Origin of the sequence: Corynebacterium incognita (assembly GCF_014217255.1) — a bacterium.
GTDB classification, from domain to species: Bacteria; Actinomycetota; Actinomycetes; order Mycobacteriales; family Mycobacteriaceae; genus Corynebacterium; species Corynebacterium incognitum.
The window spans coordinates 977456-1092798 of record NZ_CP059404.1 but is presented as its reverse complement, the minus strand read 5'-3'; the positions used below and the strand labels follow the sequence as shown (position 1 = coordinate 1092798).

General features: G+C 61.2%; 110 protein-coding genes, 3 tRNA genes and 2 pseudogenes (2 of these 115 running past the window's edge). 84 read left to right on the top strand and 31 right to left on the bottom strand.

Annotated elements, in window-relative coordinates:
* A protein-coding gene (locus H0194_RS05035) for a DUF5926 family protein (RefSeq protein ID WP_185176712.1) crosses the window boundary here: on the top strand, positions 1-698 show its 3' portion. The gene continues 214 nt to the left of window position 1, outside the view; the window shows 698 of its 912 coding nt (coding positions 215-912); its start codon lies beyond the left edge, outside the window; its stop codon occupies positions 696-698.
* A gap of 78 nt (positions 699-776) precedes the next feature.
* On the opposite strand, the gene H0194_RS05030 is transcribed toward H0194_RS05035, so the two are convergent.
* Complete coding sequence (locus H0194_RS05030; protein WP_185176711.1) at positions 777-2066, bottom strand: LCP family protein; 1290 nt, start codon at positions 2064-2066, stop codon at positions 777-779.
* Positions 2067-2092: 26 nt separating this feature from the next.
* A complete protein-coding gene (locus H0194_RS05025) occupies positions 2093-3256 on the bottom strand; it encodes an amidase (protein WP_185176710.1) in 1164 nt (387 codons plus the stop codon).
* A 42-nt stretch (positions 3257-3298) separates the two neighbouring features.
* On the opposite strand from H0194_RS05025, the gene pheA reads away from it, so the two are divergent.
* The gene (pheA, locus tag H0194_RS05020; protein ID WP_185176709.1) at positions 3299-4141 is read left to right on the top strand and encodes a prephenate dehydratase; all 843 of its coding nucleotides are present in this window, start codon (positions 3299-3301) and stop codon (positions 4139-4141) included.
* 9 nt (positions 4142-4150) lie between these two features.
* Positions 4151-4816: a histidine phosphatase family protein gene (locus H0194_RS05015; RefSeq protein WP_185176708.1), complete on the top strand. Its 666-nt coding sequence runs from the start codon at positions 4151-4153 to the stop codon at positions 4814-4816.
* 14 nt (positions 4817-4830) lie between these two features.
* Here the strand turns inward: H0194_RS05015 and H0194_RS05010 are convergent, their stop codons facing one another.
* The 3 genes from H0194_RS05010 to H0194_RS05000 all read right to left on the bottom strand — a co-directional run bounded on the left by H0194_RS05010 (position 4831) and on the right by H0194_RS05000 (position 7368).
* Positions 4831-5178, bottom strand: a complete 348-nt coding sequence (locus tag H0194_RS05010) for a metallopeptidase family protein (protein ID WP_185176707.1) — start codon at positions 5176-5178, stop codon at positions 4831-4833.
* Positions 5179-5199: 21 nt separating this feature from the next.
* Positions 5200-6516 (bottom strand): septum formation family protein, encoded by a 1317-nt coding sequence (locus tag H0194_RS05005; protein WP_211996081.1) that lies wholly within the window; start codon positions 6514-6516, stop codon positions 5200-5202.
* A 96-nt stretch (positions 6517-6612) separates the two neighbouring features.
* Positions 6613-7368 (bottom strand): GntR family transcriptional regulator, encoded by a 756-nt coding sequence (locus tag H0194_RS05000; RefSeq protein WP_185176706.1) that lies wholly within the window; start codon positions 7366-7368, stop codon positions 6613-6615.
* A gap of 123 nt (positions 7369-7491) precedes the next feature.
* Between H0194_RS05000 and serS the strand changes: the two genes are divergently transcribed.
* From serS to glpK, 4 genes are read left to right on the top strand one after another with little or no spacing between them, the layout of a single operon-like run.
* Positions 7492-8751 carry a serine--tRNA ligase gene (gene serS / locus H0194_RS04995; RefSeq protein WP_185176705.1) on the top strand — a complete coding sequence of 420 codons (1260 nt, stop codon included), beginning with the start codon at positions 7492-7494 and terminating at the stop codon, positions 8749-8751.
* A 33-nt stretch (positions 8752-8784) separates the two neighbouring features.
* Positions 8785-9654: a lysophospholipid acyltransferase family protein gene (locus H0194_RS04990; protein ID WP_185176704.1), complete on the top strand. Its 870-nt coding sequence runs from the start codon at positions 8785-8787 to the stop codon at positions 9652-9654.
* Positions 9654-10511, top strand: coding sequence for an HAD family hydrolase (locus H0194_RS04985; protein ID WP_185176703.1), 858 nt, complete (start codon positions 9654-9656; stop codon positions 10509-10511). Before H0194_RS04990 ends, H0194_RS04985 begins: the two co-directional genes overlap by 1 nt.
* Positions 10512-10517: 6 nt before the next feature.
* Positions 10518-12014 (top strand): glycerol kinase GlpK, encoded by a 1497-nt coding sequence (glpK, locus tag H0194_RS04980; protein ID WP_185176702.1) that lies wholly within the window; start codon positions 10518-10520, stop codon positions 12012-12014.
* Positions 12015-12016: 2 nt separating this feature from the next.
* Here the strand turns inward: glpK and H0194_RS04975 are convergent, their stop codons facing one another.
* Positions 12017-13849, bottom strand: coding sequence for a BCCT family transporter (locus H0194_RS04975; RefSeq protein WP_185176701.1), 1833 nt, complete (start codon positions 13847-13849; stop codon positions 12017-12019).
* 215 nt (positions 13850-14064) lie between these two features.
* Entirely contained in the window at positions 14065-15996 is a 1932-nt protein-coding gene (locus H0194_RS04970) for an N-acetylmuramoyl-L-alanine amidase (protein ID WP_246389083.1), read from the bottom strand.
* 196 nt (positions 15997-16192) lie between these two features.
* Between H0194_RS04970 and glf the strand changes: the two genes are divergently transcribed.
* Both glf and H0194_RS04960 read left to right on the top strand, forming a co-directional pair.
* Positions 16193-17389 (top strand): UDP-galactopyranose mutase, encoded by a 1197-nt coding sequence (gene glf / locus H0194_RS04965; protein ID WP_185176700.1) that lies wholly within the window; start codon positions 16193-16195, stop codon positions 17387-17389.
* A 298-nt stretch (positions 17390-17687) separates the two neighbouring features.
* A complete protein-coding gene (locus H0194_RS04960; protein WP_185176699.1) occupies positions 17688-18311 on the top strand; it encodes a three-helix bundle dimerization domain-containing protein in 624 nt (207 codons plus the stop codon).
* Between the two features lie 131 nt (positions 18312-18442).
* On the opposite strand, the gene H0194_RS04955 is transcribed toward H0194_RS04960, so the two are convergent.
* A complete protein-coding gene (locus tag H0194_RS04955) occupies positions 18443-18610 on the bottom strand; it encodes a hypothetical protein (protein WP_185176698.1) in 168 nt (55 codons plus the stop codon).
* Positions 18611-18675: 65 nt separating this feature from the next.
* Complete coding sequence (locus H0194_RS04950) at positions 18676-20100, bottom strand: DUF5129 domain-containing protein (RefSeq protein ID WP_185176697.1); 1425 nt, start codon at positions 20098-20100, stop codon at positions 18676-18678.
* Between the two features lie 200 nt (positions 20101-20300).
* On the opposite strand from H0194_RS04950, the gene H0194_RS04945 reads away from it, so the two are divergent.
* From H0194_RS04945 to H0194_RS04905, 9 genes are all read left to right on the top strand, one after another.
* Positions 20301-22253, top strand: coding sequence for a glycosyltransferase (locus H0194_RS04945; protein ID WP_185176696.1), 1953 nt, complete (start codon positions 20301-20303; stop codon positions 22251-22253).
* Complete coding sequence (locus tag H0194_RS04940) at positions 22246-22797, top strand: phosphatase PAP2 family protein (RefSeq protein ID WP_246389081.1); 552 nt, start codon at positions 22246-22248, stop codon at positions 22795-22797. The genes H0194_RS04945 and H0194_RS04940 overlap by 8 nt, the downstream gene beginning before the upstream one ends.
* Before the next feature lie 15 nt (positions 22798-22812).
* On the top strand, positions 22813-23793 hold the full coding sequence (locus tag H0194_RS04935; protein WP_185176695.1) for a decaprenyl-phosphate phosphoribosyltransferase: 981 nt from the start codon (positions 22813-22815) through the stop codon (positions 23791-23793).
* A 62-nt stretch (positions 23794-23855) separates the two neighbouring features.
* Positions 23856-25790 (top strand): arabinofuranosyltransferase AftB family protein, encoded by a 1935-nt coding sequence (locus H0194_RS04930; protein ID WP_185176694.1) that lies wholly within the window; start codon positions 23856-23858, stop codon positions 25788-25790.
* Positions 25791-25971: 181 nt separating this feature from the next.
* A complete protein-coding gene (locus tag H0194_RS04925; protein ID WP_246389079.1) occupies positions 25972-27003 on the top strand; it encodes an alpha/beta hydrolase in 1032 nt (343 codons plus the stop codon).
* A gap of 301 nt (positions 27004-27304) precedes the next feature.
* A complete protein-coding gene (locus H0194_RS04920; RefSeq protein ID WP_185176693.1) occupies positions 27305-29269 on the top strand; it encodes an alpha/beta hydrolase-fold protein in 1965 nt (654 codons plus the stop codon).
* An 82-nt stretch (positions 29270-29351) separates the two neighbouring features.
* Positions 29352-29873, top strand: a complete 522-nt coding sequence (locus H0194_RS04915; protein WP_185176692.1) for a DUF732 domain-containing protein — start codon at positions 29352-29354, stop codon at positions 29871-29873.
* Between the two features lie 66 nt (positions 29874-29939).
* Positions 29940-30908 (top strand): cutinase family protein, encoded by a 969-nt coding sequence (locus H0194_RS04910; protein WP_185176691.1) that lies wholly within the window; start codon positions 29940-29942, stop codon positions 30906-30908.
* A 119-nt stretch (positions 30909-31027) separates the two neighbouring features.
* The gene (locus H0194_RS04905; protein WP_185176690.1) at positions 31028-32878 is read left to right on the top strand and encodes a FadD32-like long-chain-fatty-acid--AMP ligase; all 1851 of its coding nucleotides are present in this window, start codon (positions 31028-31030) and stop codon (positions 32876-32878) included.
* An 84-nt stretch (positions 32879-32962) separates the two neighbouring features.
* Here H0194_RS04905 and H0194_RS04900 read toward each other — a convergent pair whose 3' ends face one another.
* Positions 32963-33757: a hypothetical protein gene (locus H0194_RS04900; protein ID WP_185176689.1), complete on the bottom strand. Its 795-nt coding sequence runs from the start codon at positions 33755-33757 to the stop codon at positions 32963-32965.
* Positions 33758-34021: 264 nt separating this feature from the next.
* Between H0194_RS04900 and pks13 the strand changes: the two genes are divergently transcribed.
* The 4 genes from pks13 (at position 34022) to H0194_RS04880 (ending at position 47416) form a co-directional block, all read left to right on the top strand.
* Positions 34022-38755 (top strand): polyketide synthase Pks13, encoded by a 4734-nt coding sequence (gene pks13 / locus H0194_RS04895; RefSeq protein WP_185176688.1) that lies wholly within the window; start codon positions 34022-34024, stop codon positions 38753-38755.
* Entirely contained in the window at positions 38739-40286 is a 1548-nt protein-coding gene (locus tag H0194_RS04890) for an acyl-CoA carboxylase subunit beta (RefSeq protein WP_185176687.1), read from the top strand. Before pks13 ends, H0194_RS04890 begins: the two co-directional genes overlap by 17 nt.
* 358 nt (positions 40287-40644) lie before the next feature.
* Entirely contained in the window at positions 40645-45510 is a 4866-nt protein-coding gene (locus H0194_RS04885) for a collagen-like triple helix repeat-containing protein (RefSeq protein ID WP_185176686.1), read from the top strand.
* Positions 45511-45892: 382 nt separating this feature from the next.
* Positions 45893-47416 (top strand): HNH endonuclease signature motif containing protein, encoded by a 1524-nt coding sequence (locus H0194_RS04880; protein ID WP_185176685.1) that lies wholly within the window; start codon positions 45893-45895, stop codon positions 47414-47416.
* On the opposite strand, the gene H0194_RS04875 is transcribed toward H0194_RS04880, so the two are convergent.
* Genes H0194_RS04875 through trmB form a run of 4 tightly spaced genes read right to left on the bottom strand, consistent with a single transcriptional unit; the run spans position 47413 to position 50329 of the window.
* Positions 47413-47787 (bottom strand): DUF3054 domain-containing protein, encoded by a 375-nt coding sequence (locus tag H0194_RS04875; RefSeq protein WP_185176684.1) that lies wholly within the window; start codon positions 47785-47787, stop codon positions 47413-47415. The two genes, H0194_RS04880 and H0194_RS04875, sit on opposite strands and share 4 nt — an antisense overlap.
* Before the next feature lie 43 nt (positions 47788-47830).
* A complete protein-coding gene (locus H0194_RS04870) occupies positions 47831-48898 on the bottom strand; it encodes a lysylphosphatidylglycerol synthase transmembrane domain-containing protein (RefSeq protein ID WP_246389077.1) in 1068 nt (355 codons plus the stop codon).
* A 51-nt stretch (positions 48899-48949) separates the two neighbouring features.
* Complete coding sequence (locus H0194_RS04865) at positions 48950-49576, bottom strand: NYN domain-containing protein (RefSeq protein WP_185176683.1); 627 nt, start codon at positions 49574-49576, stop codon at positions 48950-48952.
* A complete protein-coding gene (gene trmB, locus H0194_RS04860) occupies positions 49577-50329 on the bottom strand; it encodes a tRNA (guanosine(46)-N7)-methyltransferase TrmB (RefSeq protein WP_185176682.1) in 753 nt (250 codons plus the stop codon).
* Positions 50330-50666: 337 nt separating this feature from the next.
* Between trmB and H0194_RS04855 the strand changes: the two genes are divergently transcribed.
* Positions 50667-52493: a phosphoenolpyruvate carboxykinase (GTP) gene (locus H0194_RS04855; protein WP_185176681.1), complete on the top strand. Its 1827-nt coding sequence runs from the start codon at positions 50667-50669 to the stop codon at positions 52491-52493.
* Here H0194_RS04855 and H0194_RS04850 read toward each other — a convergent pair.
* Positions 52490-53209, bottom strand: coding sequence for a class I SAM-dependent methyltransferase (locus tag H0194_RS04850; RefSeq protein ID WP_185176680.1), 720 nt, complete (start codon positions 53207-53209; stop codon positions 52490-52492). The genes H0194_RS04855 and H0194_RS04850 overlap by 4 nt on opposite strands.
* 32 nt (positions 53210-53241) lie before the next feature.
* Between H0194_RS04850 and H0194_RS04845 the strand changes: the two genes are divergently transcribed.
* Positions 53242-54297, top strand: a complete 1056-nt coding sequence (locus tag H0194_RS04845) for a glycosyltransferase family 4 protein (RefSeq protein WP_185176679.1) — start codon at positions 53242-53244, stop codon at positions 54295-54297.
* Here H0194_RS04845 and H0194_RS04840 read toward each other — a convergent pair.
* Together H0194_RS04840 and H0194_RS04835 are read right to left on the bottom strand one after the other, a co-directional pair.
* Positions 54179-55624, bottom strand: coding sequence for an MmpA family trehalose lipid delivery protein (locus tag H0194_RS04840; protein ID WP_185176678.1), 1446 nt, complete (start codon positions 55622-55624; stop codon positions 54179-54181). The genes H0194_RS04845 and H0194_RS04840 overlap by 119 nt on opposite strands.
* Positions 55617-56777, bottom strand: a complete 1161-nt coding sequence (locus H0194_RS04835; protein ID WP_185176677.1) for a porin PorA family protein — start codon at positions 56775-56777, stop codon at positions 55617-55619. The genes H0194_RS04840 and H0194_RS04835 overlap by 8 nt, the downstream gene beginning before the upstream one ends.
* Before the next feature lie 24 nt (positions 56778-56801).
* Between H0194_RS04835 and H0194_RS04830 the strand changes: the two genes are divergently transcribed.
* Positions 56802-57917 (top strand): acyltransferase family protein, encoded by a 1116-nt coding sequence (locus H0194_RS04830; protein WP_246389075.1) that lies wholly within the window; start codon positions 56802-56804, stop codon positions 57915-57917.
* Positions 57918-58893: 976 nt separating this feature from the next.
* Here H0194_RS04830 and H0194_RS10975 read toward each other — a convergent pair.
* The 3 genes and pseudogenes from H0194_RS10975 to H0194_RS04815 all read right to left on the bottom strand — a co-directional run.
* Positions 58894-60552 (bottom strand): annotated as a pseudogene (locus tag H0194_RS10975) (alpha-(1->3)-arabinofuranosyltransferase domain-containing protein); the annotation flags it as partial.
* Positions 60553-60591: 39 nt separating this feature from the next.
* Positions 60592-60789, bottom strand: coding sequence for a DUF2613 domain-containing protein (locus tag H0194_RS04820; RefSeq protein WP_185176675.1), 198 nt, complete (start codon positions 60787-60789; stop codon positions 60592-60594).
* Positions 60773-61261: a universal stress protein gene (locus tag H0194_RS04815; protein WP_185176674.1), complete on the bottom strand. Its 489-nt coding sequence runs from the start codon at positions 61259-61261 to the stop codon at positions 60773-60775. The genes H0194_RS04820 and H0194_RS04815 overlap by 17 nt, the downstream gene beginning before the upstream one ends.
* A gap of 40 nt (positions 61262-61301) precedes the next feature.
* Between H0194_RS04815 and H0194_RS04810 the strand changes: the two genes are divergently transcribed.
* Positions 61302-62396, top strand: coding sequence for a glycoside hydrolase family 3 protein (locus tag H0194_RS04810; RefSeq protein ID WP_185176673.1), 1095 nt, complete (start codon positions 61302-61304; stop codon positions 62394-62396).
* A 39-nt stretch (positions 62397-62435) separates the two neighbouring features.
* Positions 62436-64103 carry a VanW family protein gene (locus H0194_RS04805; protein WP_246389074.1) on the top strand — a complete coding sequence of 556 codons (1668 nt, stop codon included), beginning with the start codon at positions 62436-62438 and terminating at the stop codon, positions 64101-64103.
* Here the strand turns inward: H0194_RS04805 and H0194_RS04800 are convergent.
* Positions 64084-65028 (bottom strand): lactate/malate family dehydrogenase, encoded by a 945-nt coding sequence (locus tag H0194_RS04800; protein ID WP_185176672.1) that lies wholly within the window; start codon positions 65026-65028, stop codon positions 64084-64086. The two genes, H0194_RS04805 and H0194_RS04800, sit on opposite strands and share 20 nt — an antisense overlap.
* Before the next feature lie 254 nt (positions 65029-65282).
* Here H0194_RS04800 and H0194_RS04795 point away from each other — a divergent pair, with 254 nt between their 5' ends.
* Positions 65283-66473 (top strand): tyrosine-type recombinase/integrase, encoded by a 1191-nt coding sequence (locus H0194_RS04795; RefSeq protein ID WP_185176671.1) that lies wholly within the window; start codon positions 65283-65285, stop codon positions 66471-66473.
* Here the strand turns inward: H0194_RS04795 and H0194_RS04790 are convergent.
* Positions 66470-66709, bottom strand: coding sequence for a hypothetical protein (locus H0194_RS04790; RefSeq protein WP_185176670.1), 240 nt, complete (start codon positions 66707-66709; stop codon positions 66470-66472). The two genes, H0194_RS04795 and H0194_RS04790, sit on opposite strands and share 4 nt — an antisense overlap.
* Positions 66690-67097 carry a helix-turn-helix domain-containing protein gene (locus H0194_RS04785; protein ID WP_185176669.1) on the bottom strand — a complete coding sequence of 136 codons (408 nt, stop codon included), beginning with the start codon at positions 67095-67097 and terminating at the stop codon, positions 66690-66692. Before H0194_RS04785 ends, H0194_RS04790 begins: the two co-directional genes overlap by 20 nt.
* A gap of 190 nt (positions 67098-67287) precedes the next feature.
* On the opposite strand from H0194_RS04785, the gene H0194_RS04780 reads away from it, so the two are divergent.
* The 21 genes and pseudogenes from H0194_RS04780 to H0194_RS04680 all read left to right on the top strand — a co-directional run bounded on the left by H0194_RS04780 (position 67288) and on the right by H0194_RS04680 (position 78427).
* Positions 67288-67512, top strand: a complete 225-nt coding sequence (locus H0194_RS04780) for a MerR family transcriptional regulator (RefSeq protein WP_185176668.1) — start codon at positions 67288-67290, stop codon at positions 67510-67512.
* Positions 67513-67597: 85 nt separating this feature from the next.
* The gene (locus H0194_RS04775; protein ID WP_185176667.1) at positions 67598-68596 is read left to right on the top strand and encodes a YqaJ viral recombinase family nuclease; all 999 of its coding nucleotides are present in this window, start codon (positions 67598-67600) and stop codon (positions 68594-68596) included.
* Positions 68597-68598: 2 nt separating this feature from the next.
* Positions 68599-69411: a recombination protein RecT gene (recT, locus tag H0194_RS04770; protein WP_185176666.1), complete on the top strand. Its 813-nt coding sequence runs from the start codon at positions 68599-68601 to the stop codon at positions 69409-69411.
* Between the two features lie 99 nt (positions 69412-69510).
* On the top strand, positions 69511-70326 hold the full coding sequence (locus H0194_RS04765) for a hypothetical protein (RefSeq protein ID WP_185176665.1): 816 nt from the start codon (positions 69511-69513) through the stop codon (positions 70324-70326).
* 9 nt (positions 70327-70335) lie between these two features.
* A complete protein-coding gene (locus H0194_RS04760; RefSeq protein WP_185176664.1) occupies positions 70336-70665 on the top strand; it encodes a hypothetical protein in 330 nt (109 codons plus the stop codon).
* A 138-nt stretch (positions 70666-70803) separates the two neighbouring features.
* Positions 70804-71037, top strand: a complete 234-nt coding sequence (locus H0194_RS04755) for a hypothetical protein (protein WP_185176663.1) — start codon at positions 70804-70806, stop codon at positions 71035-71037.
* Between the two features lie 3 nt (positions 71038-71040).
* Positions 71041-71871 carry a hypothetical protein gene (locus H0194_RS04750; protein WP_185176662.1) on the top strand — a complete coding sequence of 277 codons (831 nt, stop codon included), beginning with the start codon at positions 71041-71043 and terminating at the stop codon, positions 71869-71871.
* A gap of 91 nt (positions 71872-71962) precedes the next feature.
* Positions 71963-72424 (top strand): hypothetical protein, encoded by a 462-nt coding sequence (locus H0194_RS04745; protein ID WP_185176661.1) that lies wholly within the window; start codon positions 71963-71965, stop codon positions 72422-72424.
* Between the two features lie 144 nt (positions 72425-72568).
* Positions 72569-72859, top strand: a complete 291-nt coding sequence (locus H0194_RS04740; RefSeq protein WP_185176660.1) for a hypothetical protein — start codon at positions 72569-72571, stop codon at positions 72857-72859.
* Between the two features lie 109 nt (positions 72860-72968).
* Complete coding sequence (locus H0194_RS04735) at positions 72969-73244, top strand: hypothetical protein (RefSeq protein ID WP_185176659.1); 276 nt, start codon at positions 72969-72971, stop codon at positions 73242-73244.
* Between the two features lie 18 nt (positions 73245-73262).
* Entirely contained in the window at positions 73263-73754 is a 492-nt protein-coding gene (gene ssb, locus H0194_RS04730) for a single-stranded DNA-binding protein (RefSeq protein ID WP_185176658.1), read from the top strand.
* Positions 73754-74713, top strand: a pseudogene (locus H0194_RS11160) (DNA cytosine methyltransferase). The gene ssb and the pseudogene H0194_RS11160 overlap by 1 nt, the downstream one beginning before the upstream one ends.
* Positions 74714-75343: 630 nt before the next feature.
* A complete protein-coding gene (locus tag H0194_RS04720) occupies positions 75344-75574 on the top strand; it encodes a hypothetical protein (RefSeq protein ID WP_185176657.1) in 231 nt (76 codons plus the stop codon).
* Positions 75567-75989 carry a hypothetical protein gene (locus H0194_RS04715; protein WP_185176656.1) on the top strand — a complete coding sequence of 141 codons (423 nt, stop codon included), beginning with the start codon at positions 75567-75569 and terminating at the stop codon, positions 75987-75989. The genes H0194_RS04720 and H0194_RS04715 overlap by 8 nt, the downstream gene beginning before the upstream one ends.
* A gap of 57 nt (positions 75990-76046) precedes the next feature.
* Positions 76047-76475 carry a hypothetical protein gene (locus H0194_RS04710; protein ID WP_185176655.1) on the top strand — a complete coding sequence of 143 codons (429 nt, stop codon included), beginning with the start codon at positions 76047-76049 and terminating at the stop codon, positions 76473-76475.
* Positions 76472-76669 carry a hypothetical protein gene (locus H0194_RS04705; protein ID WP_185176654.1) on the top strand — a complete coding sequence of 66 codons (198 nt, stop codon included), beginning with the start codon at positions 76472-76474 and terminating at the stop codon, positions 76667-76669. Before H0194_RS04710 ends, H0194_RS04705 begins: the two co-directional genes overlap by 4 nt.
* A complete protein-coding gene (locus H0194_RS04700; protein WP_185176653.1) occupies positions 76666-76914 on the top strand; it encodes a hypothetical protein in 249 nt (82 codons plus the stop codon). The genes H0194_RS04705 and H0194_RS04700 overlap by 4 nt, the downstream gene beginning before the upstream one ends.
* A complete protein-coding gene (locus H0194_RS04695) occupies positions 76907-77113 on the top strand; it encodes a hypothetical protein (RefSeq protein WP_185176652.1) in 207 nt (68 codons plus the stop codon). The genes H0194_RS04700 and H0194_RS04695 overlap by 8 nt, the downstream gene beginning before the upstream one ends.
* A complete protein-coding gene (locus tag H0194_RS04690) occupies positions 77110-77484 on the top strand; it encodes a hypothetical protein (protein ID WP_185176651.1) in 375 nt (124 codons plus the stop codon). Before H0194_RS04695 ends, H0194_RS04690 begins: the two co-directional genes overlap by 4 nt.
* The gene (locus tag H0194_RS04685) at positions 77478-77666 is read left to right on the top strand and encodes a hypothetical protein (RefSeq protein WP_185176650.1); all 189 of its coding nucleotides are present in this window, start codon (positions 77478-77480) and stop codon (positions 77664-77666) included. The genes H0194_RS04690 and H0194_RS04685 overlap by 7 nt, the downstream gene beginning before the upstream one ends.
* Positions 77666-78427 carry a DNA-methyltransferase gene (locus H0194_RS04680; RefSeq protein WP_185176649.1) on the top strand — a complete coding sequence of 254 codons (762 nt, stop codon included), beginning with the start codon at positions 77666-77668 and terminating at the stop codon, positions 78425-78427. The genes H0194_RS04685 and H0194_RS04680 overlap by 1 nt, the downstream gene beginning before the upstream one ends.
* A gap of 436 nt (positions 78428-78863) precedes the next feature.
* On the opposite strand, the gene H0194_RS04675 is transcribed toward H0194_RS04680, so the two are convergent.
* A complete protein-coding gene (locus H0194_RS04675) occupies positions 78864-79670 on the bottom strand; it encodes a hypothetical protein (protein WP_185176648.1) in 807 nt (268 codons plus the stop codon).
* A 131-nt stretch (positions 79671-79801) separates the two neighbouring features.
* Here H0194_RS04675 and H0194_RS04670 point away from each other — a divergent pair, with 131 nt between their 5' ends.
* From H0194_RS04670 to H0194_RS04625, 10 genes are all read left to right on the top strand, one after another.
* Entirely contained in the window at positions 79802-80089 is a 288-nt protein-coding gene (locus tag H0194_RS04670; protein ID WP_185176647.1) for a hypothetical protein, read from the top strand.
* Complete coding sequence (locus H0194_RS11155; protein WP_425486447.1) at positions 79986-80369, top strand: WhiB family transcriptional regulator; 384 nt, start codon at positions 79986-79988, stop codon at positions 80367-80369. Before H0194_RS04670 ends, H0194_RS11155 begins: the two co-directional genes overlap by 104 nt.
* The gene (locus tag H0194_RS04660; protein WP_185176645.1) at positions 80359-80721 is read left to right on the top strand and encodes a RusA family crossover junction endodeoxyribonuclease; all 363 of its coding nucleotides are present in this window, start codon (positions 80359-80361) and stop codon (positions 80719-80721) included. The genes H0194_RS11155 and H0194_RS04660 overlap by 11 nt, the downstream gene beginning before the upstream one ends.
* Before the next feature lie 651 nt (positions 80722-81372).
* The gene (gene dut / locus H0194_RS11150) at positions 81373-81765 is read left to right on the top strand and encodes a dUTP diphosphatase (protein WP_185176890.1); all 393 of its coding nucleotides are present in this window, start codon (positions 81373-81375) and stop codon (positions 81763-81765) included.
* Positions 81766-82044 carry a DUF3310 domain-containing protein gene (locus H0194_RS04650; protein WP_185176644.1) on the top strand — a complete coding sequence of 93 codons (279 nt, stop codon included), beginning with the start codon at positions 81766-81768 and terminating at the stop codon, positions 82042-82044. It abuts the gene before it with no gap.
* A gap of 403 nt (positions 82045-82447) precedes the next feature.
* Positions 82448-82639 (top strand): hypothetical protein, encoded by a 192-nt coding sequence (locus H0194_RS04645; protein ID WP_185176643.1) that lies wholly within the window; start codon positions 82448-82450, stop codon positions 82637-82639.
* A 144-nt stretch (positions 82640-82783) separates the two neighbouring features.
* Positions 82784-82857 (top strand) — tRNA-Gln (locus H0194_RS04640).
* Positions 82858-83043: 186 nt separating this feature from the next.
* A tRNA-Lys gene (locus H0194_RS04635) sits at positions 83044-83116 on the top strand.
* A gap of 189 nt (positions 83117-83305) precedes the next feature.
* The gene (locus H0194_RS04630) at positions 83306-83503 is read left to right on the top strand and encodes a hypothetical protein (protein WP_185176642.1); all 198 of its coding nucleotides are present in this window, start codon (positions 83306-83308) and stop codon (positions 83501-83503) included.
* A gap of 5 nt (positions 83504-83508) precedes the next feature.
* Complete coding sequence (locus tag H0194_RS04625; protein WP_185176641.1) at positions 83509-84045, top strand: ParB/RepB/Spo0J family partition protein; 537 nt, start codon at positions 83509-83511, stop codon at positions 84043-84045.
* Between the two features lie 15 nt (positions 84046-84060).
* Here the strand turns inward: H0194_RS04625 and H0194_RS04620 are convergent, their stop codons facing one another.
* Entirely contained in the window at positions 84061-84516 is a 456-nt protein-coding gene (locus tag H0194_RS04620) for a hypothetical protein (protein WP_185176640.1), read from the bottom strand.
* 89 nt (positions 84517-84605) lie between these two features.
* Here H0194_RS04620 and H0194_RS04615 point away from each other — a divergent pair, with 89 nt between their 5' ends.
* The 5 genes from H0194_RS04615 to H0194_RS04595 are packed head-to-tail and all read left to right on the top strand — an operon-like array spanning position 84606 to position 90003.
* On the top strand, positions 84606-85013 hold the full coding sequence (locus tag H0194_RS04615) for a hypothetical protein (protein WP_185176639.1): 408 nt from the start codon (positions 84606-84608) through the stop codon (positions 85011-85013).
* Between the two features lie 6 nt (positions 85014-85019).
* Positions 85020-86249 carry a PBSX family phage terminase large subunit gene (locus H0194_RS04610; RefSeq protein WP_185176638.1) on the top strand — a complete coding sequence of 410 codons (1230 nt, stop codon included), beginning with the start codon at positions 85020-85022 and terminating at the stop codon, positions 86247-86249.
* A 56-nt stretch (positions 86250-86305) separates the two neighbouring features.
* Positions 86306-87772: a phage portal protein gene (locus tag H0194_RS04605; protein WP_246389072.1), complete on the top strand. Its 1467-nt coding sequence runs from the start codon at positions 86306-86308 to the stop codon at positions 87770-87772.
* A gap of 3 nt (positions 87773-87775) precedes the next feature.
* Positions 87776-89749 (top strand): phage minor capsid protein, encoded by a 1974-nt coding sequence (locus tag H0194_RS04600; RefSeq protein ID WP_185176636.1) that lies wholly within the window; start codon positions 87776-87778, stop codon positions 89747-89749.
* A gap of 8 nt (positions 89750-89757) precedes the next feature.
* The gene (locus H0194_RS04595; RefSeq protein ID WP_185176635.1) at positions 89758-90003 is read left to right on the top strand and encodes a hypothetical protein; all 246 of its coding nucleotides are present in this window, start codon (positions 89758-89760) and stop codon (positions 90001-90003) included.
* Positions 90004-90011: 8 nt separating this feature from the next.
* On the opposite strand, the gene H0194_RS04590 is transcribed toward H0194_RS04595, so the two are convergent.
* Entirely contained in the window at positions 90012-90548 is a 537-nt protein-coding gene (locus H0194_RS04590; protein WP_185176634.1) for a hypothetical protein, read from the bottom strand.
* Positions 90549-90647: 99 nt separating this feature from the next.
* On the opposite strand from H0194_RS04590, the gene H0194_RS04585 reads away from it, so the two are divergent.
* From H0194_RS04585 to H0194_RS04505, 17 genes are all read left to right on the top strand, one after another.
* The gene (locus H0194_RS04585) at positions 90648-91382 is read left to right on the top strand and encodes a hypothetical protein (RefSeq protein ID WP_185176633.1); all 735 of its coding nucleotides are present in this window, start codon (positions 90648-90650) and stop codon (positions 91380-91382) included.
* An 8-nt stretch (positions 91383-91390) separates the two neighbouring features.
* Positions 91391-92311, top strand: a complete 921-nt coding sequence (locus H0194_RS04580) for a phage capsid protein (protein WP_185176632.1) — start codon at positions 91391-91393, stop codon at positions 92309-92311.
* Between the two features lie 110 nt (positions 92312-92421).
* Positions 92422-92847 (top strand): hypothetical protein, encoded by a 426-nt coding sequence (locus tag H0194_RS04575; protein ID WP_185176631.1) that lies wholly within the window; start codon positions 92422-92424, stop codon positions 92845-92847.
* A gap of 363 nt (positions 92848-93210) precedes the next feature.
* On the top strand, positions 93211-93552 hold the full coding sequence (locus H0194_RS04570; protein ID WP_185176630.1) for an HK97-gp10 family putative phage morphogenesis protein: 342 nt from the start codon (positions 93211-93213) through the stop codon (positions 93550-93552).
* Positions 93549-93980, top strand: coding sequence for a minor capsid protein (locus H0194_RS04565; protein ID WP_185176629.1), 432 nt, complete (start codon positions 93549-93551; stop codon positions 93978-93980). The genes H0194_RS04570 and H0194_RS04565 overlap by 4 nt, the downstream gene beginning before the upstream one ends.
* Positions 93981-93992: 12 nt before the next feature.
* Positions 93993-94559, top strand: a complete 567-nt coding sequence (locus tag H0194_RS04560) for a phage tail tube protein (RefSeq protein ID WP_246389070.1) — start codon at positions 93993-93995, stop codon at positions 94557-94559.
* Positions 94560-94625: 66 nt separating this feature from the next.
* Entirely contained in the window at positions 94626-94904 is a 279-nt protein-coding gene (locus H0194_RS04555; RefSeq protein WP_185176628.1) for a hypothetical protein, read from the top strand.
* Between the two features lie 73 nt (positions 94905-94977).
* Positions 94978-95412, top strand: coding sequence for a DUF7426 family protein (locus H0194_RS04550; protein WP_185176627.1), 435 nt, complete (start codon positions 94978-94980; stop codon positions 95410-95412).
* Positions 95352-95756 (top strand): hypothetical protein, encoded by a 405-nt coding sequence (locus H0194_RS10895; protein ID WP_211996077.1) that lies wholly within the window; start codon positions 95352-95354, stop codon positions 95754-95756. The genes H0194_RS04550 and H0194_RS10895 overlap by 61 nt, the downstream gene beginning before the upstream one ends.
* Before the next feature lie 8 nt (positions 95757-95764).
* Positions 95765-101095, top strand: a complete 5331-nt coding sequence (locus H0194_RS04540) for a phage tail tape measure protein (RefSeq protein ID WP_185176626.1) — start codon at positions 95765-95767, stop codon at positions 101093-101095.
* Positions 101095-102219: a phage tail family protein gene (locus tag H0194_RS04535; RefSeq protein WP_185176625.1), complete on the top strand. Its 1125-nt coding sequence runs from the start codon at positions 101095-101097 to the stop codon at positions 102217-102219. Before H0194_RS04540 ends, H0194_RS04535 begins: the two co-directional genes overlap by 1 nt.
* Positions 102204-103754, top strand: coding sequence for a Gp37-like protein (locus tag H0194_RS04530; RefSeq protein ID WP_185176624.1), 1551 nt, complete (start codon positions 102204-102206; stop codon positions 103752-103754). The genes H0194_RS04535 and H0194_RS04530 overlap by 16 nt, the downstream gene beginning before the upstream one ends.
* Positions 103755-103801: 47 nt before the next feature.
* Positions 103802-105202: a GH25 family lysozyme gene (locus H0194_RS04525; protein WP_185176623.1), complete on the top strand. Its 1401-nt coding sequence runs from the start codon at positions 103802-103804 to the stop codon at positions 105200-105202.
* A complete protein-coding gene (locus H0194_RS04520) occupies positions 105202-105573 on the top strand; it encodes a hypothetical protein (protein ID WP_185176622.1) in 372 nt (123 codons plus the stop codon). The genes H0194_RS04525 and H0194_RS04520 overlap by 1 nt, the downstream gene beginning before the upstream one ends.
* Positions 105574-105581: 8 nt before the next feature.
* On the top strand, positions 105582-106025 hold the full coding sequence (locus H0194_RS04515; RefSeq protein ID WP_185176621.1) for a hypothetical protein: 444 nt from the start codon (positions 105582-105584) through the stop codon (positions 106023-106025).
* Positions 106025-106444, top strand: coding sequence for a hypothetical protein (locus tag H0194_RS04510; protein WP_185176620.1), 420 nt, complete (start codon positions 106025-106027; stop codon positions 106442-106444). Before H0194_RS04515 ends, H0194_RS04510 begins: the two co-directional genes overlap by 1 nt.
* A 72-nt stretch (positions 106445-106516) precedes the next feature.
* Positions 106517-108688, top strand: coding sequence for a hypothetical protein (locus H0194_RS04505; protein WP_185176619.1), 2172 nt, complete (start codon positions 106517-106519; stop codon positions 108686-108688).
* Here the strand turns inward: H0194_RS04505 and H0194_RS04500 are convergent.
* Positions 108681-109484 (bottom strand): SGNH/GDSL hydrolase family protein, encoded by an 804-nt coding sequence (locus tag H0194_RS04500; RefSeq protein WP_185176618.1) that lies wholly within the window; start codon positions 109482-109484, stop codon positions 108681-108683. The genes H0194_RS04505 and H0194_RS04500 overlap by 8 nt on opposite strands.
* Positions 109485-109830: 346 nt before the next feature.
* On the opposite strand from H0194_RS04500, the gene H0194_RS04495 reads away from it, so the two are divergent.
* Positions 109831-110178 (top strand): hypothetical protein, encoded by a 348-nt coding sequence (locus H0194_RS04495; protein ID WP_185176617.1) that lies wholly within the window; start codon positions 109831-109833, stop codon positions 110176-110178.
* A 100-nt stretch (positions 110179-110278) separates the two neighbouring features.
* Here H0194_RS04495 and H0194_RS04490 read toward each other — a convergent pair.
* Positions 110279-110352: transfer RNA gene (locus tag H0194_RS04490), tRNA-Gly, on the bottom strand.
* Positions 110353-110403: 51 nt separating this feature from the next.
* On the opposite strand from H0194_RS04490, the gene dcd reads away from it, so the two are divergent.
* Positions 110404-110967 (top strand): dCTP deaminase, encoded by a 564-nt coding sequence (gene dcd / locus H0194_RS04485; protein ID WP_185176616.1) that lies wholly within the window; start codon positions 110404-110406, stop codon positions 110965-110967.
* A 42-nt stretch (positions 110968-111009) separates the two neighbouring features.
* Positions 111010-112332, top strand: coding sequence for a UDP-glucose dehydrogenase family protein (locus H0194_RS04480; RefSeq protein WP_185176615.1), 1323 nt, complete (start codon positions 111010-111012; stop codon positions 112330-112332).
* Here H0194_RS04480 and H0194_RS04475 read toward each other — a convergent pair.
* The 3 genes from H0194_RS04475 to H0194_RS04465 all read right to left on the bottom strand — a co-directional run.
* On the bottom strand, positions 112306-113406 hold the full coding sequence (locus tag H0194_RS04475) for an HNH endonuclease signature motif containing protein (RefSeq protein ID WP_185176614.1): 1101 nt from the start codon (positions 113404-113406) through the stop codon (positions 112306-112308). The genes H0194_RS04480 and H0194_RS04475 overlap by 27 nt on opposite strands.
* A 71-nt stretch (positions 113407-113477) precedes the next feature.
* On the bottom strand, positions 113478-114689 hold the full coding sequence (locus H0194_RS04470; RefSeq protein ID WP_185176613.1) for a pyridoxal phosphate-dependent aminotransferase: 1212 nt from the start codon (positions 114687-114689) through the stop codon (positions 113478-113480).
* Positions 114679-115343 carry the 3' portion of a cation:proton antiporter gene (locus tag H0194_RS04465; RefSeq protein ID WP_185176612.1) on the bottom strand. 553 nt of this gene lie beyond the right edge of the window, so only the last 665 of its 1218 coding nucleotides appear in the window; the start codon falls outside the window, past its right edge; it ends in the stop codon at positions 114679-114681. The genes H0194_RS04470 and H0194_RS04465 overlap by 11 nt, the downstream gene beginning before the upstream one ends.

The window sequence follows — 115343 nt, the reverse complement described above, 5'->3', positions numbered from 1 at the left end:
ACGTGGGAACGGTTCTCCCGGGCGCCATCGCGGCGATGATCCGCGAGGACGGCACCGCGCTCGTGGGCCTGCAGGTGCAGTCCCACTCCCACAACCCGGGCCGCGACCTCGCCTTCGCTCTCACGTGGGCGAAGGACGCCACGCCGGGCGAGTCTCTTGAGTCCACCGTGGCCGATGGCTCCCAGCCAGCGCTTGCTGAGCTCCTCGACGATTCGGCCGAGCTGGACATCGAGGTACACCAGGACTTTGGCTGGTGGATCCCGGAGGGCGCCCCGGTGGATCCGCAGGCGGCGCAGTCCCTGCAGATGGCCAACGACTCTGTGATTCCTTCCGAGCTGGTTGGCACCGGCATCACCGGCACCGCGTTCTGGGCGGACGCGGGCCACGGCAAGGCGCACATCCGCTGGGTGCGGCCCGTTGATGATGAGGCCGCGTTCCTCAACGGCATCGCCCGCGTGGCCGCGCGCGGCGAGATGAACCTGGGCGAGGACACCAAATTCGCCGGCGTGTTCCGTACCCACGGCGTCATTGCGCCGGTCTTTGACCTTGCGCCTGAGCGCGCCGCCGACTCCTACGAGGACGAGCTGAAGCGCGTCGACGAGGCCCTGACCAAGGAGCTGGACAACGCCGAGCAGCTCACCGCCGACGAGCGCAAGCAGCTGGACAACCTCAAGTCCCGCCAGGTAACGCTCCGCTAATACCGTCAACGACCAAGAAGTTCCCCGCAGGGATACCCCTGGTCCAGAAACTTTTTGTCCTGGTCAGCACGCCGCAGGCTACTTCATCGACTCCCACAGCGCCGCGGTCTGTTCCTCGTCCCATAGGATGACGCTGCCCACCGCGGTGTCGGCGAAGCCGCCCAGCGGCACGGTCTTGGTTTCCACGCCGGAGCGCATCGCCAGCGCCACGCGTGCCAGGTGCCACACGTGGTCGCCCTCGCCCACAATGAACGACGACGCCGTGTTATTCACCAGGGACACAAACTTGATGGGGTTCAGCAGCGTCGACGGCTTGGTCACCTTGTCTAGCAGCGCCGCGAAGAACTCGCGCTGCCGCTGCACGCGGTCCAGGTCGCCCTGCGCCGTCGCGCGGGTACGCACGTAGCCCAAAGCCTCCGGGCCCTTCATGTCCTGGCAGCCGGCCTGCAGGCTGATGCCGGCCAAGGGGTCGTCGATCGGCTCGTCCAAGCACATGTTCACGCCGCCGACCGCGTCCACCACGCTGGCCAGGCCGCCCATGCCGACTTCCGCGTAATGGTCGATGCGCAGGCCCGTTTCTTGCTCCAGGGTCTGCGTGAGCAGCTCCGGGCCGCCATAGGTAAACGCCGCGTTGATCTTGTCCTCGCCGAAGCCGGGGATGGACACGTACGAGTCACGCGGCACCGACACCAGCTGCGCCTTACCTTTCTTTGGGATGTGCAGGAGCATGATGGTGTCCGTGCGGCCCACGCCGACGTCGCCGCCGGTCCCCAGGCGTTCGATGTCCTTGTCGCTGAGTCCCTGCCGTGAGTCGGAGCCGACCAGCAGCCAGTTGGTCCCGGCGGTGTTGTTCACCTTTGTCGGCGGGGTGGCATCCACGCGCGTCAGGCGCCCGTCGGTCCACAGCGTGAGCACAAGGGTGAGCACCACGATGATTGCTAGCGGCCACCCGATACAACCCAGGCAGCCAAAGCGCGATACCAACCCCCGCACGCCCCGCAGTGCCTTGCGCGCCGGGGCCTTGCTTCTCGACGCCCCCGGCGGCTGGTAGCTGCGCGGCACCGAGTACAGGTCCTCCTCCAGGCGTGACGGCGCGGCCTGCTGGCGTGACGGCGCGGCCTGCTGGCGGGGCAGGTCGAAGCGCGTGGGCTCTGGAGGCAGGCGGTAGGAATCAGGCGGTGATTGTCGCCGTGGCGGGCGCTGGGCCGAGCGTTGTGCAGGTTGTTGCCGCTGCCGCGGCTCTCCGGCAAAGGGCGTGTTCCGTGGAGGAGGCGGGGTTCCCCGGCGACGTACGGGGCGGCCGTAGCGATCCCGCAAGGGTTCGCCGTCGGGCCCGGTAACGTAGTCATCTCCTCCGCGCTGAGTCATGCGTTAAAGCCTACAATCTCGTGGGCTCAGTGCCGGTATTGCGACGCTGTGGTTGCGCTGAGAGCTGCTGCGAGGCCGAGCACAGGGGCGTCGGAAAGCGTGATGCCGCCCAGCTGCACGCCCACCGGTTGGCGGCGAGCCACCGGCCAGGGCAGGCTCACCGCCGGCAGGCGCGCGACATTAAACAGCGAGCCCCACGGCGACCACCGGGTCTGTTGCTCAAAGTTCTCGGCGTGTTCCAACGCAGTGAACGTGCCGCGCGGGGGCGGGTCGAAGGCGAGCATCGGCGACAGCAGCGCGTCCACCTGCCAGTCGTGCGCCAGCCGGGCGGGCAGGCCTTGGGCGTGGGTGCGGGCGTCAGCAAGCTGGGCGGGAGATATCGAGCGGCCGATTTCGCGCAGCCAGGCGGAGTAGCCCTCCGCGAAGTCCAGGTCCGCCAGGCGAGTGGAGAACAGCGCCTGGAACGCGGCGAAGGTCTCCGCCGCGGCGGGGTAGGGGTCGATGGGCACGACCTCGTATCCCAGACCCCGCAGCGCCGCCGCGGCCTCGTCCACCGCGCGCAGCATGACCGGCGCCACTGCGACGTCCGCGAACAACGGCGCAGTGAGCACGCCGATGCGTGCTCGGGTGGGTTTGAGCAGCGGGATATCGTGCAAAAACGCCTGGTCCTCCACGGTGCGGGTGATGAAGCCGGGCACGCTGAGGTCGTCGCCGGAGGGCTTGAAACCTACGACGCCGCAGGCCGCCGCGGGCACGCGGATGGATCCGCCGCCGTCGCCCGCGTGCGCCGCGCGCACCAGTCCACGCGCCACCATGACCGCCGCGCCGCCAGACGAGCCGCCCGGTGTGTGTCCGGGCCACAGCGGGTTGTCCGGGTGTGGGTAGCCCACGGGTTCGGTGTCCACGCGCAGCCCGAGTTCCGGCGCGGCGGACTTACCGGGGATGATCGCGCCCTCGGCCTCGAGGGCCTCCAGGAAACAATCCGTGGTGGTGGCCAGGTACGCGCGCTGTGTGTGGCCCAGGGAGGTGGGCATTCCCGCGACGTCGTGGAGGTCCTTGGCGGGGATGACCCAGCCGTCTAGTCGGCCGCTGCCGGCGGGCTCGCGCTGTAGGTCGAGGTAGGTGAAGCCGTGCTCCTCGGGACTAAGGCCCTCGAGGTCCCAGGCTAGTTGTTCCAGGCTGAACTCCATAATGAGCCCAGCGTACAAGGTGGCGCGGGTAGGGTGTCCTACATGGTGACTGTTGCTTATTTGGGTCCGCGGGGTACGTTCACGGAGGTGGCGATGCTGGATATGGTATCGGGCGCTGATCCACTGCCGCTGGGTTCCCCGGACGAGGTGGTGGCCGCGGTGGCGGCAGGCCGCGCGCACTTCGGGGTGGTGGCCCTGGAAAACTCCCTCGACGGCGCGGTCACGGCCACCTTTGACGCGCTGCTGGCGCACCCAGGCACGCAGATTATTGCGGAGACGGACGTGCGCATTGAGTTCGCGCTCCTGCGCCGCGGCGGCGGGCCTATCCGGCGCTTCGCGACGCACCCCGTGGCGTTCCAGCAGGTGCGTGGCTTTGTGGATTCTGAGCTTGCCGACGCCCAGTTTGTCCCCGCCGCCTCCAACGCCGCGGCCGCCCAGATGGTGGCAGACGGCGAGGTGGACGCCGCGTTCGCGCCCCGCCGCGCGGCGGATATTTACGACCTGGAGGTGGTGGCTGACAGCGTCATCGACGACGCCTCGGCCACCACGCGCTTCGTCCTCGTGTCCGCGGGGGAGGGTCCGGCACCGTCGGGCGCGGACCGCACCGCGGTGTCGCTGTGTCTGGTTAATGAGCCGGGCAGCTTGGCGCGCGCGTTGGATATCTGCGCGGGCCACGGCTTGGACTTGTCGCTGATTGAGTCGCGTCCCACCCGCACGGGCTTGGGCACGTATCGCTTCCACCTACATTTCGGGGGCCACGCACAGCTTCCAGAGGTGGCGGCCGCGCTGGAGAAGCTGCGCGGGCTGTGCGCCCCGGCGGGCGATGTCCCGGGCTTTATGTTTTTGGGTTCCTGGCCGGTGGCGGACGGGCCGGTTTCGGGGTAGGAATAAGGCATGACCGGACGAATCATCCTTGTGCGCCACGGACAGACTTTCTCTAATATCAATCGGGCTTTGGATACCCGCCCGCCGGGCGCGGAGCTGACCGAGCGCGGCCGGGAGCAGGCCGTGGAGGTCGGCGCGGAGCTCGCGGATCTGTGCGCGGATAGAAAGCTGAGCCTGAATTGCTCGGTGGCGCTGCGGGCGCAGCAGACGGCTATGCTGGCGGCCCGTGAGATTGAGCGCGTTCAGCAGTTGCCGGAGCACTCCCTGCCGGTCAACGTGGTGGTGGGCGTGCACGAGGTCTTCGCCGGTGACAACGAGATGCTGGCGGACGAAGACAGCCATCGCGGCTACACCACGGCGCTGCGCGGCTGGTTGGAGGGCGATCCGCAGGCCCGGATGCCGAAGGGCGAGTCCTACATGGAGTTGCTGGCGCGCTACCAGCCGGTGCTGGAGGAGCTGGCTGCGGGACTTGACGACGCCGCAGATGCCGTCCTGGTCAGCCACGGCGCGGCGATCCGCACGGTGGCGCGGCACGCGGCGGCGGCGCAGATTGACCCGGACTTCGCGTTCTCGGGTTATCTGAATAACTGCCGCTTCGTGGTGCTGGAGCCGCGCGGGGAGAAGTTTGGCAAGTGGACAGTCACACGCTGGGCTGACACCGAATTGGGCGGCTAAGTCGCGCCCGCGGCTTAGCCCCAACCGAGGTGGTGGAGCTCGTCTTCTTCGAGGCCGAAGTAGTGGCCGAGCTCGTGGAAGACGGTGACCTCGACTTCGTGGGCGAGCTGTTGTTCGCTGGAGCAGTAGTCTTCTAACGCGCGCTTATAAATAAAGACCGCGTCGGGTAGATGCCCCGAGTAGTCGAACTCGCGGGAGGTTAAAGATATACCCTCGTAGAGCCCGAGGATATAGGGGTTGTCCTCGTTGTAGTCTCGGACCAGGATGACTAGGTTGCGCATGCGCGCTACAAACTCGTCCGGAACCTTGTCTAGTGCGTCGTTGACCATGTCGTCGAAACGCTCTTCAGAAACGCGGTACATCGCCTACGGGGTCATTTCGCGTTAGTAGGGCAGGCCGGTGTTCGGGTCGATCTGGCCGCCGCCCGCCTGGCCTCCGGTCTGGCCATAAGGCAGGCCGGTGTTTGGATCGATCTGGCCGCCGCCCGCCTGGCCTCCGGTCTGGTCGGTGGCTTGGCCGTAGGGAAGTCCGGTGTTGGGGTCGATGTGGCCCGCACCAGTGTCCACCTGCTGCTGCGGCTCCGCCGGGGTCTGGTTGGACCCGCCGGTATCCACGTTGCCCTGTGAACCTGCCACCGGCAGCTCCGGGTTAGCGGACGGCGCGACGGAGACGCGATCCTTGCGCTTCGGGTTGCGCTCTGGCGGTTTCTTCGGGGTCTTGCCGTCCACAGTCAGGGCGGTGCGGCCGTCCTTAGCGGAACCGGTGATGTCCGAGAAGCCACCCTTCTTGTTGGCATGGATAAGCGAGCAGTTCACCGAGCGGGAGCCCGCCTCCCAGGAGGATTCCTCTACGGTTCCCCAGAACGGCTGCAGCGTGGTGTCGTACAGCTTGTCCTCGCTACCCAGGTAACCGATGGCGGCGGCAGTGCACTTTTTGGACAGGTAGGCATCCTGCTTGTCCTCGCTGGGGGTGCCTTTGCGGAAGCGCTTGGTCAGGTCGATGACCGCGGTGGTTTCCAGGTGGTGCTTGCGGGAGCAGTCCACGGTGCGCAGGATTTGCGAGTCGTCGATAGCGCGGCAATCGCCCACCTTTGCCAGTGGGGACTGGTCATTGTCCGCGACCTTGCCCGTGGTCTGCTGCGGCACGCCCTTCTCGTCGTTGGCCTGCAGGCCGCATAGCATGGTGCGATCGCCCTTCCGCCAAGATTCCGCGGGCGGCAGGATGGGCGCGATGGTGTATTTGCCGGCCGAATCGAACTTGCCGTCCAAGTAGGTCAGCGTGGCGGCCTGGCACAGTTCTTCACGCAGCTGGGCCTGGCGCATCAGGTCGGGCATGTCGGCTTCGGGGCCAAACTCACTGGTGGGGTAGGTGGCGAGGTTTTCGCGCGCAGAGATCTCGAAGCGGTGCTCCTTCTCACAGGTGGTTTGCTCGAAATTGGAGACCGTGCCCTTGGAATCGATGTTCCAGTTGAGGCAGTCGCCCACATCTGCGGTGGTAAACGGGGTGGCTTGTGCCGCGAGGGTGGCGTCTACGTCTTTGGAGTCTTTACCTGGGGTGTGAGACGCGCTCGCGGCGGAGGAGTCGCCGAATGAGGAGGCAGCGACATAGTCGTACGCGCCCACGCCGGACGCGGCCACGAGAGCCGCCACCAGCATGGTGCGGACAGGGGCGCTGCCGCGCCAGGGCTTGCGAGTACTCATAAGGTCAACCAGTTTACGCCCTTCACCTTGAACAATGCCAGCTCGAGCGCCGAAAAGCCCAACTGGCGTGCGCCGTTGTTAGCGCTTGGGGAAGCGTTAGCGGCGGTCGGAGACGCGATCGACGCGGGTGGTCAGGTGGTAGCGGTCGGTGCGATACACAGAGGAGCACCACTCGACGGCGCGGTCGTTGGACCGGGAATACCGGATGATGTGGAGCAGCGGGGTGCCCACGGGGACGTCGAGAAGCTCCGCGTTGAGCTCGTCGGCCGCGACGGCGGTAACCGTCTGGTCCGCATCCGTGATGGGGACCTGGAAATCGGAGTCCAGGATGGCGTAGACCGACTTGTAGACGTCGTTCTCCAGCAGGTTGGGGACGTACTTGGAGTTGTACCAGCCGTCGTCGATGGAATAGGGCTCGCCGTCGCCCAGGCGCAGGCGGCGCAGGTGGGTGTGCGTGGCGCCGGCGTCGTCGCCGAAGAAGGCGGTGACGTCCGCGGGGGCGTGCGCGCGCTCGGAGAGCAAGATCTTCGACGAGGCTTTCACATCCTGGGCGCCCATCTCATCAGAGAAGGAGGCCAGGTGCAGGCGTGAGACCAGGGGGTTGGGTGCGACGAAGGTGCCCTTGCCGCGGACACGGCGCAGGCGGCCTTCTGCTACCAGGTCGCCGATGGCGCGGCGGACCGTGATGCGTGAGACCCCGTAGGTTTCCTCGAGGATGCGTTCGCCGGGCAGCAGATCGCCCGGCTTGAGAGTGTGGAGGCACAGCTCGGCGAGGATGTCGCGGAGCTGCGCGTGCTTGGGAACCGGGCCGTCAACGATAGCGCGAGCCGGCAAAACTGGACTTTTCGGCATAAGACAATGTTAACGTTCTGGTTATTACCACCGCAATTAGCCCGGTCACACTGTGAGGAATTCGACGGTGGGGGCGCGTTAATACCAGGCAATAAAATCGCGTGCAGGCTAGACTTAACCACCATGTTAGATCTCAAGTTCGTACGCGAAAATCCAGACGTTGTCCGCGCCTCTCAGGTAAACCGTGGGGAGGACCCGCAGCTGGTGGATTCGCTGCTCGCGGCCGACGAGAAGCGCCGCGAGGCCATCAAGGTGGCTGACGAGCTTCGTAGTGAGCAGAAGGCCTTCGGTAAGAAGATTGGCCAGGCCGCCCCGGAGGAGCGTCCTGCGCTGCTGGAGGGCTCCTATGAGCTCAAGGCCAAGGTCAAGGAAGCCGAAGAGGCGCAGAAGGCTGCCGAGGGGCAGGTGGAGGAGATTCAGTACAAGATCTCCAACGTCGTCGAGGGCGCGCCCGCCGGCGGCGAGGACGATTTCGTAGTCATGGAGCACGTGGGCGAGCCCACCACCTTTGACTTCGAGCCGAAGGATCACCTGGAGCTGGGTGAGTCCCTGGATCTTATTGATATGAAGCGCGGCACCAAGGTCGGTGGCGCCCGCTTCTACTACCTCACCGGCGACGGTGCGTTCCTGCAGCTGGGCATGATGATGCTGGCCGCGCAGAAGGCCCGCGAGAACGGCTTCCAGCTCATGGTCCCGCCGGTCCTGGTGCGCCCGGAGATCATGTCGGGCACCGGCTTTTTGGGCGACCACTCCGAGGAAATTTACTACCTCGAGCGAGATGATCTGTACCTCGTGGGCACCTCCGAGGTGGCACTAGCTGGTTATCACATGGACGAGATTATTGATCTCAACAACGGCCCGGTCCGCTACGCCGGCTGGTCCTCCTGCTTCCGCCGCGAGGCCGGCTCCTACGGCAAGGACACCCGCGGCATTATCCGTGTCCACCAGTTCGACAAGCTGGAGATGTTCGTCTACTGCAAGCCCGAGGAGGCCGAGGCGCAGCACCAGGCGTTGCTGAAGATGGAGCGCGAGATGCTGTCTGCCGTGGGCGTTCCCTACCGCATCATCGACATCGCGGGCGGTGACCTCGGCGCGTCAGCCGCGCGCAAGTACGACACCGAGGCGTGGATCCCCACGCAAAACACCTACCGTGAGCTCACCTCGACGTCGAACTGTACTACCTTCCAGGCCCGCCGCCTGCAGACCCGTTACCGCGACGAGAACGGCAAGCCCCAGGTAGCCGCCACCCTGAACGGCACCCTGGCCACCACCCGCTGGCTCGTGGCTATCTTGGAAAACAACCAGCAGTCCGACGGCTCCGTGGTGGTGCCGGAGGCACTGCGCCCATTCGTGGGCAAGGATGTTATCGAGCCCAAGAAGTAGGCTGCGCAGGCAGTGATGGCAGGAGAGCAAGGCATGGCTGACGCGAGCCTGAATCTGAAGAAGCGCGGGCACATCTTCCGGGTGCCCGCCACCTTGGGGCGTTTTAGCCCCCACGCCGAGTCCCGCGAGACGGTGTACAACCGCATCATCGTGACCCTGGCCAAGCAGGTCTTGCGCGCGCAGGGCATCACCGCCACCGTGGTGGGCGTGGAAAACATCCCCGCCACCGGCGGCGCGATCCTGGTGATGAACCACACCGGCTACTACGACTTCATCTTCGGAATGGTGCCGGCGCACCTGCGCGGCAAGCGCCTGGTCCGGTTCATGGCGAAGAAGGAAATCTTCGACGTGCCCGTCATCGGCAAGCTCATGGGCGTCATGAAGCACGTGCCCGTAGACCGCGAGCGCGGCGCCACCTCCATCGCGCCGACCATCGAGGCTTTGCGCGCGGGCAAGCTTGTGGGCATCTTCCCCGAGGCCACTATTTCCCGCAGCTTTGAGCTCAAGGACTTCAAGACCGGCGCGGTGCGCATCGCCGACGCCGCGGACGCCCCGCTCATCCCCATGGCCTGCTGGGGCTCCCAGCGCATCTGGACCAAGGGCGGCAAGAAGAACCTCGGGCGCACCAAGCTGCCGGTGCGCATCCACGTCGGTGAGCCGGTAGACCCCAGCGGCGATCCGGAGGAGGCTACCTTGAAGCTCAAGGCCGCGGTCCAGGCGTTGCTTGACGACGCCCGTGCGGGCTACGAGGCCGAGCACGGCCCCTTCGATCCCGGTGCCGACTGGATGCCGGTATCTATGGGCGGCGGCGCGCCGACCTTGGAGGAGGCCAACCGCATGGACGAAGAAGACCGCGCGGCCAAACGCGCGCGTCGTGAAGCGAAAGCAAGGGGGAAACGTTAATGGCGGGAGCGCTGCCGGACACTGCACTGCCGGATACCGCGCCGCGGTTCATCATCAGCGATATTGACGGCACTTTCCTGGATGCGAACCACCGCGTCTCCCAGCGCACCCGCGACGTCGTGGCCCGCGCCACCGCCGCCGGGACCCACTTCGCGCTGGCCACCGGCCGGCCGTTCCGGTGGGTACTGCCGGTCATCGAACAGCTCAACGTGCGCCCGGTGTGCGTGACCTCTAACGGCGCGGTGCTCTACGACACCGCCGCGGACACCGTGTTGGCTGCGCACACGCTGGACCCGCAGGTGCAGTCGGAGATCTACTACACGGCCCAGGAGGTGCTGCTGCGCCACGGCGGCGCGCAGCTGGCCTGCGAGCTGCCAGGCACCAGCGCTTTTGACGCCACGGAGGAACAGTTCATCGCGGAAGAGGCCTATTCGGAGACCCCGGGCCTGGATGGTTTTGGCATCATGCCTACCGACGACGTGCTAGCCCGCCCCGCGGTCAAGCTGCTGTTGCGCAACCTGAGCATGACCGCGCCGGAGATGTACGAGCTCATCGCCCCGCACATTGACCCGCAGTCCGCGCACGTGACCTACTCGATGAACGACGGCCTGCTGGAATTCGCCGCCCCGGGGGTGACCAAGGCGCTCGGCGTGGCGCAGCTGGCCGGGCAGTACGGGGTCAGCCAAGACGCCACCATTGCCTTCGGCGACATGCCGAACGACATTGAGATGCTGCGCTGGGTGGGCACCGGCGTGGCCATGGGCAATGCCGCAGACAACGTGAAAGACGCCGCGGATTATGTGACCTCCCCGAACCACCAGGGCGGTGTGGCTGATGTGCTGGAACGGTGGTTTTAGAACTCCATGAATTTTGTTGCCGCCCTCGATCAGGGAACCACGTCCACGCGCTGCGTCATCGTCAATTCCACCGGCGAGGTGGTGGCCTCCGCGCAGTACGAGCACGAGCAGATCATGCCTCGAAAAGGCTGGGTGGAGCACGACCCGCTGGAGATTTGGACCAACGCGCGACGGGCGATTTTCGCGGCGATGGCTGAGGGCGACATCAGCCCCGGGGCCGTCACCTCGCTCGGCATCACCAACCAGCGCGAGACTGCCGTGGTGTGGGACAAGGCCACGGGCCGGCCCATCTATAACGCTATTGTCTGGCAGGACACCCGCACCTCGGGGATGTTCGAGCCCGCAAACAAGTGGCAGCGCACCACCGGACTGCTGGCTAATTCCTACCCGGCGGGCCCGAAGATCGCCTGGATCCTGGACCACGTGGACGGCGCCCGCGAGCGCGCGGAGGCAGGCGAGCTGCTGGCCGGCACCATCGACACCTGGTTGTTGTGGAACCTCACCGGCGGCGCCCGGGTCCCCGCCGACGGCGAACACCGCGCCCTGCACGTCACCGACGTCACCAACGCCTCGCGCACCCTGCTCATGGACCTGCGCTCCTTGCAGTGGGACGAGGAACTGTGCCAGGAGATAGGCGTGCCGCTGGGCATCCTGCCGGAGATCCGGCCCTCCATCGGGGACTTCGGGCGCATCTATTCCCGGGGCTTCCTGCCCACCCTGCCGATCAGCGGCGTGTTGGGGGACCAGCAGGCGGCGCTGTTCGGCCAGGCGTGCTTTAAGGAGGGCGACGCCAAGAACACCTACGGTACGGGGCTGTTTTTGCTGCTCAATACCGGCCTGGAGCCGAAGTTCTCCGAGCACGGACTGCTCACCACCGTGGCCTATCAGCAGGACGGCCAGCCCCCGGTCTATGCGCTCGAGGGCTCCGTGGCGGTGGGCGGTTCGCTCATCCAGTGGCTGCGGGATCAGCTTGGAATTATCCCGGATGCGGCATCGAGCGAGACCATCGCGGCCAAGGACAACGGCGGGGTGTATATCGTCCCGGCTTTTTCGGGGCTGTTTGCTCCGCGCTGGCGTGCCGACGCCCGCGGCGTCATCGTGGGACTGACCCGTTTCGCAGATCGTCACCACATCGCCCGCGCGGCGCTGGAGGCCACGTGCTTCCAGACCCGCGAGGTGGTCGAGGCCATGGTCGCGGACGCGGACATTGATGTCACGCACCTGCGCGTGGACGGAGGCATGACGGACAACAACCTGCTCATGCAGATGCAAGCGGATCTGCTGGGCACCACGGTGGTGCGGCCGGAGGAGATTGAGACCACCGCGCTGGGCGCCGCGTTCGCCGCGGGCGTGGGCGCGGGGGTGTGGGCGGACACCGCCGAGGTCGCCACGCTGGTGCACAGCGACCAGCGTTGGGAGCCGGACATGGCCGCCGCGGAGCGTGACGCTCTTTATGCCGAGTGGAACAAGGCCGTTACGCGCACCCTCGACTGGGAGGGGTAGCGCTAGTCCCGGCGGTCCTCGCCGCCGACATCCAGGTCGCCCTCGATGCGGACGTCGGACTTCAAGATCATGCGCCCTTCCTCGTCGTACTCGGGCTCGTCGTAGTCGATGGGGTCGCCCTCGGCGTTGTAGCCCGGCGCCGGCTTTGCCTCGGCGGCCTCCAGCTTCTCCGGGGTGTCCGTCTTCTCCCATTCGCGGGTGCGCAGGCGCCGCTCCGCGGCGTAGTCGTCGCTCATGCCCTTAGTGATCGAGTACATGAGCAGGAACATCATGAAGAAGAACGGCAGCGCCACGATGATGACCACCTGCTGGATGGCTTCGATGCCGGATTCGTTGATGAACAGCAGCGCGCCGGTGACCACGCCCACCGAGATAGCCCAGGAAGCGCGGTAGATAGCCGGGGTCTTCGCCTCTTCGCCCGAGGCGAAGGTGTCCATGACGATCGCCGCAGAGTCGATCGAGGTGATGAAGTAAATGACGATAACGAAGATGGCTAGAGCGCCGGACAGCATGTACAGCGGGTACTCGCTGAGCAGCGCGAACAGTGCCACTGGGGTATCGCCGTCTTCCACCACCGGTTTGGTAAGTTTGCCCGGTTCGTTGCGTTCCACCTCGATGGCGGCGCGGCCAAAGATGGAAAACCACAACACCACGAAGGTGGTGGGCAGCAGCAGGACGCCGCCGATGAACTGGCGGACGGTGCGACCGCGGGAAATGCGGGCGATGAACATGCCCACGAACGGCGACCAGCAGATGGTCCACGCCCAGTAGAACGCCGTCCAGGTCTCGTGCCAGCCCGGGTTCTCGTTGAAGGAATCCGTCCAGAACATCATCTCCGGCAGCGAGGACGCGTACTGCCCGAAGGCCTCCGTGCTGTGCTTGAGGATGGTCAGCGTCGGCCCCATGGTGAGCACGAAGATGGCCAGGATGACCGTGGCGTAGATGTTGATATTGGACAAGATCTTGATGCCCTTGTCCAGGCCCGAGACAGCGGAGGTCGTGGCTACTGCGGTGATCAGCGCGATGATGCACACTTCCACCCAGCCGACCAGGGGGACGCCCCACAGGATGTTGAGCCCGGCGTTGATCTGGAGCACGCCCAGGCCCACGGAGACCGCAAGGCCGAAGATGGTGCCGATGATCGACAGGGCGTCGATAAGCTTGCCCGGCCACTTGTACACGTAGCCGCCCAGCACCGGGGAGAATGCCGAGGACATCCGCGCCGGCATCTTGCGTTTGAACGTGAAGTAGCCCATGGCCAGGCCGGGAACGATGAACGGTACCCACATGTGGGCCGCGAAGTGGTAGTAGGTGAAGTTGAAGGCCTGGGTGATGGCCTCGTTGCTCATCGGCTCCAGGTCTCCGCGCGGTGGGTTGAAGGCGTGGTGCAGCGGCTCGGCGGCGCCCCAAAACAACAGGGTGGCGCCCAACCCGGCGGCGAACAGCATCGCGAACCACACCGGGGTGGAGTAGATGGGTTCCTCGTCATCGTCGCCGAGGCGGAGGTTGCCGAACTTTGAGATGAAGATGACGATGAGGAAGACCAGCATCGCGGAGTAACCGCCGATGTACAACCAGGACAGGTTGTCCATGAGTAAGCCGGACACCGCGGCGTAGGCATCGCGGGCCCCTTCACCGAAGATGAGGGTCAGTGTCACGAAGGCGACGACGAAGCCCGCTGAAGTAAAGAAGATAAAGGGATCGGTTTGTAGGCCGAAGATTGAGCGTTTTTTGTCCTGCACCCGCCGGTGCGAATCGGAGGCGGCGATGGATTCCGCCGACTCAGGAGACTGGGTTGTAGGTGGGTTGGTCGGGCTCGGAGTCGAGTGCGACATGGGGTGAGATAAACCTTCCGTTGGTTCGGGGTTACGCGACCCACGTTAATGGAAGTAACATCGCTTCACAGTTAATTACGGTGATCACTAAAGAAAATCCCGACCTATAGGTCGAGCGTACGGGCCTGCCAATGCACGACGAAGGGCACGGCAGGCCTCGGTGAGGGAGTAGCCGCGCCCTGTGTGTGCTTCTCGACGTCACAAGGTCGTCGCGCCTAGTCGGTGTAGACGTTGACCTTCTGGGTGTTCGGGTCGAAGTCGATGTAGCCGCCCTGGAAGTCCACGCGGATCTTCTTCTTCGCGGCGCCCTTGACACCCTGGGCTGCCTGCGCCGCGCCCTGCGCGGTCTGTGCTGCCGCGGTGGCGTTGTCCACGGTGTACATGTCCGAGGTGGGCAGGCCGAGGTCGCCGGCGTTGAGGCCGGACTCCGCCCAGGCCTTGGCGATCGGGCCGACCAGGGCATGCAGGCCGGTGGAGGAGGAATCCACCACCAGGCCGTTGCTGAACAGCTGGTAGGCCAGGTCCTCGTTGATGACGGTGGGGCCGCCCTGTGCCTGACCCAAGACCGGGCCGACGGTGTTCTTGATGGCGCTCCAGTCGCGCTGCAGGTCCGGGTCGCCGGAGATCTGCAGAAGGGAATCGGCGATGCCCACCGCGTCCTTGACGGTGATGCCGCCTGCGACCTCGCGGTCGCCCGCGCCGGCGAAGTACTGATTGGCCGCGCCGGTGGCCACGAGCAGGCCGACGACCGCGCCCGCCAGGCCCAGCACCGCGCCGATGTCCTCAGCGGACAGCTGGGAAGAGCCCGCCAGGGAGCTCATCTTGGCCAGACCCGCGCCTACGTTGCCCGCGTCAGGGGCCGGCTGGGTACCTGGGGTGGTACCGGGGTTGGTGCCAGGTGCGGGCTGAGTGCCTGTGTCGGTGCCCGGCTTCGGAGCCGCCACCTGGCCGCCGGACTTGATCTTGTCGTAGTACTGCTTCGTCTTGGAGCGGATGGTTGGCCACTGCGCGATGGCGTACTGGCCCGGGCACGAGGTGTAGCCCACGTCGTTGTGTCCGAAGAAGCGGTTGAGCGTGGCCACCTGGCCCGCACCATACTTGGCGGAGGAGAAGCCTCCGGAGGTCAGCGTGGTCGTGCCGGAGGGATCGAAGCCCGAACGTGCGGCCTTCCAGCCGGCGATCTTGGCCACGGAGTCCAGCATGGTCGAGGAAGGCTGGGCGCCCTCGTAGTTGCCGATCATGGAGATGCCCCACGTGTTGGTGTTGAAGCCACCTGCGTGTGCACCTTCCACGGCCTTGTCCAGCCCGCCGTAGCGGCCCTCGTAAATGGTGCCGTACTTATCCACCAGCACGTTGTAGCCGATGTCGCACCAACCCAGGGTCTGTCCGTGGTACTGGTAGATGCCGCGCACCTGGGCAGCGGCCTGTGCCTGGGTGTAGTTGTTAGAGCCCGCGGTGTGGTGCAGGGTCATCGCCTTGACGGAGTTGTTGTAGGTCGGGTCCAGGCAGCGTTGGTTTTCGTTGGCACCCCAGCCTGCGCGGGTGACGACGTTCGGCATGCCCTGTGCCGCGGACTCCGCCATGAGATTGATGCCGGAATCGGTACCGCCGTCGATGAAGACGGCCTCCATACCGGAGGCTTCAGCGCTGTCCGAGACGATGTCCACACCGGTGATGGAGACCTGGACGGCCTGGGTGGGCTCGACGTAGATGAGCTCGGTGCCGTGCTTGCCGCCCGCGCCGGGGATGTCCATGGGCTCGGCGGAGAACCACTGGCCCCAGGAGCCGTCCGGCTGCTGCGCGCGGACGTAGGCGGCGATGTCCTTCTCGCCCTGCCAGGTCAGTGCGAACTGGGAGAACTGCTCGTCGCGCTCGAACTGCTTGACGGCGCGGTGGGCCTCGCCCTCGCCCTGGGTGGCGATGGCGGGATCGTCGATGACGACGGTCTTGCCGTCGCTCAGGTTCGAGGTGGCGGAGGTGGCGGAGATGCTTCCGCCGCCGGTGTCCTGAGTCTTGAGAATGTCCTGACCGCCGACGGCAGCCGCGACGATGACAGCTAGTGCGGTGATAAAAGCTAAGGCCGCGGCTCGGGTAGTGAGCGCGGCGGGCGCCGCGGGGGTCGCGGCGATTCGACGCTTCTGGTGCACGGGATGTCTCCTCTAAAAGTTTCGCGTGGGGCTAGTTTTAACCAGCGTTAACTAAATGGGCAGCAGTTAACAATCGTCAACAATAGTCAACTAATGTGAAAATTGATACTCGTGTGACGGTGTTTCTTTAAATAATTTCCTTGCGACGGTTTGTCCCACCCCGCGCACCACGGGATCGTCGATTAGCCTGCAGACTATGACTACCTATGACCTCATTGTCGTCGGCTCCGGATTCTTTGGCCTGACCGTTGCAGAGCGCGCTGCCTCCCAGCTGGGCAAGAAAGTGCTCATCGTTGAAAAGCGTGACCACCTAGGCGGCAACGCCTACTCCGAAGCGGAGCCGGAGACCGGCATCGAGGTCCATAAGTACGGCGCCCACCTGTTCCACACCTCCAACAAGCGCGTGTGGGACTACGTCACCCAGTTCACCGACTTCACCGACTACCAGCACCGCGTCTTCGCGATGCACGACGGCACCGCCTACCAGTTCCCCATGGGCCTGGGGCTCATCAATCAGTTCTTCGGCCGCTACTACTCCCCAGACGAGGCGCGCGAGCTCATCAAGGAGCAAGCCGGCGAAATCGCGCCGGAGGACGCGCAGAACCTGGAAGAAAAGGCCATCTCGCTCATCGGTCGCCCGCTCTACGAGGCGTTCATCCGTGACTACACCGCGAAGCAGTGGCAGACCGATCCGAAGAACCTGCCGGCCTCCAACATCACCCGCCTGCCGGTGCGCTACACCTTTAATAACCGCTACTTCAGCGATACCTACGAGGGCCTGCCGGTCGAGGGCTACGCAGCGTGGCTGAACAATATGGCCGACCACGAGAACATCGAGGTCCGACTCAACACCGACTGGTTCGAGGTCCGCGAGGACCTGCGCTCCGAGAGCCCCGAGGCGCCCGTGGTCTACACCGGCCCGCTGGATCGCTACTTCGACTACGCCGACGGCGAGCTGGGCTGGCGCACCTTGGACTTCGATATGGAGGTCCTCAATACCGGCGATTTCCAGGGCACCCCGGTGATGAACTACAACGACGCGGACGTGGACTACACCCGCATCCACGAGTTCCGCCACTTCCACCCGGAGCGCGCTGACCGCTATCCCAAGGACAAGACGGTTATCATGAAGGAGTACTCGCGCTTCGCCGACAAGGACGACGAGCCGTACTACCCGATCAACACCCCTGAGGATCGCTCCAAGCTGGAGGCTTACCGACGCCGCGCGGCCGAGGAGGCCCGCACCAACAAGGTCCTGTTCGGCGGCCGCTTGGGCACCTACCAGTACCTGGACATGCATATGGCGATCGCCTCCGCCCTGACCATGTGGGATAACAAGCTCGCCCCGTACTTCACTGACGGCACCGCCCTCGAGCAGGAGCGCGGCCACTAATTTTTGGGGTTCCGCCCGGCCCCGTTGTGCAAAAACTCCGAATGGTGTAGTTAACCAGTCGTTCATCTTTCGCTTGGGTTGCGGCCTTTCGCTGGGGCTGGTGTTGTCTGTCCTGGATATTTCTGGCCGCGGCGTGTTGTGTTCCGCTCTGTCCTGACGTGCGGTTATTTCAAAAATATTTCGTGGGTCGACGCCTACTATTTGCAATCGCCCAGCAGTGGTGTAGGGTTAACGATAGGTTAACAACGGGCCACGTTGGTCTGTTGTGTTATTTGGCTTTAATGAAGGAGCGACAACAATGACTAACCAAGATCGTTTTGCAACCATTCGTGAAGATCTGCACGCTCGCTTTGGCCACGCCCACAGCGCGCGCGAGATTAACGCCCGCCTCGACTGGGCCATTGAGAAGCACTCGGCGAATGCATCGCTGGACGAGTTTCTCCCCGTCCTCGTGGAGCGCGAGGTTAACGGCTTCTTCGGTGAGCACCGCCCGCACGTGCGCTTTGCTGCCGGTAGCGACCACGCCTTGGCGCATGCCGCTGCTGTGCTCACCGAGCGTCTGGGGGGTGACGCTCTCTTTGTAGATACCGCGACCGTCCACCCGGAAAACGAGGGTGACACCCGTATTGAGCACGTACTCGCCGAGCGTGGCCTGGGCGAGGCCCCGTCGGAGGCGGTAGCCGAGTCCCGCATGGTGGCCATGCCGGATTACATCATTTTCCTGGGTGTCGATGTGCCTCGTGACGAGGCCGGTAAGGAAATTAAGATCTGGGATCTGCCGAAGGGCACCGATCTGGAATCCTCCCGCGAGCTTGCCGACGACCTCGAGGCCCGCGTGTTCTACATGCTGAGCAAGTTGGGCATCACCCCGCTCGAGCTGCCACAGTCCGAGGCTGCGCGCCAGATGGTCGCTGCTCAGTAATAGGTTGAGGTCGAAGTAGCGATTCGCAATAGTAGCGGCGCTATTGACAGATACATCACTGGTGGGTCGCTCTGCACGTCATCGTGCGGGGCGGCCCACTAAGCTTTGAGCACGACCTATTCAGTTAACCCCTACCTGGGTTTTGCTGACAACGCCGCTACGGCGATGACGCCTTCGACGAGCGCGACGGCATCTTCACCAAGCTGGCCGAGGGCGGCGAGGTCGTCGTCCCACTGTCCCAGCAGTCCTGGGGCGCCGCCTACGGCCAGGTCGCTGACACATTCGGCGTGACCTGGCACATTAACATCGGAGGCTAACGTGCCTTTCGCACGTTAGCGCCTCAGTGGAGCTCCCGGGGCTTTGGCTACCAGCTGGAGGAGCCGCCTCCGCCGGAGAAACCGGAGGAGTAGCTGGTGTTTGTGGAAGACGAGGCCGCGGCTTGGGCCTCGTCGTTCCAGGTAGACAGGACCACAAACGGGGTGTACGAGTGGTAGCCCACGCCCGGGCGCCAGCCGGACTCGTGCAGCTTCGGCGCCTCGTTGTCCGTGCCTTCGAAACCCTTTTCCTTTGCGATGTAGCCGTTTGTCACCGCGCTATCACGCAACAGGCGCGCGTAATCGTCCATGAAGTTGTCCGCCTCCAGGCGCAGGGCCAGTTCTTCGCAGCGGTGCAACAACTCGGTGACTTCGGCGTCATACTTCGCCGTCTCCAGCCGCGCCGCGCGGAGGTCCTCGCGCAGGTTCTCCACCTCGCGGCGTCGAGTAGCGGTGTCACCGTGCTCCATGTCCCACAGCTTGTCGATGTTGTTTTCCGCCTGCTCCAGGTGCGTGGTGGCCTCGTACATGGAAGAGATGTCCTTGCCGTACTTGCGCAGCGTCTTGTCGTCCGCGCCGAGTAGGTCCGGGATGCGCGACTGCGTGTCGTGCAATGACAAGAACGTGTCGCGGACTTCCGTCCACTGGCGCCGCAGCTCGTCGTTGGCAATCGGCGAGGTCAGCGAGTGGGCGCGCACGTCGATCTCCTGGAGCTTTTGTCCGATGCGGCCGTAGTTCTTGGACACGTAGTCGAACTGCTCGCGACGCTTCTTGGCGGAGCTTTTGCGCACCGCAACGAAGGCAGCGGCCATCGCTCCCAGGCCACCAACCGCGGCGGTCCCGCCAATTATTCCGGCCCACATCCCACCGTTGCCTTCCTCCGGCTCCTCCAGCGCGGCGCTTACCTGCTGCAAGAGGCCGGGTCCGAAGCGGTCGTTCTTGAACGAATCCTTGCCTGCGTCCAAGGCGTGGTCGAGGTGGCTGCCCTTGTCCAATCTCAGCGCCGCGCACACGTCGTCGCCGCAGTACAGGCCGTTGCGGCGCGGGTCCAGTCCTACCGCGGAGATGAGTACGCCGTTGGCCCAGCGATCGTCGTTATCGGCGATCATGTCCGGCTCCGTGGCGCGGATGTGCTGCTCCATCGTGTCATTGAACTTGTCGTCGTTGGTGCTGAGCAGCACGTAGTGCACCCGGGTGACCTCCGGCGGCAGGTCGAGCTTCGCGGTCTCTTGTTCCAGGAACTCCCGGTCCACGTCGAGTGCGCCGTTGTCGGAGAACACGCTCACCTGGACCGAGCCTGCGGCAGGGGAGGAGGGGGCGGCGTCGTCCCCGGCAGTGGTGCCGAGGTTTTTGCCCACGCCCGGCGTCTCGGAGAGAGCCAGGGCGGACGGCGCGAGCACCGTCGCGAGTGCGAACAAGACAATAAGGAACGCGGCGGAGCGGAGGGGAGCGGCGGCTGGGCGGAGGCTGTTCATAACTCTCATGTTTCCCTAAACGCCCCGACCTGTCCATGGGATATGGCCACAGTGGTTCGCAATCCGTTATCGCCGTCACAGTCGTTGACGCATAGGTGCAGGAAAACGGCCGCAGCACCGCGTGTGAGGGGAAGGCGCGGGCGCGTAACCACTACTGTGGTTAAGCGATGAATGTAAGCAGAAAGGCTGGCATCTCCCACATGTCCTTGCACGATGAACAGGTTGATTACCCCGAAAAGCTCGCGCGCATCCTCATGCCCGCGCCCGGCGAGCCTTTCGATGTCCGTATGCTCTACGTGCTCGAATCCGAGCACAACCACAACCGCGTGAAATGGGATGGGCGCTTCGGCGTCACCATCCCCGCCGGTTCCGAGGTGAGCTTTGAAACCTACTTTAACTCCTTCCCGGCCTCCTACTGGCGGCGTTGGTCCCAGTTAGATTCCGTGGTGCTGCAGCTGACCATTGAGGGTCAGGCCGCAGTATCCATTTATCGTTCCAAGACCGACGGCACCCGCGTGGCCGTAGAATCCCACCTGGTCACCAGCGGTACGCACGCGTTTGAGCTGTCCCTGAAGAACTTCGAGGACGGCGGCCTGCTGTGGTTCGACCTCACCGCTGACGAGGACACCACGCTTTCCGACGCCGCCTGGTGCGCCCCGCACGCCCCGCGTGCCCAGGTCATGCCTGACGGCACCGAGATCGCGCCGTCGGATAAGCGCGTTGCGGTGGGTATCCCCACCTTTAACCGCCCTGCCGACGCCGTGGCCGCGCTGCAGGCGCTGGGTTCTGACGAGGTCGTGGACTCCATCATCGACTACGTGCTCATGCCGGACCAGGGCACCCAGCACCCAGCAGACGAGCCTGGTTATGCCGAGGCCACCGCGCACTTCGGCGAGCGCTTTCGCGAGTTCCGCCAGGGCAACCTGGGTGGCTCCGGTGGCTACTCCCGCATCATGTTCGAAGCCCTAGAAAACACCGATTCCCCGTTCATCTTGTACATGGACGATGACATCGCCATCGAGCCGGATTCCATCCTGCGCGCCGTGCAGGCCGCCCGTTTTGCTGCCTCGCCCATCGTTGTCGGCGGTCAGATGCTTAACCTGCAGGAGCGCTCCCAGCTGCGCACCACCGGCGAGCGCGTCAACCGCTCTGATTTCATGTGGGGTCCGGCCCCGCACGCGGTCTACGATCACGACTTTGTCAAGTACCCGCTGCGCGCCATCGGCGACGACCAGTCCCGCAAAGACCCGAACAAGTACGACTCCCGTAACCTGCACCGCCGCATCGATGTGGAGTACAACGGCTGGTGGATGTGCCTGTTCCCCCGCGTCGTGGCGGAGACCAACGGCCAGCCGCTGCCGCTGTTTATCAAGTGGGATGACACAGAGTACTCCCTGCGCGCCGCCAAGAACGGCTTCCCCACGGTGACGTGGCCGGGCGCCGCCATTTGGCACATGGCGTGGGCCGACAAGGATGACGCGATTGACTGGCAGGCGTATTTCCCCCTGCGCAACCGCCTCATCGTGGCCGCGATGTACCACGACGGTGACGCCAAGGGCATCACCCGCTCTATCTTCAAGTCCACGCTCAAGCACACCATGTGCATGGAATACTCCACCATGGCCATCCAGATCGAGGCCATGCGCGACTTCCTGGCCGGCCCGGAGCACCTCTTCGACATCCTGGAGACCTCGCTGCCGCGCATCGCGGAGATTCGCAAGGGCTACTCAGATGCCGTCATTATCGACTCCGCGGATGAGCTGCCTGCGCCCACCGGCGCGCCGGGTGTCCCCACTAAGAACGTCGGTGGTCGCCTGAGCAAGCTGAAGAAGCTGCCGTGGCTGGCCAAGACCGTCCAGCACATGGTGACCAAGGAAGACCCCGCGCACCACGAGGCCCCGCAGCTCAACCTCACCGCGGACGAGGCCCGCTGGTTCACGCTGTCCCGTGTGGATTCGGCTACCGTGACCACCGCCGGCGGCACCGGCGTGGCCTTCCGCAAGCGCGACCGTGAGCTGGCTAAGGACCTGGTCAAGGAGACGCGCGCCCTGCTGCGTGAGATTGAGGAGAACTTCGAGGACCTCAAGGCGCTCTACCGCGGCGCGATGCCGCAGCTGACCTCCCGTGACGAGTGGAGGAAGATCTTTGAATAACGCAACCACCTCCGCACGCGAGGCATTCGGAGTGCTGGAGGACAAGGAATCTCGTGTCCTGGAGGCCATCCAGTCCGTGGCTTATGACGCCCCCGGCGTTCTGTCCGCCGCCCGCGGCTTGTCCCACTTCGGCGAGCACGCGCTCGGTTGGATGGGCACCTCCGCGGCCCTGGCGCTGGCTTACCGCAACAACCCCACACGGCGCCGCCAGTGGGTGGGCGCGGGCGTTTCCGCGTTCACCGCGCACGCGGCGTCGGTAGTCACCAAGCGCATCGTGCGCCGCAAGCGACCCGATTACCCTTACGTAAAGGTGGGCGTGGGCACGCCGTCGCGGCTGTCCTTCCCGTCGTCGCATGCGACGTCGACAACGGCATTTCTGGCCGCCGCGGCATATATCACTAAGAACCCGGCACCGCTGTTGGGTGTTCCCGTGATGATGTGCTCACGCATGGTGCTGGGAGTGCACTATCCCACGGACACGATTGTGGGCGCCGGCGTCGGCGCGGCGACAGCGCACTTGGTCATGCACGCAATGGAAAAGTAGGAAGGTCCCCCAACCATGTCTGATTACAACCAGAGCGTGTGGCACTCCGAACCCCACACCGAGGGCATCGACAACACCCGCAAGCGCAAGCCGCCGAAGAACCTTGCCGACGGCATGATTAAGGCCCTGCGGCCGAAGCAGTGGGTGAAGAATGTCCTGGTGCTCGCTGCCCCGGCGGCCGCGGGCGCGGAGGCGCTGTTCCACCAGCGGGTGCTTCTCGACGTCGCTTTGGCGTTTGTCACCTTCTGCATGGCGGCGTCGGCGGTGTACCTCATCAACGACGCCCGCGACGTGGAAGCGGACCGCCAGCACCCAACGAAGCGCTTCCGCCCGATCGCGGCGGGTGTGCTGCCGGAATCCTTGGCCTATGTCATGGCGGTGGTTCTCATCGCGGGCTCCATCGGCCTGTCCTTCTTTGCTACCTCGGGGACGTCGTTGGCTATCGTCATGGCCGTGTACATCACGCTGCAGCTGGGCTATTGCTTCGGCTGGAAGCACATGCCGGTGATCGATATCGCCCTGGTGTCCTCAGGTTTCATGCTGCGCACCATGGCCGGCGGCGTGGCCGCGGGCATCGTGTTGTCACAGTGGTTCCTATTGGTGGCGGCCTTTGGCTCGCTGTTCATGGCGTCTGGTAAGCGCTACTCGGAGATTCTCCTGGCGGAGCGCACCGGCGCGAAGATCCGCAAGTCCTTGGAGGGCTACACGCCCACCTACCTGCGCTTCGTGTGGACGCTCGCGGCCACCGCGGTGGTCATGAGCTACGCCCTGTGGGGCTTTGAGCTCTCCCGCACCGTCGAAGGCGCGGCCAGCGTCTGGTACCAGGTGTCCATGGTGCCGTTCACCATCGCCATCCTGCGCTACGCTGCGGACGTGGACCGCGGCGACGGCGGCGCCCCCGACGAGATCGCCCTGCAGGACCGCACCCTGCAGCTGCTGGCACTAGCGTGGATGGCGTGCATCGCGATGGCGGTCTACATTATTCCTATGCTCTAACGCCGCTCGGGCGAGGCTTCCTGCTTCGCTCTGTAGCGTGCTGTCCTATAAACTTCTCACTTATGCACAGCGCCGATCGCACCAAAAGGGCCGCCCTCCTCGGGGCGGTGGTGATCGGCGTACTTACGTTCTGGGGCGCGTGGACGCGCCGTTGGATGTCCGATGATGGCCTCATCGTGCTGCGTACCGTCCGCAATCTCATGGCGGGCAACGGCCCGGTATTCAACGCTGGGGAGCGCGTGGAGACCAACACGTCTACGTTGTGGCAGTACCTCATCTTCTGCGTGGCGCAGCTAACCGGCGGCGCAGACCCCGCCGCGGTGGAGGCCGGCACCATGGGTGGCAAGCTGGAACACATCGCGATGTGGCTGGCCATTATCTTCTCCGTGGCCGCGACAGTCATCGCCGCGCTGGCCACCGCGCGGTTGTATCGGTCGTTTAGCCCGATTGTTACGGTGCCCTTCGGCCTACTCATCTACCTCGCGCTGCCGCCGGCGCGAGACTTCTTCACCTCCGGCCTCGAGTGGGGCTTGGCCATCTTCTACCTGGCGGTGCTCTGGGCCCTGCTTATCCACTGGGCCATTCGTCCGGCCGCCGCCAGCGCCGCCACGGCAGGTGTGGACGATACCGCGGCCAACACCAGCGAGGAAGCAACCGAGGCGCGCGAAGGTAAGCAAGAACCAGAAGCGGCGGAGCCCGGCCCCGCCCCCATCCGCACCGCGCCGCGGGCCGTGGACTCCGCGGCCCTATGGTTGGCCTTCTGGTGCGGCGTGTCCTGGCTCGTGCGCCCTGAGTTCGCGCTCTATGGCGGGGTAGTAGGCCTCGTGCTGCTGGTCGCCCACCGCACCCCCTGGGGCGTGGCGAAGATTCTCGGCGTCGCCCTGCCGCTGCCCCTGGCGTACCAGATCTTCCGCATGGGCTACTACGGCCTGCTCACCCCGCACACGGCGGTGGCTAAGTCCGCGTCCGGCGCGGCGTGGTCTGAGGGTTTCAATTACCTGGGCGACCTGGTGAGCCCGTACGCCCTGTGGCTCCCGCTCATCGTGGCGCTCATCGTCGGCGGTCAGCGCGTGTTTACCCCGGCGGCCACCAGCATGCAGGAAGCCGCGGCGCGCAGCCGCACCACCGCGGTGTCCGCGATGCTGCTGTGCGGGTTCCTGCACCTCATTTACGTCATCCGTGTGGGCGGTGACTTCATGCACGGCCGCATGCTGTTGCTGCCGCTGTTCGCGCTGCTGTTGCCGGTGGCGGTCATTCCGGTACGCCACGCCATCGACGCCGTGGCGATCACCGTGATCGTGGTGTGGGCGGGCGTGGTCGCCTACCGCGGCAATGACCGCGACTGGGAGCTGTTCGCCTCCGGCGAGCCCATCAACATCGTGGACGAGCGGGAGTTCTGGACCTATTCCTCCAAACGAGAGCAAGGCGACGCCCCGCTGACGGCCGAGGATTTCCGCGTCAACCGCAACCTCAACGGTTTCCCGGAAGCGATGGACAAGCTTGCGGCCGGCGATGCCTGGGCCTTCCGCTACACCAGCTCCGAGACCGGGGAGATGCTCTGGAGCACCAAGCCCCGCGCCGCGGACCGCGCTGACGCCACCGAATACCCGGGCACGGTGTACTTCATTAACCTAGGTATGTCCTCAATGAACGCCCCGCTGAACGTGCGCGTGCTGGACCCCATCGGCTTGGCGACGCCCATTGCCGCGCGCCAGCCCCGCTTGGAGGACGCTCGCATCGGCCACGACAAGGCGTTGCCTTACGTGTGGCAGGTTGCTGACACTGCTACGGACATCGAAGAGCTGCCTGGCTGGTTGGACAAGGACGAGGTTGAGGTTGCCCGCGAGGCGCTGGACACCCCGGACTTCCAGCAGCTGTTCGCTAGCTACCGCGAACCACTGACCGCGGAGCGTTTCGTGGAAAACCTCGGCTTCGCCCTGTCGACGGGGCGCACGCTCGAACTGGATAAAAATCCTCGCATCTATGTGAGCCCATAGGGGAACCATCAATACCCGTGTGACCTTGATTTACGGTGCCGTGCGGGACTTTTCGGTCCCCATGCGATAGGATTTCTTCGTTGAATGTTGCCTATTCGTTATCAAACTTTAGGCTTCCACCGATATATCTATCCGAAGCTGTTCCCACGCTGAAGAGAAAACATAGAGGACGAGGAAGAAAATGACAGTAAAGACAGGAATGCTGGGTGGCCTGACCCGCCGCATGGTGACGGTCCTGACCGTGCTGGCCGTGGCACTGTCCATGATGATGGCGATGGGCTCTGGTGAAGCTTCCGCCGCGAACCGTGATTACTTGCGCCGCGACGCCAATGGCCGCTGCACCTGGGACAAGACACGCTACTGGGTACAGCGCTGCGATGTGTGGTCCAAGTCCATGGGCCGCACCATCCCAGTGCAGATCCAGCCTGCAAAGCGCGGCGGCAACGCCGGCTTCTACCTCCTGGATGGCCTCCGCGCCACTGACCGCACCAACGCGTGGGTGAACGACGTGAACGCTGCCCGCCTGTACAAGAACTCCAACATCACCCTGGTGATGCCGGTTGGCGGCGCTGGTTCCTTCTACGCTGACTGGGAAGGCCCGGCCACCTACGACTACAACAACCCGGTGACCTACAAGTGGGAGACCTTCCTGACCAAGGAGCTTCCGGGCTACCTGCAGCGTCAGTTCGGTGTGTCCCCGACCAACAACTCGATTGCTGGTCTGTCCATGGGCGGAACCGCCGCGATCACGCTGGCCGGCAAGCACCCGCGTCAGTTCCGTCAGGCTCTGTCCTACTCCGGCTACCTGAACACCTCCATTCCGGGTGCGCACACCCTGATGCGCTTGGCTCTGCTGGACTCCGGCGGATTCAACCTCAACGCAATGTACGGCTCCATTGTGAGCCCGCGTCGCTTTGATAATGACCCGTACAACGTCATCGGCGGTCTGCGCAACACCGACGTCTACGTCTCTGCTGCGTCCGGCATGCCTGGTCCGCAGGACGCCAAATACTCGGCCGAGATGAAAGCATCCGGTTCCGCACTCGAGTTCATTTCCATGGCCTCCACCCGCATGTGGGAAGCTAAGGCCCGCTCCATGGGGGTGAACCCCACCGTTCACTACCCAGCCACCGGCCTGCACAACTGGACCCAGTTCGGCTCCGAACTCGCCCGCACTAAGTCCCGCGTGCTCAATGAGATGAACGCTTGGTAGTTATTTTCTTCACCATTTAGAATCCCGAGAACTGTTCGGGATTCTTTTTGTTTTTCAATCTGTGGGGAGGTTGGGGAAATTGTGAAAAGGGGTGTGTTGCCCGCGGTAAAGTCTCAAGTTCAACTTAAACTGAAGACCACGAAAGTGCCCCTACTTTTCACGAGAAGTGGACTGTGCGGAGGCGTTCCGGAGGCGGGGAACCTTCGGAGCGGCGTCCGGGTCCGCTGCTTCTTTGTCAATCCCGCTCTCTAAAGCCTGAGGTCTACTTGGGCTTTGCTGACTTCCGAGGACAATACGAAACATGCGCAAAAAAGTGACCCTGACCCGACAGAGCTCCCCGCGTTCCCCACGTGCCCCGCGCACGGCGCTCGCACTACCCGCAGCGCTGGCAGTGGGCCTGGCATTGGCGCCCGTCGCCACGCCGGTAGCCAGCGCGCAGAGCAGCGCCCTGTCAGGTTTGAGCTCCAATTCCGGACTATCGGATTCCTTTGCCCCCTCCGATCCGCCGAAGCGCACCCCGATTGATACCCAGCGCCCTGTGGTGGACGGCCTGCCCAAGGGCGTATCCGTGGACCGCGTGGAGTACCTGAGCCCGCGCCACCTGATGGTCTACATCAAGTCCGCCGCGATGCCGGGCAAGCTGCAGAAGGTCCAGGTCCTCCTGGCGCGTGACTGGTACTCCCAGCCGGAGAAGAAGTTCCCGGAGGTGTGGGCACTTGACGGCCTGCGCGCACGTGACGACGAGTCCGGTTGGACCATTGAGACCAACATCATCGAGCAGTACGCCGATAAAAACGTCAACGTAGTCATGCCCGTCGGCGGCGAGTCCTCGTTCTACTCCGACTGGCAGAAGCCGGACAATGGCAAGCACTACAAGTGGGAGACCTTCCTCACCAAGGAGCTGGTCCCCATCATGCAGAACGCCTACCGTTCCAATGGCAAGCGCGCCGTCGTGGGTATCTCCATGGGCGGTACCGCCGCGATGAACCTGGCCGAGCGTAACCCACACCTGTTTGAGTTCGTCGGCTCGTTCTCCGGCTACCTGGACACCACCTCCCAGGGCATGCCGGAGGCTATCGCCGCCGCGCAGCTCGACGCCGGTGGCTACACCGCCACCAACATGTGGGGCCGCTACGGCTCCCAGGATTGGATCGACCACGATCCGAAGCTGGGCGCCGGTGCGCTCAAGGACATGGACGTCTACGTCTCCGCCGGCTCCGGCAAGGATGACTACGGTCAGAAGGATTCCGTGGCCAAGGGCCCGGCCAACATGGCCGGCGTGGGCCTCGAGGTGCTCTCACGCATGTCCACCGACACCTTCATTGGCCACGCCAAGAAGGCCGGAATTGACCCGATTGTGAAGTTCCGCCCGTCCGGCGTGCACTCCTGGGAGTACTGGCAGTTCGAGATGACCCAGGCCTGGCCGTACATGGCCAAGGCGCTGGGCCTGTCCAAGGAAGACACCGGCGCGGACTGCCAGGCCGTCGGCGCCATCGGTGCCGTGACCAAGTCCGGTGTTATCGGTTCCTGCCTGAACAACGCCTACGAGGTCGGCGACGGCAAGCGCCAAGACTTCCGCTCCGGCACCGCTTATTGGTCGCAGGAGACCGGCGCGAAGGCCCTGTACGGCGCCATCAACGCGCGCTACAACGAGATCGGCGGACCGACCTCATGGTTGGGCTTCCCTAAGACTGGCGAGGGCAAGACGCCGGACGGCAAGGGCCGCTTCGTTCACTTCGAGCACGGCTCCATCTACTGGACCGCGAAAACCGGCGCCTGGGCTATCCCGGCCGACATGCGCGACGTCTGGGGCAAGAACGGCTGGGAGACTGGCGACCTGAAGTACCCGGCCGGTCCGGTGCAGAAGGTGGGCAAGGGCCTGGTCCAGGAATTCCAGAACGGCTTCCTAGTCCGCGCCGAGGACAAGAAGGTGCACATCGTCCACGGCGCCATCGCGGCCAAGTACAAGGAGATGGGCAACGCCACCTCCCCGCTGGGCTTCCCGAGGGGCGGCGAGAAGAAGATCAAGGGCGGCGCCTTCCAGGAGTTCACCCGCGGCTACATCTACTGGTCCCCGAAGACCGGCGCGCACGTGGTGTACAAGGGCGGCATCTTCGACGCCTGGGGCAAGACCGGCTGGGAGCGCGGGGACTTCGGCTTCCCGACGTCCGACATGACCACCATTCCTTCCGGCGGCATGGTGGCCAAGTTCCAGGGCGGCACCATCTCCGAGGTTAATGGCAAGATCGTGGCCAAGAAGAACTAGTCGCCTACGCTAGGCTGCTACTAGGCTGAGACTCGGAGACTCGGAGACTCGGGGACGCGGAGACACGGAAAGGGTTCGTCGCATGCAGAAACACAACAAGGCACGGAGCTGGGCGGTCGCGGCAGTGGCCGGATTGAGCGCTGCGCTGTTGACTGCGTGCGGCGGCTCCACCGTGGACAACGCCGACATCACCGGCGAAGAGACCGTCGCCCCACTCGAGCGCGACGGCGGTTCCTCGGCAGCCCCGGAGGGGGAGGAGACGGCGAGCGAGGGGGCGTCGGAAAGCGCGGGTGAGCCCGCCTCCGAGGGTGAGGATAAGGGCGCGCGTGAGGTGGACGACGTTCCTCCCGCGCAAGGCGAATTTACCGAGAAAGACACGGCGTTCCTGGACGCACTGCGCAATGAGGGCATCAAGGTAGAGGGCGTGGAAAATCAGGTCATCGGCGCCGGCGCGGCCACGTGCAAGGACGGTGACAGCGACTTCTCCGAGGCTATGCTCAAGGCGGTGGCGGGGCAGTTGGTGGAGCAGGAGCGCACGGACAAGGACTTTAAGGCCGTGCATAAATTGCTGTCCGACGCCGCGGACGACGCCTACTGTTCCTAGATTCCGGGCGCCAGCTCTGGGCGCGCTTCCATAGAATCCGCAGACTCGTGGGGTAGAAATAGATCCATGAGAAAAGTTTTTACCGTTGTGGCAGTTGTGATTCTGGTTGTGGTGCTCGGCTTGGGCGCCAGCCAGTACTTCAACTCGCGCACGGCCAACGACTCCGCGCCGCTCAACCCCTTCTCCAAGGACGACTCCTCACGCGGGGGTGCCGGAAAGGGCGACAAGGGGAAGGGGGAGCAGAGAGCCCCGTCCCAGCCGTCGTGGTGCCCGCGCGCGGAAGTCATCGCGGCGCCCGGCACGTGGGAATCCAAGAAGGGCGACGACCCCATCAACCCCACCGCCAACAAATACTCCTTCATGCTCAAGGTGACGAAGCCCCTGCAGCGGGAGTACACGCGCGAAGACGTGAAGGTGTGGACGCTGCCGTACACTGCGGAATTTAAGAACATCAATTCCCAGGGTGAGATGAGCTACGACGAGTCTCGCGACGAGGGTACCGCCACCCTCAAGGCCGAGCTCAAGGACATGCACGAGCAGTGCCCGGAAACCAAGTTCGTGCTCACCGGCTTCTCGCAGGGGGCGGTCATCGTCGGCGACGTCGCTGACCGCATCGGTGCGGGGAACGGGCCGGTGCCTGCCGACGCCGTCGCCGGCGTCGCCCTCGTCGCTGACGGCCGCCGCGAAAACGGCGTCGGCATCAACCCAGGAACTGACCTGGACGGAATTGGCGCGGAGATTGCCCTCGCACCCGTCGAGAAGCTCGTGCAGCCCATCGTCCCCGGCGCCTCCATGCGGGGCCCGCGCAAGAACGACTTCGGCGAGCTCGCGGACCGCACTTACCAAATCTGCGCGCCCAATGACTCCATCTGCGATGCCCCGCAGGACATCGCCAACGCCCTGCCGCGGGCCATGGATCTGGTGGAGGCCAATGGGGTGCACGCGCGGTATGCCAAAAACAAGAATGTCATCGACGGCACCACCACGGACAAGTGGCTGGTGGGCTGGGCAAAGAAGAAGATCGCAGAAATGTAGTTTTGTTTCGTGGGGCAAATCTTTGACTCTACTGGCGTAGCGTGTAAAGTAACCTGTCAGCCGATAGATAGTTTGGGGCCCAAAACTACGTGGGCCGAATGTCATACCGTGGAGGACACATGGATTTGCACGCACTCATGGGGCGTTTCTTTAACGACAAGGGTGAGATCATCTTGGATCCCAAGCTCACCCTCCCCGGACTCGCCGAAATGATGTACCTGGCCGAGGCCCAAGAAGGCACCACAGACCGCGTGTGCCTCCGCTACTGGGACTACAGCAACTCCCGCGAAGGCGAAGCAAAAGACCTCACCCGCAAGGAGGTGCATATCCGCACCAAGGCCGTGGCCGCCCGCCTCCAGCAGGTTGGCGCGCCGGGCGACCGCGTGGCCATCCTCGCCAGCAACTCCCCGGAGTACATCCAGGCCTTCATGGGCGCGATGTACGCCGGCATGGTGCCCATCCCGCTCTACGACCCCAACGAGCCCGGCCACTCCGGCCACCTCGCCGCCGTGTTCGCCGTGGCCGAGCCGAAGCTGGTGCTGACAAACACGGCGTCGGCAGGCGCAGTGCGCAAGCTGTTTGCTTCCAAACCCGCCGCCGAGCGCCCGCGCGTGCTCACCGTGGACGCCCTCCCAGACTCCCTCGCCGAGTCCTGGGTCAACCCGATGGAACTGCCCGGCGTAGACGTCGCCGCCCTCGGCGCACCGCTGGACCTGCCCGCCTTCCTGCAGTTCACCTCCGGCTCCACCCGCAACCCCGCCGGCGTGGCACTGACCCACCGCGCGATCCTCATCAACGTGCTGCAGATCTTTGTGGCGCTGCAGCTGGCCATGCCGCTGCGCATCGTGTCCTGGCTGCCGCTGCATCACGACATGGGCATCATCCTCGCGGCGTTCGCCAGCATCATGGGCTTGGAACTCGAGCTCATGAGCCCACGCGACTTCATCCAGCAGCCAGCCCGCTGGCTCAATCAGATCGACGCCCGCCCCTTCCTCAGCGCGCAGGACGACACCGTGCCGAACGTCTACGCCGCGGTCCCGAACTTCGCCCTTGAGCTGGCCGTGCGCTACGGCAAAGCGCAGGCAGGCGACCTGGACCTGTCCGCCATTAAGGGTCTCGTCATCGGCTCCGAGCCGGTGCGCGAGCAAGCGGTCAACGAGTTCTACGAGGCCTTCAAGGAGTACGGCCTGGAGCGCAACGCGCTGCGTCCGTCCTACGGCCTGGCCGAGGCCTCCCTGCTGGTGCTCACCTCCCAGACCCCGAACCGCCCGGTCTTCGCGCACTTCGACCGCGAGGCCCTGGCAGCAGGCGAGGCCAAGATCGCCGAAGGTGACGCGCCATACGTGTCCTTCGCCTCCAACGGCCAGTCCGTGCGCCCGATGGAGCTGACCATCGTGGACCCGGCCACCGGCAACGAGCTTCCCGACGGCCGCGTCGGTGAACTGTGGGTCTCCGGCGGCAACGTGGCCTCCGGCTACCTGGGCCGCGAAGATGAGAACGAGTCCACCTTCCAGAACAAGCTGGGCGAGCGCCTGACGGAGGGCTCCCGCGTGCTGCACGCCGACGCCGACGCGCGCTGGCTGGCCACCGGCGACCTGGCCGTCATCGTGGATGGCGAAACATACATCACCGGTCGCCTCAAGGACCTCATCGTCATTGCGGGCCGTAACCACTACCCGCAGGACATCGAGGCCACCGCCCAGGAGACCAGCGCGCACGTGCGCCCGGACTCCGTGGCGGCGTTCAGCGTGGGCGACGAGTCCACCGAGGAACTGGTGCTGCTCATCGAGCGCGCGGACAACGCGGACCCGGCCGGTGATGCCGAGGCCGTGGAAGCAGTCCGCGCGGCGGTGACGGCGCACCACGGCGTGACCCCGGGCGACATCAAGATCCTGGCCCCGATGGAAATCTCACGCTCTTCCTCCGGCAAAATCGCGCGCCGCGTGGCGAAGAAGAACTACGAGGCCTAGGAGTTCGCTGGCAGCTTGCCCCGACTTTGACACGTTTGCCTGTTTTTGGCGACGATTTCGTGTCAAACGCGTCAAAGTCGGGGCTTAGCGTATGCGCCAATCGCGGCAGTGGACGTGCCAATCCCAGACCGGCGGCGCGAGATATTCAGTTCGTCCGCACGTCCCTCCGACTTCCGCCAGGATTCTGGGCAGGTGATGTTTCACGCATGACCCGGTGTAACTTAGAGCCAGCCATCCCCTCACTACCGCGCCGTTGCTTTTCCACAGATCCTTGGCGTAGGTGCCGCGCCGATTGTGGTAGTCAAAGCCATTTATCTCGATGGCTACGCGGTGCTCGGGAATCACAATGTCCCACAAATAGCCACCGATTCGATAATTGGTGCGCAGCGCATAACCTTCCGTGCGTAGCGCCCTCGCCACCGCGACTTCTGCGGGGCTGTCCGTGCCTATCGCGAACGAGCTGAGGAGCCTCCGCGTTCGCGCTGGGTAGCGGCCGATCAGAGCGAAGTCGCGCTCGAAAAGCGCCTCACCGTCGCGCCCGGCGTAGGTGCGTTCGAGTAGCTCTACGGCGCGGTCGTCGTCAGGCACGGCTTCTACAGCGAGGGGAGGGGGCAGGAAGCGAAAATGCCCCGCGTCGAGTGAGTAAATGCGGCGGGTTCGTCGCGTAGTGAAGTTGCTCCCAGGGGCCAATGCACGGCGACACGCGAGCTGAACCGGAAACTGCAGGGTGCTGAAACAGGCGACCGCGATTGCCGATTCCCCGTCGAGCACCGCGTCTGGCCAGTGCTCAAGGAGAATTTCAGCGAGCTCGGTCGGAGTTGGCTCCGCGGCAGAATAAAGCCCCGGTACGACCTTAAAGGCTTCGCCCCGCTTCACCATTCCCCGAATTACGTCCCTGGTTTTGCCATGGATGATGAGTCGGTGAACCACAATTACCCCCGTGATTGTTGTTCCTAGCTCCGCAGTGTAGCTGAGCCCCAGAAACCTCGCACTTGGGCCCAGAAAAGCTGATTGTTCGGCTGAACGTGCAAAAGTCGGGGCGTCTGACCCGCCCCGCGGGTCCCGCTGTCGCACAAACGCCAGATCGTTTGCGATAATGATGGGATCAATAGGACAAAACCGTTAGAGGAAAGAAAGTTAGGCATGACCGTAGACGAACTCCGCATTTGGTTGCGCAACTGGGTGGCCCAGACCACCGGCGTGGCCGCGGACGAGATCCTGGACACCAAGCCCCTAGAAACCTATGGCCTCTCCTCGCGGGACGCTGTGGTACTTTCCGGCGAATTAGAAAACCTTCTCGGGCTGCAACTCGACGCCACCGTGGCGTACGAGTACCCCACCATCGCGCAGCTCGCCGACCGCCTGGTCAACGGCGTGCAGCAGACGGGCACCCGCAAGGCCGCACCCCGCCGCGCGGCCAGCACACCGACTGAGAGCCATGACATCGCGGTCATCGGCATGGCGGGCCGTTTCCCTGGCGCCAATAACGTCGACGAATACTGGACGATGCTGTCCGAGTCCCGCGCCGGGACCGGCCCGCTACCCATGGGACGGTGGAGCGAGTACAACGCCGACCCGGTGATGAAGGCCAAGATGGCCGAGCACAACCTTAACGGCGGCTACCTCGAGGACATCGCGTCCTTCGATCCCGAGTTCTTTGGCCTGTCTCCGCTCGAGGCGGCCAATATGGACCCGCAGCAGCGCATCCTCCTCGAGCTCGCGTGGGAGGCGTTGGAGGACGCGCATCTGCCGGCGAATGAGCTGCGCGGGACGTCGACAGGCGTGTACATGGGCTCCACCAACAACGATTACGGCATGCTCATCGCCACGGACTCGGAGGAGATGCACCCATACGCGCTGACGGGTACGTCCTCGTCGATTGTGGCCAACCGCATTTCTTATGCCCTCGACTTCCGCGGCCCGTCCATCAACGTGGATACCGCGTGTTCGTCGTCGCTGGTGGCCATCCACCAGGCCGTGCGCGATCTGCGTGAGGGCGCTGCCGACGTCGCCCTCGCCGGCGGCGTGAACATCCAGGCCACCCCGGTGGTCACCACCTCCTTCGCGGAGCTGGGCGTTATTTCCCCGACCGGTGTCATTCACGCCTTCTCCGACGATGCTGACGGCTTCGTGCGTGCCGACGCCGCGGGTGTGCTCGTCCTCAAGCGTCTCGCGGACGTGGACGCCAACGACCAGGTTCTCGCCGTCATCAAGGGCTCCGCCGTTAACCAGGACGGCCACTCCAACGGTCTGACCGCTCCCAACCCGGACGCGCAGGTGGACGTGTTGGAGCGCGCCTACGCGGATGCGGGCGTGGACCCGGCCACCGTGGACTACGTTGAGGCCCACGGCACCGGCACAATCCTGGGCGATCCCATCGAGGCCACGGCGCTCGGCCAGGTGCTTGGCGCTGGCCGCGAGATGCCGACGCTGCTCGGCTCGGTGAAGTCGAACATCGGCCACTCGGAGTCCGCGGCGGGCGTCGCGGGCGTCATCAAGGTCATCGAGTCCATGCGCCACGGCGTCATCCCGGCGTCCATTAACTTCTCCGCCCCGAACCGCTACATCGACTTTGACGCCGAGAAACTCGAGGTCGTGGAGGATCCGCGCGAGTGGCCGGAGTATTCCGGCCGCAAGATCGCGGGCGTGTCCGGCTTCGGTTTCGGTGGCACCAACGCGCACGTGGTGTTGAGCGACTTCCGTGCCGAAGATGTGCTTTCCGACGCCCCCGCGAAGCAACCGCAGGTCGATACCTCCGTGGTGTCCCTGACGGTCTCTGGCCTGCTGCCGTCGCGCCGCCGGACGGCCGCCGCGGACGTGGCAGATTTCCTGGAGTCCGCGGGTGACGGCGTCGACATGCTGGGGCTCGCGCGCTCGCTGGCGCGCCGCAACCATGCGCGTACCCGCGCCGTCGTGCAGGCCGCGGACCGCGAGGAAGCCATCGCGCGCCTGCGCAAGGTGGCCGAAGGGACAGTGTCCGTGGGCATCTCCGCGGCAGATTCCCCGTCCGTGCAGGGCCCGGTGTTCGTGTACTCCGGTTTCGGTTCGCAACACCGCAAGATGGCCAAGGACATGATCGCCATGTCCCCGGCGTTCAAGGAGCGCTTGGAGGAACTGGACAAGATCGTGGACTTCGAGTCCGGCTGGTCGATCCTGGACATCGTGAACGACGATGAGCAGACATACAACACCGAGACTGCGCAGGTGGCGATTACCGCCATCCAGATCGCGATCACGGATCTGCTCGCATCCTTCGGTGCGCGCCCCGCGGCCGTGATGGGTATGTCCATGGGCGAGATCGCCGCGGCCTACGCCGCCGGTGGGATCACCGCGGAGGACGCCATGACGATTGCCTGCCACCGCGCCCGGCTCATGGGCGAGGGCGAGGCACAGCTCACCGAGGAGACCGCCGGCGCTATGGCCGTCGTCGAGCTGCCTGCCGAGGAGATCGCCAAGCTCACCGAGGACACCGGCATCGAGCCCGCCGTGTACGCCGGGCCGGGCATGACCACCGTCGGCGGCCCGCGCCAGGCCGTGCTGGACCTGGTGGAAAAGCTGGAAGGCGAGGGTAAGTTTGCCCGCGCCCTCAACGTGAAGGGCGCGGGGCACACCTCGGCGGTGGAGCCGCTCATCGGCGAGCTCGCCGCGGAGATCGCGGCGGTCGAGCCGCGCCCGCTGGAGATCCCGCTGTTTAGCTCCGTCGACCGTGGTGTCGTGCATCAGCCGGGTGCTGTGGTCCACGACCCGCAATACTGGCTCACCATGACGCGCCAGCCGGTGTACTCCCAGGACGCTACCGAGCAGGCTTTGGCTGCTGGCCACTCCATGCTCGTGGAAGTGTCCCCGAACCCGGTGGCGCTCATGGGGATGATGAACACCGCGTTCACCGTGGGCAAGTCCGACGCGCAGCTGCTGTACGTACTCAAGCGCAAGGTGGACGCGGGCGAGTCCATCCGCGACCTGTTGGCCAAGATGTACGTGGCCGGCGCCCCGATTGATTACACCGCCGTATTCGGCACCGGCGAGCGTACCTCTGCGCCGCTGACCACTTTCAAACGCAATCGCTTCTGGACCAACGCGCGTCCGTCCTCGGGCACGCGCGGCCTGCCGGGTGCGCGGGTGAACCTGCCGGACGGCAAGATTGCGTTCTCCACCAACGCCGACCAGGCGCCGAGCGCACTCGCCATCATGGAGACGGCAGCGGAGGCTGTGAACCCGGAGGCCTCGCTCGTGGCCGCCGAGGACTACGTGGCGCTGCCCGCGCAGGGCGACGTCACCACCGTCATCACCCGCTCCCTGGGTGGCCTGCAGGTGGCCGTCTACGCGGAGAAGCCGGGCGCGGCTGAGCTCCAGCTCATCGCGGAGGGCTTCGCCTCCACGCTGAACCTGGGCGCGGCGGAATCCACACCGGGCGTCGCCACGCTGCAGGAATCCGGGCCCGCCTTGGGCGAGGTCCCTGAGGAGGACGGCGTGGAGTCCGTGCGTTGGGATCCCAACAAGGAGTCGGTGGAGGAGCGCCTCGCGCTCATTGTGTCCGAGTCCATGGGCTACGACGTCTCCGACCTGCCGCGCGAGCTACCGCTCATCGACCTTGGCTTGGACTCACTGATGGGCATGCGCATTAAGAACCGCGTGGAAAACGACTTCCAGATTCCTCCGTTGCAGGTGCAGGCGCTTCGCGACGCCTCCTTGGCCGACGTCATCGTCATGGTCGAGGCCGCGGTGAAGGGCGACGGCGCTGACAACGCAGAGCCTGCCGACGACACCCCGGCCGCCGCGCCGACCACCACCGGCGAGGGCGTGGGCGTGGCGCCACGCGATGCGTCGGAACGCATGGTCTTCGGCACCTGGGCCACCATCATGGGCTCCGCCATGCGCGGCGTCACCACCGCGCTGCCTGCTATGACGCAGAACCAGGCAGACGAGCTGGCCGCGCGCCTGAGCGAGCGCGTGGACCTGGAGATCACTGCGGAGCAGGTGCAAGACTGCGCCGCCCTGGAGGACATGGCGAACCTCGTGCGCCCCGGCCTGGAGACCGAGGTGGAAGGCAACGTCCGCGTCCTTCGCGAGGCCGAGGGCCCCGCGGTCTTCATGTTCCATCCGGCCGGTGGTTCCTCGGCGGTGTACCAGCCGCTGGCTCGCCGCCTGCCAGATGACGTCGCCGTGTACGGCATCGAGCGCATGGAAGGCTCCATCGAGGAGCGCGCCGCGGAATACGCCAAGGACGTGGCCACGTACGCGCGCGGCCGCAAGGTGGTCCTGGGCGGCTGGTCCTTCGGCGGTGCCCTGGCCTTCGAGGTGGCGCACCAGCTGCTGGGTACGGATACGGAGGTGGCCTTCATCGCGCTGCTGGACACCACCCAGCCCTCGGACCCCGCGCCAGACACCCTGGAGGAGATCACGGCCCGCTGGGAGCGCTACTCCGCGTTCGCCAAGAAGACCTATGATCTGGACTTCCCGGTGCCTTACGAGCTGCTGGAGACCGCGGGCGAAGAGGCCATCATGAAGATGCTGGAGACCTACCTGGCCACCACGGACGCCTCCGAGCATGGCCTGTCCGCCGGTGTGCTGGAACACCAGCGCGCCAGCTTCGTGGACAACGCCATTCTGGGCAAGCTGGACTTCGCTCGCTGGGCCGACGTCCAGGTGCCGGTCCTGTTGTTCCGCTCCGAGCGGATGCACGACGGCGCCATCGAGCTGGAGCCGCGCTACGCGCACGTTGATCCGGACGGTGGCTGGTCCGCTATCGTGGAAGACCTAGAAATCGTGCAGTTGCAGGGCGATCACCTGGCAGTACCCGACGAGCCGGCCATCGGCATCGTGGGCAAGCACATGAACGATTGGATCGAGGAGAAGATTCGTGGCAACCACGGCTGAGAAGCTCGCCGACCTTCGCGCGCGCTTGGACAAGGCGCAGGACCCGGGCAGTGAACGCTCCCGTGCCAAGCGCGACGAGGCCGGGCGTTCTACGCCGCGCCAGCGCATCAATGCGCTTCTCGACGAAGGCTCCTTCGTCGAGGTCGGCGCCCTGGGCAAGACCCCGGGTGACCCGGACGCGATTTACTCGGACGGTGTGGTCACCGGCTACGGCCGCATCAACGGCCGCCCGGTGTGCATCTACGCGCACGACAAAACCGTGTACGGCGGTTCGGTGGGCGTGACCTTCGGCCAGAAGGTCTGCGAAATCATGGACATGGCCATCAAGATTGGCTGCCCAGTCATCGGCCTGCAGGACTCCGGCGGCGCCCGCATCCAAGACGCCGTGACGTCGCTGGCGATGTACTCGGAGATTTCCCGCCGCCAGATGCCGCTGTCTGGCCGCTCCCCGCAGATCTCCGTGATGATGGGCAAGTCCGCCGGTGGCGCCGTGTACGCTCCAGTGACCACGGACTTCGTCATCGCTGTGGACGGCGAGGCGGAAATGTACGTGACGGGGCCCGCCGTGATCCGTGAGGTTACTGGCGAGGACGTCACCTCCGCGGAGCTGGGTTCGGCGCGCCAACAGGAGCTCAATGGCAACGTCTCCGCCGTGGTGGAGGACGAGGAAGAAGCCTTCGAGATGGTCCGCGACCTCATCGATCACTTGCCGTTGACCTGCTTCGATCCCTCGCCGACCTTCGACGCCCCGGCGGATGAGGAACTGCTTGACGACGCCGCGTTGGACTCCTTCATGCCGGACGACACCAACGCCGGCTACGACATGCAGGACCTTCTGGCCCAGCTGGGCGACGACGATGAGCTCATCGAAATCCAGGAGAACTTCGCGCCCAACTTGATTACGGCCTTCGGGCGCATCGACGGCCGCACGGTGGGCTTCGTAGCCAACAACCCGATGCACGCGGCGGGCTGCATCGATGCGGATGCGGCGGATAAGGGCGCGCGTTTTATCCGCATTTGCGACGCTTACAACGTGCCGCTGATTTTTGTTGTCGATACTCCGGGCTACTTGCCGGGCGTGGAGCAGGAGCGGGTGGGCCTGATTCACCGCGGCGCCAAGTTGGCGTACGCGGTCGTGGAAGCAACTGTTCCTAAGGTTTCTCTCATCGTGCGCAAGGCGTACGGCGGTGCCTACGCGGTGATGGGATCTAAGAACCTTACCGGCGACATCAACCTGGCGTGGCCCACTGCACAGATCGCGGTGATGGGGTCGGCGGCGGCTGTGGTGATGCTGGCGGGCAAGCAGCTGGACGCTGCGGAGACCCCGGAGCAGCGCGCGATGACTAAGAAGATGTTCATGGATTTCTACGATGAGACCATGACTTCGCCATACGTCGCGGCGGAGCGCGGCTTCCTCGATGGGATGATTCGCCCTGCGGAGTCGCGCCTGGCTCTACGACAGGCGCTGCGTCAGTTGGAGACAAAAGAGACGTTTGACCTGCCCAAGAAGCACAACATCATGCCGATGTAGCCTGCCATAGTAGGGCGCGTGCTCGGCGCAGAGACCCGGTTCACCACGGGGGTGGACCGGGGTTTCTTGTATTCCTAGGTTCCCAGCTGGCTTTCAATAAGTTACCCCCATCCGGGGTAACTTAACCTTGGGTTAACCTGTTGCCGTAATAGCAATTAAATAAACGTGATGCAACGAGGGTTTTGTTGACGCCTCTACTGTTCTAAGAAATTACTGATAGCGAAGTTAATACGGTGCGCATCGAGTTTATTTCCTGAGCAAGTTCTTTCTCGATTCTTATTTTTCCTTTAACAAATGTCCGCTTCTCAGTAGGGTTTAACGCGTGTAGGAACACGAATATGTCTACCCAAGGAAAGTGATGAACATTAAGAATAAACGCCATGCGGGGCGCTATCAGGCTTTAAGCTTGCTGGCTGCTCTTGCTTTGGTGATGAACCTGGTTACCCCGGGCGCGAATGCGATTATTGATTCGCCGGGTTTGCCGGAGAAGTACGGAACGCCGGACGGACCTGACCCCACTATCTCTGTGGACATGTCCGTGGACAAGACTGAGGTCCAGCCCGGCGACCAGATTAATTACACCGTGGACGCCACTCTTGAACCGCCGTACCCGGTCACTACCGGCCAGGGCGGCGAGTCCAACGTGGTGATGTACGAGCTGACCATCAAGCCGGACGCTAACGCTCCGCTGGACCGCGAGCCCCAGGCGAGCGACTTCACTTGGAGTGACGGCCAGCAGCGCGACATCACCTCGGCGACGCAGCTGGATGATGGTTCTTGGCAGGTCAAGTTTGAGGAAAAGGACCCCCGCGTCGGCATTAGTGGTCCTGTTTCCGTAGAGGCAACCTTGCCCGCCACGGTATCCGACTCCGCCGAGAGTGGCTCCACCATTGAGGCCAGCGCTTCCGGGCGTGTGGCGGTGGACCCAATCATCGATTGGTTTGCCAATGGCGATGCTAATGGTACGTTTGGCGAGCGTGATCAATACGGTGGTTGCTGGGGTGAGATGACGTGGTCTACGACCCTCGACTCGGCTGATTACGGTGTCTGGCTTGCAGAGATCAAGCTCGGCGCCTCGGAGAATCTGCAATTCTCCGACGAATCGCCACGTATTACTTTGACTTCCCCAAGTGGAGTCGATCAGTACCCGAACATCAATCCTGGCGAGTTCCGTCCGGATGACCGGAGCGGGGCACTGTATGGTCAGGACCCAAAGCCGGACATTGATTATCGCCAATCTGTGAACTGGGCCTATAACCCAGACAATTATTCGGGCTTGGACTCTTGGATAGAGCCTGGAACCACTTTGACGGTTACGCAAGATTTCTATTTGTCGGATTGCAGGAAAGATCAGTACGGGCGCCCAGTGCAAGACGTCTATTTTGAGGCAGCTGTTACTTCCGGTACCCCATGGCACTACGCGGAAGACACCGATACTGCAACGTCGACGGTGAATGGTCCTGCGTTTGAGGTTGCTAAGACTGCGCAGCAGGAGACCGTTCAGGCTGACGCCGATGGCAAGTTTGTCGCAGGATACGACGTTACGGTCACCAATACTTCGGATGCTGACGGCACCTCTGGCCGTGTGCTTGATACCCCGAAGCAGCTGGACGGATTCCGCATTGCGGGCGTGACCGTAAATGGGCAGCCTGTGGAAGCCGTGGATGGCGCGTACTTGATTTCTGAGGGTGTCGCTCTCGCGGCCGGTGCTTCCGAGACCTTTGACGTTCAGGTTTCCTACGAACCGATTGGTGAGCCCACTGACGAGCAATGGACGGCAATCGGCGAGTGTGAAGACACCACTGGTGGTCAGCCGTCTACTAAGGGCATTGCAAATGTGGTGAGCCTGGAAGGCGAGCCTGAGGACAAACTCGATGACAATGATGCATGTGTAAAGGGTGTTCCGCCGACGCCGTCGACGACCCCTGAGGAGACCACTCCGGTTGAGACGACTCCTGAGGAGACCACTCCGGTTGAGACGACTCCTGAGGAGACCACTCCGGTTGAGACGACTCCTGAGGAGACCACTCCGGTTGAGACGACTCCTGAGGAGACCACTCCGGTTGAGACGACTCCTGAGGAGACCACTCCGGTTGAGACGACTCCTGAGGAGACCACTCCGGTTGAGACCACTCCGGTCGAGACGACTCCTGAGGAGACCACTCCGGTTGAGACGACTCCTGAGGAGACCACTCCGGTTGAGACGACTCCTGAGGAGACCACTCCGGTTGAGACGACTCCTGAGGAAACGGCCCCAGTGGTGCCGGACCCGAAGCCGGCAATCGACGTCGAGAAGCTGATTAATGGTGCGGATGCGGATACTGCTGAGGAAGCGGTGAGCGTGGCGCCGGGCTCTGACATGGAGATTGAGTTCATTGTTACTAATACTGGTAACACGGACTTGGAGAATGTGAAGCTGTCCGATGACAAGATCGCTGGCGCTGAGATTAAGGCGCCTGAGGGTTTTGACGGCAAGTTGGCTAAGGGTGAGCAGGTGCGTTTTACTGCCACTATTAAGGCGCCGGAGCAGGGTGGTGAGACCCACGTTAATACTGCGAGGGTGACGGGTGATTCTGTGCCGCCGGAGGGCAGTGATGTGCCGCCGACGACGGTGGAGGATGATGATCCGGCGCATGCTGAGACTCCTGATGAGCCGGCCATGACGATTCGTAAGAAGATCAATGGCTTTGACACCACTGAGGACAATCCGGTGACGGTGCAGCCTGGTGAGCAGATGACGATGGCGTTTATTGTTACCAATACGGGTAACCGCACCATCGACAATGTTCGGGTGGAAGATGACAAGGTTTCCGCTGAAGATATCGTGGTGCCGGAGTTCGTCTTTGATGCTGACGGTAACCAGGTTGGCCCGTTTGAGGGTTCGTTGGAGCCGGGGCAGTACGCGGTGTTTACTGCGGAGTTTGCGGCGCCGGAGGCTGGTGCGGGTGAGCACCACAACGTTGCTATCGCTAAGGGTGAGGTGCCGCCGGGTGATGGTGATACCCCGCCGGGTGAGTTGGAGACCCCGCCGGATGATGGTTGGGCGAAGACTCCTTCGTTGAAGTTGACGAAGTTCATCAATGGCGATGATGCGAATGAGGCGCCAGGTGTTGAGCTGAAGCCGGGCGAGAAGATGGCCATCAAGTACGTCGTGGAAAACGATGGCCCGGTGGCGCTGAACGACGTCCGTGTTGTTGATGAGGTGACTGCGGGTCAGGATAAGGATCGTATCCAGAAGGATATTGAGGCCGAGTTGGCCAAGATTGATCCGTTTACTTTGCAGCCGGGTGAGAAGAAGGAAATCGAGATTACTGTCGACGCCCCGGCGGCGGCTGATGATCAGCACACTAACTCCGCACACGCGGAGGGCACTCCGCCGGAGCAGACGCCGCCAGATCCTGAGGAGGGTGAGCCGGAGTACCCGAACGATGGTGATACCCCGCCGGTGGAGTCGCCGGAGGATCCGGGTAATGGTCACACCCCGCCAGGTGACACCCCTCCGGGTGACACCCCGCCGGGGGAGGAACAGAAGCCGGCAATCGACGTCGAGAAGCTGATTAATGGCGACGACGCCGATACCGAAGACGCTGCGGTATCTGTGGTGCCGGGTGCAGACATGGAGTTCCGCTTTATTGTTGAAAACACCGGCAACACCGTTCTGAAGAATGTGACGCTAACCGATGACAAGATCGCCGGTGCTGACATCAAGGCGCCGGAGGGCTTCGACGGCACCCTTGAGCCGGGCGAGAAGGTTGTGTTCACCGCAACACTGCCGGCGCCGGAGGGTGAGAACGAACTGCACAAGAACACGGCGAAGGTCGTGGGTGAGGTTCCGCCCGCCGACGGCGATACCCCGCCGGGTGATGGCGATACGCCGCCGACGACCGTCGAGGACGACGATCCGGCGTATGGTAAGACCCCGGGTGAGCCGAAGCTGGAGCTGCGGAAGAAGATCAACGGCCTGGACACCACCGAGGATTCACCGGCAGTGGTGCGTCCGGGAGACGACATGATTGTCTCCTTCATCGTGACCAACACGGGCACGAAGGCAGTGGACAACGTCAAGGTCAACGATGACGTCATCCCGGCAGACCAGATCAAGGCCCCGGCGGACCGCTACAAGGTCTCGGGAGAGAAGGCTGGTGCTTTCGACGGCACACTGGAGCCAGGTGAGTACGCGGTGTTCACCGCCACCATCCCGGCACCGGAGGCCAAGGAAGGCATCGACCACCACAACCAGGCAATTGCTGAAGGTGAGGTGCCGCCTGTCGACGGCGAGACCCCGCCAGGTGGCAGGATCACCACGCCGCCGGATGATGGTTACGCAGAGACCCCGACGCTGGGAATCAAGAAGTACATCAACGGCCACGACGCCGATGAAGCACCGGGCGTGAAGGTGAAGCCGGGTGCGGATATGCAGGTGGACTACAAGGTGGTCAACACCGGTTCCGTGACGCTCAAGAACATCAACGTGAAGGACACCATCACCGCGGGTGACAACCTGGGTGAGGTGCCAGCGGATTCCATCAAGCCTGCGGTGAACAAGCTGACTGCTGACGGCAAGGAGGTGCCATTCGATGGCACGCTGAAGCCGGGTGAGGCAGTGGTGTTCACGGCCGTCGTCAAGGCGCCGAAGGCCCAGGGCATGCAGCACACGAACGTGGCTGTGGCCTACGGTGAGCCACCGGTGGAGACGCCGGAGGACCCGAAGCCGGGCGAGCCTGAGGTGCCGTCCCCGGGTGAGGGCGGCGAGGTGCCGCCAGTCGAGTCCCCTGAGGATCCGGCGAATGCGGTTCCGGACGAGGAGCCGGATGACTTCGGTGGCGAAACGCCGCCTCCGGGTAGCTCGATTCCGCCGTGGCTGCCGTTCATCCCGTTGATTCCGCTGATTCCGCTGTTTGGTGGGTCGTCGGATGGCAGCTCGCATCCGGGTAAGCCTGGTGTTCCGGGTAAGCCTGTGGAGCCGGGTGAGCCTGTGGAGCCGGGTGAGCCTGTGGAGCCGGGTGAGCCTGTGGAGCCGGGTGAGCCTGTGGAGCCGGGTGAGCCTGTGGAGCCGGGTGAGCCTGGCGAGCCTTCGGCGCCGAGTGCCCCGGGCGCTTCAGCCGAGGGGCCGGGCATGCTGGCAAACACGGGTGCCAGCGTGATTGGTCTGGCCTTGGCTGGATTGCTCGTGCTGCTGCTTGGATTGGCGCTGATGCGTCGCAAGCGTGAAGGCGAGGCCTAAACCGCGAGGTTAGGTGACGTATGAAGGCGAAGCGTCTGGGGGAAACCTGGGCGCTTCGCCTTTTACGATTTGACTGAGATGGATGCGCGGGCGATGATAGACGCTGTACATCGCCTGTTTGTTATTTGTTTGTGACAAATATGGCCCGCCGAAATGGGAGGACAACCCGATGATTCTGAGTAGCGCATTTGATTTGATTGGCGAGATTGTCAACTTCTTTTACGTGCTGTCCCTGGGTGGCTTCGACCACCTGATCTAGTGGACTTAGGCTCCCGAAGGGGCCTGCTTCACGAGGGCCATCGTGCAATGTGTGTTGCGCGATGGCCCTTTTGTTTTCTCTTGTGGCGATTGGTTCGAACGTTCGGTTAAATGATGATTAACTATGTTTGAGAGGGTTGTGTTCGAATGGGTGTTTGTTATGATGATTGGTGTCGACGGGAATAGACGAAAGGGGGCCGAAGTGAATGTACAGAACCATATCGCTGTGATTGCCGAATCTATGGCTGCGCTTCGTGGCGCCCTAGACGAGCCCGCTATTTCGTTTGACTCCCTGGAAGCGGCGATGGTTGCACTCGAAGAGGTGTGGCGTTCCAAAATATATATGGACGCACGCTTTGCCTATCTTGCGGAGGGGGCAGAGGCTGCCGGGAGGGCGGGAACTCACCACGTGGGTGACTATCTCACGCGTACGCTAGGTATCAGTGCGGCAGAAGCACGAACCCGGATCGCGGCGGGGAAAGACCTCTTTGCCCCCATCGAGCCACGGAAGGGGGAAGAAAAGGATTTTCTGCATCTCGTCGACTCCGAGCGGGGCGCCGCCATGGACATAGCACGGCAGCGCGAGGAGCGGCGAGCGAACGAAGGCAAGAAGCATCAGGAAAGTGCTCGGGAGCTTGTCATTGAAGTGGCGGCGGACAAGCTTGCAGCGATTGACTCCGAGCTGAAGCGATTGAATTCGACGGCGGCGACGAGCCGCGAGGAGTTGTATGCGGAGGCCCTGAACCAGGCGCGGGCGCGGGACGTGGATGACCTGCGGCGGTGGGTTCGTGAGCGGGTACGCGCGGCGAATCGGACATCGCGGACTGTGGCGGGGAAGAGAGATCGCCTTGCTGCACACCGCAAGCGTGAGGTGTGGTTGTCTAGGCCGGACTCTGACGGCGGCGTTCGCTTTGGGGGCTACCTTCCAGCGGGAATGGCGGCACACTTGGCAGCGGCGTTGGCAGCGGGGCGCAATGCGGGGTCAAACGTTGAGGGGAAGCCGAAAGATGACAAGCGAACTTTGCGTCAGCGGCGTGCGGACCAGCTCAACGCCATTTGCATGGGCTATGTGCATGATCCGGCTAAGGCCCGTGCGGGGCGTGCCAGCCTGGTGATCACAGGTACCGTGAACGACTTTCATGGGGTGGGCGTGGATACGCAGTTCATGACCAACACGGGGCACGAGCTCAACGCATTGGAAGTTGTACAAGCGACGAGCCAGGGGGCCGACTACTGGCTACTGTGCGAGGAGGGCTCGCAGCGCCCGCTGAATTTAGGTAGGGCGCAGCGCGGAGCGAGCTTCGAGCAGCGGCTGGTGTTGGCGGCGATGGAATTGGTGTGTTCGTGTCCTGGGTGCGACATGCCGGCGTCGGAGTGCGATGCGCACCACTTGAGAGCGTTTATTCAGGGTGGGCGAACAGATATCGAGAATCTGACTCTGCTGTGCCGCAGGCACCACACGGACAACAATGATGCGCGAGACGGCAAAAATGGGCTCGGGTACTATGCGCGGGATGCGGAATCCGGGAAAGTAGGGTGGTGTCCACCTCATGGTCCCCCGAGATTTAACACGACGGTGGCGAGGAGCCGCGCCCCTGGGGTGCGGCTGGCAACGCGGCACGGGGCGCACAGTGCAGTCCCGACCTAGTGGGTTGAGACGTGCCTGCGTCGGGAAGCGATGCTGGAGATAGCGCGCCAACCGAAGAGGAAGAGTGCGGACATGACGGCGGCAACGATGACAAACGACACAGCGGGGAACCGTCCATTGGCGGCTGCCCACGCGAGCATGCCCACAATCACGGTGCTGAGCCACACGACGCCGCCCTGTGCCCAGATGCCGAGGCGGCCTGGTTTGTCGGCGAGCGCGAGGATGCCCCAGCCGGCGAGGGCGCCCACGGCCCAAGGCCACAAGGCGTCGAGGAGGCCAAGGAGAGTGAAGGGAGGGTGGGACCAGCGGGCGATGACCGCGAAGACAGCAAGGGCGATGATGTCGAATGCCAAAGCGCGGGGTGCAGGCATGGCTACCTCAATTCTGCTGACAACGGAACGTACATCACCTAGCCTAGCTGGTCGGCGCGGGTTCTTTGACTTGGCTCAGGTTGGCGTAGTTGATTCCGCGGCGGGCGTAGTGGAACAGGTAGACGATCCACCCGATGATCGTCATGAGAACGAAGGAGATGAGCCGATAAATGAGGGCGGCGCCGGTCGCATCGACCACCGTCATCCCCGAAGCGACGAGGGTGGCGATCATCGCGGCCTCCACCGTACCCAGGCCGCCCGGGGTGACCTGCGCGGAGCCGGCCAGCTTCGTGGACACGTAGGCGAGGCCGACACCCATGACGGTGGTGTGGTTGGGGGCGGCGTCGATAAGCGGTGGAGTGCCCGTGACCGCCCAGACGCACGCCCACATGGCGGCGAGGTCGAGGAGACGGTTGAACAGAGAATAGAAGGCAACCAGGGAGAACTGGGGCCACGGCAGAGAGACGTCCTTCAGCATGCGGATCTGGGTGACCAGCGGGTCCAGCTTGTATTGGGGGACGCGGGGAATGGACCGCACCCAGCGCTCGAGCGTGCGGGGGTGGTTGGAGGCCCAGAACACGGCCGTCGTCAGCGCCAGGGCCACCACGAGCGAGGCGAGCAGCGACCACGGGGAGACGTTGGCGCCCTGCAGGAAGAAGGCCAGCAAACCGATGGCCACCAGCCACATCGTGGACAGTGCCGAGGAAATCACGAGGAAGTAGCCGCACAGCATGACCGACGCGCCCCAGGCGCGCTGCACATGGAACGTGAGCACAGCCGAGAATGCGCCGCCCACCGGGAGGGTGGTGGACCAGGCATTGGAGGCCAGGGTGATCGCGTTGGTTTCCGTGGGTTTGACGCGCACGCCACCGGCTTGCATGAGCAGGCGCATCACCTCGGCCATCGCGGTCAGCGACGCGACGGCTGCAATCACGACCAGCGCCACGGGGAGTGGGGCCGCGGTACGCAGGGTGCGGATGCCGTCGGTGAGGATGTGGGCGTGGTCGCGGAAGAACCATGCCAGCGCGGCCAAAACGACGAGGCCGATGCCCCACCGTACCCACTCCTTGTTCACGCCACGCACCGCCTTCTCTGCATATTTAAGGGACAAAACTTTGTGATTAGCCTACAAGTGCGACCGGCGGGACCAGGCAGGGCGCGCCTAGCGGTCGTCGAGCAGCGCCATGAGGGGGCGGAACGGTTGGAGCCAGGCGCCTTCGTCGGGAAGGTTGTCCAGGCTGACCCGCGGCAGGGGCTCCCGGAACACGCCCTCGATGTCCTCGAGATCAATGAACTCGATGTCGGGGTCGTTGACGGCCCAGCCGGCGTGCTCGCTGAAGCCCAACACTGTGACGGCGGTCCCGGACTCGCGGGTGCGCGCGATGATGCCGCCGAAGTTCTGGCCATCCGCCGAAGCGATGATGAGGTGGGACAGCTGCGCCGCCCGATCCTCGATATGGGCGACCATGTCCGGGTCGACGTCGGAGTCTTCCGTGGCTTTAGGCTTGGCGAAGACCGCGAAGCCCAGGTTTCGGATGGCCTCCACCCAGGTGCGGATGGAGTCGGCGCCGCCGGGGCTGACGTTGGTGAACACCGCGGCCTCGGCGGTCGCGCCGGAATCGTGGGCGAGGCCGGCGACCCAGCGGCCGAGGGCGTCGAAACGCGGGCGCTGAGCGGGGGTGGGGCGGCCGCGCAGGATGGCGCCCAGACCCATGTCGATGTTGGGCGCGTCCCAGATCAGGAGGACGTGGCCGGGAGCCTCTTCACTCTCGCTCGCAAAGGTCGCCATTTACTGCTTCTCCCACAGGTATTCCTTGATGACGTGGTCCTTATCCAGACCCTTGCCCTCAAACTTAGTGATGATTTGCCGGTCCGTCAGCTGCGGGCACTCGGGCCACGGCCAGCCCTTGTATTGCAGTTGCTTTTCGACGTCCACGAGCTCGTCGATCCACTCTGCGTATCCGGCGTGGTCCGTGGCCACATGCAGGACGCCACCCTTTTTGAGGCGGGAAGCGATGAGGTTCAGCGGTCCCGACTGGATGATGCGGCGCTTGTGGTGCCGCGCCTTGGGCCAGGGGTCGGCGAAGAAAATGCGGACGCCGTCCAGCGACGCCGGGGGGATCATGCGGGCGAGGACCTCGATGCCGTCGCCGCGCACCATGCGGATGTTGGAGATATCTTCGCGCACCACCTGGCCCAGCAGCTTGGCCAGGCCCGGCTTGTACAGTTCGACGGCGATGACGTTGGTGTCCGGTTCCTTCGGTGCCATGGCGGCGGTAGAGGTGCCCGTGCCGGACCCGATCTCCACGATGGTCTTGGCGCCGGTGCGGCCGAACCAGCTTTCGACGTCGATGTGCTCGTCGGTGAGGATGGTGCCGAGCCGGGGCCAGTGCTCGTCGAAAAGCGCTTGCTGGTTGTCAGTCAGGGTGCCGCGGCGGAAGGTCACGCTGCCCAGGCGGGGGTAGTCCAGGCCGTCGTCGAACTCGGTTTGGGGAGGACGACCGTGGGGGAGTTCGCCGGAGCCGGGGCGTGGAGAAGTCATGGTGAGAGCCTTTTGCGATCGGATGGCACGGTTTGCCTACCTATTGTCCCCCGGATGTGTGAGCCAGGCAAAAACGGACACTGGTTATTACCAGTCGCGGTTGTGGGCGGGTGGGGCGATGCGGGAATCGCCCCCAGACTAGGGTAAATTGAAAGGTGTGTCGTGAGTTGCGTGCGGGGCTCAACCTTGGTTAACCCAGGGTTAACGCCCTTGGTATAACCAGTGTGTTGGGTTTTACGCGGGACTCTGGGTATCTATGTACGTATCTACAGTTACCCTTGAGTGTGAATGAACGGTATGCACCCCGTCCGGGTGAGAAAACAAACAGGAGCAAGGAATGACTGCCTCTATTAAGAGCCTCGTCGGCGAGGCGCCGACCAACAATGAGAAGCTGATCGCTTGGGTCAACGAAAGCGTGGAGCTTTTTCAGCCGGACCAGGTGGTGTTCGTAGACGGCACCCGCGAAGAAGCAGACCGCCTGGCGGGCAAGCTGGTGGAGAAGGGCACCCTCATCAAGCTCAATGAGGAAAAGCGCCCCAACTCTTACCTGGCGCGTTCTAACCCTTCCGACGTCGCGCGCGTGGAGTCCCGCACCTTCATCTGCTCCGAGAACGAAAGCGACGCCGGCCCCACCAACAACTGGGCACCTCCGGCCGCCATGAAGGAAGAGATGACCGAGGTGTTCCGCGGGTCCATGCGCGGCCGCACCATGTACGTTGTGCCATTTTGCATGGGCCCGCTCGGTGACCCGAACCCGAAGCTGGGCGTGCAGCTGACCGACTCCGCCTACGTCGTGCTGTCCATGGGCATCATGACCCGCATGGGTACCGCCGTGCTGGACAAGCTTGGCGACGACGGCGACTTCGTCCACGCCCTGCACTCCGTGGGCGCCCCGCTGGAGGAGGGCCAGGAGGACGTCGCGTGGCCGTGCAACGAGACCAAGTACATCACCCAGTTCCCGGACACGAAGGAAATCTGGTCCTTCGGCTCCGGCTACGGCGGCAACGCCATCCTGGCCAAGAAGTGCTACGCGCTGCGCATCGCTTCCGTCATGGCGAAGGAGGAGGGCTGGATGGCTGAGCACATGCTCATCCTCAAGCTCACCAGCCCCGAGGGCAAGACCTACCACGTCACCGGCGCCTTCCCGTCCGCGTGCGGCAAGACCAACCTGGCCATGATCACCCCGACCATCCCGGGCTGGAAGTCCGAGGTCGTGGGCGACGACATCGCGTGGCTGCACCTACGTGAGGACGGCCTGTACGCCGTCAACCCGGAGAACGGCTTCTTCGGCGTCGCGCCAGGCACCAACTACGCCTCCAACCCGATCGCCATGAAGACCATGGAACCGGGCAACACTATCTTCACCAACGTGGCGCTCACCGACGACGGCGACGTGTGGTGGGAAGGCATGGACGGCGCCGCCCCGGAGCACCTCATCGACTGGCAGGGCAATGACTGGACCCCAGAGTCCGGCATCAAGGCGGCGCACCCCAACTCCCGCTACTGCGTGCCGATCGCGCAGTGCCCCACCGCCGCTCCCGAGTTCGACGACTGGAAGGGCGTGAAGATCGACGCCATCCTGTTCGGCGGCCGCCGCCCGGACACCGTCCCGCTGGTCACCCAGGCCTTCGACTGGAAACACGGCACTATGATCGGCTCCCTGTTGGCGTCCGGCCAGACCGCCGCCTCCGCCGAGGCCAAGGTGGGCTCCCTGCGCCACGACCCGATGGCCATGCTGCCGTTCATGGGCTACAACGCTGGTGACTACCTGCAGCACTGGATCGACATGGGCGAAAAGGGCGGCGACCGCATGCCGGCCATCTTCCTCGTCAACTGGTTCCGCAAGGGCGAAGACGGCCAGATGCTGTGGCCGGGCTTCGGCGAGAACTCCCGCGTCCTGAAGTGGATCATCGACCGCATCGAGGGCAACGTCGAGGCCGTGGACACCGTGGTGGGCTCCACCGCGAAGGCCTCCGACTTCGACCTCGAGGGCCTGGACATCGACCTCAAGGACCTCGAGGCCGCCCTGGCTGTTAACCCGGCCGACTGGAAGTCCGACCTGGAGGACAACATGGAGTACCTCCAGTTCCTGGGTGAGCGCGTGCCGCAGGAAGTCTGGACCCAGTTCGAGGCACTGAAGAAGCGCGTCGAGGACGCCTCCTAAGCGCGCAGCACCACCACCAGGTTGGAGGTCAGGAACTCCCGCAACACCGGGACCCTGACCACCCACCATGCCCACCCTGGGTGGTACCGGGGGAAGGCGCGGACCAGTTCGGCGTCCGCGCTCCGGGCCCAACGCAGCCCCGCCGCGCACGACACCGCGAACAGGGACTGTCCCCACACGTTTTTCGGCGGGTGGCCGTGCCGGCGCTCGTAGCGTCGCCGCGCGAACTCCCCACCCACGTAGTGCTCCCATAAGCCAGTCTCGTGGCCCCCGAACGGCCCGAGCCACACCGTGTAGCTGAGCACCACGAGGCCGCCCGGCCGGGTGACCCGGAGCATGTCGTCGGCCATGTCCCACGGGCGCGACACGTGCTCGGCCACGTTTGAGGAGTACACGACGTCAAAGGTGTCGTCCCGAAACGGCAGCGCCGCACCGTCGCCGCGCACCTGCACCCGCGGCTCGACGGGGTCGAGGCCCACGTAGGAGGCGCCGCGGCGTCGGAAAGCCTGGGTGAAATAGCCCGGCCCGCCGCCCACATCCAACACCCGCGCCCCGCGCAGGTCGACGCCGTGGTCGGCGCCTAGGGCCGCGATGAGCTCCGCGGTGTCCTCGGCCAGGCTGGTGTAAAACGTGTTCGGGTTGGCCTGTTCCTGAGGAAAACTACGCAGGAGCGTGAGGGAGCGGCGCAGGGTGGCGCGGCGTCGGGTAGCAGACATGGATCCTCGTGCGGGTAGAGTTACGGTCAACCATGAAGATTATCCTGTTGTGCTGGCGCGACTCCACCCACCCGCAAGGCGGTGGTTCCGAACGCTACCTGGAGCGCGTGGGCGAGTACCTGGCGGCGCACGGCCACGAGGTCATCTACCGCACGTCCGGCGCACCCGCCCGGGATCGGCGCGGCGGGGTGGCCTACTCGCGCGGCGGTGCCAAGTTTTCCGTGTACCCCTTGGCGGCCCTGTGGCTGCAGCGCCACCGGGACGCTGACCTGGTCATAGACACCCACAACGGTATCCCGTTTTTCGCCCGCCTATTCTCCCCGGCACCCACCGTGGCGCTGACCCACCATTGCCACCGCGAGCAATGGCCTGTCGCCGGCCGGGTGTTGGGGCGCTTCGGCTGGTTCCTGGAGTCGCGGGTGGTGCCGTGGATATACCGCGACCGGCCATGGGTGACGGTGTCCGAGGCCTCCCGCGCGGACCTGGAAGAACTCGGCGTGCACGGCGCCCGCATCATCGAAAACGGGGTGGACCCGGTGCCGGACGGGATCGCCGCCGCCCCGCGGGAGGCGGGCACGCATCTGGTTACCCTGTCGCGGCTCGTGCCCCACAAGCAGATCGAGCACGCCGTGGACATCGTGGCGCAGCTCGACGACGCCGTGCTGGACGTCATCGGCGACGGCTGGTGGGCGCCCCAGCTCCGCGCCTACATTGCCGAACGGGGCCTGCAGCACAAGGTCTTGTTGCACGGCCACGTCACCGAGGAACGCAAGCACGCGTTGCTGGCGCGCGCCGACGTCCACGTCATGCCCTCCCGCAAGGAGGGCTGGGGCCTGGCGGTCATCGAGGCCGCCCAGCACGGCGTGCCCACGGTCGGCTACGCCTACGGCCTGCGCGACTCCGTGCGCGACGGCGAGACAGGGCTGCTGGTGGGCACGCCCGCGGAGCTGCTGGAGGCTACCCGGCGCCTTATTTCCGAGCCCGGTGACTTTGGTGTGAACGCCCGCCGCTTCGCCGCGGAGTTTTCGTGGGAGAAGACAGGACAGCGCTGGCTAGAGCTAGCCCGAGAGGTAGCAGCAACCACATAAGGTGCAGCAGCCACGGCACTGGGCGCGCCGGGGCGCCGGTGTCGTGGATCTGTCCCTGCTCGTCCACCACCGCGCCGACGCCGAGCTCCTTCAGCGCGACCAGGTCTCGGCGTTGCCAGGCCTCGTGCGCTGCCACCCAGCGTGACGACGGCGCGTCTACCAGCACCCCGTCCACCCGCAACGCCCCAGACTCAACTTTGCTGGCTGCTTTGGAATAGGGGTCGAGGATGACGCGGCCGTCGGCCAACGTGGTGAGGGTGTCGCGGGCGGCGAAGTAGGTGTCGCGGCCGTCGAGGCGGGCGACCAGTCGCTCGTCGAGGTGCAGATCGACCGGCGCGATGGGGGCCAGCGTGGCGGGGGACTGCAGCAAGGCGCAGGCCAGGCCCGCCCAGGCCAGGCGGGGGCGCAGTCGGCCGGCCAGCACCACATAGGCGGGGATGGCCAGCATAACTAGCTTCTGTCCGTCGCGCAGCAGGCCACCGCCGGGCAGCGACGTAGTCAGAGCGCCGGGCCACAGCCACACAGCGATGGCCCCGCCCAGCCCCAGCGTCGCGAGAACGAGGGTGCCGCGGTGTTCTTTCAGCCGTGGCAGCGCGGTGAGCAAGATGCAGAACAATACGATGCCGAACACGCCCAGCCCGGCCTGCCGGGAGGCAGGCACGGCATCCGCGTTCCAGATGCCGCCGAGCCCCAGGAGCGCGCCCACAGTACCAGTCAAGGCCTCAGCCCGCGGGGCGAAGGCGGCGGCTGACTCCGGCGACGCCGCGGTGGACTGCCACTGCATGAGGCTGGGGACGAGCCACGGCAGCATCGACAGCGTGGCGACGCCCGCGTTGGCCCGCCGCCCCGGCGCCACCAGACCGAAGAGTAGCGCGAAGAGGCCGCCGGTGGGGGTGAGAGAGGAGAAGAAGATGGCCAGCCAGCGGGTGAGCGGCCGACGCGCGACCACGATGGGGACGCATAACCAGGCCGCCACCACCAAGGACCAGTGGCCCTGCAGGAGCCGCTCGATGACGAAGGGGTTGGCCACCGCCAAGGTCATGGACAAGTAGGACCCGGCGCGGGCCCCGCCCCACGCCGCCGCGGCAGCCGCGCCAACCACGAGCGCACGCACTGCCCACGACGCCGGCAAGACCATCCCGATGAGCGCCAGCACCCCGTCTTGGGGCACGTTGCGCGGCGCCAGATCGCCCGCGCCGAAGGCGGGCGGTACTACGCCGGGGTGGTCGAGCACCAGCATGTCGCGGGCGGCCAGCGTCCCCGGCAGGAGGAAGGGCCAGCACACCGCCACGACGAGGACAGCGCCCCAAGCAATCTTCCTACGCACGCCGCCTACTGTAGAGCACCGCGGCCCACAACAGGAGGGCCACACCGGCTACCTTGCCCACCCAGCCGATGATGTTGGACACCCGCAGCGTGAGGATGGTCGGCCGGGCGACGTCCATCGCCGCGGCCTGCGTCTTGCCATCCCAGTTGAACGTACCCGTGTACAGGGAACGACGCGGGCTGGCGGGCTCGTCGGCAAGCTGCTGAGCCTCCTCGCGGTTGCGCGCGTAGTAGACGCCGCCCGTTTCTTCCTTGTTGACGATGACGCCCGTATTCGGTTCCACGTAGACGGTGCGTTCCATCGAGTAGTACGGGTCCATGAAAACGGTGTCGTTGCGCTTGAGCTTGCGAGCCTTCAGCTCGTCATCGGTGTAGAAGCGGAAGGCATCGCCCTCCAGGGACATGCCGGGAAGCTCATCGGCGTCAGTGGGGATCTCCTCCTCCGCCAACCCGTAGGTGGACAGGGATGCAGAGGCCTCGGCGAGCTTCTGCAGCGGCTCGCCGCGCAGACGCTGGTAGTAGACGTAGATAGGCTGGCCGTCGATCATCTTCTTTTCCTTGAAGTCGATGGGACGCGACTCGCTAAGGAACGGGTCGTAGTACTCGTAGGAACGCTGCTCCGTGGTGGGAGGGAAGAAGAAGTCGATGCCGTCTCGCTCCAGGTCATCCGAGGAAAGAGACCGCTGCAGGCCTGGGATAGCGATGTTCATCCACATCTCGTCGTTGACCGCCGGGAAAGTGGACTCGCGATTGAGATCCACGTGCTGGGTCACCTCACACACCGGGGAGTCGCTGAACGTAAACTTCTGGATAGTATCCGAGCTGACCACGGAGTCCTCGGCGGTCGGCGAGGTGGTCGCCGCGCTGGTTTGCTTGACCCACCCGGACTCGATGTAGCACCACAGCGGATTGTCATTGGACTGGCACTCCGGGTTGTCCTGGTGCTGCTTTGGAACTTTGCCCTGCAACAGCATGGAACTGCGGAAGAGATAGCCCTGGGTAGGTTCCGTGGTCAGTTCCATGTCCACGTCGTCGGCAAGCGGGCGCTGCCGACCGCTCATGATCGGCGGGACCAAAGAGCCTACGAGCAAGCACAGCACCGCCGTGAGAGCAACCAAATGCAACTTATCGTGCACGTTGATGGGGTTCTTCATGGCTTCCTTATACAGTGGGAGATCGTGATAACCATACCGCACCGCCTCCCCGCGTTAGATGGGCTGCGCGCGGTGGCCGCGCTCGGCATCATCGTCACCCACGTGTCCTTCCAAACCGGAACGGGGTGGGGGATCGCAGAACGCTTCGACTACTTCGTCGCCGTGTTCTTCGCGTTGAGCGCTTTCGTGCTGTGGCGCCGCCGTGACCACCTCGAGCCGCGCTCCTATTATCTCAAGCGCGCCCTGCGGATTCTGCCCGCCTACCTGGTGTGCGTAGTGACGGTCATCATGCTGCTTCCCGACGCCCATTTCATCACCGGGCAGCAGGTCCTCGCCAACCTGACGCTCACCCAAGTCTATTTCCCCGATGGCCTCGCACCGGGGCTCACACACTTATGGTCGCTGTGCATTGAGGTCGCGTTCTATCTGGTGTTGCCGTTTCTGCGCGGCGGACCCCGCGTCATCGCGGGTGCGGCGGTGCTCAGCTTGGGCTGGGCGTTCCTTCCGCCGGTGGCCGACTACGACGGCGGCATCAACTCCCAGATTTGGCCCCCGGCCTACACCCTGTGGTTCGCGGTGGGCATGCTCGCCGCCGAGTTTGAAGGCCGGGTGCCGCGGTGGCTGGCCCGCGCGTTCCGGGTGCGGTGGGCGTGGTGGCTGGTGGCGCTTGCCATGACCTGGCTGGGCAGCCGCGGCACCCGCGGGCTCGCACACCCCGACCCTGCCGAGTTCGCCCTGCGCGTCACCATAGGTGGGGTGTTCGCCGCCGCGGTCGTGGTGCCCTACGCGCTCGCCCCGCCCGGGCCCGACCACTGGCTCAACTCGGAGCCCATGCAGGCGTTGGGCCGCTGGTCGTATTCCATCTTCTTGTGGCACGTCGCGGTGTTATCCGTGGTTTTCCCGGTGCTTGGGGTGGACCTGTTTTCGGGGCTGACCATCGACTTCCTCACCGTGCTGGCGGCCACGGTAGCCCTGACTATTCCCGTGGCGGCGCTGAGTTACGAGATGGTGGAAGAACCAGCGCTGCGATGGCGACCACGCATAACCCGGTGGTTAACCAGGAATCGCCCGCATAACCAGCCGACGGCCACGGAGCATGCGACAAAAACACCCCAGCCAGGCCGACCGTCACCGCGCTGAGCACCGGCGCGGGGATGGTGGTTCCGGGCAACACCGGTCGATCCGCCGCTGCGACGGGAGCCTCCTCCGGCCAGCGCCGCCTGGAGCCCCATACGCACAACCCCACGGCCAGCGCCGACACAGCGCCACCCAGCCACAGGCGGTAGCCCGCGCCCTGGAAACCGGTGGGGCCCGGCTCCGTGACCGCCTGGGCCGCGGCGTCGATGCTCCCCCCGGGCAGCCCCGGGTTCGTCGCGCGGCCCGTCACCAGGATCTCGCCGGGCTCGACCTCGCGGTCAGTAGGCGTGTAGCGTGCCGACGGCGCGAAACCCGGCTCGGTCAGCGTCACCCACGTGGCATCCGAACGCACGCGGTGGGTGCCGGGTTCTAGGGTGACGCGATCGCCGGGCTGGTGCGCCACGCCGTCGACAAGCACGACCGGGCCCGAGGACGCTAACTCCACCTCCATGCGGCGCGGGGCAGTGAACTCGCGGATGACAGTGCCGGTGTCCAGGGTGAGGCGCTGGAACAGGAACTGCTTGACCTGCGGCGAGGAATCCGGGACCGCGACCACCCGTTCTATCGGGGAGCCCTCCACCTCGACCTCCGCCACACCCGCCCGGGAATGCAGCTCCAGGCGCAGGGCCGAAGCGTCGCCGCCGGGCACCTTCACCGTTTCCGTGGTCCCCGCCTTCGCCTCGATATCCGTGGCCGCCTGGGCGTTGCGCACCGTGATGGTGACATCCTCGGTGGTGCGCAGGCGCACGGTCGGGGAGCGGAACTCGCCGCGCAGCTCCAGCCACGGGGCGGCGTCGCCCCGGCTCGGCCACCACGCGGTGCGCGGATGCCCGTCGACGGCCGCGGTGGGGGAGCGCGCCGGGTCCGCCCCGCCAAAGCTCGTGGCGTCCGACTCCGACGACGACACCGCCACCTTGCCCCCAGACTCGCGCACGCGCGCGTGAGGCCCGACGCTGGGATAGTCCGGGACGCGGTTGCGCACTGTGCCCTCGTCCTCGCTCGCCAGCGGCGCCGACGACGCATCGTGGACGGTGCCGTAGTTGCGGTCGGCCAGCGCCGGGGTGTCCGTGACGATGTCCGCGTTCTCTGCGACCAGGCGGCGCGGCTGCGGCCCGGACAGCATATCCAACACGGCCAAGGACTCGCCGCCGCCGGCCACCGTCACCGGCTCATTAGGCGCCACCGCCGACGGCAGGTTGTGGAACCGCACCACGGCCACGTCGCCGAACTCGTGGACCTCGCCGCCGAAGGCGTGCGGATCCACATACGGCTGATCCTCAAGGTCGTTGCGCACGATGATGGCGCCGATCCCGAGGCGGGTGAGCACGTCCTCCGCGGCATCCGGCCGCTCGTGCAGCACCGCCATGACCCCGTCCAAGCCACGGATGGCCTCCGGTGGGACCAAGGGGATGGCGTCGCGGACGGCCCACGGGACGTCGAGAAGCGGTTGCGCGGGCTCGTCCCGGGTCCAGCCCCAGTCCTGGCGGGCGAAGGTGGCCTCCGGGAACAGGAGAGTGCGGGTGTTATCGGCGTGCTCGTTGACGAAGGCCGTGGCCTGGTGCCAGTCGTCGGGGATCTCGGTATAGGTGCCCTGGGGGAGCAGTCGCGCCGACCACGCCGGGGACATCGCCAGCACCGCCACCAGCCCGCCCACCAGCCAGCGCCGGGAGAAGGTCAGCTGTGCGAAACCCACGAGCAACGGGATGCGTACCAACGGATCAAACTTGTGCACGTTGCGCAGGGGTGCGCCGGGCCCGTCCAGGAAGTCCGTGAGCAGCGGGGACATGACGAGCAGCCCCGCCACGAGCATGGCCACCCACACGCTGCGATTGCGCAGGCCCAACAGGCCCAAAGCGGCGACGGCCGTGGTGATCAAGACAAACGTCGGATCCGTGGCCAAGAGGGTGCCCGCCACGCGCTCGGTTTCCACGAACGGCGTCCAGCTGGTGGTGCCACGCAAGACCTCGATCGGATTGAGCCAGCGCGTGGTCACATACGAGGACTCGATGAAATCGGTAAACGGCGGAGAGTATTTGCCCAGAACAAACAGCGGAATGAGCCACCACGCGGAGATGACCACGCAACCGACAGACCACGGGACCGCCGCGCGACGATGCCGGGCCAGCAAATAAATGAACGCCGGGACGCACGCCGCGACCGTGGCCGTGGCATTGACCGCGCCCATCGCGGCCACCGCCAACAGGGAGGCAGGCCAGTTCGCCCGCCCGACTAAGGGGACGATCACCCACGGCGCCAGCATCACCGGCCACGTCTCCGAGGAAATGGCGGTCAGCGTAGTAAGCGTGCGCGGCGACAACATGTATAACAACGCTGGCAGCACGTTCCAATACGGGTTGCCCACCTGCAGGCGGCGCAACAACTCATAGAACCCCGAGAACCCGACGCCCATGACCACCGTCCACCACAGGCGCTGCGCCACCCAGTCCGGGAGGAAATCGGTGGCGAGGAAGAAAGCGCCCTGCGGGAAAATATAGCCGTACGCCTGGTTCTGGAGCTGGCCCAGGGTAAAGACGTCCGTATAAGGCTGCGTGGCGCGCGCGAGGAACCCCGCCGGATCCACGGCGAGATCTAGCTTTGTGTCAGCGGCAACCTTCCCCCACGGCTGCACGAAGGACACGATGAGGGCAATCGCCCAGCCCCAAACGTGCACGACGGTTTAGGTGCGGGAGCCGTACTCCGGCCCGCCCAGGACGGCGTTGTTCGCCGGCACCGCGTTACCGGACGGCACTGTGTTGCTGGTGGTGAACTGCGCGACCCCCACCACGGCCACCACGCCCAGCGCGACGCCCACGACGGCGCTGCCCACGGCCGGGCCGATGGAGCGCTTCGCTAAAGGATCAGATGTCAGTGCCATGATCAGCAACTGTATCAGCGTCGTCCTCCGGCGGGACGATAAACACAGGCAAACCGGCGTTCCGGACGATGTGGTCGGCGGTCGAAGTGCTCCACAGGGACCGTAAGCCCGAAATCGCGCGGGTGCCCGCCACGATGACGTCCACGTCGAGCTCCTTGGCGGCGTCGACGATAGCCTGGCCTATCGACGTCGTGCATTCCACCAGGTGGGCATGTCCCGTGAGCCCCTGCGCCTCCGCGATGGCGACGCCCTCTCGGCACACTCGGAGCGCCTCCTCGTAGGCGGGGTCTTCCTCCGCGTGTATGACGGGCTGGTGCATGCCGGTGGGGCTGACGGCGCGGGCCGCCTGCCGGGCCACAGGTTCCCACGCGGTCAGGACCTCGATGGTGGCCGGTTTGAGCATCCGGGCCGCGTACGCGATGGCGCGGCCGGCCTGCTCGGAACCGTCGTAAGCAATCAACATAGTGCTCATGCCCCTCTAGTGTATATGCACGTCTGGTAAATATGGTCGCATGCAGATTTTCCGCGTGATCGCCTTCGCTGCCGTCCTCGCGGTGGCGGGGTGCTCCGCGCCACCGGAACCGGCACCAGCCCCGGCGCCGACCAGCACACCCGCGCCGGACCCACTCGAGGGTATGACCCAGCGGGAGAAAGTGGCCTCACTCATGATGGTCGGCGTCGAAAGCTACGATGATGCAAAGGCCAAGCTGGACATGGGCGTCGGCGGTATCTTCATCGTCAGCTGGGCCGACCCCGGACTGCTCACCGAACCCGGCCGCGACATCCATGCGCTGAGAAAAGAGGTACGCCGCCCCTTCGACGTCGCCATCGACTTTGAGGGAGGACGCGTCCAACGCTTCGCCCACATCCTGGGTGAGCAGCCCGCCCCTGGTGCGATGGCCGCGTCCGGGGGCCACGTGGCCGCCTACCGCACAGGCCAAGAGATCGGGCGTAACCTGCGGGCCCACGGCATCACCGTCGACTTCGCCCCAGTCCTCGACGTCGACGGCGGCGGCCTCGACGTGGTCGGCGACCGGTCCTTCTCCCACGACCCCCACGACGCCGGCGTCTACGGCGTGGCCTTCGCCCGCGGCCTAGAGTCAGTCGGGGTCGACGCCGTCTTCAAACACTTTCCCGGCCACGGCCGAGCCTCCGGCGATACTCATTTCGGCGACGCCGTCACTCCGCCCGTGTCTGAGATGGAACGCCACGACCTCATCCCCTTCGCGTTCGCCACCCAACGCGACGTCGGCGCCGCGGTCATGGTCGGGCACATGGTCGTCCCCGGACTAGGAGATAAGCCGTCCAGCCTCAACCCCGCCGCCTACCACCTGCTTCGCGACGGCTCGTACCCCGGCGCCGCGCCCTTTACCCGCATGGTCTACACCGACGACTTGTCCGGCATGCAGGCCATCTCCGGACGGATGTCCACGGAACAGGCCGTGGTGGAAGCTCTCCGCTCGGGCGCGGACCAGGCCTTGTGGTCCACCGCATACGACGTCCCTGCCGCCATCGACGCAGTCATGAACGCCCTGGACACTGGCTATATACACCCCAGTCGCATCGACGCCGCCGCCACGAGAGTTCATTACAATCTCATCTACTAGTTCGGTAAATAGACTCTGTGGCGGTTAACCTAGACACCTGTGAGCAAAAAGAAAGTAGGACTATGGCTCGGCATCCTCGTAGGATTGGTGCTCATCTGCGCCGGCGCCTACTCGTATGACGTGCTAAAGAACCAAGAGAACATCCCCCGCGGCACCGCCGTCGGCGGCGTGGACATCTCCGGGATGGAGCGCGACGCTGCCGTAAGCAAGCTGGCGGGGGAGCTCGGCGAGATCGAACACAAAGACATCACCCTGACCGCTGGGGAGCAGTCCACATCTATCGCTGCCGATAAATCCGGCCTGAGCCTCGACTTCCAGGCCGCTGTGGACAGCATCGCCGACGAGTCCTACAACCCCCTCACCCGACTCTGGAGCTTCGTCCGCCCCATTCGCGAAGTCCCAGTCTCCCCGGCCATCGACGACGCGAAGCTAGACAAAGCCGTCGCCAAGGCCGCGACCCAGCTCCAGGTCAAACCCATCGACGGCAAAGTAGAGCTCACAGGCGGCAAAGTCACCACCACTGACCCCGTCATGGGGCAAAACGTCGACACCGCCAAGCTCAAAGAAGCAGTGGTAGAAGCCTGGCTTGATCCCAAGGGCGTCAGCGTGAAACCGGAAGAGGTCACGCCGGCGATCGACCAAGACGACGTCGACAAGCTCGCCAAAGGCGACGCCAAGAAGGCCATGTCCGGGCCTGTGGAACTCACCGGCAAGGACGACGTCACGGCCACAGTCTCCCCGGAGAAGTTCGTGTCCGTAGAACGCAAGGACGACGCACTCCAGCTTATCGTCGACACTGCCAAGGCCCAGGAACTCTTCGCCGAGACTCTCGCCGAGACCGAAACCCCAATGCAAAACGCCCAGGTCAAGATGGTCGGAGGCAAAAAGGAAATCGTCCCGCACAAGGACGGCACGCAGGTCGACTGGGACAAGACCATGAAGGACTTCGAAGACCGCGTCATCGGCAACAAAGACCGCGAATGGGAAGCGGACTACACCGAGGAAGAGGCCACCTTCACCACCGCAGACGCCAAGAAGGCCAACTTCAACGACGTCATCGGCGAGTTCACCACCTCCGGTTACTCCGACGCCTCCGGTAAGAACATCCAGCTCGTCGCCGCCGCCGTCAACGGCGCCATGATTGCCCCCGGCGACGTCTTCTCCCTCAACGGGTACACCGGCCCCCGCGGCACCGAACAGGGATACGTGGAGTCCGGCATCATCCTTGACGGCCACGCGGACACCGCCGTCGGCGGTGGCATCTCCCAGTTCGCCACCACCTTGTACAACGCGGCCTACTTTGCCGGCATGGGCGACACCGCCCACACCCCGCACAGCTACTACATCTCCCGCTACCCGGCCGGGCGCGAGGCCACCGTCTACGAAGGCGCCATCGACCTGCAGTTTGAAAACACGTCCAAATACCCGGTCATGATCGAAACCGATTTTGGTGGCGGCGACATCACAGTCCGGATTAAGGGCGTCAAGCAGGTCGAGGTGGAGTCCATCAACAACGGCCGCTGGGCGCCGACGGAACCCAACAAGATCGAGCTTTCCGACGACAAGTGCGCCCCCTCCTCCGGTGCGCCCGGGTTCACCACCTCGGACACCCGCATTATCCGCGACCTAGACGGCAAGGAAATCAGCCGCGAGACCGTGACCACCGTCTACGACCCGCAGCCGATCGTCACCTGCAGCCCGCGTTAGCCATCGCCGCCTGGACTGCCTCGATGGACTTCTCTAGCGCCTTGGTTTCCCACTCGTTGAGCTCCAGCTCGTAGCGCTTCTCGGCGCCGTCCTTACCCACCAGGCACGGCACAGAAATCGCGACATCGCCGTCGTGGCCGTGCTCGCCGCGCAAGGTGGTAGCCACGGGGTAGATGACGCGCTCGTCGAAAAGCACGGCGCGAGCCAAGGACAGAGCACAGGCGGAGACGCCGGCGTCGGTCCAGCCCTTGGCGTTGATGAGCTCGTACGCGGACTTGATGACGGCGTCGGCCACCTCTTCCGGAACGAACTGATCTCCCACCGGGGACCAGCCCACGCGTAGCCCAGACAAGACTGGGACCGCGGACAGGCCGTGCTCGCCGATCATGAGGCCCTCCACCGACTGCGGGGAGACATTCAGCTCAGTGCCGACGTAGCGGCGCAGTCGGGCGGTGTCCAGCATGGTGCCGGTGCCAAAGACCTTGTTCTCGGGGTAGTCGAACTCGTTCTGGGCGATCCAGACGATGGTGTCCGCGGGGTTCGTGACGAAAATGACCGCTGGTTCGGTGTCGGCGTGCTTGACGATCTCACCCATGACCGAGCGGGTGACGTTGCCAGTAATCTTTACGAGCCCGGCGCGGTCGGGGAGTTCGTCGTCATCGGACTTTTGGATGGAGTCACCGGCCGTGACAATGACGATGTCCGCGCCGGACAGGCCCTCCCAGCCGGCAGAAGTGATGGTGGTGTTAACCGCGCCGGGAATACCGGTGGCGTGGTACTGGTCCAGGGCCTCGCCGAATGCGACATCCTTATTGATGTCGATGCAGACAATCTCCCCGAAGATGTTCATAGATGCGGCATCAGCGAGCACGTGCGACCCCACGTGCCCCATGCCGACGATTGCTAGTTTTAAGGGCTTAGGCATGGAAACTCCTTAGTACGACTGGGCCTAGCACCACCCCATCGTACGCCGGGTAATTGGAGCCGGCGACGGGAATCGAACCCGCACTCTCAGCTTGGGAAGCTGATGGTAATGTCATGTAATGTAACATTTGCAGCACATACTACCAGTTCAATGGTTAACCTGAAATGTTGCACAGTATAACCATCCACCTTGCAGATGTACCTAGGTGGATCGACTTTTGGATCGACCTACAACCCCAACCAGGAGGCACTGCCATGCCCATTGTCCGCTCAATCGGAAACATCACCCACGACCCCAAAAAAGACCTCTACGGCCGCACCCTCGACCTAGGCCACCGCCCCAACGGCAAACGCTGGCGAATCCGCGTCACCGCAAAAACCAAACGCGCCCTCGACGCCAAAGTCAAAGCCAAAGTCGCCGAACTCGAAAACGGCACCTACACGCCAGGCCACACCCCAACACTCAACCAATGGTGGGCACACTGGTGTGACGAAATCGCCTACCACCGAGTAGGCCCCAACACCCTCTATAACTATCGGAGCTACGGGCGCAAGCACATCCCCCACATCGGCGACAACCGACTGGACCAAATCACGCCACAGCACATCCGGTACCTACGCAGCAAAATGCGCGAGGGGGGAGCATCCGAACGCACCGTCCAGGCCGTGGAGAACACCCTCTCCAAAGCGCTCAAAGACGCCATGCGCGAGGACATCATCGCCGCTAACCCATGCGACAAACTCGACCGCCCCAAGGCCAATAGCGCCCCGCTAGAGGCCTACACCAGGGCCGAAGTTGATGCGCTTATCCTCACCGCCAAAGGTGACGGGGCAATGATGTATTCCCGGTGGCTTACAGCCCTCAACATGGGATTGCGTCAATCCGAGTGCCTGGGCTTGGAGTGGGAGCGTGTAGACCTCGAAAATCGCGTTGTAGATGTGTCCTGGCAGCTTCGTCGCATCCCCTGGGCACATGGAAAGGGCTGTGGGTGTCAGGACATTGTGACCCCGCAACGGTGCCCACAGCGTCACCCAGACGTGTCGCCTGGCACGGAGATACGCCCGTGCTTTGGTGGCAAATGGTTTACCCGCCCTAAGACGGCCACATCGAAGCGGCTGGTGCCATTGTCTGCGTCTGTCGCGGCGGCGTTGGCACTGTGGCAGAAAGAGTGTGGCCGTGATGCCGGTCTGGTGTGGCAGAATTCTGGGAAACCTATTGATAACGCGGACGATAACCGGGCGTGGCGTGAATTGTGTAAGCGTGCCGGTGTGAGAGTGATGAGGTTGCATAGCGCTAGGCACACGATGGTGTCCCGCCTACTCGATGAGGGTGTGGATGCTGAGGTGATTAGGCAGATTGCGGGGCACTCGACGGTGCTGTCTACACGCCGGTATATGCACTTGTCGCAGGATGCGGCCAGGGAGGCGTTGGAGCGCCTGGGTTAGGCGGCTTGTTCGTTTGCGAGGTGGGGGATGGTGAGCTTGCTGGTTATGGTGAGTTCACCGTCTCGCAGGTGGGCTACGGCGATAGTCCATGTTTGTTCGATGTTTGTTCGAACGGTGTTGCCGTAGGCGTGCCAGGCTGTTTGTGCTTGTTGGGCTTGGTTGGGGGTGAGGTGTGGGCCGGGGAGGGTTTGGCATAGTTGGGGGATGACTAGCAGGTCAAAGTTGTTTTCCTGCATCTTTGTCATTGTGTTCAATGGTGTTTCCTGCCTTGAGTTCATCGACGAGTGTGCGGATGAGTTTAGCTTGTTGTGGAGACAATGCGGTGATGTCTACGGTCTGAACTTTAGCACTATTCGAACGCGTGTGCGACAAGTCGGGCCATTCAGTCGCCGGAACTTTCGCAGCCTCCAAAACCTCCACCGGGTCCACGTCAAGAATTGCAGCCAGCTTCACTGCCATGTCTGGATCTAGCTTAAATTCCTTACCCTCATACCAGGAACCCTTTTCAAGCTGGATAACCCAATGCCGGGTCCGCCCAACCTGCGAGGCAAGTTCAGCCTGGCTTAATCCCAGCCGCTTCCGGTTCGTGAGTACCAATTCGCCCAAAGTCATCGCATTCACCATAGCGGCAAATGTTACCCGCGCCCCGCCTGATCTATGAAGTGCCACCAGTGTAATTAGCCCCCGAAACATGACTCGCTAGGCAACAAATGTTGCATCTCTATGCTGTGTCATGTAACATTCTAGATGTTGCACCAAGTAGCACCAACGCCACTAGGTGCGCACCCCCAACCACTCAACGAAAGCAGGAACCATGCCCGAAAAACGCTACATGAGCGTCACCACCATGGCCGACTACTACGACCTATCCAAAGGCTTCATCCGCGGCCATATCAATGCCGGGAACCTCCCAGCCGTCAACATCTCCACCAACCCTGGAAAACCCCTCTACCGGATCGCAGTCACTGACGCAGACGAATTCATGAACCACCTAGCCGACCAAGCAGATCGGGCCGAACGAAAACTGCTCAGCGCATAAAAAGACGGCCACACAAACACAGGGACTGCCATCCCTATAAACGTGCCGGGGCCGTCAAGATGTCCCCCAACCAAGAGGAACACATATGCAGGATAACACCTTTGGCAAATTGCCAGCAACGAACAGCCGCGCCGAATGGCTGCAACAGCGCCAAGAGGGCATCGGCTCATCCGATGCATCCGCCATCGCCGGAATGTCCGCATTCGAATCCGCGTACAGCCTGTGGCACGTCAAGACCGGGCGTGCACCGCTTGACCCACCAGTATCCGAATCACTGGAACGCCTACGTGAATGGGGCAACCGCCTAGAACCCGTCATTCTTGAGGCCACCGCCGACTACCTAGGCATGCCAATCACCAAGCCGGAAGTTGGATACTACAACCTCGAACATCCGTGGCTGCGCGCCAACCTCGATGGCATCACCGCCGACGAGCGTATCTGCGAATTCAAGACCGCACACGGCCAACAGGCCCGCAAATGGGACGGCCAAATCGCAGATCATGCCGAAATCCAGGTGCACCACGCAGGCCTAGTCACCGGCATAACCCACGCCGTTGTTGCCGCCCTCATCGGAGGCAATGACTTCCGTGTCTACGAAATTGAGCTCAACCCACGTATTCAGGAAATGCTGTTCGACATGGAAGAAAAGTTCTGGCACTGCGTAGAAACTGACACCCCGCCGGATGTTGACGGCCACGCCCGTACCCTCGAAGCACTCACCCGCGAATGGGCCAACCGGCCAGGCAGTAGGGAAGTACCACCCGAACAAGTCCAAGACCTCCACGCCGAATGGTTGGAGGCCATCGAACGGGAAAAGCAAGCCAAACAAGACGTAAACCGTCTCAAAGCACAGTTCACATCCCTCATGGATGGCCACGAAACCCTAAGCAGTGACCGGCGAATTTGGGCCAAGGTACGACGCGGACGGGTCAACACCACCCGCCTAGAACATGAACACCCCAACATCGCCAAGGAAGTCACCCGCCTAGAACCCACCATCGACACCAAAGCCCTCAAAGCCCAGCACCCAGACATCTACAAGCAGATGCAATCCGTATCCATCCAACCAGTAAAGGAACACTAATCATGGGAAAAAACCTTGAAGCTCGTATGGCCGCAAACACCGCCCCCGCGCAACAGCGCCCAGCAACCATCGCAGACCAAATTCAGCAAATGGAATCCCAATTCTCCCTTGCAATGCCCAAGGGGATGGAGGCTCAGCAACTCGTACGCGATGCACTCACCTGCCTACGCCAAACCCCGAAGCTCGCAGAATGCAGCCCCGCATCCGTACTCGGTGGACTCATGACCTGTGCACAGTTGGGGTTGCGACCTGGTGTTCTTGGCCAGGCCTACCTTTTGCCTTTCTTTGACCGCAAGCAAGGCGGGATGCAGGCACAACTAGTCATCGGATACCGGGGCTTAGTGGAACTCGCGCACCGATCCGGGCAAATCCAGTCGCTTATCGCTCGTACGGTGTACGAAAACGACTACTTCGATGTTGACTACGGCTTGGATGACAAACTCGTTCACAAGCCGTGCATGAACGGGCCGAAGGGAAACCCCGTCGCCTACTACGCCGTCGCAAAGTTCACTACCGGCGGCCACAGCTTCATCGTCATGAGCAAGAACGAAATGATGCAGTACCGCGACGACCACGCAAAGGCGAAGAACCGTGAGGGCAAGGTGTTTGGCCCGTGGGCTGACAATTTCGACGCAATGGCCCACAAAACCTGCGTACGCCAATTGGCGAAGTGGATGCCGTCGGATACTGAATTCGACCGTGCTATTGCAGCGGACGAATCCATCCGCCTGGACATGGCCGAATCCGCTATTGACCACCCCAACCACGTTGATGGGGAAGTAGTGGACGATACCGCCGAGGTAGAAGCCGCCTAGCGGCCAATAATCGGGGCGGGGCATCCGAACACCACACCCCACAACCAACAAACCATCCTCGGTGCCTGCCAGCACCCCTAACCCCCAACCCAGAAACACGTGAACACAACTTGCAAACGCGCCCGCTGCACCAACAAAGCCCGCCGACGCGGATACTGCGCAAAACACGCCAAACTCACCCAGCCCGCACCCACCACCCGTGAAGAATGCCAACAAGTCATCAACCACCTACTGGCACAAGGCTGGACAGAACAAGGCCTATCCAAAGCAGCCGGCCTGCAACCAGACACCATCCGCCTATTTACCAGCGGAACCAACAAAACCCTCCGCAGAAACACACTGACCCGGCTGCAAAACCTCAACAAACACCCCAAATTCGTCCCAAGCTGGCCCATCACACGACGCCTACAAGCACTCGTGTCGATCGGAATCCCAGTAAAAGAAATCGCCACCAACATAGAAGTAGGTGACTCCCAAATACGGGAATGGCTACGCGGTGAATTTCCACGAATCAGCCGGTTGCACGCCCAAAACATCCGGGACTACTACCAGGCCAACCAAATGCGGCCAGTCACAGAACCCGCACCCAAATACCGTTCCAAAGGATGGGCACCGCCACTGGCATGGGATGACATCGACAACCCAGACTGCACACCAACCGAATACCACCAGGAACCCAAACGCCTACCCAGGGAACGTAAAAACACCGCTTTGCTCCAACAGCGTGCCCGCACTATCGCGCAAACGTACGGCCTTAAAGCCGGTGCCGAACTACTCAAACTCCCTACCGGGCGGCTACGTGCAATCAAATGCGGAGATGTGAAATGGCTCAGCGAAAACGAAGCCAGCCGCATCACCCACCACTACAAGCGCCTGCCAGCGCACAACCCCAACCAAACCGGACAAGCAGCCTAGGAGCACACCATGCAAACCATGATCGACATCAACGGCACCGACATCCGAGACGTCGCCTACTACAACGAAATCGCCGTACACCGAGGCTGGCACGTCGCCGCACACCACGCCCTCACACGCCTAGCCAACACCGGCAAGCCATTCACCGCCGACGATCTGCGCGAACTGCTAGGCCATGACGTACAACCACATCATCCGAACGTGATCGGCTCATTCTTCCGCGTCGCCCGCAAAGACGGACTGATTCGCCCTACCGGGAAGTTTGTGGAAGCGCGTACCCCATCCCGTCACGGCGCAGCTATCCGCCAATGGGTAGGAACCATGCAGCAAGCTGCATAAACGGTTTGTAATTACGCCATTGTCAGCTGGACAACACGCCCAGTGGCAGAAAGTCAAAAGATAAAGCGGCCCCGGGTGGGAATCCAACACCACGCCGGGGCCTAATCAACACCCATCACAACCCACAAAGGATGAGCGATGACTAGCGCCAACAATAATCACCCCAACCCCGTTGTTGGAGTCCGTGAAACCGTCCAGCAAGCCCTCAACATGCTCATCGAAATGCACCGCGACGACGCAGCCGGGGAATACAACCTAGACCCCGGCGCGGCTTTCATCTGCGAATACGTCATCACCCATGCGCACGATGCGGAATTCCGTCAAATGTGGGCTGAGTTTACAACCACCATCAACAGTGAAGAGGGGGAATAATCAATGAGTTGGTTCAAAGTAGATGACTCATTCTATGACCATCCAAAGTTCCTTGACGTTCCCAACGCGGCTATTGGTTTGTGGGCGAAATCTGGGGCCTGGTGTGGAAAGCATTTGACCGATGGGGTTATTCCCGCGTCACAGGTGAAGCTGTTTAAGGGCACCCCGGCGCAGATAAAATCACTCGTTTTGGCGGGCATTTGGATCGAAGATCGCAACGAAAACGGTGCGAAAGTGTACCGCTTTCATGATTGGAATGAGTACCAACCCAGTAGGGAACAGAAACTAAAAGAGCGCGAAGATGCAGCCGAAAGGCAACGCAAATCACGCGAACGAAAAGCCCAAGAGCAGCAGAAACGCGAAAATGTCACGCGTGACTCACATGTGACAGGTTCCTGTGACTCACACGAAAGTCACAACCACCTGTCACAGCGCCCCGACCCGACCCGACCCGACCCGACCTATTACATGGGTACTACTAGCCAGCCAACTAACGGTGATCTATGGCCTGTGGATAACTCGCAGGCGCAGCAATTCCAACTCTCCAACGAACATGGCGCGGCTATCGCCCGCGCCCGCCAAGCCGGGATAAGCGACACCGCCATCCAAACCGGCATCAACGAATTCAAGCGCCGCCCACAGCCCAAAGGCCCCGGCCTGCTACGGCTACTCATCGACGATGCACACCAGGCCATACACACCAACGAACTCGCAGACAAACGCCGCGAAGCCATCAACGCCTGCTCGCTGTGCGACACCAACGGCCTCGCTGTCCAGGATGGCGTAGCCCACCGCTGCAACCACCAACCAGCCGACAACCAAGAAACCGCATAACACCAAAATGTCACACCACACAACACCCACATAGCCCCAAAAACGCCCAAAAACAGGGCACCAAGCCACCAAAACCCCCAAGGAAACCCAAATGGCACGCAACTACGGAAAAATCGCCTACCACCACTGGACCGACCCCAACTTCACCCAACTCACCCACACCGCCCAATGGCTCTACCTCCTAGCCCACACCCACCCCTCCATCACCTGGGCCGGCGTCATCGAATACCGCCCCCACAAACTCCAAGCACTCAACACCAACCTCACCGCCCAAGACATCCAACAAGCCGCCCAAGAACTCCACAACCACGGCTGGCTACTCATCGACCCCGACACCGAAGAAGCCCTCATCACCACCTACTACACCGACCTCGTATACCTCCGACAAGTCAACCTCGGAGTCAGCATCGCCCGCGACCTCCGACTACTCGCATCCCAAAAACTCCACAACCACATCCGAAACCAACTCACCACAATCCACAACCAACACCCACACCTCGCAGGCCTACAAAACCCAGAACTACTTGCATACATGTACCCCCACCAGCCATAACACCACCAGCAAGACACAACACCACCAGCAAGACACAACACCACACAACAAATGTTGCGCTATGGTGTTAAGTCATGTAACATTGAAACAGTCAGCGGGGCTGCCACCCCGAACACCCCAACCAAGCAGGAAAAGGAGCACAACATGAGCTACGCAACCTACCTCGAAAACCGCTACCAAGACCGCATCGACAACATCGACAACCCCATCCAAGACTGGGAAGTGCGTGCAGCCATCATCCTCCCGGCTGACGCTGACACCACCAACCTGTTCGTCGAAGATGTAGTCAACGACTGGGACGTACTCGAAGATGGGAGCATCCGCTACGACCTCATGATGACCTACGAAGAAACCACCATGGAATCCGCGATTGACACGTTCCGCCACCTAGATCCGCGCCTGGCAAACCTTGAACTTGATGTGGATGTGGCCTAAATGAGTTTCAAAGAATTCGTGGTGTACTGCCTCGTCGGTTTGTTCCTCGCGGTGTGTTTCTACTCGGCGGATTTTCCCGCTTATACCGAAATCACCGTGGGGGATGTGTATGGGTACTAACGCTTTCCTGGTGGAGCGTGCCGCCACCGCCCTGGATGTGACGGCGGTGGTGGAGGAAATCTTCGGCACCTATGCAGCCACCGCATATTTGGATGTCAACAACTGTTTGTTCAGTGTGTGGGTGTCGATGGGTTGCGGATGCAGTGGCATGTTTGCCCGGATCACCACCAATGGTGAACCCGTGGCGATTCTCCATCATCTTGACCCGGCCAGTGTCCCGGATATTGCCCGCACCATCATCACTAATCATCACCCAATCGACTAGGAGAAAGACCCCGTTTTTATGGCTATTGAAATCATCACCATTACCGGCGGATTGACCCGCGACCCCGAACTGCGATTCACCCCACAGGGTGCAGGTGTCGCCGAATTCAGTATCGCCCAGTCCGATAACCGGTACAACGAGCAAACTAAGCAGTGGGAGAAAACCCGCGCCCTCTACCTTGATGTAACCATCTGGAATGAGACCAGTGACCGGAAGCAGAACCCTACCCCGTGGGCTGAGCTTTCAGCCGAATTGCAGCAGGGCGATCAGGTGGCCGTGACGGGTAAATTGTTCACGCATTCGTGGGATACCAGGGACGGCGACAAGCGCACCAAAATCAAGTTCCTGGCCACCAAGTTCTATCGTATGCCACGCACCAACACGCCGGCCCAGGGCATGCAACAAGCGCAAAACAATGTGCAGCAAACCATGAATCAGCCCGCCGCGAACAACTGGGAGCAACCAACCACCCCAGGCGGATTCGGGAGCAGTGGAGAGCCACCGTTCTAATGAAAATCGGCTCATTATTCAGCGGCTACGGCGGGCTCGACAGCGCGGTGCAACTCGTATTCCCGGGCGCCCAGCCCGCCTGGTTCGTCGAATACGACACCGCACCATCAAAGATTCTCGCGCACCACTACCCAGACACCCCCAACTACGGCGACGTAACCCGAGTGGACTGGTCCGCGCTAAGGGGTGATGCCGATAGCCGCGTTGATGTGATCACCGCTGGCTATCCGTAGCCGTGTCAGCCGTTCAGCATCGCCGGGCTAAGGAAAGGAATCACCGATGACCGTCACCTCTGGCCGCATGTCCTCGACGCCATTCGCGTACTTCGACCCCGATTCGAGGTCTTTGAGAACGTCCCAGGCCACGTTAGCCTTGGGCTTGACACCGTTCTCCGTGACCTTGCCGAAATCGGGTGGGATGCACGATGGTCAACTCTACGAGCATCCGACATTGGGGCACCGCACCACCGGGAACGCCTATTCATTCTTGCCTACCCCGCAGGCCAGCGACCACAAACGCCTCGACAGCCCAACCGACAGGCGCAGGCAATCACCTGGGATAACGACCTGCACGACTTTCTGGCCGGGCTTAGTCACGCCGCCGACATCGACCATGAGCTAACCCTGCAATTCGGGGACTACGGCCCAGCGATCCTCAGCTGGGCGCTCACTACCGGGCGCACACCGCCACCGCTCATCGCGGACCATGCGCAGCCCAGCGTGCATCCACGCTTCCCGGAACACCGCGCCGCGACCAACCCGGAATTTGTGGAATGGATGATGGGTCTGCCTGCCGGGTGGGTGACCTCCCCGGAGATTGGATTGACCCGCGCCCAGCAACTGAAAGCCATTGGCAACGGCGTGTGCCCTCAACAAGGCGCAGCCGCCTTGAAACAACTACTAGGAGAAAGAAATGAGCAAACTACCCGAACCCGAACCGCGACCGCATTACAAGTATGAGCACTTCCTACACCGCCTTATCGAGGTAGCGGAACGGGTGCCCGCCGATGAAGCATGGCTCGCATGGCCAGACCAAAAGCGCTTGTCGAAGCGTACCCGGAATGTTTACGCCAACCGCTTAAGGCGTGGTGAGTGGGGGCCAGGATTCGAGGGAGTGGTGCGTAACGGCTACCTTTACGCCCGCTACGTGGGGCAACATGATAAAGTTGCATAACATAACACCTTGAGGTAACATTTGTTGTGTACCGAACGTGGGGCTGCCACCCCACACCAACCCCCAACCACCGAAAGGAACCCACCATGTTCACCAACAACCCCAACGCCAAGCACCACACCCACAACCTCACTAACCCCATCACCGTCGCCGAACTCCAAGCCCACCTCAACACTGAAACGGGCACCAATGACTAAGCGCTCTACCGTCGCTGTTGTGGCCCTGGCGTTGTCCCTCACCGGGTGCGAAAACAAGGGCTTAGAGCAGGGCGGGATAAACAAGTATATATCTGGCGGGTTGTCCTGCGACTGGGAGGCGCTGCGATGACCCGGTGGAGAGTCCGGCGCGAGAGCTTTAAGCCCCCGTACAAGGGCCGTGCGTGGTTTGTGTACGACGCGTTAGGGAACCCGCGGAGTGTGCGCAAGACCCATGCTGAGGCCATCGCCTACGCGGATAAGCAGGCCCGCACCGTCACTGTTACCCTGCCGCGTTCCACTTACCGGCCGACTGAGCGGCACCGACTGTATCACGGCGGCATCATCCAAGCCACCAGGGCGTTCCCCTCTGTGGACGTCGCCCCAAACGAATTAAGGCCCCTCGCATTGGCGCTACTCGCCGAGCACTACAAGGAGAACACCAATGACTGAAACTGTTGAAGTGCCTCGCGCTCTGATTGAGGCTGGGGATATTGAGGCAATCAAGAAACTACTACCCGGGCCGACGGGGCTGTTGGGGCGGTGGGCCACTCACCCTGTGCTCGGGCGGGTTATGTGCGTCCACGACTCGCTCCAAAGCAACGGCTTGGTGCCGGTTGCTTTAGTGAGCGGCGGGGAGACTTTCACCGAGGATTTGGACTACCACGAGCTGACATTTGACCCGGTGGAGCTAGTCACCGAGCAAGACTTCGAGGACGCACCAGAAGGCACATTCGTAACCACAGCAGGCCGTGCTCCACGAGAAAAACTTTACGGCGGGTGGCGCTCTGACCTCGTCGAACTCGACAGCAAAGGTATGACCGCCCGTGGTCCGTGGCAGGTCGTGCGATGGGGAAGGGGAGAATAACCATGACCAAGACCCTCGCATTGGCGCTACTCGCCGAGCACTACAAGGAGAACACCAATGACTGAAACTGTTGAAGTGCCTCGCGCTCTGATTGAGGCTGGGGATATTGAGGCAATCAAGAAACTACTACCCGGGCCGACGGGGCTGTTGGGGCGGTGGGCCACTCACCCTGTGCTCGGGCGGGTTATGTGCGTCCACGACTCGCTCCAAAGCAACGGCTTGGTGCCGGTTGCTTTAGTGAGCGGCGGGGAGAATTTCACCGCGGATTTGGACTACCACGAGCTGACATTTGACCCGGTGGAGCTGGGCACCGAGCAGGACTTCCGGGAAGCCCCGGAGGGGACTGTGGTTGCCGCCCCCTCAGTAAACGCCTACCAAAAAGTTTTCGCCGATGATTGGGAAAGCCTGAATGACACGCTCACCGCTAAAGAAATGGCAAGCAGTCGCCCGTGGCAGGTACTTAGGTGGGGGGGGAAGCGGCGATGAATAAACCGCACCTTCCCTCCCCGGACCGCCACGCCGAGTACGGCACGTCCCAGGACGCGCCACACGGGCTGGTAGAAACCGACGGCCACCGCGTCTACCTCAACACCAACACCTACCTCACCCCCGCGGAGGCCCGCGCCTACGCCCACGCACTACTCGCCGCCGCCAACCACGCAGAAAAGGAACAAGAATGAACCAGTTTGAAAAGGCTCAGCACACGATGAATGAAACCAACATCGTGTTCAAGAAAGATGACGTCACCATCAACGGCCAATCCGTCATCTGCCTGGAAAACGCCGGAATCCAACCATGCGGAGACCACGTCGCAGTCACCCTCACAATCATCGGCAACCTGCAAATTGAAGGCCTGCCGAAAGGCGCAAACATCATCGACCCGCAAGACATCTGGGACACGCTGAAGGAGCAACAAAATGCCTAAGACCCTCGCTGCCCTCACACCCGCAGAGCGTGAAGAGTGGATCGGTAAGCCGGTTTTCACCCACTTTGATTTCCCATCAATCTTGCACGACGTCGACGGGGCCAACGCAGAACTCTTGATTTTCATGGATGGCGAATGGCGCACCGGAATCTGGATGCGAATCCACGCCGTCGAACTCCCAGGAATGAGCGAAGCATGAGAACCCTCGCAGACATGCCCCTCGCCCAGCGCTCCGAATGCGTCGGCATGTGGTGCAACATCGGCCCACATGAGCCCGGCATTGACGCGGGAAACCGCCTCTTCGTCCTGCGCTCAAGCAGCAACTACCAGGGTGCGCAACACGTCAAGCTGCTCGACCCCATCAGCGGAGTGAGCGAATACATCAGCTTCAAAAACGTGACTCTACGCCCCGACCTGCCCCGCGCATGGACGCCGAACGGTGCACCAGTGCCGGGGGAGTGGGAAGACGGAACAAGCAACTTCTTTGTCAACGAATCCCAACTATCCCCCAACGCCGGTAGCACCGGGTGGACCCACCGCCGCTGGGTAGGGGAATGGGAACCATGCTGACATTCACCATCGCCGGGATGCAGTACGAATACGCGGTAGAAGCCCGCTGCCAAGAAGATGGTCAGTGGCACCGAGTCACAGAGTGGACCCCTGACCCTAATCCCTACAAACCAGGCCACGGCCCGAGGAACAATGAACGCATCGTCCGCCGCCTGGTTGGCCCCGTGGAGGAAGTCAACTAATGGAGCTATTCAACGATCATTTTCAAAACTTCAAGCGCTACAGTATCCCCAAAGCGCAGCTAATCCTCGCCGATATCCCCTACAACCTCGGCGCCAACGCCTACGGCTCAAACCCCAAATGGTACATCGACGGGGACAACAAAAAAGGTGAATCGGAACTAGCCGGTAAACAGTTCTTCGACACGGATAAAGACTTCCGCGTCCCCGAATTTATGCACTTCGCCTCGCGCATGCTGCGTAAAGAACCAAAAGAAAAAGGCCAAGCCCCCGCAATGGTCGTATTCTGCGCGTTCGACCAACAATGGGCACTGATCGAAGAGGCCAAACGCCACGGCTTCAACGGCTACATCAACCTAGTGTTTCGCAAACGCACCAGCCCGCAAGTACTCAAAGCAAACATGAAGATTGTTGGCAACGCCGAATACGCATTGGTGTTCTACCGCCAAAAACTCCCCAAATTCCGCAACCACGGCCGCATGGTCATGAACATCTGGGACTGGCCGGCCGACCGCACAACCCCCAAAGTTCACCCAACCCAAAAGCCCGTCCCATTGCTTGAACAATTCGTTGACCTATTCACCGACCCCGGCGACGTAGTGATCGACCCATGCGCGGGAAGCGGTTCGTCACTCATTGCGGCCGAGAACCTGAACCGACGCGGGTACGGATTCGAAATCAAGAAAGAGTATTGCCAGTCGTTCCATGACCAGGTGCAGTTTGCGGTAACGCAGCCACTGCCACTGTTCGAAGCTGCGCAGTAAATGGTTTTCTCTCATGGAATGCGATGGTCACGCTAGACTCGGTAGAGGTGTTGTCAAACAATGCCATCATTCAAATCAAGTAGCCACTGTAAAGGGGATGAAATGAATTTCTTAGTAGAAAAGAGCACATCGGGAGCCTATTACATCTGGACGGATGGGTCTGGTACGCCTTTTGAGAGCTATGAGATTGCACGGGGATTGACCCGGCGTGAACTTGTTGCCTGCTTGCATTACCTTAATGGAGGTAGTGACCCTGAATCCGTGAAGATTGCTACTGAACTGGTGTTTCTCGCGGAAGAGCCTAAGTAGCAAGGTGCGGTGTTGGTAGGCCTGCATTAGTATGATGGTGGCACCATGATCCCCCGTCGTGTGGTGCAGAATCCCCGAGGTTGCCCCGTGAGTGTTGAGCCAAGCTCCACCACGGGGCAATACCTATCTACGCTGCATCGTCATTAAGACGCTCTTCGACGGCGCACGCCTGAGAGTTGATGACCACGAGGAAGATAATTGTAGCGGTAGTAAACTCCAATAGCCATCGCTCAGCGCTGATACCATCCATTGCCCGGTAAATTAAGCCAGAAAAGTAGCCCAAAAACTCGGCGATTGCAGCATTCTTCTCGCTCGCTTTTAGTAGTTTCAATTCGGCAACGGGTACGCCGGTGAACTTCTCGGTGAGTTCTTCGACTACCTCGGGTTGTTTCTCGGCTATTTCCTGTGCTTGCTCGCGGAGCTTGGGGGAGTGCAGCGCTGCTTCGACAGCCCATTTTGGTTTGGTGGAGCCGTAGATGTCCATGATGGATGCCATCGTCTTGGACAGTTCGTTGTAGCCGCGCATGGAACCCTTAATGGCTTCGATTGTGGCGAAGTTGTAGGGGGTTTTGACGTCGATGGCGCTTATAGCGGCAAGGGGTCGCAGGCTGCGGTTGAGTGATTCTTGAATTTTGAGTTGTGGGCGTGCTATGCGTGCGGCTAGTTGGTTGGCCTGTGTGATTGCTTCCATGAAACCGGGGTTGATTGCTGTCGCCCGGGTTATGGCATTGAGCTGGGTTGTCAGCCCCGTTATCGTTTCTCGCATCTGGGAGCCGGGGCCTGCTAATGCCTCGTTCAAAGCTTGTGTTTGCTTAAAGCCTATTTGGGCGATGCCTAGTTGTTTGGGTGTTGGCCAGTTGGGGCGGATGCCGGCTTGTTTGGCTAGTTGGGTCATGTTCAGGCCGTGGGCGTTGTAAGGGTCGTATTTTGTCATGTGACTAATTTTGCCAGTTTGGCCTGGGGTTTTCCAATTTGAATTACAAGTTGCGCAACACAACATCATCATGTAACATTTGTTAGGTAAGGTTCGCTGCCACGAACACCCCAACCGAAAGGAGCAACACCATGACTGTCACCTCAACCAACTGGAAAACAGACGCCGCCGACCGCCTCCAACCATTCATCGACCACTTCAACATCACCAATAAGATCGAATACTTCGACAGCTTCCAAGGAGCCGTCGTAGTCGAAACCCGCGACGACATCCGCTTCTCAGCCGTCGCCAACAACGATGACAAAACCATCACCATTGACCTCAAATTCGTCAAGGCTGACATTCCCATCATTTCCATCCGGGCACTCCCCGGAATCGCTACCACCGCCGCACGCAAGGCAATCAACTACGTTGCATAACCCAACAAAAGGGTGGTGGCGTAACGCGCAATGCGCCACCATGAACCCAGAACAATTCGACCTCGACGGCACCAAAGATAAACAGCTCACCGCCGAAAAACTCTGCGCCGGGTGCCCAGTACTTCAAGACTGTGCCATCGACGCCCTAGCCAACGGTGACGTAGGTGTCGTGCGCGCCGGAGTGTGGATACCCAGTTACATATCCGGCGGGCACTTCCAGTCCGCGCACTATAGTCTATTGCGGTACGCCGCTGGAATGGAGGCAACAAATGTCGCATGAAATGCAACTATCGTTCACCACCCCACCGTTGACAGCTAATCAGCGCCTGCGCAGGATGCAAGAGGCAAAGATCGTGAAACAAGTGCGACATGAAGCATGTGTCCGCGCTAAATTCATGCGCCTACCCCACGTGAAGCATATCCGGGTGGAATTACATTACCGGCCGCGTGACAAGCGCAGACGCGACGCAGACAACATTGTGCCCACGCTCAAAGCCTTGTGTGATGGCCTGGTGGACGCTGGCATCGTTGATGATGACACACCGGAATTCATGGACAAACGTATGCCCATCATTCACCCGTCAATCCCAGGGGAACCCGGCAAAATGTGGTGTGTAATTACACTTGTGTAACACAACACTGTTATGTAACCTCATGTTACATGCGGCCGCCATGCCACCAACAACCCACATTCATCAACCCACAACCATTCCACCCAGACACCATCGAAGCGCAAGAAATGTGCACCCATTGCCCCCTGCGTAAACAATGCGCACTCGACGCCTTAAACGCGGGGGACACCATCGACCAAGCGCACCGCGCACCAGCATCCGGGGTCATCCAAGCCGGCGTCATCTGCGACGGAGACCAACGAACAGCCAACGAACTCGCAGCCATCGCCGGGGTCAAAGCCCCCAACCTTTTGGTGTCACCCAGATACAAACCACCGGAAGTGTGCAAAGGGTGCGGGCGCAGCATGGTGGCACGCATCAAGGGGATACCGCTAGACGAATCCATCATCACGCACGCGGCCCATGGCTATTGCCGAATCTGCGATGCGAAACGACGCCGGGCAAAAACCTGGAAGTCGAACCAACCGAAACATTCAACCCTATTTAATTGGAAAGAGAAACATGACCACACTCATCATCGCCGGGGTAGGCTCAACCATCCTGATCGTCCTACTCGCGCTACTACTGGTGGCATTGGTGGCCAGGAATCACAACAAATCGTACTGTTCTAACCAATCGGGCCATTTGCCTGTGGTGTGTGAATCATCCCGTATGCCTGCGCGTGCACATGAAGATGATGCAGGTTTGGACTTGCGTGCCGATTGTGAGGTGTTTTTGCGTCCCGGCCAGCGGTTTTTGATGCCCACGGGTGTACGGATGCGTATCCCTCATGGGCATGTTGGTTTGGTGTGCCCGCGCAGTGGGTTGGCCATGAAGCACGGTATCTCCATCGTTAACGCCCCTGGTGTTGTGGATGCGGGCTACACGGGCGAAGTCAAGGTGAATTTGGTGAATCTTGGTGAGCGTGCCGTGATGTTGAGGGCGGGGGAACGTATCGCACAGTTAGTTATTGTGCCGGTGGATATGCGCCCGGTGCGGACGGTGGAACGCCTGTTGAGCACTGAGCGTGGCGACAAAGGCCATGGCTCCACGGGGGTGAAGTAAATGGGCACTGCACATGATGATGATTGGGTGTTGGAAGTATCCGTGAAACCAGACCCGGTTAATAACCCCTCCCACTACACGGGATTCTCAAACGGTGCTGAAGTCATCGACATCACCGAGAATCTGAACTTCTGTAGGGGCAATGCGGTTAAGTACATCGCCCGCGCCGGGCAAAAAGACCCAGCTAAGGAACTCGAAGATTTACGTAAGGCGCGCTGGTACATCGAGCGGGAAATCAACCGCCTCACAACGACGGGGGAGTTAAATGCGGCGGATTAAAGGCCGACGTGACATCGACCCTGGCGGCGAACCCATCACTGCCTACAAGACACCATGGAGGATAACTAATGACACCTTTTGAGCGCTGCAAGCGCAACCACCCATCCCAGATCGCGGCGGATAAGCGGGCACTTGAGAATATTGAGAAAAACCTACATGAGACCGCGCCGGAACCTGAATACCCCAAGCAGCGCAAGTGGGTAATGACCTGGAGGTACTAACCTCAGCATGTCATGTCCAACGCCGCACAAACGCGGCTACAGGAACAAAACCATCGCCAACCGGGCACTATCCAACGAGATAAGGCACGGGCGGGGAAAGAAACTCCCCATCCGTATCTACAGGTGCACTTGCGGTAAGTGGCACACAACATCAATGTCTTACCGGGTATGGAGGAAAACTAATGGGCAAAATGCCTGAGTATGAGGTGTTTGAAATCTACGACGGGCGCTTTCTCGTGGCCCCGGTGGATTCGTACCCTATGCATGCGAATGATCCGCGTGTGCGTGGCAACTTCGGTGACGTGGATACGGCTTGGGTGCATGCTGAAAAGCTCAACAAGTGGTATCAAAACATCTTCAACCAAGTTGCCTAACCCAACACTGTAAGGTAACATTTGTTACATTGTGGAACGCGAAACCCCAACCCGTGAACCACAACCCAGGCCCGTCACCTGGAAGCAAAGACGGAACCCTAAACCTGCTTTCCTAATCCATGGCACACGGCAAAGCAGGGTTCATCCCCTCTAGTGTAATGGCAGCACGCGACGTTTTGGCCGTCGTAGCATTGGTTCGAATCCAGTGTGGGGAGCCAGGGATGTTAAGCCCACGCATCAATGGGTCAAGCAAGCCACCATGGTCACTGAAAGCTCGGTACGCTGCATCCCCCAAGCCACCCACCAGATGTGGGTAACAAACGACCACCTTTGAGTGGTCTACCTGGGAGTTGGCAATCATATACCCTATGACCGCCTGATTCTTACACCCTCCCAGGTCTTATGCCTCTTTAGCTCAATTGGTAGAGCAACCGGCTTTTAACCGGTGGGTCACTGGTTCAATTCCAGTAAGGGGCACAGGGCGATGACCAGGGCCACCAATGTTGGAAGTGAGGATCGCTACCTCCCCTGCGAGCCATTCCGGATGCAGTTCATACACTCTCCGGCGTTCAGCGCGTGGAAACCATGGGCATGGCCGTGGGGGAAACGTGCACCATAACCTTTGTTTCCGGGTTAATGTCCACCCCTGCGTTTACTATCCACGGTATGAAGAAATCACGTGAACAGATGGCAGCAGAATACGAAGCCCGATGGGCCGCTATCGACGCAGAATGGGACGGCCTGCCAGACGATGAAACCACAGCCTGCGGAATGCCACTAGGGGTTGTGCACCCGGAACTCTACGACGAAAACAACCAGCTACGAGACGGGGCGCTCAACAACTTCAACGCTGACGCACACTAGGGGACATGCCCCAAATCCCCATCTCCCAGCTCAAGTTCTACCCCGGCAACGCCCGCCGGGGAGACATCGACCTCATCGCCGAATCCCTGGAACGCCTGGGCCAATACAAACCCATCGTCGTATGCAAAGGTGACAAAGCCCCCGAATATGCCGGCGTTATCCTCGCGGGCAACCACACCACCATGGCGGCGCAACGCCTAGGCTGGGACACCATCGATGCCCACATCATCGACGTGGACGCGGACACTGCCAAACGCATCGCCATCGTAGACAACAAAGCTAACGATGAAGCCACCTACGAGGTGGAAGAATTGGTGAACCTGCTAACCGACCTGCCAGACCTCGCAGGCACAGGTTTTGACCGGGACGAACTCGACGAACTGTTGGAAGCACTCGACACCATCGACGAACCAGTACCGGATAAACCCGCCGACCCCAAACCTGAGGGATTCAACCTGTTGGTTGAGTGTGACGATGCGACCCAACAAGCCCGGATTAAATCACGACTATTGGCTGAGGGAATCACCGTGAGTGAGGTTTAACGATGAGAGGTTAGATTACTCGGACTTAAGGGACTCTTTTTGTTCTACTTTATAGACGTAGATAGCCTGGATAGCTGGGGGAAACACAGCAAATATCGTTAGTAGCTTTGCACTGCCGTTGGAAAACATGACTGTAAAGAAAAATCCCACGATGTAGATTCCAAGGCTCATAAAAAAGATGATGAATAACCAGTCAATTCTATCCATGTCAAACTTTATTGCAAGGAAAGTTAGAAAGATTGCTAGCAAGACCGCACCGCCAACTAGAAGCACCATTAGACAGCCAGGCAAGTTTAGATCTTCAACAAAGACGTTTCCTCCCTGTTCCCGGAAGGAAACGTGTGCGATGATGAACCCAAAAAAGCAGCTCATTAGGGTGCTTATAAAAAGCCAGGCCGAAGAAAGGGTTCTCTTAAGGAGGGTGCTTTCAGATTGCGTCAGCGGTTCGTAGATTGTGAAGATTTTAGGCACACAGTCAGATTAGACGTATAAATTCAACAACGCAGCTCCCTGGGTATCTTTTTGGGTTGTTCCCCACACAGTACCCAGGAGGTCACCCAATGGGAGTAAACGCCGACCGGCGCGAAGATAACCGGATGCGCCGCGCCGAAAAAGTACGCTCAATGCGCCTAGCTGGCTTATCATGGCGGCAAATCTCGGAGAAAGTACACGTCTCAGTCGAAACAGTGAAGAAAGACTGGGACCGGATTCAAGTTGAATTCCCGGAACAAACCGCCCGCCAACTCGTTGCTGAACAAGACGCGCAACTGGTGGAGATGCTTAAACCATTCTTCCTCAAGGCTATTACGGGCAATGACCGGGCGGCGAACACCGCGCTACGCATCATGGATCACCGTGCGCGGCTGTTTAGCCTGTTTGACCTGCCACAGGATAACGGCCAGCAAGACGCGCAAGATGCGTTGGCTGAGCTGATTAAATCCATCCAGGATGCGGCGACCAAGGAATAGCCCACTATGGGGATGTCGCAGAAACAGATTGATGCCATCGCAAATGCCACGATGCGTGGCAACGTGTGGGATGGTGCGGTGCGCTCGGGTAAAACCTTTGGTTGGTTGATGCTCATGCTGTCGAAGATCAGTGCCTATGGTGGTGCTGGTGGCATTGTGGTGGTGGGTAAAAACCGGGATTCGATTTACCGGAACGTGTTTGAACCCATCGAACTGGTGCCAGAATTCGCGCCGTTTCGCCCGTTCGTGAAATACCGGCAAGGTGCCGCGACCGCTAACATCTTTGGTAAGAAAGTGCACGTCATTGGTGCGAATGATGCTGGTTCTGAATCCCGTATCCGAGGCATGACACTAGGGTTAGCGTTCTGTGATGAATTGACTGTGCTTCACCAACAATTCTTCAAACAGTTGTTGGCGCGTCTATCCATCGAGGGTGCACAGTTTTTTGCGACTACTAACCCGGATTCGCCGTCACACTGGTTGAAGAAAGAATATCTGGATCGCCGGGATGAAATCGGTTGGCAGTACGTCCACTTCACTATGGACGATAACCCCTCACTGTCGGAGGAATACAAGACGGCGCTGCGCCGCGAGTACACCGGCCTATGGTACAAAAGGTTCATTCTCGGATTGTGGGTATCCGCTGAGGGCGCGGTCTATGACATGTTCGATGAAGATGAGCATGTCGTAGCCCCGGCGGATATTCCCACTATGCAACGCGTCATCGCACTGGGCATCGACTATGGCACCACACACCCCACGGTGGGCACCCTGTTGGGCATCGGTGCGGATAATCGTCTTTATGCCCTGGACGAGTTCTTACCCGGCCGCTTGACGGACGCGAACCTATCCAACGCTTTGTGGGAGAAACGCCGCGCCTGGGAACAACAAGGCTGGGTGCCTGAATGGACATTTGTTGACCCCGCCGCCGCGTCCTTTAGCCTGCAACTTTACGAGGATAACCACCCCAACCTAGCCAAAGCGAACAACGACGTTCTAGACGGAATCCGTACCGTAGCCAGTCTGCTAGACAACGGCCATCTACTCATATCCTCCCGGTGTACCAAGCTCATAGAGGAAATACCCGGCTACAGGTGGGATGACACGGCCAGCAACAAGGGAATCGACAAACCAATCAAAGAAATTGACGACGCGGTGGATTCCCTGCGCTACTCCGTTTTTTCCACCCGGCATGAGTGGGCACCATACATCAAGAATTTAGGAGTATCGCAATGAACCTCCCGGCACCTGGCAGCACGTGGCCCCCAACCCAATGGGAGCCGGTCACGCGCATGATTAACGATGCCGCCGTGTGGTGGGAGGGTGACGCGAAACATCTGGACTCGCGCTACACCGGGGTGACTAATCGCCCATCCCAATACATGGGTGGGGTAGTAGGTGCGGCCTCCCGATTCTTTTGGGGTTCGCCAGTGCCGCAAGGACAAACGAATCGTAAGGTTCACTTACCGATCGCGGCAGATATTGCGGCGACGGCGGCGACGTTGTTGTTCGAGACCCCGCCAACGTTCTCGTGTGAAGATGAGCACCAGGCCGGCCGTCTCGATGCCTTGTTCAATAACGACATGTTCCCCGCTGACCTGCTAGTCATGGGAGAATCTCTATCCGCGTTGGGCGGTGCGTTCGGGCGCGTCATGTGGGATACGGAAATTGCTGATGAGCCATGGATTGAGTTTGTTGATGCTGATTCCGCGTTCCCGGAATTTAGCTACGGCCGCCTAGTAGCCGTTACATTCCATGAAGAACTCGCAGCCCTGGATGATAAACACACGTGGCGACTGTTGTCGCGCTACACCGCCGGTCGAATCGAATACGGCCTATACGAGGGCACCGTAGATAACGTGGGTAAACCTAAGCCTCTCACCGACCACCCGGCCACCCAAGCCTTAGCAAACATCGTCGATAGTAACAGTGGGGTGGAATCCCACACCTCCGGCATCGCAGCCGTCTACATCCCCAACGTCCGCCCCGTAGTCGAATTCCGCAAATATGGCCAACTACGCCACATCGGCCGCCCAGACCTCTCACCAGACCTGTACGGCCTATTCGACCTACTCGACGAAACCTGGTCAGACATCCGCCGTGAAATGAAGCTCGGTAAAGCCCGCGCCACCGTCCCCGAGTCTTGGTTGAAAACCAACGGCCTGGGCCAGGGTAAAACGTTTGATGTGGATCGTGAATTCTACGACGGTATGAACATCCCACCGACTGATGGTTCAGCGCAGGCTCATCTGTTTCAACCGTCGCTGCGTTTTGATAAGTACCTGCAACTTGCGGATGCGACCGTCCTGGAAATCCTACGCCGCGCCAACTACTCACCGGCAACGTTCGGTATCACCAACCAGGGTGCGCAAAAGACCGCAAGGGAAATCGACTCCGAGTACAAAGCCAGCCTGCAAACTTGGAAAGCGAAAAGCCGCTACGTGCGCGCCGGATTATCCCAACTGGCTGTTGCCGCGCTGGAAGTTGATGCGTGGCTCAACGGCCACCCCGCCCCCGCGGATAAGGTCACGATCACAATGGAACCCCCGGTGCAAGAAACGATGCTGGACAAGGCACAAACCATCCAGGCGTTGGATGCTGCACGGGCCATCTCCACTGAACGTAAGGTGGCGTCACTGTACCCGGATATGTCGCAAGCAGACCAAGACACCGAGGTGCAGCGCATCAAAGCAGAACAGGCTGGTGTACTTGACCCCCTCGGTAATCTTGACCCAGACGAACCATTCGAAATGGACTAACCCTTGGTATTCGACGCGGCGAAAGTTAGCGGGCTAGAAACCACAATTGTGGACATCTACGCCCGCGCTGAGCTGTACCTCATTCAAATTATCCGTGACGCGCTCATAGCCGCAGGGGAATCACCAACCTGGGCTGAGGCCCAACTATTAGCTATTAGACAGCAACAAGGGCGCATCCAAGGCCTGGCAGCAACATTGCAGAAGCAAGCCCCTGCGCTATACCAGGATGTGGTGGCAAGGGCGTTTCTACGCGGCCAGATTGAAGCAGAAAAAGAAATACTGACCCTCCCCACAATCGAATCAGCCAACAGCCTAATCAACGACACTGCCGTGTATGCCATAGCTGGTGAACAAGTGGGCATCATGTCCGAGGTGCATAAGAGCATCCTGCGCCGCACGGATGACATTTGGCGGGCAATCACAGCAGAAGCAACCGGAATGGCACTCACTGGAACAATGACCACGTTTGATGCCGCACAGCGCGCATTCACCCGGATGGCTAGGGACGGCATGGGGTTTTATCGTGACGCAGCAGGCCGCAAATGGGGACTGGACACCTACGCGGAAATGGCCATCCGTCATGCCACGAACCAGGCCATGCGAGTAGGACACACTGAAACCTACCTCCAACACGGTATCGACCTGGTGGTGATCAGTTCCCATAAGAACCCGGCCCCACAATGCGCGCCCTACGAGCGCAAAGTGATTAGCCTGACGGGAAAATTCCCCGCCGGAACCCACCGCATCGGCGACAACATCGTAGACGTCAAAGCCACCATGCGTGACGCGGAAGCCAGCGGCCTACACCACCCCAATTGCCGACACCATCATTCTGCGTACATTCCCGGCTACACCAACCTGCAACCCGTCACCCCACCCGATGATGACCACGCAGGCTACAAGGCGACGCAGAAACAGCGCTACTACGAACGCCAAATCCGCGCCTCCAAACGCATGGAAGCCGCCGCAATCAACGACAAGGACATCAAGGCAGCACGCCAACGTACCCGCACCTATCAGGCGAAGCTGCGGGACCACATCGCAGAACACGACCTGCCACGCCGCCGTCACCGCGAACAAATGCGCACTCCTAAGCATCCAACACCACGAGGTGGAGGTACATCACTTACCCAACGATTAGACCCCGTGACCATCCCAACACCGGCCACGCCAGTCGCACCAACCCCGGTGGAACCACGCCGTCGTGGCAGACGCGCCGGGCAAGGCGGTCTATCCGTCGCCGACATTATGAAGCAGAATGATGCCCCAGTAGCGAATGTGGTTGCATCGAAAGCATCTGTCAGTGAATGTGCCAACATTCCAGATCTTCCAGCGCCACGGCTCAAAGAAACCACCACGAAAACATTGGCTTCATTGCCAAAAACAGCCGACAAATCATGGAACGCCATTACCAAGCAAGCCAACGGCGAAGCCCGGTACAACTGCATTCGCGTAGCTAGCGCCGTGGAAATGCGCCGCCGTGGCTACGATGTCACGGCAGGAAATTCCACGTTCCGCCCTGACTCACGCGCCAATCAAGACCTGGTGGCATCAACTCACAAGGCTCGCCGCGACCTAGAACGAAACCCTGCTCGTCCTACGACAGCCGATATTGCCATTGGTGCATGGAAAACCAAAGACGGCCAACGTCGAATCTTGGTGGGAGCACCCGAGGCTAAAAAGGGAATTCGATACGGGAAAAACGGAGCGACCGTCAAAATGTTTGAGGATGAAATGCCGGATGGTGCCAGCGGATTCGCAGTATGTAAATGGAAGAAAGATAACGCTGGGCACATTTGGAACTGGGAAAAACAAGATGGCAAAATTCGATTCTTTGAAGCACAGACGCGTCGAGGCTTCATTGACAATGATGACTATCTGCCATTTGCATCGGCGGGTACGCTGAGGATGGTTCGAGTTGACGATCTAGTGCCCACAGATGACGTTCTGAAAGTCATCGATATTGACAATACGTAGAGGTAGTGATGATTACTTTCGGTGAAGCGCAGCGCCTTGTTGAATCGCTTGATGACGTGCAGATTGAGCACGAGGCAGTGGGTTATGGGGACGAAATAATAGTGACGGAGAAAATATCGGATGACGGTTGGCTTGACCCCATGAAGTATTTAATCAATGTGGATACCCAGGCGGTTCGACACCTGGGTTCGTCTCCATTTGATTGGCCACAGTGGTACGCCGATGACAAGGAAGAACGGGTCACCTTAACGTAAGCGGCAGCCTACGGATAGCATGTGCCCGCTAGTTCACCATTGATCGCCGCCCGCGCTGACTCTAGCTTGCCCAACCGACCCACATATTCCGTCGGAACCTCAAACGACGCCGTTAAATAGTCACTACCCAACCCGATAGGCACTTCCTCTTCCTCGGTGGACGGGAACACCTGAATATAGGTGTTAAACGACCCGGCCGCGTTGCTCTCCATGATGACGTGGCCATTCTCAAATTCCAGCTTGTAGGAGTAGGAATTATCCGCATTTGAACTAGGAGCTACCCAGAATGTGGCCTCGCGGCCCTCAATGTTGAAGTTCTTGACCGTCATGGCCCCACTGGATGTTTGGATGATGCGTTCTTCACATGTCCAGGCATTATCGGGTGGTAGTTGCTCGGAAACATCAATGCCTAGTTCGGTGGTTGTGTTGAACTCGACTGTTTCCGGGGTGGCGGGGGATGCTTGGTTTGTCGCGGTGTCCGTGGTGCCACAGCCGGATACCATGACTGTTGCTGCGCATATGCTGGCAAAAACCTGTTTTCTCATAAGTAAGAATCTAGTCCGCCAACACTTACCGCGCTGGACAACGCACCACAATGCTCAACCTACAGGGGTAAAACCAACCCCCAACACTAGGAGCAACAGGTGCAAGACACCAGCCAGGAACAAAGCCAGGAGCAAACCCAGGCAGGCCAGGAGCCAACCCCAACCCCCAACGACATCGCGCCAACCCAGCCAGAACCAACCAACCAGGCTGAGCCAGTACAGGCAGAATCCGTAGACCAACTCCCGGACTGGGCACAACAGGAAATCCGCAAAGCCCGCGAAGAAGCCGCAAAATACCGCACTAAGGCTAAGAGCGCAGCCGAAGAAGTGCAGAATAAGGCGCAAGCTGAGCGCGACCAACTCATTCAACAGATCGGCAAGCAACTGGGATTGGTGGAGGATGACACCTCAGACCCCGAAAAGCTACTCACCGCCGCGCAGGAACAAGCCAAGGCAGCGGCCGAAGAGCGCGACAAGATGGCTCAACAGCTCGCGTCGTATCGCCGTGACGCAGCCGTGCGGGGCGTGATCGGAAACGTTGACGGCAAGGTTGATGCAGACCTGCTTACCGCCGTCCTTAATTCGGACAACGCCTACGCCGCGCTAGATGTAAATGCAGATGATTTTGATGCCCAGGTGGCGCAAATCGTCACCCAGAAACTCGAAGCCCACCCGAACCTAATCCAGGCGATTCACAAGGCATCCGGCGTGGACACATCCAACACCAACCGAGGAAACCAAGCAATCACCATGGCCGATTTGCAGAAGATGACCTCAAAGGAAATCTACGAAGCGCAAAAAGCCGGGAAGCTTAACCACCTCTACACCAATTAGGAGACCCTATGTCTGTCGAATCCTTTAAGCCGATCCTTTGGGCCGCAGCCCTTGACGCACCGTTTCAGGATGCGCTCGTCTACTCTCAGACTGGTGTGGCAAACGCCCGTTTCCAGCCGGTACTGGAAAACTCCGGCAAGTCTGTCAAGATTAACCGCCTTGGCGCAGTCCAGACCCGAAAGTACGTCCAGGGTGAGGCAATCACCTACGACACCCTGTCTACCGAATCCACCGAGATGGTCATGGACCAGCAAGAGTACTACGCCTTCCTCGTTGAGGATATTGACCGTGCTCAGGCTGCTGGTGACTTCCAGAACGAGTCCACCCGCCAGCATGCTTACGCCATGGCGGCAAAGGTAGAGGCCCACACCGCCAGTGTCCTTAAGGATGGTGCGAAGACCAAGCTGGGCACCAAGGCTGTGTTTGATGGTGCGGATTTCTTCCGCCCTGCTGAGGGGCAGATGACCGCGTGGGATGTGCTGCGTGAGTTCTCTAAGCAGCTGAATAAGAACTCTGCCCCGTCCCTTGACCGTTGGGTTGTTGTCGGCCCGAATATGGCTGCTGCGCTGCTTGCAGACCGTCGTTTCACTGAGGCTGACAAGGCTGGTACTGACGTTATTCTGCGTAACGGTCAGATTGGTTCTATCCCGACTCTGGGCTTTACCGTGTACACCTCTAATCAGGTTCCGTTGACCGCTGGACGTGAGACGACTATTGGCGGCGCGCCGAATGCTCTGGATTTTGCGTCCCAGCTTCAGACTGCTGAGGCGTTCCGTCACCCGGATCACTTTGCTGATGCTTTCCGTGGCCTGCAAGCGTGGGGTTCCACACTGGCTTACCCAGAGTCTGTGGTGACTCTGGAAGCTGATGTGAAGCCGGGCACGCTTGGTTCTGCACCTGCTGGTGCTGATACCCCTTTAGGCCAGTAGCGCCGGGTGAGGACACCGTGCCGGGTGACGATACGTTCCCTGGTGTCTAGTTGAGAGCGGGGTGTGGGATATAGTCCCCGCCCCGCTTTCATCGTTTCTAGGAGAAAAAGATGCTTATTTTTGCGCAGCCTGCGGATGTTGAAGCGTGGGCTGGTGTCCCGTTGGACGATGAAGCCCAGACGGTTCTGTTGATTCGGCGTGCTAGTGCGTGGGTGCAGCACGCGGTGCGGGCGGCGCGGTTTGCGATCACCCCGGCGGGTTTACCTGCCGATGATGGGGTGATGGATGCTTTGCGTGAAGCGACGTGCGAGCAAGTAGTGACGTGGCAAGAAAACGGTATTAACCCGTGGGAGATCGCCACTACTAGGCCTGTGGTTGAGTCATCGTCGATTGGTGATGCGAATGTTAACTATGACACGTCTAGTGGTGCGTCGGCGGCTCAAGCGAAAGATGAGGCGGCGAACAGGTTGTGTGACGCGGCGTGGCTAATTTTGGATAACGCTGGGTTGATTGGGGGTTACCCGTGGGCGCAGTAGAGGATATGCAGGATACTTGGTTCAAACATGAATGTGTTTTGCGGCGGGGCGTGGGTGCGTCACCTTACGGGCATTCGGAGGGCACGCCCGTGCCGTTTAAAGGATTCGTAAGGCAGAAAGTCAACCGCATCATGGGCACCGAGGGTGAACAAACCACCACGGACACCATTGTGTATTGCCCGCTTGGGTTGGAAGTCGAACGCGGCGACCAAGTAGAACTACCCGCCCCGTTTGAAACAGGGCCGTGGGAAGTCACCGAGCGCACCGCCCACGACGGGGCCGGGAATCAAACACCAGACCACCAGCGCCTTATGTTGACGATCCCCGCTGATTCCAGTGCGGGGCCGGGGGTGACTAGCCCGTATGGCTGATTTAGATTGGCGGGGCCAGCGAGTCATTCGCAACATTGAGAAAGCAGCGGAAATGGCCGCACGCGCCGGGGCTGAACTCGTACTCGATGAAGCAAGGCAGCGTGCCCCCGTGGAAACCGGAACATTGCGCGGCGACTCCAAAGTGACTGTTGACGGCACACAGGCCGCCGTCGCATTCGGCCTAGGCCCCTCCAAAGCCTACGCACGCCGCCAACACGAGGAAGTCGGCTGGCAGCACCAAGACGGCCAAGCCAAATACCTAGAGACCGCACTGTTGGATAAACAAGGCGATGTGAAGCGCCTTATCGCAGATGAAATGAGGAAAGCACTATGACCGCCCCCGCCTACGGGAACCTCACCACCGACCTAGCGGAACACCTAGCAAACCTCGGATTCGGCCAATGGAACCCCAACGGCATTTACAAATCATTCGCACCCCCGGCCATCTACCTAGGCATCATCCCCGATGAAGCCGGCCCATCAATCGCGCTTAACATCTACCACCACTCCACCACGAACGGGAGGGACACAGGCACCCCTGAAATCCGGGTACAGATCCGCATCAAAGGAAGCCGCGACCCCCGCCTAGCCCAATGGGTAGGCAACGACATCTACACAGCTTTGCACGAGCAAACAGACTATGAGCTGGACAACGGCACCCGCGTTCTACTTTCGCAGCGTGTCCTCACACACGAGGAACGCGACCCCAACCTGGTCTGGCACCGGGTTGATTCATACGCATTCACAGTCAACCCTAGCTAGGAGACTCACATCATGGTAGCTAAGGCACCATCTTCCTTTGACCTTAATTCCACCCTGGCCCGCGACTGGGCCTTGCAGGTAAACCAGGGCACCATCGAGGCCCCCAAGTGGACTTTCGTACGCGGCCTGTCCCAGTTCGCACCACAGTCCACCCCCACCATGCAAGACGACACCGACATCGACAATGAGGGCTACAAGTCCCAGATTGCCACCGCACTTGAGATGAGCTTCAAGGGTGAGGGCAAGCGCAAGGGCGAAAAGTCCGCCGGTACGTTCACCCAAGACCCAGGCCAGGCATTCCTGCGCGAAAAGGGCCGCAAGATGGGTCTGGAAAACGTGGTGCAGGCACGCTGCTGGCGCACCGATGGCGTGCAAGAAGGCTACGAATCCTATTTCTCCGTTGAGTGGGAGGATCAGGCCGGTGGCAACGAGGATCTGGATACGTTCCAGTTCACGATGATGTCCCGTGGTAAGCCGCTGCGCATTAAGCCAGTTGAGACCGCTGACGGGGCTTCCGTCCCGGATGACGATGTAGACCTTGACGGCACCACTATGGATGGCACTGACCCTTTAGCGTAACCGCACCGGGGGCTGGAACAGTTCCAGGTGCGGACACATACCCAGGAGCCTAGAAAGGAATAGAGCATGGCTGCGAAGGTTTGGAAAGATGGAAAAGAGGGCGGCACTCCGATTACGGCTGCTGAGCTGAATCGCATGGAGAATGCGATTGAAGCGAAAGCTCAGCAAGGCCCAGAAGGCCCAGAAGGCCCAGAAGGCCCAGCGGGTCCGAAAGGCGATACTGGCCCTAGAGGTGCTACCGGCCCAGCTGGTAAAGATGCTGAACCTTACGATGACACTGAACTGCGGAAACTGATCACTGAATTGGCTGCACGAGTGGATACTTTGGAAGCAGGAAGCGCTTAACCCTCGGACAACGAGTAACCGGGTACATCATGCGATGTGACCCGGTTATTTCTACGTCTAGGAGACACAAACAATGCGTGACCTACGCGATTTCTACGACCCCCACCTGTACTTGCCAATCAACGGCAAGACCTACACCGTTAAGGCCCCAACCGCTGAGCTAGGTTTGCGGATCAAGCGTCATACCGTTGACCCGGATTCTGACCCATCGCAGGAAATTAGGTTCATCGCCGAGCTGTTGGGCGCAACTTACGATGAAGATACGGACACTATGGCCGGTGGCCTGTGGGATGAGCTTAACGCCGATGGTGTGCCGTACACGGAGATTCTGCACGTCGGCAACACCGCGATGGCTCACTATGGTGTGTCCCCTGAGTTCGGTGAAATGTGGTGGGAGACCCGCTTGGGAAAAGAACATCTACCGCTGCTACCGGAAGCGATGGAGCAGTGGGAGCTGGAGAAACAACAAGCAGCGAAGAAAACATCCCGGAAGAAAACCACCTCTTAGATTCCGCATATGGGCCATACGACCCAAGGCCGGGGGCATACGGGGATGATGACCCCGGCGGCGGGCCGTACAACCCAGAAACCGGAATCCGTGACTGGTACGCCACACCAGCGGATAAGCCAATGACCCCGGTGGGCGTGCAATCCGTCACCTGGGCACAACTACTCGACAATTGGGCCGCGATTGAATGCGACCTCCACCAACTATTCGGCATCGACGTGGAATCCGGGATACTCACCCAGCGCACATGGCGATGGCTCAACACTCGAATCTTTGACCTGATTAACCAACCCACGCGGCTACGCACAGCACTAAACCTGACATCTGAACAAACCGCAAGGTAGGAACACATATGGCACTCGAAGTAGGTACACTCAACGCCCGCGTCACAGTAGATACGGCGGGTGTCGCATCCTCCCTGGGCAAGGTCAAGCGCGACCTGACAGATGTCAAGAAATCCGCCGACCAGGTAAGCCGCACTAAGCTTAACGTCACCCCTGTGGGCACAGGCGCGGTGGGCAAGGCCTCCCGTGAAGCCCGTAGCCTGGGTACGGCGTTGGAGGGGGCGGGGCGCGCCGGGCGTGGCGTGCAGTTTAACCCACAGGTAGCCAATGAGCTTGATAAGGCGACCAAGACGGGCATTAGTCTGCGTGACGTGCTCGGCTCCATGTCGAGTGTGGCGGGCATGGTTGGTTTGGGGGCCGCTGTTGGTGGAGTTAGTGCAGCGTTTAACGACATGCTGCAAACCGGCATGGTGTACCGCAAAGAGTTGAACACGATGTCGGCGGTATCCGGTGCGACCGCTGAGCAAATGAACCAGATCAGCCAAGCGGCAAAGCAACTGGGTAATGATAATGACCTGGCCGCAACATCCGCCGGTGACGCGGCTGCCGCGATGACGGAACTGGCCAAAGGTGGCTTCACAGTAGACCAAGCCATCGGCGCAGCCAAAGGCACGTTGCAGCTTGCAGCCGCCGCGCAAGTAGACGCCGCAACCGCCGCAACCATCCAATCCCAAGCATTGCAGGCATTTAGCCTTGATGCGTCGAATGCTGCACGGGTGTCGGACATCCTCGCAGGTGCGGCTAACGCATCATCTGCGGAGATGACCGGCATCGCACAAGGTATGCAGCAAGCTGGTACTGTCGCTAACCAATTCGGCTTGAGCGTTGATGACACGGCGACCTCCCTGGCAATGATGGCTAACGCCGGTATCCAAGGCTCCGATGCCGGTACGCTACTTAAAACCGCCCTTTTGTCGTTGACTGATCAAGGAAAACCAGCACAAGCAGCAATCGACGAACTTGGCCTGTCCATTTATGACGCCAACGGCAAATTCGTAGGCATGCAATCGCTCATGGAACAGTTGCAAGATGCATCTGAATCCATGACCGCCGAGCAATACCAAGCAGCTACCGCCACCCTGTTCGGCTCCGACGCTATGCGACTGGCGGGTATCGCAGCGCAACAAGGCGGGGAAGGCTTCGACAAACTACGCGGCGCAGTGACCCGGCAAGGCCAAGCCGCCGAAGTCGCCGCAGCCCAAACACAAGGCCTACCCGGTGCGATTGGTCGTGTCGAAAACGCGTGGGAGACCGCGTCGACCACGATTTTTGAAAAATCCGAGGGTGTCATCGTTAAAGCCCTAGACGGTGTAACTGCCGGTATCGAAGCGGTTGGTGGCGCGATCAGTGGTGAGGGATTCACCGGCGGTGCAGCCGTGGTGGAAAACCTGGCCGGCCAAGTCAAGCTGTTGGCTAGTGGGGCTAAAGATGCAGGCGACGCTACCACTGGGGCGTTGGTGCCCGGCGCTACGGATATGGCTAGTGCTATGGGGCAGGCTGGTAAGGCTGTTGGTGCTGTAGATGAGGCCCTGTCTGGGTGGGCGGCACCGTTGGCGGCGGCAGGGATTGTAGGCCTGGCTGCGAATATGTCCGGGTTGACGGGCAAGATGAACGCGGGTTCGCAGTCTGTGATGCGCTTTGGCCAAGAGATGCGGGTGCAGCAAGCGTTGGCGGCGAAGTATGGCCAGAATCTGGGCATGGCGGGGTCTGCGATGGCTGTAATGCGTTCGCGGTCTGTGGCGTTGGATGCTGCGATGACTAAGGCTAGTGCGGCGTATATGCGTTCGTCGGCGGGGTTGCGTGTTGTGGCTTCGTCTCACCAGGCGGCGGCGCGTGCTTCGCGTGCGCAGGCCATGGCGACCTCTAGTGGGTTTATGGCGGCGGATAGGATTATTGCGCAGGCTGGGCATGGTTTTGTGGCTACGACGGCCCGGATGGGCGCGTCGGCTAAGGGCCTTGCTGGTGGTGGTTTGTCGCTGCTGAAGTCATCGTTGGGTGGTGTGAAAGCCGCTGCTGGTGGACTCATGGGGGCGTTGGGTGGCCCGTGGGGAATCGCGATCATGGGCGCGTCAGCTGCGATTGGGTTCCTTGTTCAGAAAAACCAAGAGGCAAAAGAGGCCGCAGAAAAGCACGCCAAGTTGCAACGCGACCTCAAAGACACCCTGGATAAGACCACTGGCGCTATCACTGAGCAAACCGGTGCGCTCATCGAAAATCAGTTAGCTGAAAGTGGCGCGCTGGATAAGGCCAAGGAACTGAATCTTTCGTCTCAAACGATGATTGATTCGGCGCTGGGTAATGCTGACGCCCAAGCTCGTGTTAAGGCCGCAACTGATGGGGCGTTGAAGTCTGCCATTGAGTCCACGTCTGCGTGGGAACGCGTTGGCGGGGCCTTGGAAGCGGCGGGCTATACGTCCTTGGATCTGGCTGATGCTATGGGCGGCAATAGGGAAAAGATGGCGCAGCTTACTGAGGTAACGGGCTTTATGCACAAAGAAACCCGTGAATTGGAAAATGCTGTAGCTGGCACCCGAGGTAAGTACGGTGAGCTGATCGATTCGGTTAACGGCGCAAATGATGCACTGGCTGACGCGTCGTCTGAACAGATGCAAATTAAGCTGGAGGCATTGCAAGTTTCTGCCAAGCAAACCAAAGGCGTGATGGATGCGCTCGGTGATGCTGTCTACAAAATCGAGGATGACAAGACCATCTCTGTGTCAGCGGATGCAGTGACGGAAGAGACCCGGCTCAAGATGGAGAAACTTGGTGTCAAGGTGTCTGAGCCGATGAATGGCCGGGTATCTATCACCATGGAAAAGGGGGCTGATATTCCGGCTTTGTTGGATCAGATTGGCATCAAGCTGCAACAGACCCCGAACGGCTATATTCGCGTCAATTCGGATGACATCAATAAAGCCAAGTCCGACTTGGATGCAATGAATCTCAAGACGATGACGCTTAAAGATGGTTCGCTTGCCATTAATACGAACGCCCCGGAAGTTCTAGAACGATTGGTTCAATTGGGGTTGGCAAAGAAAGACCATAGTGGCAAGGTCACGATTGATTGGTCGTCTATCCAGAACAGCACTAGCCGGATGGATGCTCTACGCGGCAACGTCGAAAACGGCGCTAAGGGGCACGCCAACGTCACTGATAACACGGGCAAGACGAACGAGAATGTAAACAACATGCGCGGTAACGTCCAAGCCGGTGCGAAAGGTCACGTTAGCATTTCTGACAACGCGGAAGCGACGCGTAGCCATATTAAGTCCACGTTGTCGGCTGAGAATACGAATACGTTTTCTGACCATGTTATTAACATCACCCGCAAGATTCGGGACATCTTTACGCGTGAGAATGCCGACGGTAACTATTATCCAACGGTGCAGGCGTTTGCAGATGGCGGTGATACTGGTGTGCAGCGTGCTGTGGAGCGCCGTATGCGCGGTGGGGCTGAACCAGCTCATACTGCACACATTGCACCGGCTGGTGCATACCGTGTGTTTGCGGAGAATGAAACCGGGGGCGAAGCCTACATCCCATTGGCTGAGTCTAAGCGTGGACGCTCCGAAAAGATTTTGGCGCAAGTCGCCAACAAATTCGGCTACCAACTCATGGACGCTAACGGCCAAGTGCAAGCATTTGCCAGTGGTGGTGTGGTGGACTCAATTACTGGTTTGGTGCAACGCCACTTCCCAGGCATGACGATCACCTCCACCTACCGGAATACGAATGACCTGCACGGCCAGGGCAAAGCCGTAGACGTGTCCAACGGGTTCGACACCACGCCGGAAATGCAGGCATTGGCGCGCTGGTTCTACAAGAACTTCAAAAACCAGTTGGCTGAGCTGATCCACTATCCGCTGAATGGTTGGAAGAACGTGGATGAGGGCAAGGATTTTGATTTCGGTGAACCAACCAATTCCCAGCACCGTAATCACGTACACATCGCCGCCCACCAACCATTGGCGGCACCAGCCCCCAAACTAGGCAAAGAGGGACTAGACGATTACAAAGACCTCGACGGGGCTGTAGGGGGCAAGAAACCTAAGCCCACCCCACCACGCGCTACATCCACCGAAAACGCCACCATGGGCGCTATTGACGCTGGCACCGCCGCCGTCCAACAGCGTGAGATTAATGGCGGTAAAGGCACCCTACTGGAAGATGGATCATTCCTGGAACTCATGGCCTCCCTGTATTCGGTGCATACCGGTAAGCCCGTCGCCGATGACATCGTGTCATGGGGCCAGGTTGTGGGCCTGCATTCTAAGGCGGTTGATGATGGTCAAGTCGCGGAAGTGGCACAGGCTGCGCAGGAAACCGCGAAGTCCAGCAAACAGTTGGGTGATGTTGCTAAGCAACTCAAAGCAGGCGGCCACGATGATTTGGCGGGTGTGCTCGCACCGACGGATAGCCTGCCAAAGGTAGATGGTAATTCCGGTAACCGTTACGCGGATGCGATTATTCGTGAGGGCCGCCGCCGGGGTATTACCGACCGGGGCATCAAGATTGCTTTGGCTACCGCCCTGGTGGAGTCGAACATGAAGATGTACGCCAACCATGCCGACCCGGCTAGTTTGAAGTATCCGCACGATGCGGTAGGCAGCGACCATGATTCGGTGGGCTTGTTCCAGCAACGCGCCAACGGGGCGTGGGGCACTGTGGCTGATCGAATGGACCCGGCACGCAGCGCTGGCATGTTCTACGACAAACTCGACGATGCGGACTACAACACCGGCGACCCCGGCGCACACGCCCAACGCGTCCAGGTATCCGCATTCCCTGACCGATACAACACCCGCATGGGTGAAGCTCAAGCCCTACTGGATAAGTACAACGGCAAGACCCGGAAAGTAAAGGCGATGGCCGATGGTGGCATCCTCGGAGGCCTACGCCAAGCACACATCAACGACGGGTCTAGTGCTGTGCTGTGGGCCGAAGCAGGCCCCGAAGCCTACATCCCACTGTCTAGCGATAAGAAAGCACGCAGCCTGGATATTTGGGCGGAAACCGGCAAACGACTAGGCGTCGATGTGCTGTCGATGATGAACTTCATTGGCTCTGGAATCCCGGCGTTAATGCAGGGCAAACTTGACTTCAACACGGGTGGTTCGACGTCGCTGTCTGCACTTGGCCTAAATATGGATGCTGCCGCATACCGGGGTGGTAAAGCGGTGGAGCCGCACGCGCAGCGCGCCGGGCAACAGGCCGGCCAAGCTGTCGGCGCGGTTTTCAACGGCCCGGTCACGATCCAAGACCCGAAGAAGTATTTGCATGGCCAGCTCAACAACGCGGAACGGCAATTAAAACACGCAATTAGGAGTGTGATGCCGTAATGCCGTACGCGAAAAGCTATGTGTTTGGTGACCCTCAACATTTCACACGTGAGCCGTGGCAGACCTGGGATGTCGTGGAGTTTTTCATGGTGGGTGTTGATGGGTCCCGGTGGCATTTCGGTGCGCCTGATTCCCCGGTGCGTTTGAATAGGCCACCTACTGGGTTTGGTGGCGCGCCGATTGAACACGATTTTCAGGAACTGGTGGGTCTTGATGGTGCCGTGTACCGGGGCACGCAGGATAAGCAGCTGTCGGTTGGATTGCAGGTGTGGATTGCGGATGCCAAATCGTCTGCCTGGGCGCGCCGTCAACAGGCACGGTGGCGTGTCGCTTTGGGCCGGGGAAAGCAGAATGTGCGCCTGTATTGCGTGACCAAGGATTCGGGGTATTGGTGGATTGATGCCCGCGTTGAGTCGGTGAGCGAGGTTAATTTCTTCGACCAAGAACCCGGCCTGGTTGGTGAGACCGGGGAGTTGGTGACGTTGGTTACTGAGCGGTCATTCTGGGAATCTTTCGAAGATACGACACTTGTTGACTTCACTGGGTCAGTGCAGATCCTTAATCGTGGTTCGATGCCGATGTGGCCCAAATTGGAGATTACCGGAAACTTTGAATACCTGGACATCACCATCGGCTCCACCGAGGGCTACGACACCCACCGCATCAACAACAAGCTAGAGGGCTACGTGACCTTTTCGTCTATGTCCGATGTGGGCAAAAACATCGACGGTGCCCTAGAACAGTACAAAAACCAGACGAAACCAGTAGTCAACCCGGACGGCACCACCACTGAGGTGGACACCGCGAAGCTATCCGAGCTGTTGGAATCCACGATTAACAGCACCCTCGGAGGCTCAAAACAAACCATCGACCTCACAGGCCGAAAGATTTACATCGACACTGACCCCTTGTGGCCAACCATCGTCACTAACGATGGAATCGACCTCACGCCTTATTTGCCGGACGTGCGATGGCGCTACCCGATTCCGGTTATACGCCCGGGCGTGGAATCAAAAATGCACTTCTACGCCAATTTGGCAAAGTCTCCGACTACCGATGATGAAAAAGTCAAGGTGCGCATCATTGGCACACCTAGAACGGAGATGCCATGGTCAACCAGGTAACTAATGCTGTCTCCGGCATGAACCCGCTTAACATCACCATTCACTCCAACGACTACAAGCGTCGCGAGAACCTATCCGGCTACATTCACGCATCGTTTAACGAAGAGCACGGCTTCAACGTTGGCACAGGTGAACTTACCGTAGCGGCGGATCACCGCCTTGCCCGCCGTCTCATGCAGGCTCACATGGATGTTGTGCCTGTCACGTGTGAATGGAACGGGTGGCGCTGGACTGGGCATGTCAAAAGCTACGTAGCAAGCGGCAAACCCGGAAATGAGACGGTGACCGCTGAATTAGTCAATGACTTGTCACACCTGTTGAACGTGCTGGCCTACGCGAACCCCAATGCTGGCCTGTGGGTGCAAGGCAAGCATGACCGGCGTAAAGGGCGGTTATTGACGGTGGCTTATGAGTATCTGTCAGAAAACCTCAAACGACTAGACCTACCTGTCTACCTCATGCTGCCACCCAATGATGACACCAGCCCCATCATTGACCTAGCCGCCCGCATGACCAACATGCGCGACCTACTAGGCGGTGTACTCAACCAATACGACTACGACATCAAGGCCACAATGTGGTGGCCGGGCCAACCAATCCCACGCGGCGTGGCCGCACCACTTATCGCTAAGACGGAGGAAGAACGCCAACGTGCCCTGCAAGAAGCCGCCCTGTACAAGGCGTTCGGTGGTGAACACGAAGGACTCTGGGACGAACCCGGCCTAGTCATCGAGATTCTGCCTCCACGCCGCCGCCAATTCGTACGATTCACAACCCAATCCGGGGAAATCACACAAATGCGACTAACCGGCACCGCACCTGGCCCCGCTCGCATAGTCACAGGCGGCAAAGCAGACGATTGGGTCAATGAGGCGAAAAACCTTGGTATCGACATTGTGGTGCAGGCCGGAACTACAGCGTTGAATGCTGCGGCGACAGCGGCTATCGGTGCGTCGATTGGTAGTATCGCCGGTCCCGCTGGCTCCGTCGTGGGCACCGCCGTGGGTGCGTTTATCGGCTTCCTGGGCAACCTGATCTCGGACTGGGTCAAGGCTGAAACCGATGACGCGTTCCTTGCGTTTGTTGAGCGCACAGACGTGGCTCGCGCTGCGTACATGGGGCCATTCCATCCACGTGAACAGTTTGTGCCGTCTACGGCGGGTGCGTTCACGTTCGATACCCAAGCGTTGGCTGAGCGTGCATTGCAGGAAAACAAAGGCGGCCAAGCTGTAGAAATCGAGATGGGGCACAGCGTTTCTAAGAACCTGGGCTTTGATGAAATCGTCACCGACGATGACACGCTGAAGTTGCGGTACGGCTATCTGGTGGGTGACCTGGTGACGTTTGAAGAACATCTGTCCGGTGTGGTCGTACAGGATATTTTGAGTGGTGTGACCATTGCGGATGATGTGGGGGAGCGGGTGCGGATCGCTCCACGTGTGGGTAAGCGGAAGAATGTTTCTAATCCGTATCAAGAGTTTGTGGACAAACTTAATGGTGTGGATTCCACTACGCGGGATATGAGTGTGTTGTAGGACAACGTTGGGATTGGTGCACGGTTGTCATTGATTAGGAGGTCATTATGCCAACCATGCCTGTTCCCGCTGGGTTTTTTGTCACGTCGCCGTTCGGCCCGCGTTGGGGGACAACACACTACGGCACCGACTTTGGGCGGGGCGGCGGTTCCGGTGGCCACCCTGTTTACGCGGTGAAGGATGGCACGGTTATGCATTCCGGCCCGGCTACTGGGTTTGGGCGCTGGGTTGTGCTTGACCACGCCTCCAACGTGGGCGGCGGCACCACCGTGTATGGGCATGTTGTCCCCGAAGTGCGGGTAGGGCAATTCATCAAAGAGGGCCAACGTATCGCCCATATTGATCCGAATAAGGGCACTAACGGTGGGGTAGCCCCGCACCTGCACTTGGAGTTCCACAAGTATTCGTGGGAACCACCGGGGCCTAATCGTCTTGACCCGATGGCCACGGTGCTCAAGGGAGCACGGTGGAAAGGTAGCGCACCCGCGAAGCGTGGGAAGAGTGCGCGCCCTAGCGGGGTGATATTCGGCATTGACGTGTCCGAGCACCAAAACGGGTTGAGTCTCAAAAAGGCTAAGGCTGAGGGCTTCGACTTCGCGATTCTCCGACTGTGCGACGGCACTTACCAAGATAAGACGTTCCGGTCACACCTCGCGGATGCTGAATCCGCCGGAATGCTCGTAAGCACCTATTGGTATCTGCGCGCCCCGAGTGAGGGAACAACCATCGCCCAACAGGTTGACGTCATCGATAAGCAAATGGCAGGCCGTCGTGACCTGGGCGTGTGGATCGACGTTGAATCCGTGCGTGGGAGCACAAAGCTGCTCACGGAAAAGGATGTGTGGGAAGCAAAGCGTGAGCTAGAGCGACGTGGGTATCACGTTCCCGGCATCTACAGCGGCGCTTGGTATTGGGAACACATGCCAGGCGGGGAACCAAGCATGGACGGTCTCGGTTACCTGTGGGTGTCGAATTATGGCCGGAACGCTAAAGGCACAGCCAGTGTCACCTACAACGCGGACGGCGGTAACCAGCATCGCGGATGGTCATACCCGTTGGGTGACCGCAAACCCGACATTCTGCAATTCGGCTCCAACGGGCAAGTCGCGGGGCATTTCCCCGTCGATGTCAACGCCTTTAAGGGCACCCGCGAACAGCTACAACGAATTTTTAGTGGCAAACGCCCCACCCTCAAACCACAACCAAAGAAAGAGGACCCCCTCATGGCAAACCTCGACTCCAACCGCACCAAATGGGTACTCGACCAACTCGCAGGCCCCGGCAAAAACAAGCAAGGCGAACCCACCTACAACGGTTGGGATATGAAACACCTCGCCAACCTCGCCCGTGAACGACTCGACGCGGGTAAGGGATTGACGATGCCACAAATGCTGGCGCTATCAATCTCGAACCAGGCCATCATCATGCAGAAACTGGAGGAAAAGTAATGGATGCTTTCAACAAGGAAGATTGGCCAGTCCGCAAAATCGCCTACATCGTACTTGGTGCACTGCTGTTTATCGGCATGACCAGTGGGCTAGTGACACAGGAACAGTTGGACGGCTGGGTAGAAACCTTTGGTGTTGTCACCGGCTACCTTGCTGTACTCGGTTTGGGGGTCGCAGCAACGAAAACCCACCGTGGAAGCGATGACCGAGCAACCAACGGCGATAATTTCGATGCTCTCAATCAATCCCCGGTTGACCCGATGGCATTGGATGATTTGCTCATCAAGGTTGACCAGATCACTGAAGCGTTAGCACCCGCGTCTGATCCGGTCATCGCCGATGGTGACCATCCTGGCATCTACCCAGAATAGAGGTTGCTATGTCCTGGACTCGGTTCAAAATCTGTATCGCGCATGCGCTTCCTCGGTTGAAATCCTTGGTGTGGGGAATTTTCGCACTTGTAACCGCGTGGGCTTATTGCGAGAAGGTCCCTCCGCAGTTGCGGCCTGCGTCTGAAATCATTCCTTTGGTGGGTTTGTGGCATGTGTGGGCAATCGCAGGGGTGCTGCTCACTCTTGGTGCCCTTGTTCCGTTACAGGCGGGGGAGAGGTCACGGCGGGTAGCCCGTGTCATGCGCGTCATCGGCATCTCGATTGTGTGCGGACTCATGGTGCTGTGGGCCGGGTCATTCTTCCAGGCAGACCAACGCGGATGGGTGAGCGGAAAAAACTATCTCATGTTCTCCATCCTCGCATTATTAGGTTCATTCACCATCGGCAAAGACACTGCCGCCGGAATCAGTGAACAGGTGAGTGATGGTTAATGGACTTTGTGCAAATCATCGTCGCCGGATTCGGCCTAGCAGGTGTGCTTGGCGGCGCGTTTATTGGCCTATCTGGGCGCAAAGAGGAAACGAAAGCCACTGAGACTGCCACGCTAATCCAGGGCCAGGCAAAGCGCATCGACTCATTGGAGAATCGGCAAGAAACCACGGAAAAACTGTTGGCTGAAACCCGTGAAGCCTTAACCAAAACCCAGGATGACTTGGCGAAAACAAAACTTGACCTGTGGGCATTAAAGACCGTGGCAGGTGAACTTCGCCGGGCGCTTGCTAAAGCTGTGTCCTGGATTGGTGACGCTGTGGAATGGATGAACGGGCCACGCGATACTGCTCCGCCAAGCCCGCCTGATTCTGATGCGTGGAAAGAACTCATTGACGGTGTGAGTCCGCATATTGATTGAGCTGGACAACGCCCTGTGTGGGGTGTGATTGCAGGCAATAAACCGCTGTGACACACCAAGGAGACACCACGCATGGCTGAGTCAGACTACCCAGTACTCAAAGAGCTAGAAACCAAACTCAAGCTCCAATGGGTAGACGTCGATGACGTAATGGCAACCCAGCGCGCCATCATCCAGGTAGACCCCGCCGGGGCAAACCTCGAACTCCCACGCGGACGCCGAGGCCCCAAAGGTGATCCAGGCCCCGCTATTTCATTCCAAGGCATCATCACGCCCGATTCGGAATTGCCATCTGGGTTGAACCCGTCCAACGCTGGCCAGGCATGGATCAACACCAGCACCAAAGACCTCATCATCTGGAACGGTGACCGCTGGTTCCGCATTAATGATTTCGCCGGTGTAGATGCTGATTTGCAGCAAATCTCCCAATGGTTCGCACAAATCGCGGCGGATTCCCGCCTAGCGCAAGAGGCAGCCGCCCGCGCCGAATTCGCGGCAGAAGAAACCATCCAGCAAGTAACCGGCGATTTTGCGACGCGTAATTATGTGGATGCCGCCGCCGAAAATATCAAGTGGGTCAAGCGCAACCTTGCCACGGGCGAGGACTTGAACACGGTTGTCACACCCGGGCTTTACGCGGCGCGGGACTATTCCACCGCATTATCAATACTTAACCGGCCCGATGTGTCTAACGCCGTAGACCGTAGCGCGGTTGAGGTTATCGAAAGTGACGGTGTCGCGGTACAGCAAACGTGGTATCCTATGGGGCTGGCATCAAAAACAGATATGCCGGTCATGCGCAGGCGACGCGACAACGGCGGCAACTGGACAGCATGGGAGCGGATTAACGCGTTCACCCCGGCTAAAGAAACTTACATTATGCAGTCGATTTCGGCGGCTAAGTGGGAGAAACGGGCGCTGGTTCAGGACGAAAACCTGGACGATATTACTAAAGCGGGCGTGTATTACGCGCCTAGCTACACGGTGGCCAATTCACTGGTGAATAACCCGGTGCAATTATCCCGTTCCGCTATTGACCGAGCAAAGATTGAAGTCGCGGTCACAGGTAGAAATATATCGCAAATTTGGTCAACAATACCGGCTGCTACCAAGGCCGCGGAAACCGTGGAGCGCCACAGGGACAGCACGGGCGCATGGTCCGAATGGGCAGCTTACGGCGGCAGCGGTTCACGGGATGAAGATGAACCAGCAACTAGCTTTGAAACCTTGGGGCTTGCGTCTCACGGCATGGAGGGCGAGTATGTAGGCACCCGTTCACTTCTTCAGGCTTTGAGTGGTGAGGAATCACCTGTGTGGGCATGGTGGGCGCCCGCCCCGACTTCCGAGCTAGAGATGCCTACTCATGACGGCAGCGGGCAAACCTGCCACCCGTCGGTTCTTTACTTCCCCGACACTTGGGGTGGGTGGAAGTACTGGATGGCGCACACACCATATCCTAATTTCAATGAAAATCATGAAGATCCCAACATCGCTGTTTCGGATGACGGGATTAATTGGCAGGTGCCTAATGGTGTTGCAAATCCGCTTGATGATGGCCAGGGGCGACCTAATTATCACAATTCGGATACGCACCTTGCCATGTGGGGCGACACGATGGTGTTAACCTGGCGCACGGTTGATCGCCCTAATGGTGGGCAAAATATTATTTATGCCCGAACCTCGAAGAATGGCGTGTCTTGGACTCCAAAGGTTGAGGTGCTGAAAGTCCCGCTGGGCACTAATGAATCTACGTTCGTTTCGCAGTCTCTGGTGAAAATGCCTACAGGCTGGCGTCTCTACGGTATCCGCTCGAATTACGCACCTAACCGGCTGGGGTATTACGAGACAAGCGTGGAAACGCTACCTAAAACTAGCGATTGGGGCGCGGCGAAAGACTGCGACCTCGGCGCGATTCCGGCCGGTCGTGACCCATGGCACTCGGAGGTTCAACGTCTATCTGCAGATGACTGGGCGGCCATCATTAGTGACGGCAAGCGTGGCAGCACGGGGGTAGATGGCGATATTTTCCTAGCCCGCTCTACGGATGGCGTGACCTGGGACGTATCTCCCATGCCGCTCACGCCACGTAATAACGGCGTGATTAATTCGCTGTATAAGACAGGGTTTGTGGTTTCTGGCACGGGTACAGACCGGACGTTGGATCTTTGGGTGTCTGGATACCGTACCGACAAACGCACTTGGGCCATTTACCGGACGCTTGCAGAGTATCGCGGGGCTAGATAACCTGAAAACTGCCGGTATCCTGTGCCGGTACAGGCACTACCGGCTGGCTCGTCGAAACCGTCTCACGAGACGGAACTCCGTTCGCGACAAGAAACTCGCTAATAGCTTCCGCGGCTCGTATATGCCCAGCTTTATTGAAATGCTGTTCATCATAGAAAAGCCCGGGGTCGCCGTCGATTTCGGAAGCTAAGTCCAGGAAATCTATACCTGAAACAACGGAGTGTGCTTTCGCAGTTTGATTCAGACCCCGTCGCAGTTCTTGAGCTTTCTTGAAAGACTCAAGGGTGCCATAGTGTCCACGAATCCACTTATCTGTGCTCCAGTCAATTCTGCGGTAGGGGGATGAAGCAACTACCAAGTTGATGCCCATCCCCTTTAGAAACACGGAAATTGTGTCCAGCAAGGTTTCTGTGTGCTTAAAAGAAAACTCTATTCCTGGAGCCTGCTCTGCAGGCGGCTTAATTGGTGAATATGTGGAGTTGTTCGTCCAGTACCCACCTTGAGAGCGTGCAGCATTCGCATCCGATTGAGAGACGAAAAGCATAATCGTGTCGCCAGCTTTGGCGAGCATGGGTAGCTTAACCATAATCATCACACAGGACTGCAGCAGTGTTGTCCCAGAATAGCCCGCGTTAAAAACGTTCCAATCCACACTTTTGGCTACTTTCGAAACGAACCGATCTTGAGGATGTGAGAATGAAGATTCCACCAAGGAGCCGCCCACAAAAAACAGTGACGGCTTTTCCGGATCGGTATCCACGCCTGTGACTACGAAGCCGTTTCCGTCAGTAGTCATGTCGAATTGCGTGTCCTCGAGGCTTCCATCGGACCGCTTTAGCTGGAGCGGCGTGGGACGGGCAGGGGCAACCCGGTTGAGTTTTTGTTCTTTGAGTCGGATAAATCGTGGCATAGATGGAACTATATCAATATTCGGAGCTGGTAGTTGTCAATAGTTTAAAGCCCCTTTGCCCTAATCGCCGAAGGGGACTTTTATGCCAAGCCCCATGGGACTTTTCTTATGTTCTGGCACGGAAGTTATACAGAAGGATGTGACTACATTAACCCGGTGATTCAAGCAGTCTTGACAAGATCTTCGAGGAATCACTTAAGGAACATGACTATGGATTACAAATCTTTGACCGATGAACAGTCAGATGAAGCGCACCCGCGACAACGGCAAGGTGTGGCGTGACGTGCTCGACCCCACTGGCGACAAGCTCAACGTCTGGGAACCAGGCTCACCAGGCATTGATGAACGCTACTGGGTGGAAGACGAAGCGGAGGCCTCAGACGCACCTAGCGCGGGCGAGAGTGAGACGGAAACGCCCACCGTTGCCCAATTCGTACAGCCTACCTCCGAGACCCCATACAGCGCGGGCGACAAAGTCCTCTACAACGGTGCCGTCTGGGAGTCCACCATCCCCAACAATGTGTGGTCGCCGGACGCCTACCCGCAAGGCTGGAAGAAGCTCGAGCATCCGCCAGGATGAAAATTATGCGCTAACCTCCACCCTGCCCGCGTGGTTCGACTAGTGGATCGACTAAAGCTGCACTAACAGGGTAGTATTTCCTGTTGGTGCAGCTTGTCATTGGAGCCGGCGACGGGAATCGAACCCGCACTCTCAGCTTGGGAAGCTGATGTTCTACCACTAAACTACGCCGGCAATGTGAAGCTAGTGTACACCGCCGCGCGCCCATGTCATACACTGGGGTCTGTGCTTTTATCCGACCACGACATCCGCGCAGCAGTAGATTCCGGCAACCTCGGCATCGAGCCTTTCGACGCCGCGCTTATCCAGCCGTCGTCCGTCGACGTTCGCCTCGATAAGTTCTTCCGAGTGTTCAACAACTCCCGGTACACGCACATCGACCCGAAGCAAGAGATGGAAGATCTGACTTCGCTGGTTGAGGTGGAAGACGGCGATGCCTTCGTCTTGCACCCCGGAGAGTTCGTCTTGGGCGCGACGCTGGAGAAATTCACGCTCCCTAACGATCTCGCAGGCCGTCTAGAGGGCAAGTCCTCGCTGGGGCGCCTAGGTCTGCTGACCCACTCCACGGCCGGTTTCATTGACCCAGGATTTACCGGTCACATCACCTTGGAGCTGTCTAACGTGGCCAACCTGCCCATCACCTTGTGGCCAGGCATGAAGGTCGGCCAATTGGCAATGTTCAAGATGACCTCCCCGGCGGAGGTTCCGTACGGGACTGGGGCATTGGGCTCAAAGTACCAAGGGCAACGGGGGCCGACCCCGTCCAAGGCGTTCCTGAACTTCCGCTAAAGTTAACGCTCCGTTTAACTGGGGTGTTTAGGATGGCTCGCTATGCGTATGACAGTCATCGGTACCGGATACCTAGGGGCGACACACGCGGCATGCATGGCTGAACTGGGCCATGACGTGCTCGGAGTGGACGTCGATGAGCATAAGATTGCCGCACTATCTGCGGGCAAAGTTCCTTTTTACGAGCCCGGCCTACCCGAGGTTCTAGAGCGCAACATCGCCGCCGACCGGTTAGGTTTTACAACCGACTACGACGCGGCCGCGGAATTCGCCAACGTGCATTTCCTGGGCGTCGGCACGCCGCAAAAGCACGGCTCCTACGCGGCGGACCTGACCTACGTCCGGGCCGTGATTACCGACCTCGTGCCGAAGCTGCGCGGTGAGCACATCATCTTCGGCAAGTCGACGGTCCCGGTGGGTACTGCCGCCGAAATGCAAGAACTGGCGGACTCCCTGGTCCAGGAAGGCGCGCGCGTCGAGATTGCGTGGAACCCCGAATTCTTGCGCGAAGGCTACGCGGTCAAGGACACCATTACGCCGGACCGTATTGTCTTGGGCGTACGCGACGGCGAGACCACAGCAGAGGCCGTGGCCCGCGAAGTCTACGCGACGCCATTGGCGGACGACACCCCGTTTATTGTCACGGACCTGGCCACCGCGGAGCTGGTGAAGGTCTCGGCGAACGCGTTTTTGGCCACCAAGATCTCGTTCATCAACGCGGTGTCCGAAATTTGTGAGCTGGTTGGCGGCGATGTCACCAAGCTTGCCGAGGCTATCGGCCATGACGAACGCATCGGGCGTAAGTTTTTAGGCGCCGGACTAGGGTTCGGCGGCGGGTGCCTGCCCAAGGATATCCGGGCATTTATGGCCCGCGCCGGCGAGCTGGGCGCTGACCAAGCACTGACGTTCCTCCGTGAGGTCGACGCCATCAACATGCGCCGCCGCGACCGCGTAGTCACGCTGGCCAAAGAGGCGTTCCAGGGAAACCTGCTTGGCCACCGCATCACCGTGCTTGGTTGCGCCTTCAAACCAAACTCCGACGACGTCCGGGACTCGCCAGCCCTCGCTGTCGCCGGCTCACTGTCCCTGGCCGGCGCAGCAGTCACCGTCTACGACCCGCAAGGTATGGAAAACGCCAAGAAGGTCTTTCCCACCTTGAGCTACGCGCCAGACCTTGACACAGCGCTTACCGACGCCGAGCTGGTCATCCTCGCCACCGAATGGTCCGACTTCCGGGAAATGGATCCCCACAAGGCCGCCGGACTAGTGTCCGAGCGGCGCATGATCGACGGCCGTAACGTCCTCGACGTCGCGGCATGGCGCGGGGCAGGCTGGGACCTACAGGCGCTTGGCCGCAGCCTCTAGCATCTGGGCCCGCCCCGACCGGGTGGTGTGATATCCCCGGTTTCTTATCGGTGGCCCTCCGTCGGGTGGTATCCACACTGGGTGTCCTTGTTCGTCGCGGGCCATCCGCCCGTTTCTGGGCGGTGCGTTGGGGTCGTCATCGTTCATGGCATTGTGGGGCCCGCATAACCCGATGAGGTTGTCCAAGTTGGTGTTCCCACCCTGTGACCACGCGTGCTCGTGGTGCACGGCGCCATACAGTGCGATTCGCTCGCAGCCCGGCCACGCGCACTGTCCCTGGTCCGCGGCGATGATGGCGCGTTGGGTGGCGTTCGCACCCCGAGCCGTGCGCCACATGTTGACGGGGCGGGCCAGGCCGTCGTAAAGCAGCACCCACCCGAGCTCACCCATACGCTTGGTGACGTACTCGTGCGCCTCGACCATCGTGCCGTCGGTTGCCTGCAGCATGCTGCCGCCCACTCCGCGGAGGTCGTCGGCCATGAGCAGCACTGTCGGCTCCGGCGTGCGCACCCGCACCCCGGTACCGGAGGTCAGCAGCTGCCAGCAGGCGTTGCCCATCGCGATGTCTTCGGGCCCGGGTCTCTTTATCCCGCGCAGTTGGCGCTCGAGAGCCGCCATTTCGTCCTCGGGGAGCTTGAGAACCGCTGTCCGACGCCCCGTAGCGTCCGGCGTCCGCCCGATCACCAGTGAGCGCACGGGCCGCCCGGCGCCTATGGCGTTGAGCTCCCGGACTCGGGCGCGGGCGTGCTGGCGAAGTTCCTCGAGCGTAAGTTCCTTGAGCTGCGTCAGCTCCAAGCGGAGGTCCCAGTGCGTAATCGGCGCCCGTCGCGACAGTTGCGACGCCGCTTTGTGGATGACCACCAACCGCGCGATGGAAAACCCTTGTGCTAGGCGCAGGATCTCTGACCGCACCCGCTTGTTGCGGCATGGCCCGTACAAGACAGCCCCCACCGCCTTGTAAGTCCGCACCTCCACAGGGTCCAGTTCGAGCCCGCCCAGCGCATCACCGTATGCCAGCCGGGCCAGTTCGAGGCCTTGGCTGGTGAGGTAGCGCAGCGCGTCGTGGATGTTCATGCCCCCGAGTCAAGCACCCATTCCACACCCCGCGCCAGACCTCAACCCAGCCTGTGGATAACTTTCCCGATTTACTGTCGATAACTCACAAGGAAGTTGCCCAGGCGCTCGATCGCGTTTTCCAACTGGGACGCCCATGGTAGGGTTACTACCCTAAAATGGTCGGGCGTGGGGTAGTTGAACCCGGTTCCCTGGACCATGAGGATCTTCTCCGCCCGGAGAATATCCAGCATGAGCTTGGAATCGTCGTGAATTTCATAGACGTTTGGGTCGAGCTTGGGGAAGCAATACAGCGCGCCCTTGGGCATGACCACGGACACACCTGGGATCTGGTTGAGTTTTTCCACCGCGATGTTGCGCTGCTTGAGCAGGCGCCCGCCTTCGCCGGTGAGCTCGTAGATGGATTGGCGCCCGCCGAGCGCGACTTGGATGGCGTGCTGGGCCGGTACGTTGGGGCACAGTCGGGTGCCCGCCAGCAGTTCCAGACCCTCAATGAAACCCGCCGCGTCCTTCTTCGGCCCGGTCAGCACCATCCAGCCCGCCCGGTAGCCGGCTATCCGGTACGCCTTGGACAGGCCGTTGTACGTGATGCACAGCAGGTCCGGGGCTAGGGAGGCGATGGAGGTGTGGGTCGCGCCGTCGTAGAGGATCCGGTCGTAGATCTCGTCAGCCAGGATGAGGAGGTTGTGTTGGCGGGCGATATCAACGATCCGCTGCAACACCTCGCGCGGGTAGACCGCACCCGTCGGGTTATTCGGGTTGATGACGACGATCGCCTTAGTCCGGTCCGTAACCTTGGACTCGATGTCCTCGATCGATGGGTTCCAGTCGTCTTCTTCGTCGCAGGTGTAGTGGACCGGGGTGCCGCCGGCAAGCGATGTCGCCGCCGTCCACAGCGGGTAGTCCGGGGCGGGAATGAGTACCTCGTCGCCGTCGTTGAGCAGCGCCTGCGTTGTCATGGAGATGAGCTCGGAGACGCCGTTGCCCAGGAATACGTCGTCGATGTCGAACGCCGGGAAGTCCTCGAGTTCGTAGCGGGTGACAATCGCGCGCCGCGCCGGGACGATGCCTTTCGACGTCGAGTAGCCTTGCGCCGTCGGCAGCGCCGCAATCATGTCGCGCATGATGACGTCCGGGGCGTCGAAGCCGAACACGGCTGGGTTGCCTGTGTTGAGCTTCAAGATGTTGTGGCCATCGAGCTCCATGCGCTCGGCTTCGGCGGATACTTCGCCGCGGATGTCGTAGGCTACGCCTTTAAGCTTGTCCGATTGGTCAAATCTCATGGCGATAGTCTAGCGCGCTCGCGATGATAGGAAATACCGTGACTGTCAGCGCGCCGCCGGCGATGAAGATGGAGGCGTGTTCGGCGCTGATGATGTTGGAGGATTGAGCAATGGACATGACGGCCACGATGATGGGCAGACCTGCCGCGGCGTAGAACGCGACCTGGAGTTGGTCGCGGACGTCGGAAAGCCCAGAGCCGGTCGGGGTGAAGCGTTCGCGGAGGAACACTGGGAGGCCGCGGCAGATGAAGATGAGCGGGACGACGCCCAGGACTTTCCAGGGGTTGTCCGCGATAACGTCCCAGTTGATGCGCATGCCGGACACGACGAAGAAGACGGGGATGAGCATGGAGTAGAACACGACGTCGAGGCGGTGTTCGAGCTGCTTGTGGTGCTCGTCGGGGATGATTTGGTTAAGGATAATGCCGGTGGCGAAGGCGCCGAGGACGACGTCGAGTTCGAAGACGGCGGCGACGGCCATGAGGACCGCGAGCATGAAGATGATGAGTCGCAGGATGGTCTGATTGGTGGAACCGGCGCCGTGGATGAATGCGGTTTTGACGAAGGGGAACAACCTAGACACGATTTTTGGCGCGAGGGCTACGACGAGGGCAATGACGAAGAATGCGAGCAAGATGAGCCCGGTGACCCAGG

Excerpts from the sequence above, each read along its gene's own strand:
- H0194_RS04905 (WP_185176690.1), top strand. The coding sequence starts at position 31,028 with ATGGATTTGCACGCACTCATGGGGCGTTTCTTTAACGACAAGGGTGAG.
- H0194_RS04710 (WP_185176655.1), top strand. The coding sequence starts at position 76,047 with ATGACTGAAACTGTTGAAGTGCCTCGCGCTCTGATTGAGGCTGGGGAT.
- H0194_RS04945 (WP_185176696.1), top strand. The coding sequence starts at position 20,301 with ATGTCCTTGCACGATGAACAGGTTGATTACCCCGAAAAGCTCGCGCGC.
- H0194_RS04505 (WP_185176619.1), top strand. The coding sequence starts at position 106,517 with ATGGCTGAGTCAGACTACCCAGTACTCAAAGAGCTAGAAACCAAACTC.
- H0194_RS04590 (WP_185176634.1), bottom strand. The coding sequence starts at position 90,548 with ATGAGAAAACAGGTTTTTGCCAGCATATGCGCAGCAACAGTCATGGTA.
- H0194_RS04500 (WP_185176618.1), bottom strand. The coding sequence starts at position 109,484 with ATGACTACTGACGGAAACGGCTTCGTAGTCACAGGCGTGGATACCGAT.
- H0194_RS04865 (WP_185176683.1), bottom strand. The coding sequence starts at position 49,576 with ATGGCGACCTTTGCGAGCGAGAGTGAAGAGGCTCCCGGCCACGTCCTC.
- H0194_RS04975 (WP_185176701.1), bottom strand. The coding sequence starts at position 13,849 with ATGTCGCACTCGACTCCGAGCCCGACCAACCCACCTACAACCCAGTCT.
- H0194_RS04615 (WP_185176639.1), top strand. The coding sequence starts at position 84,606 with ATGGGAGTAAACGCCGACCGGCGCGAAGATAACCGGATGCGCCGCGCC.
- glf (WP_185176700.1), top strand. The coding sequence starts at position 16,193 with ATGACTACCTATGACCTCATTGTCGTCGGCTCCGGATTCTTTGGCCTG.
- H0194_RS04935 (WP_185176695.1), top strand. The coding sequence starts at position 22,813 with ATGTCTGATTACAACCAGAGCGTGTGGCACTCCGAACCCCACACCGAG.
- H0194_RS04745 (WP_185176661.1), top strand. The coding sequence starts at position 71,963 with ATGGCACGCAACTACGGAAAAATCGCCTACCACCACTGGACCGACCCC.
- H0194_RS04610 (WP_185176638.1), top strand. The coding sequence starts at position 85,020 with ATGGGGATGTCGCAGAAACAGATTGATGCCATCGCAAATGCCACGATG.
- H0194_RS04685 (WP_185176650.1), top strand. The coding sequence starts at position 77,478 with ATGCTGACATTCACCATCGCCGGGATGCAGTACGAATACGCGGTAGAA.
- H0194_RS04790 (WP_185176670.1), bottom strand. The coding sequence starts at position 66,709 with ATGCAGGAAAACAACTTTGACCTGCTAGTCATCCCCCAACTATGCCAA.
- H0194_RS04985 (WP_185176703.1), top strand. The coding sequence starts at position 9,654 with ATGGCGGGAGCGCTGCCGGACACTGCACTGCCGGATACCGCGCCGCGG.
- H0194_RS04910 (WP_185176691.1), top strand. The coding sequence starts at position 29,940 with ATGAGAAAAGTTTTTACCGTTGTGGCAGTTGTGATTCTGGTTGTGGTG.
- dut (WP_185176890.1), top strand. The coding sequence starts at position 81,373 with ATGCCTGCGCGTGCACATGAAGATGATGCAGGTTTGGACTTGCGTGCC.
- H0194_RS04930 (WP_185176694.1), top strand. The coding sequence starts at position 23,856 with ATGCACAGCGCCGATCGCACCAAAAGGGCCGCCCTCCTCGGGGCGGTG.
- H0194_RS04715 (WP_185176656.1), top strand. The coding sequence starts at position 75,567 with ATGACTGAAACTGTTGAAGTGCCTCGCGCTCTGATTGAGGCTGGGGAT.
- H0194_RS04810 (WP_185176673.1), top strand. The coding sequence starts at position 61,302 with ATGCAGATTTTCCGCGTGATCGCCTTCGCTGCCGTCCTCGCGGTGGCG.
- H0194_RS04480 (WP_185176615.1), top strand. The coding sequence starts at position 111,010 with ATGCGTATGACAGTCATCGGTACCGGATACCTAGGGGCGACACACGCG.
- H0194_RS04885 (WP_185176686.1), top strand. The coding sequence starts at position 40,645 with ATGAACATTAAGAATAAACGCCATGCGGGGCGCTATCAGGCTTTAAGC.
- H0194_RS04580 (WP_185176632.1), top strand. The coding sequence starts at position 91,391 with ATGTCTGTCGAATCCTTTAAGCCGATCCTTTGGGCCGCAGCCCTTGAC.
- H0194_RS04630 (WP_185176642.1), top strand. The coding sequence starts at position 83,306 with ATGAAGAAATCACGTGAACAGATGGCAGCAGAATACGAAGCCCGATGG.
- H0194_RS04510 (WP_185176620.1), top strand. The coding sequence starts at position 106,025 with ATGGACTTTGTGCAAATCATCGTCGCCGGATTCGGCCTAGCAGGTGTG.
- H0194_RS04565 (WP_185176629.1), top strand. The coding sequence starts at position 93,549 with ATGACCGCCCCCGCCTACGGGAACCTCACCACCGACCTAGCGGAACAC.
- H0194_RS04530 (WP_185176624.1), top strand. The coding sequence starts at position 102,204 with ATGGTCAACCAGGTAACTAATGCTGTCTCCGGCATGAACCCGCTTAAC.
- H0194_RS05010 (WP_185176707.1), bottom strand. The coding sequence starts at position 5,178 with ATGTACCGCGTTTCTGAAGAGCGTTTCGACGACATGGTCAACGACGCA.
- H0194_RS04835 (WP_185176677.1), bottom strand. The coding sequence starts at position 56,777 with ATGAAGAACCCCATCAACGTGCACGATAAGTTGCATTTGGTTGCTCTC.
- H0194_RS04470 (WP_185176613.1), bottom strand. The coding sequence starts at position 114,689 with ATGAGATTTGACCAATCGGACAAGCTTAAAGGCGTAGCCTACGACATC.
- H0194_RS04800 (WP_185176672.1), bottom strand. The coding sequence starts at position 65,028 with ATGCCTAAGCCCTTAAAACTAGCAATCGTCGGCATGGGGCACGTGGGG.
- H0194_RS04540 (WP_185176626.1), top strand. The coding sequence starts at position 95,765 with ATGGCACTCGAAGTAGGTACACTCAACGCCCGCGTCACAGTAGATACG.
- H0194_RS04680 (WP_185176649.1), top strand. The coding sequence starts at position 77,666 with ATGGAGCTATTCAACGATCATTTTCAAAACTTCAAGCGCTACAGTATC.
- H0194_RS04625 (WP_185176641.1), top strand. The coding sequence starts at position 83,509 with ATGCCCCAAATCCCCATCTCCCAGCTCAAGTTCTACCCCGGCAACGCC.
- H0194_RS04595 (WP_185176635.1), top strand. The coding sequence starts at position 89,758 with ATGATTACTTTCGGTGAAGCGCAGCGCCTTGTTGAATCGCTTGATGAC.
- H0194_RS04915 (WP_185176692.1), top strand. The coding sequence starts at position 29,352 with ATGCAGAAACACAACAAGGCACGGAGCTGGGCGGTCGCGGCAGTGGCC.
- H0194_RS04750 (WP_185176662.1), top strand. The coding sequence starts at position 71,041 with ATGAGTTGGTTCAAAGTAGATGACTCATTCTATGACCATCCAAAGTTC.
- H0194_RS04820 (WP_185176675.1), bottom strand. The coding sequence starts at position 60,789 with ATGGCACTGACATCTGATCCTTTAGCGAAGCGCTCCATCGGCCCGGCC.
- H0194_RS04925 (WP_246389079.1), top strand. The coding sequence starts at position 25,972 with ATGACAGTAAAGACAGGAATGCTGGGTGGCCTGACCCGCCGCATGGTG.
- H0194_RS04525 (WP_185176623.1), top strand. The coding sequence starts at position 103,802 with ATGCCAACCATGCCTGTTCCCGCTGGGTTTTTTGTCACGTCGCCGTTC.
- H0194_RS04515 (WP_185176621.1), top strand. The coding sequence starts at position 105,582 with ATGTCCTGGACTCGGTTCAAAATCTGTATCGCGCATGCGCTTCCTCGG.
- H0194_RS04875 (WP_185176684.1), bottom strand. The coding sequence starts at position 47,787 with ATGCCTGCACCCCGCGCTTTGGCATTCGACATCATCGCCCTTGCTGTC.
- H0194_RS04690 (WP_185176651.1), top strand. The coding sequence starts at position 77,110 with ATGAGAACCCTCGCAGACATGCCCCTCGCCCAGCGCTCCGAATGCGTC.
- H0194_RS04570 (WP_185176630.1), top strand. The coding sequence starts at position 93,211 with ATGGCTGATTTAGATTGGCGGGGCCAGCGAGTCATTCGCAACATTGAG.
- H0194_RS04880 (WP_185176685.1), top strand. The coding sequence starts at position 45,893 with ATGTTTGAGAGGGTTGTGTTCGAATGGGTGTTTGTTATGATGATTGGT.
- H0194_RS05000 (WP_185176706.1), bottom strand. The coding sequence starts at position 7,368 with ATGCCGAAAAGTCCAGTTTTGCCGGCTCGCGCTATCGTTGACGGCCCG.
- H0194_RS04605 (WP_246389072.1), top strand. The coding sequence starts at position 86,306 with ATGATTAACGATGCCGCCGTGTGGTGGGAGGGTGACGCGAAACATCTG.
- recT (WP_185176666.1), top strand. The coding sequence starts at position 68,599 with ATGGGAAAAAACCTTGAAGCTCGTATGGCCGCAAACACCGCCCCCGCG.
- H0194_RS04535 (WP_185176625.1), top strand. The coding sequence starts at position 101,095 with ATGCCGTACGCGAAAAGCTATGTGTTTGGTGACCCTCAACATTTCACA.
- H0194_RS05005 (WP_211996081.1), bottom strand. The coding sequence starts at position 6,516 with ATGAGTACTCGCAAGCCCTGGCGCGGCAGCGCCCCTGTCCGCACCATG.
- H0194_RS04760 (WP_185176664.1), top strand. The coding sequence starts at position 70,336 with ATGCAAACCATGATCGACATCAACGGCACCGACATCCGAGACGTCGCC.
- H0194_RS04920 (WP_185176693.1), top strand. The coding sequence starts at position 27,305 with ATGCGCAAAAAAGTGACCCTGACCCGACAGAGCTCCCCGCGTTCCCCA.
- H0194_RS04660 (WP_185176645.1), top strand. The coding sequence starts at position 80,359 with ATGTCGCATGAAATGCAACTATCGTTCACCACCCCACCGTTGACAGCT.
- H0194_RS04550 (WP_185176627.1), top strand. The coding sequence starts at position 94,978 with ATGCGTGACCTACGCGATTTCTACGACCCCCACCTGTACTTGCCAATC.
- H0194_RS04700 (WP_185176653.1), top strand. The coding sequence starts at position 76,666 with ATGAACCAGTTTGAAAAGGCTCAGCACACGATGAATGAAACCAACATC.
- serS (WP_185176705.1), top strand. The coding sequence starts at position 7,492 with ATGTTAGATCTCAAGTTCGTACGCGAAAATCCAGACGTTGTCCGCGCC.
- pheA (WP_185176709.1), top strand. The coding sequence starts at position 3,299 with ATGGTGACTGTTGCTTATTTGGGTCCGCGGGGTACGTTCACGGAGGTG.
- H0194_RS04705 (WP_185176654.1), top strand. The coding sequence starts at position 76,472 with ATGAATAAACCGCACCTTCCCTCCCCGGACCGCCACGCCGAGTACGGC.
- H0194_RS04755 (WP_185176663.1), top strand. The coding sequence starts at position 70,804 with ATGACTAGCGCCAACAATAATCACCCCAACCCCGTTGTTGGAGTCCGT.
- glpK (WP_185176702.1), top strand. The coding sequence starts at position 10,518 with ATGAATTTTGTTGCCGCCCTCGATCAGGGAACCACGTCCACGCGCTGC.
- H0194_RS05030 (WP_185176711.1), bottom strand. The coding sequence starts at position 2,066 with ATGACTCAGCGCGGAGGAGATGACTACGTTACCGGGCCCGACGGCGAA.
- H0194_RS04670 (WP_185176647.1), top strand. The coding sequence starts at position 79,802 with ATGACTGTCACCTCAACCAACTGGAAAACAGACGCCGCCGACCGCCTC.
- H0194_RS04845 (WP_185176679.1), top strand. The coding sequence starts at position 53,242 with ATGAAGATTATCCTGTTGTGCTGGCGCGACTCCACCCACCCGCAAGGC.
- H0194_RS04950 (WP_185176697.1), bottom strand. The coding sequence starts at position 20,100 with ATGAACAGCCTCCGCCCAGCCGCCGCTCCCCTCCGCTCCGCCGCGTTC.
- H0194_RS04780 (WP_185176668.1), top strand. The coding sequence starts at position 67,288 with ATGCCCGAAAAACGCTACATGAGCGTCACCACCATGGCCGACTACTAC.
- H0194_RS04675 (WP_185176648.1), bottom strand. The coding sequence starts at position 79,670 with ATGACAAAATACGACCCTTACAACGCCCACGGCCTGAACATGACCCAA.
- H0194_RS05025 (WP_185176710.1), bottom strand. The coding sequence starts at position 3,256 with ATGGAGTTCAGCCTGGAACAACTAGCCTGGGACCTCGAGGGCCTTAGT.
- H0194_RS04850 (WP_185176680.1), bottom strand. The coding sequence starts at position 53,209 with ATGTCTGCTACCCGACGCCGCGCCACCCTGCGCCGCTCCCTCACGCTC.
- H0194_RS04645 (WP_185176643.1), top strand. The coding sequence starts at position 82,448 with ATGGGCAAAATGCCTGAGTATGAGGTGTTTGAAATCTACGACGGGCGC.
- pks13 (WP_185176688.1), top strand. The coding sequence starts at position 34,022 with ATGACCGTAGACGAACTCCGCATTTGGTTGCGCAACTGGGTGGCCCAG.
- H0194_RS04575 (WP_185176631.1), top strand. The coding sequence starts at position 92,422 with ATGCTTATTTTTGCGCAGCCTGCGGATGTTGAAGCGTGGGCTGGTGTC.
- H0194_RS04475 (WP_185176614.1), bottom strand. The coding sequence starts at position 113,406 with ATGAACATCCACGACGCGCTGCGCTACCTCACCAGCCAAGGCCTCGAA.
- H0194_RS04785 (WP_185176669.1), bottom strand. The coding sequence starts at position 67,097 with ATGGTGAATGCGATGACTTTGGGCGAATTGGTACTCACGAACCGGAAG.
- H0194_RS05015 (WP_185176708.1), top strand. The coding sequence starts at position 4,151 with ATGACCGGACGAATCATCCTTGTGCGCCACGGACAGACTTTCTCTAAT.
- H0194_RS04990 (WP_185176704.1), top strand. The coding sequence starts at position 8,785 with ATGGCTGACGCGAGCCTGAATCTGAAGAAGCGCGGGCACATCTTCCGG.
- H0194_RS04495 (WP_185176617.1), top strand. The coding sequence starts at position 109,831 with ATGAACAGTCAGATGAAGCGCACCCGCGACAACGGCAAGGTGTGGCGT.
- H0194_RS04795 (WP_185176671.1), top strand. The coding sequence starts at position 65,283 with ATGCCCATTGTCCGCTCAATCGGAAACATCACCCACGACCCCAAAAAA.
- H0194_RS04560 (WP_246389070.1), top strand. The coding sequence starts at position 93,993 with ATGGTAGCTAAGGCACCATCTTCCTTTGACCTTAATTCCACCCTGGCC.
- H0194_RS04695 (WP_185176652.1), top strand. The coding sequence starts at position 76,907 with ATGCCTAAGACCCTCGCTGCCCTCACACCCGCAGAGCGTGAAGAGTGG.
- H0194_RS04555 (WP_185176628.1), top strand. The coding sequence starts at position 94,626 with ATGGCTGCGAAGGTTTGGAAAGATGGAAAAGAGGGCGGCACTCCGATT.
- H0194_RS04735 (WP_185176659.1), top strand. The coding sequence starts at position 72,969 with ATGGGTACTAACGCTTTCCTGGTGGAGCGTGCCGCCACCGCCCTGGAT.
- ssb (WP_185176658.1), top strand. The coding sequence starts at position 73,263 with ATGGCTATTGAAATCATCACCATTACCGGCGGATTGACCCGCGACCCC.
- H0194_RS04650 (WP_185176644.1), top strand. The coding sequence starts at position 81,766 with ATGGGCACTGCACATGATGATGATTGGGTGTTGGAAGTATCCGTGAAA.
- H0194_RS04960 (WP_185176699.1), top strand. The coding sequence starts at position 17,688 with ATGACTAACCAAGATCGTTTTGCAACCATTCGTGAAGATCTGCACGCT.
- H0194_RS04740 (WP_185176660.1), top strand. The coding sequence starts at position 72,569 with ATGAGCTACGCAACCTACCTCGAAAACCGCTACCAAGACCGCATCGAC.
- H0194_RS04815 (WP_185176674.1), bottom strand. The coding sequence starts at position 61,261 with ATGAGCACTATGTTGATTGCTTACGACGGTTCCGAGCAGGCCGGCCGC.
- H0194_RS04900 (WP_185176689.1), bottom strand. The coding sequence starts at position 33,757 with ATGGTGAAGCGGGGCGAAGCCTTTAAGGTCGTACCGGGGCTTTATTCT.
- H0194_RS04520 (WP_185176622.1), top strand. The coding sequence starts at position 105,202 with ATGGATGCTTTCAACAAGGAAGATTGGCCAGTCCGCAAAATCGCCTAC.
- trmB (WP_185176682.1), bottom strand. The coding sequence starts at position 50,329 with ATGACTTCTCCACGCCCCGGCTCCGGCGAACTCCCCCACGGTCGTCCT.
- H0194_RS04855 (WP_185176681.1), top strand. The coding sequence starts at position 50,667 with ATGACTGCCTCTATTAAGAGCCTCGTCGGCGAGGCGCCGACCAACAAT.
- H0194_RS04775 (WP_185176667.1), top strand. The coding sequence starts at position 67,598 with ATGCAGGATAACACCTTTGGCAAATTGCCAGCAACGAACAGCCGCGCC.